The sequence below is a fragment of the Streptomyces sp. NPDC096132 genome, from assembly GCF_044763345.1.
Lineage (GTDB): Bacteria > Actinomycetota > Actinomycetes > Streptomycetales > Streptomycetaceae > Streptomyces.
Map to the genome: position 1 here is coordinate 265,528 of NZ_JBIWGA010000011.1, position 90,158 is coordinate 355,685.

Consider the following 90,158-nt stretch of genomic DNA (forward strand, 5'->3'; position numbering starts at 1 on the left):
CATCCTCCGCTCGTCCCCCGTGAGGAGTTCTCGTGCACGGCAACCGCAGAGCCACCCCCGGCGCGGCGCGGCTGGTTTCTTCTGCCCTGCTGGCGGCGGTGACGGCCCTCGTCGGCTGTGAGCGCGGTTCCTCGGAGGCCCCGGAGGAGGCGCCCACCGGGGCGGACGGCTGCCCCGCCGTCCACGCCACGGCCCAGGCCGCCGTCGTCCGCGCGGAGCAGACCGACGTCCCCTGGGGCGGGCCGACCACCGGACCCACCGCGGTCTCCGGCCGGACGATCGTCTACGTCGCCCAGACCATGACCAATCCCGGCGTCGCGGGCGCCGCGAAGGGGGTACGGGACGCCGCACGCGTCATCGGCTGGAACGTCCGCGTCGTCGACGGCGGAGGCACCCCCGCCGGCATCCAGGCGGCGATGAGCGAGGCCGTGGCCCTCAGACCCTCGGGCATCGTCATCGGAGGGTTCGACCCCAACTCGACCTCGCGTCAGGTGGCGCGGGCCAACCAGGCGAACATCCCGCTCGTCGGCTGGCACGCGCTCGCCGCTCCCGGCCCCAGCCGCAGGCCCGAGCTCTTCACCAACGTCACCACCCGGGTCGAGGACGTGGCCGCGATCAGCGCGCAGTGGATCATCGCCCACTCCCAGGGCCACGCCGGGGTCGTCCTGATCACGGACGCCTCGATCCCGTTCGCCAGGAACAAGTCCGAGCTGATCAGGAAGGAGCTCGCCACCTGCGCGGGCGTCAAGGTGCTCGCGTACGAGAACATCCCGATCCCGGACGCGAGCAGCCGCACCCCGCGGGAGATCTCCTCGCTCCTCGCCCGGTTCGGGAACAGGTGGACCCACTCCGTCGCCATCAACGACCTGTACTTCGCCGACGCGGCCCCCGCCTTCCGCGCGGCCGGCGAGAAGGGCTCCGGGCCGCCCTTCAACATCGGCGCCGGCGACGGCGACCCCTCCGCCTTCCAGCGCATCAACAGCCGGCAGTACCAGGCGGCCACCGTGCCCGAACCGCTGTCCCTGCAGGGCTGGCAGATCGTCGACGAGTTCAACCGCGCCTTCTCCGGCCGTCCCGCCAGCGGATATGTGGCCCCCGTACACATCTCCACGGCCGAGAACAGCGCAGGCGCCACGACCTGGGACCCGTCGGGATACCGCGAGGCGTACCGGCAGATCTGGGGCAGGTGAACCCGCCGCGTGCCTCAGCCCAGCGCCCGGTCCAGGTTGAAGGCCGCGCTGATCAGGGCCAGATGGGTGAACGCCTGGGGGAAGTTGCCCTGTTGTTCGCCGGCCTGGCTGATCTCCTCGGCGTACAGGCCCAGATGGTTGGCGTACGTCAGCATCTTCTCGAAGGCCAGCCTGGCCTCCTCGAGGCGGCCGGCGTGCACCAGCGCCTCGACGTACCAGAACGAGCAGATGGAGAACGTGCCCTCGTCGCCCCGCAGTCCGTCGGGGCTGGCCAGCGGGTCGTAGCGGTAGACGAGGGAGTCGGACACCAGGTCGTGGGTGAGCGCGTCGAGCGTGGACAGCCACTTGGGGTCGGTCGGGGCGATGAACTTGGTCAGCGGCATCATCAGCACCGCCGCGTCCAGCACGTCCCCGTCCTCGTGCTGCACGAAGGCCCGCCGGGTCCGCGACCAGCCGCGGGTGTGGATGCGCCGGTAGATCGCGTCCCGGCACCCCTGCCAGCGGGGCAGGTCGGCGGGCAGCCCGCGCCGGTTCGCCATCCGGATGGCCCGCTCGATCGCCACCCAGCACATCAGCCGCGAGTACAGGAAGTTCTTACGGCCGCCCCGGGTCTCCCAGACGCCCTCGTCGGGCTGGTCCCAGTGGTCGCACACCCAGTCGACGAGGCCGCACACATCGTCCCACTGGTCGCTGGAGACGGGCCGCGCCCACTTGTCGTAGAGGTAGACCGAGTCGATCAGCGCGCCGTAGATGTCGAGCTGGAGCTGCTCCGCGGCGCCGTTGCCGATCCGTACCGGTGCCGAGCCGTGGTGGCCCTCCAGATGGGTGAGTTCGCTCTCCGGCAGATCGGTGCGCCCGTCGATGCCGTACATGATCTGCAGCGGCCCGGACGGCTTTCCGTCGCCGGGGGTGATGTGCCGGGTCACGAACTCCATGAACGCCTCGGCCTCCCCGCTGAAGCCCAGCCGCAGCAGCGCGTACACGCAGAAGGCGGCGTCGCGCACCCAGACGTAGCGGTAGTCCCAGTTGCGTTCGCCGCCCAGCTGCTCGGGCAGGCTGGTGGTCGGCGCGGCGACGATCGCCCCGGTGGGCGCGTAGGTGAGCAGCTTGAGGGTGAGGGCGGAGCGGTGCACCATCTCCCGCCAGCGGCCCCGGTACCTGGACGCGGACAGCCACCGCCGCCAGTACGTCACCGTCGCCGCGAACTGCTCCTCCGCCTCCAGACGCGCGCACCGGCGCGGGGCCACCTCGCCGCCCACCTGGTCGAGGGCCAGCACCGCCGACTCGCCCTCGGCGAGCTTGAAGTCCGCGCACACGTCCGGGCCGTCGGTCTCCAGCGGCACGGTGGAGGTCAGGGCGAGGGACAGCCCGTCGGTGGCGAACACCGCCATGTCGTCGACCCTGCGCAGGGTGTGCGGGCGGGCGCCGTAGTCGAAGCGGGGGGCGACCCGGGTACGGAACGGGACGGAGCCGCGTACGCACAGCACGCGCCGGATCAGCCGATGGCGCTCGGCCTCGGCGGCCGCCCCGGTCACCGGCATGAAGTCCTGCACCTCGCCGACCCCGTCCCCGGTGAAGAAGCGGGTGATCAGGACGTTGGTGTCGGGGAAGTAGAACTGCTTGGTACGGGCGGGGACCGCCGCCGCCAGCTCGAAGGAGCCGCCGCGCCGGGCGTCCAGGATCGAGCCGAAGACGCTCGGGGAGTCGAACGCGGGGCAGCAGTACCAGTCGATCGTGCCGTCCGTCCCGACCAGGGCCACGCTGCGCAGGTCGCCGATGAGCCCGTGCTCGGCGATCGGCAGATAGCGGCTGCGCCCGTGCGTGTACCGGTCGCTCGACACATCGGTCATCGCAGCCTCCCTGGCCCGACCGGATCGGCGAGACTTCCAGCGTAGGCCGGGATCAGTTCTTCGGCAGCCAGTCGTCCAGGGCGTCGATGAGACGGTCCAGCGCGGGCTCCTCGGCGGAGCGGTCCGTCATGACCGTACGGCCGCCGAACCGCAGTGTGTACTGGAACTGGTCGGTCGCCGCCATGTTCATCGTGAACGAGGGGACCTCGTCCAGTGCCGGATCCCCGAGCAGCGTGCGCAGCTTCCGGAACTGGGCCGCGGTCGTACGGCGCACCTGCGATCTTCCCTTGTCGCTGACGCGGACGGTGCCGTCGCCCCGGAGGACCACCTCCTGGTTGACCCCGGCGAAGCCACCGGTGATGTTCATCGTCACCAGCTTCTGGTCCGGGCCGGTGACGGGCACGGGCGTGGGGGTCGCGGACGCCGGAGCCGATATGGAGGGGGAGGGAGAGGGGGCGGGGGAGTCGGGAGGAGACGTGGTTACCGGGGCGGGAGGGGAGGAGGAGGCGACGCGGGAGGTCGCCGTCGAGACCGCCGTGTCCGTCGGCGCCTTCGTGCTCCCGTCGCCCGCGCTGTCCTCGAAGGTGCAGCCGACCAGGGCCAGCACACCCACCGCGCACATCTTCGCCGCCACCGCGGCCGTCGCCCTGCCCGGCACCGTGCCCCCCGCGTGTCGATAGCTGAATGGACGTCACATCAGAGTGCCATGCTGTGAGTTGTGCCGCGAGAGTCGTGGCGGTGTCCGCAGTCTCCAGGGAGGGCCCATGCCCGAGCCGTCCGTCCTCGCCGCGCTGGTGTCCGGCTTGCGCGCCGGATCGATCGAGGTCGTCGACCTGACGTCGCCGCTGTCGTCGAGCACTCCGGTGATCCAGCTGCCGCCGGAGTTCGGCCAGACCGCCGTGTTCGAACTGGAGGAGATCAGCAGGTACGACGACCGGGGACCGGCCTGGTACTGGAACAACTTCCGCAGCGGCGAGCACACCGGTACCCACTTCGACGCCCCGAACCACTGGGTGACCGGCAAGGACCTCGCCGACGTGGCGTCCGTGCCCGCGGGCCGGCTGGTCGCCCCGGCCGCCGTACTGGACTTCACCGCCGAGGCGGCGAAGGACCCGGACTTCCTGGTGGAGGTCGAGCACGTGAAGGCGTGGGAGGCCGTGCACGGGCCGCTGCCCGAGGGCGGCTGGCTGCTGCTGCGGACCGGCTGGGACGCCCGCGCGGACTCCCAGGAGGCGTTCCTGAACGCGGACGACAGCGGCCCGCACACCCCGGGCCTGTCGCCGGACTGCGCCCGCTGGGTGGCCGAGGAGTCCCCGGTGATCGGCCTCGGGGTCGAGACGGTGGGCACCGACGCCGGCCGTGGGCACGCGTTCGACCCTGCCTTCCCCTGCCACTCCTACCTCATGGGCAGTGACAAGTACGGGCTGACCCAGCTGCGGAACCTCGCGGCCCTGCCGCCCACCGGGAGCGTCGTCGTCGCGGGGCCGCTGCCCATCGTCGCGGGATCCGGCGCGCCGGCCCGGGTGCTGGCACTGGTGGAACGCCCATGAACGCCGCCGAGGAGGCGGGGCGGACGACGAACGTCGCCGAGGCCGTGGGGCGGGCGCTGGTCGCGGCCGGGATCGGCCAGGTGTTCGGCGTGGTCGGCTCGGGCAACTTCCACCTCACCAACGCGATGGTCGCCGCAGGGGCGCGGTTCGTCGCCGCCCGCCACGAGGGCGGCGCCGCGACGATGGCCGACGCGTACGCGCGCGTGAGCGGAACCGTGGCCGCGCTGAGCGTCCATCAGGGGCCCGGTCTGACGAACGCCCTGACGGGGATCACCGAGGCGGCCAAGAGCCGTACGCCGCTCCTCGTGCTGGCCGCCGAGGTGACCGAGCCGCGCTCCAACTTCCACATCGACCAGGACGCGCTGGCGCGCGCGGTGGGCGCCGTACCGACGCGGATCACCTCGGCCGAGGAGGCCGTGGAGCAGGCGCTCGACGCCCTGCGGCGCGCCGTGCACGAGCGGCGCACCGTCCTGCTCAACCTCCCCCTCGCGGTCCAGGCCCAGGACGCGCCCGGTGGTGTCCCCGCACACGTCGCACCGCCGCCCGCCCGCGTGCCGGTCGAGCCGACGGCGGCGGACGTGGAGGCGCTGGCGCAGGTACTCGACGAGGCCCGGCGGCCGGTCTTCGTGGCGGGCCGGGGAGCCCGCGCAGTGGGCGCCAGGGACGCCCTGGAAGCCCTCGCCGAGCGCCACGGCGCCCTGCTGGCGACGTCAGCCGTGGCACGCGGCCTCTTTCACGGCAACCCGTGGTCGCTCGACGTGTCCGGCGGCTTCTCGTCACCCCTGGCGTCCGAGCTGATCGCCTCGGCCGACACGATCGTGGGCTGGGGCTGCACGCTGAACATGTGGACCATGCGGCACGGCACCCTGATCGGCCCCGGCGCGACCGTGGTGCAGGTCGACGACGACACCTCGGCGCTCGGCGTGCACCGCAAGCTGCGGCTCGGGGTCACCGGCGACGTGGCGCTCACCGCGCGACGGGTGCTGGAGAGGGGCGACGGGACCCGGCAGGGCCTGCGGACCGCCGACGTCCGCGCGGCACTCGCCGACCGGGGGCGCCGACGGGACGTGCCGTACGAGGACACGAGCAGCGCCGAGCGGATCGATCCACGCACGCTGAGCATCGCGCTCGACGACATTCTTCCGGCGGAGCGGGTGATCGGCGTGGACTCCGGCAACTTCATGGGCTACCCGATGGCGTACCTGTCGGTGCCGGACGAGCACGGCCTGTGCTTCACCCAGGCCTTCCAGTCGATCGGCCTGGGCCTGGCCACCGCGATCGGCGCGGCGCTGGCGCGGCCGGACCGGCTCCCCGTGGCCGCGCTCGGCGACGGCGGCGGGCTGATGGGCGCCGCCGAACTCGACACGGTGTGCAGGCTCGGACTGCCGATGGTGGTCGTCGTCTACAACGACGACGGTTACGGAGCCGAGGTGCACCACTTCGGGCCCGACGGACACCCGCTCGACACGGTCGAGTTCCCCGACACGGACATCGCCGCCGTGGCCCGGGGGTACGGCTTCGAGGCGGTGACCGTACGCACCCCGGCGGACCTCGGGGCCGTCGAGGAGTGGGTCGCCGGGCCGCGGACCGCACCGCTGCTCGTCGACGCCAAGGTGGTCAAGGACCGAGGGGCATGGTGGCTCGAGGAGGCATTCCGCGGCCACTGAGGCTCACCCGATGTCCACCACCCGCGCCCAGCCCGGCGGCGAGTCCGGTACGTAGTCGGGGTCGTCCCTCTGCCAGGAGGCCCCCTGCCGGGGGAACAGACCCACGACCGTACGGCACGGCGGAGGCGCGGCGGGCCAGGGAGTCTGACCGTCCGTCAGGACGACGACGACGTCGGGAGAGGGCCGCGCCCGGACCGCCCGGGCGAAACCGGTGCGCAGATCCGTCCCCCCACCGCCCATCAGCGGAATGCCCTCGCCCTGGCACAGCGGGTGCACGATCCGGGCGTCCGCGTCGCACGGCAGTACGGTGACGAGGTCGCGCCGGCCGCCCACGGCGCGGGAGATCGCCGCCACCTCCAGGAGCGCGCTGCCCAGTTCGGTGTCGCTGACCGACCCCGAGGTGTCGATGATCACGGACACCCGGGGCGGCCGGCGCCGCAGGCTCGGCAGAACGACCCCGGGCACGCCGGCCGAGCGCCGCGACGGGCGGCCGTACGAGTAGTCCTCGCCCGCCCCCGCGCCGGAGGCCGCCGAGCGGACGGCCGCGCCGAGCAACTCCCGCCAGGGCTGCGGCGGATGGAACGCCTCCTCGGCCCACCGCCGCCACTGCTCGGGCGTGTTCCCCGGACGGCCTTTGATGCCCTGCGCCACCCGGAAGCGGACCGCGTCCCGTTCCTGCTCGCTCAGACCGTGCGCGCCGTCGGGACCCAGGTCCCACTCCCGGTCCAGCCCGTCGGCTCCGCTGCCGCAGTCCAGCCAGGCCAGGTCCTGCACGGACAGCTTCAGGGTGAAGCCACGCAGGTACTCCTCCATCAACCGGTCCCTCGGCAGCCCCAGGGACCGGGGGTCGACGACGTCCGAGGGCCGGACCAGCCCGTCGCCGTACGCGTCGTCGTTGATCTCGCAGTCCGCCGCGATGTTCATCCGCAGCCGTTCCCCCGGGCCGTGCAGGCCCTGCTCGCGGGCCATCCGGTCGCTGCGCCCGTGGTGGTCGCGCAGCAGGTGCGACACCTCGTGCACCCAGACCGACGCCAGCTCCTCCACCGGCATCCGGTCCACGAGCCGCGGCGAGACATAGCACCGCCAGTGCCGGTCGACGGCCATCGTCGGCACCCGCCGCGACTCGACGACGTGCAGGGCGAACAGCGCCGTCGCCAGGTAGGGCCGGGCCCGGGCGGCGCGCAGCCGGGCGGCGAACAGCTTGTCGCGGTCCAGGGGTTTCGTCATCCGCTCTCCGTCCGTCATGCCGTCGTGGCGGCCGCCGCCCGGGCCGCGGAGCGGTCCGCCCGCCGGGACAGCGAGACCACTCCGGCGAGCTGTTCGATCGACGCCGGAACCTCCCATTCCGCGCAGCGCAGCGCAGCGAGGGTCGTCGCGGGGACGACCACCAGGTCCGGCGCCCCGGTCTCCACCGCCCGCACCAGCAGCGCCCATGCCGCGTCCCAGCGGGCCTTGTCCGGGCGTTCCCGGACCGCGGCCACCACTCCGTCGAGCACGGCCTGCCGCAGATCCCCGCGCTCGGGCAGCTCGGCGCCGGCGGGGTCGGCGAGCAGCACCTCGGGGTCCGGGAGGTCCAACCGGTCCAGGCTCGCCATCAGCTCCAGTCCCGGACCGTCGCCCACCGTGCCCCTGACCAGCAACGCCAGCACCTCCCGGGAGGAGTCGGCGGCCGTCGCGAACGCGATCAGCCGCAGGGTCATCTCCCAACTGCGGGGCGACGGCCAGGCGCCGCCCCGCCGGATCTCACCGCTCGGCAGCCGGTGCACGAGCCCGGGGCGCGCGGTGAGGAACCCGCACACGGCACGCCGGGCGAAGTCCACGGCCTGCGGCAGCCGTTGCGCGTCCAGCCGGGGCAGGGTGGCCCGGGGCCAGGTCCCGCCGAGACCGCGTACGACGACCTCGTGGTCGTGGGTCCACTGGAGGTGGACGAACCGGTTGGCCAGCGGAGGGCTCAGCTCCCAGCCGTCGGCCGCGGAGGACCGCGGGTTGGCGGCGGCGACGATCCGCACCCCCGGCGGCAGCCGCAGGGCGCCGATCCGCCGCTCCAGCACCAGCCGCAGCAGCGCGGCCTGCACGGCCGGCGGCGCGGTGGACAGCTCGTCCAGGAACAGCAGTCCCCGCCCGGCCCGCACCAGGCGCACCGCCCAGTCCGGCGGGGCCAACGGAACGCCCTGCTCGGCGGGGTCGTCCCCGACGACGGGCAGTCCCGAGAAGTCGGACGGTTCGTGCACGCTCGCGATGACCGTGGTCAGCGGCAGGTCGAGGGCCGCGGCGAGCTGGGTCAGGGCCGCGGTCTTGCCGATGCCCGGCTCGCCCCACAGCAGCACGGGCAGATCGGCCGCCACGGCCAGGGTCAGGGCCTCCAACTGGATGTCGGGGCGCGGTTCGGTGCCGGCGTCGCGCAACAGGGCCAACAGGTCGCCGGCGACGTCGAGTTGGGAGACGTGATCCCGGTCGGTGGCGGATATGGGTGTGGCGAACGGGGTGTGTGCAGGCATGTGAGTGATCACCTTTTGGTCGGGGTGAGCCGAGTGAGGAAGGTCGGCGGAAGGACAGGGGGTCTCGGGGTCAGCGAGGGGAGGTGTGGCGCGGATGCGAGCGCAGGTGACGAGGGCGGCGGTCCTCGGGGCGGGCGCGGGTGGGCCCGGGTCCCGCGAGACCCGCCCGGAACAGCCCGTAGGTGATCCGCCGCAGCGCGGCCGCCTTCAGGGCGTCCCGCAGGGCGCCGTCGCGCAGCAGCGCCTCGGGGCCCAGCAGACCCTCGACCACCGCCAGCGCACCGGAGATGTCACCGTGGTTCAGGCGTTCGCGGACGCCGTCGAGACAGTCGGGGCGACGATGTGCCTGGTCGATGGCCTGCAGGCAGGGCAGGGGGGTGCCGGTCAGCGCGGCCAGCAGTTCCTCCCGCCGGACCTCGTCCGGGTCGTGGTCCAGCGCGCCCAGGACACCGTCGACGAGGCCGATCCGATGCCGGGCGCCGCGGCATTCCACGAACCGTGGCTGTCCCGCCGTGTCCGCGCTGCGCGGCGGACCGGCCGGGGATCGGCCCGGTACCAGCGCGGAGGCGACCAGGGGGTGCAGCCGGTCGGCGTCGATCGCACCGGTGCGGAGCAGTTCCAGGTCGGGGAGCACCCAGGTGGCGGCGTCGGGCAGGACCGGCAGCGCGGAGACACCACCGCCGGTGGGCGGCCCGGTGATCCGCAGCGTGGGCGGCCCGCTGCCGTCCCCGCCGACGAGCTCCAGTGACAGCCGACGTCTGCCTCCGAGCCGTACGAGAACGGTGCCGGTGCCGTCCGGCCGGCCCTCCGCGGCTAGCAGAATCGCCGCCTCGGCCGCCCACCGGTCCACGGCACAGCCACGGTCGGACGTCACCGGGCCGGGCGCGCCCCGGAGCTCCGCGCCGGTCCCGACCTCCAGGCCCGTGCCGACATGCAGGCCCGCGCCGACATGCAGGCCCGTGCCGACATACAAGCCCGTGCCGGCATCCAGGGCCGCTCCGATATCCGGGCCCGTCCCGAAGCCCGGGCCCGTCCCGAAGCCCGGGCCCGTCCCGAAGCCCGGGCCCGTCCCGAAACCCAAGCCCTCCCCGAAGCCCAGGCCCGCCCCCGCATCCCGGGCCGGCGCGGCGCCCGGGCCTGCTCCGGGATCCGGGCCTGCTCCGGGATCCGGGCCCGCCCAGGGATCCGGGCCCGCCCAGGGATCCGGGCCCACCCAGGGATCCGGGCCCGCCCAGGGATCCGGGCCCGCCCAGGGACCCGGCCCCGCCCAGGGACCCGTCCCCACCCAGGGACCCGTCCCCACCCCCGCCCTGTCCCGCAGTTCGCCCGCCCTTCGCGCGTCCCACAGATGCCGGTGCAGGTCGAGCCGGAACCGTCGGTTGGGGCAGGGATGGGGGTGGTGCCAGGCGGGGTCCGCCGAGCGGGAACCGTCCCACAGCGCGAGGCTCATCCGCTGTCCCGCGTCCGCCCAGGCCGGCGCGGTCCGCACCACGAGATGCACGGGGTGCTCACCGCCGGGTCCCTCGGTGTCGTACCGGGCCAGGGAAAGGGTCAGCCCCGGTCGCAGCAGCCCGTCGGGAGCGATCCTCGGCATGTGCCAGCGCAGCAGGTCAGGTGCCAGATGGCGAAGGTCGGCCCGGACCCGGGCCGCCAGTTCCCGGCCGTGGGCACGCGCCACGGCACGCGGAGTGAAGTCGACGTCGATGCCCGCGGCGGCACACGCCCCCGCCCAGTCCCCGGTCTCCCGGCGGGCGGTCGCAGTCTCGATCATGGAGGGCGGGACGGCGAACTCGCGCACGCGCCGCCAGAAGGTAAGCCGGGAGTCCCCGTTCGCGGTCTGAGTGAGCATCAGCACTCACCTTGCGCGGACGGGACCCCCAATCTGCGAGCAGAGTGAGTAGTCATCGCGAGGACCCTACGGATCTTCGCCCCGGTGCGCCAGGCAATTTCTCCGGACGCTGTCAGCCGTTCGGACCAACTCGCGCTTCCGGGGCGGTCCATGTCATTGCGGTCACGTCCGATACGCCCGACTGTGGAGGCATGTGCCGGTTGGTGAGGAGGACGGGCGATGACGGACGGCGACGGCGCACCGGACGCCGAGCGGCAGCGGCTCGCGGAGGCCGACCAGGGCGTGGCGCCCTGGCGGCGCTGGGGACCGTATCTGAGTGAGCGGCAGTGGGGGACCGTACGCGAGGACTACAGCGGCGACGGCGACGCGTGGTCGTACTTCACCCATGACCAGGCCCGCTCCCGCGCCTACCGCTGGGGCGAGGACGGCATCGCCGGCGTCAGCGACGACAAGCAGCGGCTCTGCTTCGCCCTGGCCCTGTGGAACGGCCGCGACCCGATCCTCAAGGAGCGGATGTTCGGGCTGACCAACGCCGAGGGCAACCACGGCGAGGACGTCAAGGAGTACTGGTTCCACCTCGACAACACGCCCACCCACTCCTACATGAAGTACCTCTACAAGTACCCGCAGGACGAGTTCCCCTACGCCGACCTCGTCGACACCAACCGGGCGCGCGGCCGCCGCGACCTCGAGTACGAACTGCTCGACACCGGCGTCTTCGACGAGGACCGCTACTTCGACGTCGTCGTCGAGTACGCGAAGGCGGGCCCGGAGGACCTGCTGGTCGAGATCACCGCGCACAACCGCGGCCCCGACGAGGCCGTCCTGCACCTGCTGCCGACCCTGTGGTTCCGGCACACCTGGTCCTGGGCGGGCGGCACGGCGGTCCCCACGCTGCGCGCGACGGACACGGCCGTACGCGCCGACCACGAGGAGCTGGGCCCGCGCTGGCTCCACCACCAGGGCGCCGTCGAGGTGCTCTTCACCGACAACGAGACCAACGACGAACGCATCTTCGGCAGCCCCAACACCACCCCGTACGTCAAGGACGGCATCGACCGCTACGTCGTCCACGGCGAGACCACGGCCGTCAACCCGGCCCGCACCGGCACCAAGGCCGCCGTTCACCACGTCCTGACCGTCCCCGGCGGCGACAGCGCCACCGTCCGCCTGCGCCTGACCGACACCGAACTCCCCGCCCCCTGGCGGGACTTCACGCCGGTGATGCATCAGCGCCGCACCGAGGCGGACGCCTTCTACGACGCCCTCACCCCGGACGGCATGGGCGACGACGAACGCCACATGGTCCGCCAGGCACTCGCCGGGATGCTGTGGAGCAAGCAGTACTACTACCTGGACGTCGAGCGCTGGCTCGCCGAACACGGAGTCGACCCGCTCGCCGCCGACCCCCGCGTCCGCAACAGCGCCTGGTACCACATGGTCAACGACGAGATCATGTCGATGCCGGACACCTGGGAGTACCCGTGGTTCGCGGCCTGGGACCTCGCCTTCCACACCCTCGCCCTGTCCATGGTCGACATCACCTTCGCCAAGGGCCAGCTGGAGCTGCTGCTGCGCCGCCTCTACCTCCACCCCAACGGCCAGATCCCGGCGTACGAATGGAACTTCGGCGACGTCAACCCGCCCGTGCACGCCTGGGCCGTGCTCTTCGTCTACGAGGTCGAGAAGCACCGCACCGGCCGCGGCGACCGCGCCTTCCTGGAGAACGCCTTCCAGAAACTGGTGAAGAACTTCACCTGGTGGCTCAACCGCAAGGACGCCGACGGCAACAACGTCTTCCAGGGCGGCTTCCTCGGCCTGGACAACATCGGCGTCTTCGACCGCAGCGCCCCACTCCCCACCGGCGGCCACCTCGACCAGGCCGACGGCACCGCCTGGATGGCGCTGTACTGCCAGAACCTCCTCGACATCGCCATCGAACTCGCCGTCGACAACCCGGTCTACGTCGAGCAGGCACAGATGCTGTTCGAGCACTTCGCGTGGATCGCCGTCGCCATGAACCGCATGGGCAAGGACAACGCCAGCCTCTGGGACGAGGAGGACGGCTTCTTCTACGACGTGCTGCGACTGCCCGACGGCGGCGCGACCCCGCTCAGGGTGCGCTCGCTGGTCGGCTTGATCCCGCTGGCGGCGACCAGCGTGATCGGCGGACGGGCGGACCGTCGCTTCCCCGAACTCGTCGAGGGCGCGAAGGAGTTCATCAGGAGGCACCCCGCCGTCGAGGCGGTCGTCGAGCAGCAGGAGCTGGGGACGGACGTCGACGGACGCTATCTGTTCGCCCTGTTCGGGGAGGACCGGCTGCGCCGCATCCTGGCCCGGATGCTCGACGAGGACGAGTTCCTCGGCCCGCACGGCATCCGCTCCCTCTCCCGCCATCACGCCGACCACCCGTACGCCTTCGAGGTGCACGGCCGGACGTACGGCGTCGGCTATCTCCCCGCCGAGTCCGACTCCGGCATGTTCGGCGGCAACTCCAACTGGCGCGGACCGGTGTGGTTCCCGATCAACATCCTGATCATCCGCGCCCTGCTCAACCTGCACGGCTATCACGGCCCCGACTTCACCGTGGAGTGCCCCACCGGCTCAGGCCGGCGGCTCAACCTCTACGAGGTCGCCCGCGAGATCTCCGACCGGCTCACCTCCGCCTTCCTGCGCGACGCCGACGGCCACCGCCCGGTGCACGGCGCACAGCCCAAGTTCGCCAAGGACCCGCACTGGAAGGACCTGATCCTCTTCTACGAGTACTTCCACGGCGACAACGGCGCGGGCCTCGGCGCCTCCCACCAGACCGGCTGGACCGGACTCGTCGCGGCCATCGCGACGCTGTTCCACACCATCGGCGCCGACGACTGGCAGCGCGGCGGCCGGGAGTCCCTGAAGCCGACGGACGACGTCGAGGAGCCCCTGGCATGACCGTCATCCACGAGATCAACACCCTCGTCTGGCTGGGTGAGTTGAGCCGCCGGTACGGTCGCCGCGTCACCCTCGGCGACGTACCGGGCGAGGTCTGGGACGAGGTCGCCCGGCCGGGCGTCGACACGGTCTGGCTGATGGGCGTCTGGGAGCGCAGCCCGGCCGGCCTGCGGATCGGGCTGCGCGACGAGAACCTGCTGCGGTCGTTCCGCGAGGCCCTGCCCGACCTCACCGAGGCGGACATCGCCGGATCCCCGTACTGCGTCCGCGACTACGTCGTCGACCCGTCCCTCGGCGGCCCGGAAGGCCTGGCCGCGGCCCGGGTCCGGCTGGCCGAGCGGGGGCTGCGGCTGATCCTCGACCACGTCCCCAACCACGTGGCCCCCGACCACCCCTGGCTGACCACGCACCCCGACCGCCTGATCCGGGGCACGCCCGACGACCTGGCCCGCGACCCGGGCGCCTACCTCGAAGCGGCCGGACAGGTGTACGCCCGGGGCCGCGACCCGTACTTCCCGCCCTGGCCGGACGTCGTCCAGCTGAACGCCTTCAGCGACTCCCTGCGCGAAGCGACGGTCGACACCCTCGTCTCCCTCGGCGACCAAGCCGACGGCGTGCGCTGCGACATGGCGATGCTGCTGATGAACGACGTGTTCGCCAAGACCTGGGGCGCGAGCGCGGGACCGGCTCCCGCCGAGGACTTCTGGCCGTACGTCCTGCCGCGCGTCCGCGCCCGACACCCCGACCTCCTGTTCGTCGCTGAGGCGTACTGGGACCTCGAATGGGCCCTCCAGCAGCAGGGCTTCGACCACTGCTACGACAAGCGGCTCCACGACAGGCTCTGCCACGAGAACGCCGACTCCGTCCGCGCCCACCTGGGCGCCGACCTCGCCTACCAGCGGGGCCTGGTCCGCTTCCTGGAGAACCACGACGAGCCCCGGGCCGCCGCCACCCTGCCCGGCCCCCGGGAGCAGGCGGCCGCCGTGACCGTCGCGACCCTGCCCGGGGCCACGCTCTGGCACGAGGGCCAGTTCGAGGGGCGCCGGGTCCGGCTGCCCGTGTTCCTGTCCCGTGGGCCACGGGAACCGGCCGACGACGCACTGCGCGCCTTCCACGACCGACTGCTGCCGGCCGCGGCGGCCGTACGCCGGGGCGAATGGGCGCCGCTGACCCCGGCCGGCTGGCCGGACAACGACACCCACCGCACCCTGCTCGCCTGGACCTGGACCCATGCCGAGGCCCGCCACCTGGTCGTCGTCAACCACTCCGACCGCCCGTCCCAGGCGAGGATCCCCCTGGCCTGGGACGACCTGCGCGGGCGGGCCCACCGCCTGACCGACCTCCTCACCTCGCAGGCGTACGACCGCGACGGCGACGAACTGACCGACCCGGGCCTCTTCGTCGACCTGGGGCCCTGGCAGACCCACGTCCTGGAGGTCAGCCCATGCTCTTCGCCCCGTCCAGGGACTCACGGATGATGTCGGCGTGACCGGCGTGCTGGGTCGTCTCGGCGATGATGTGGATCAGCGCCCGGCGGGCCGACCAGCGCGCACCCGGCTCGAACCACGGAGCCTTCGGCAGCGGATGGTCGGCGTCCAGGCTGGGCAGCCCGACGACCAGCTCGTCCGTACGGGCGGCCACGCGCTCGTACTCCTTCAGCACGCCCGCCAGCGTCTCGCCCGGCAGCATCCGGAACTCGTCGGCCCGCCGCGCGAAGTCCTCCTCGGTCATGGCGTCGAAGTCACCCAGCGCGGACGGCCCCTCGACGATGAAGGCCGCCCAGCCCGCCTCGGTGGCGGTCACGTGCTTGATCAGCCCGCCGAGACACAGCTCGCTGGCCGTGGTGCGCCGCCCGGCCTCCTCGTCGGTGAGGTCCCGGGTGGTGAAGCGCAGGAAGTACCGGGCGCCGGCCAGCTCCGCCAGCAGGTCGGCGCGCTCGCCGGTGACGGACGGGGAGAGGGCGGTGGAGTCGCTCATGGTGATGCTCTTCTTCCGTGAGTTCTGTTCCGCGGTCGAGAACCACGTTAGGAGCCATCGCGGTCAGATCCTGGCCTAAACGGGAGGGGATCCCCCTCTAGACATTGAGCGCCACCGCCTCTCTGTCCGCACCCCACGCCGCCGCGCACAACGCCCGTTCGACCTCGTCGGTGTAGACGGCCGCGGCCAGCCAGGTCCGGGCGAAGCGGTCCGTGTCGGCCGGGAGCAGCCGGCCGAAGGCGTCGCGGGAGCGGTCCGCGGCGGCCGCGTGCAGACCGTCGAGCACGTCGGCCGCCGTGCCGAGGCCGACGCGACGCAGACGCGTGCCGTCGCCCGCCCCGCTCCCCGGGAAGGCCAGCACCCGGCGGCCCCCGGACACGGTCTGGTGCACCCGGCGGCGCAGGAGGTGCAGCGGCGCCTCGTCCACCGTGGGAACGGCGGCGGGCGCGGCCGTCGCGGTGGGCAGGTCCGCGTGCTGGAGCCGGTCCAGGCCCAGGTCCACCCGGGCGGTGGGGTCGCTGGGGTGCTCGGCGGCGAGCAGCAGGGCCCGCGGGAGCGGCCCCGGGACGAGCCGGGCCACGACCCGCAGCCGGCTGCCCCGGGCGGCGGCCAGCAGCCGCAGGTTGTCGCGATAGGCGAGCGCCGGATGGTCGTGGGCCAGGGCGAGCCGCACGGCACGCCCCTCGCAGTCGGCCAGCAGACAGTCGCCCGCCGCCTCACGGACCGTGCCCGCCAGGGTCACGTCGAGGAAGAGCAGGTCCTGGCCGCCGCCCAGGGCGCGGGCGACCTGCTCGCCGACGGGCGTCGCCCACAGCCGGTCGAGCGGCTCGGCGCTCCACGCGGCGCCGGACGCGCGCACCGCCCGCACCCCCGCCCCCGCGCCGAGCCGGCCGGTCGGGGAGACGGTGGCACCGGAGACCGCGAGCCCCGCACGTGACAGCTCACGATGGGTCAGGGCCGTGTCGCCGATCCGTACGGCCCGGTCGGCGGCGCCGGTCGCCCGGCCCGCGCCACCCGGAGCCACGTCCGAGACGGTGTAGAGGCGGCCCTCGGCGTCCGCGGTCCAGGTCACCGCGCCCGCGTACCCGGTCGCCGTGAGCACGGGCTCGGAGAACAGCCCGTACAGCCGCAGCGAGCCGTCCGGGGTGTACGGCTGCCGTGCCGTGCCGCGCAGGTCGGCCAGCTCCGCGCCGGTGGTGTGCGGGAGGCGGTGGGCCACGCCCAGCGCCGTGCGGAGGGTGCCCACGAGGTCGGGGAGCCGGTAGGCGGGGTCGGCGGACCGGGCCGCCCGTACCCCGGTGACCACGGAGACCGCCGCCGCGGCTGCCCGGGGGAGCGCGGCGAGCCGGGCGGTGTGCGCGGCGCGCAGCAGCTCCGCCTGGAGCACGGCACCGGCCCCGTCCGTACCGGCCTCGAGCACGGCGGCCGCCGCGTCGAACACGGCCCGCGCGGCGTCGAGTTGGCCGGACGAGGGCGCCTCGGCCCCCGGTTCCGGCTTCTGCTCCCGGTTCGGTTCCTCCGGAGCCTCGGGCGCTGTTCCCGGCGCGGCCGCTGCCGGCGCCGGGGCGTCCTCCGCCACCGGTGCCGCCGAGGCCGCCGCCGCGCGGTGCAGACAGTCCGGCGCGAGCAGGCAGCCGCAGCGGATGGCGTCCGCGCTGGTCACCGAGCCGCCGGGAGCGTGCAGTTCGAGGTCGGTGTCGTCGTCGACGGCGATGCGCACGGTGTCGCCGTCGCGGACGACGGGACGCGCCGCCAGCTTGGCGACCCCCGCGTCCAGCCGCTTGCGCAGCCGCGGCGACAGCGCCTCGACGAGTTCCGCGGTCACGGACGGGGCGACCGGGGGCAGGCCCGGGCCCTGGTGGTCCGGAGACGGGTCCGGGCTCATGCGATCTTCTCCCCTACCCAGCGGGCGAGTTCGAGCGGACTGAGGGCGGCCACGGGCATGCCCGCGGAGACGAGCTGACCTGCGACCCCCGTGGAGTAGCGCGGCCGGCCGGTGTCGTCGAGGCCGGCGCAGCCCAGCACCTGGCAGCCCGCGCCGACCAGGGCGCGGACCTCGGCGAGCAGCCCGCCGAGCGGATAGCCCTCCTCGAAGTCGCTGACCACCACGACGAGGGTGCGCGAGGGCACGGTCACCAGCTCGCGCGCGTGCCGCAGCCCCGCCGCGATGTGCGTACCGCCGCCGACACTCACCTCGAGAAGCAGCGACAGCGGGTCCTCGACGTGTCCGGTGAGATCGATGACCTCCGTGGAGAAGGCCAGGAAGTGCGTGGACAGGGTGGGCACCCCGGCCAGCACCGAGGCTGTCAGCGCGGCCCACACCGTGGACGCCTCCATGGACCCCGACACGTCCGTCACCAGGATCAGCCGCCAGTCGGCGGCCCGCCGGGCGCGGGTACGGAACACCGGGCGCTCGGGAATCACCTGGACCGTGCCGTCCGGTGCGCGCCGGGCGGTCGCCAGGTTGGCCCGCAGCGTGCGCGGCAGGTCCAGGCCGCCGCCGGGCCGTCTGCTGGGGCGCGGCAGGGCCGTGCCGTGCAGGGCCGGACGCAGCCGGGTGGCCAGCTCCCGGGTCAGCGCGTCGACCAGCCGCCGTACCAGCGGGCGCAGGGCGGCCAGCCGGGCCTCGGGCAGCCCGCCCGCATGCCGCAGCACGGTGTGCAGGAGATCGACCGACGGCCGCACACGCTCCGCGTCCAGCTCCGTCAGCACGTCCTTGCGACCGGCCGAGGCGGCCGCCGCCAGCACCTCCTCCCGGATGCCCGGTCCGAACAGCGCCGCCAGGTCCTCCGACCACTCCCTCACCCCGGGGTACGGCGTCTCCCGGCCACCTCCGGCACCCGCACCGGTCAGATCGCCCCGGCTGCCCTCGCCCCGCCCGCTGCCGTACAGCTCGTCCAGCGCGGTCGCCAACGAGGCGGCGGACTTGGGCAGTTGGTCCGTACGACGGCCCAGGACGAGCCGCCAGCGGTCGGCGGGGGCGAGGCGATGGTCCTCCGCCTCGGCCTCGGTGACGGGGACGCGGGCCCCGGCCGTGTCGTCCGTCCGTGTGCCGTCCCCCGGCGCGGGCAGCAGCCCCAGGGAGCGCAGGGCGGCGCGCGCCGCGAGGTCCGCCTGTGTCCAGGCGGCCAGCGCGGCCGGGTCGACCCCGTCCGTGTCGGCCACACGGGTGGCGCCGAGGCGCTCCTCCACGGCCGACAGGAGCCGGTCGCGGGCCGCGGGGCTCAGGGCGTCGAAGCCGCCCCGCAGCGCCGGAAGCCGGTCCAGGAACGCGCGGTCGGGCAGCTCCGACACCCGGTCGAGCAACGGCTCCAGCGCGTCGCCCGCCGCCTCCAGCAACGGCCCCGCGGCCGTCAGCAGCCCGGTCAGCCGGGCCGCCAGCGCGGACCGCGAGTCCGGGTCGACGGCCCCGTCGACCCACGAGGCCACGCGGTCGCCGAACACCCGGGCGTCCTCCTGCCCGAGCAGCACCCGCACGGCCCCGGCGGCGCCGCGCATCAGCGGTGAGCCGTCGACGGCCAGCCGGGCGAGGGCGTCGGTGAGCCGGATCCCGCCCAACAGGTCGGCGCGATGGGCGAGTTCGAGCAGAGCGTGCGCGTCGGCGGGGTCGTCGGACCCGGTCAGGCCGTCCACCTGCCGCACCGCCGCCGCCGTGAGCAGCTCGGCCACGGCGGCCGCCCGCGCCGTACGGTCGTCGTCGGCGCCCAGCCCGGCGACGTGACCCGACCTGAGCCGGTCCAACAGGGCCAGGCCGGCCAGCAGTTCGGGCAGGGTGCCGGCCTGGGGCAGCACCTCGGCGACGTCGTCGAGCCGCTCGTCCGCCAGCGCGGGCAGACCGCACTCGGCCGCACGCGCCAGCCCCTCCAGCACCTGGGCGCCCGTCGACCCGCCCTCGTCCCGCTCCACCCGCCGCCGCTCCCGCAGCACACCCTCGGCGGCCTGGGCGGCGGTGACCCCCCGCACCCCGGCCGCGGTCAGCATGGCCGCGGTCGCCGGCGTCCAGCGCACCTCCCAACGGGACGTCAGGGCCTGAGCACCGCCCGCGCCGACGACGTCCCGGGCCTCCCCGTACGGCACCCCGCACACCGACAGCCGGCGCAGCAGCAGCTCACGGCGCCGGTCGAGGTCGGACCGCAGCGGGTCGAGCCGCAGATCCCGGGCGGCGCCGGTGCCGCTCTCCGGTCCCGGCAGGCCGAGAGCCCCGACCTCGGCCTCCACCGCCGGGGCGAGACCACTGCGCGGCGCCCGCGGGGCGGGACGTCCGGTGCGCGTACCGACCAGCACCCGCTCCATGGCCCGCGCCACGGCCCGGCCCCGCCCGTACGGCTCACCCTGGGCCAGCACCGTCTGCACGGCCTCCACCAGCTCACCCCGGCCCGCCGCGGGCAGCCCCCGCAGCCGGGCCAGATCCGAGGCGAGCCGGGTGATCTCCCGGGCGTCGGCGGGCCCGGACGGATGCCCGAGCCCGCGCAGCTCCGCGCACACCCGCACGGCCGCCCGCGTCAGCGCCTCCTCCAGCGCAGCCGGGTCCCCCGCCGCCCGCAGCACCATGTCCTGCCACTCCGGATCCCGGATGCCGGCCGGATAACCGGACCGTTCGTCCAGCAGGGCGTAGGTGTACGGGATCAACGAGGTGGTCCACGCGGGACCGCCGTCCGTGCGGACCTCGTCCCGCTCCTCGCCGCACGCCCCCGTCAGTGCCGGTGCGTGGAAGGCGCCGACGATCACGGCGGCCCGCCCTCCGTCCGCGGTGGCCTCGGTGATCCGGGCCCGCATCCACCGCTCCCGCCGCAGGTCCAGCCCGGGCACCCCGCCCGCGGCGGCCGCGTCCTCGCGCAGCGCCCACCCCGTGAGCAGGGCGGCCCGGCGCAGGGCCTCGGGCGGGGAACCGGGTGCGGTGGCCTCGACGAGCCGGTCCCACAGATCGTCCCCGGGACGCCCGGTCAGCCGGGCCCGCAGCGCGGTGGTGAGCCCGGGGGACTCCCCGGCCGCCGCGCCCTCGCGGCCCTCGCCCCATGCCCGGTGGGCGAGCGGCAGATCGCAGGCGACCACCGGCACGTCGTGCCGCGCGGCCCACCGCACGGCCGCCAGCTCGGGCGAGAAGTCGGCGAACGGATAGAAGGCCGGCCCCTCGCCGCCCCGCCCGTCGCCGGGTGCGGCGGCGAGGGCGACCGGGGCCCGCGTCTCCTCGTGTCCGAGCCAGGGCAGCCACTCCTGCATCTCGGCCGGCAGCTCGACCAGCACCACGTCCGGCTTGGCCTCGTCGAGCAGCGCGGGCACGGCCGCGGCCAGGGACGGTGCGTGGTGCCGTACGCCGATGAGGTAGGGCGCACCCGGGTCGGTGAGGGCGGCGAGCGCCTCGTCGGGCGAGCCGGGCCCGCTCGGGGCACCGGGCCCGCCCGCGGCGGCGATGGGAAGCGACACGGCCGTCAGCCCTCCAGGACCGTGCGCAGGTCCCACAGGGTCCGCCAGGTGGCGGAGCCCTGTTCGGCGCGCCGCCGGACCGGACCGTCCCAGTAGCCGCGCAGCCGGGCCGCGTCGGCCGGGTCGTCCTTGCGGACCACGCCGAGCAGGTGTCCCGGCAGCAGGGCGAGCACGTCACGGTCCCCCGGGAAATAGGCCGCCGCGAGCCCCAGCGCACCCGCGACGGAGACGGCCTCCGCCGTGCTCATCACCGTGGACGGCCGCTCCACCTCCCAGCCCTCCGCCGACCGGCCCTCACGCAGGTCGCGGAAGGCGGTGACGAGGGCCTCCAGCACCGCGTCGTCGACCTGGAAGGGTGCCCCGGCCCGCTCCACGGAGGCCCGCGCCTGGCTGCGCACCAGCGCGGTCTCCGCTTCGAGGTCCGGAATCGGGCCGACCGTCTCGAAGTTGAACCGGCGCTTGAGGGCCGCGGACATCTCCGAGACGCCCTTGTCGCGCAGGTTGGCGGTGGCGATCAGGTTGAAGCCCGGCGCCGAGTGCGCCAACGCGTCGTCCGTGCCCGCCAGTTCGGGCACCGCGATGCGCCGCTCGGACAGCAGCGACACCAGCGAGTCCTGCACCTCCGGCAGACAGCGCGTGACCTCCTCGACCCGGGCGATGCCGCCCCGGCGCATGGCGGTCAGCACGGGCGACGGCACCAGTGCCTGCCGGCTGGGGCCCTGTGCCAGCAACAGGGCGTAGTTCCAGCCGTACTTGAGCTGGTCCTCGGTGGTGCCCGCCGTGCCCTGCACGACCAGCCCGCTGGTGCCGCACACGGCGGCCGACAGCAGCTCGGACAGCATGGACTTGGCGGTGCCGGGCTCGCCGACGAGCAGCAGGCCGCGCTCCCCGGCGAGCGTGACGACACACCGCTCGACCAGGGCCCGGTCGCCCACGAACTTGCCCTCCACGACCAGCCGGCGCGGCACCCCCTCGGGCACCTCGGCGCCGTCGGGCAGCTTCAGGGCCCGGCCGTCGCTGCCCATGACGAAGGTGACGACCGCGCGCGGGGTGAGACGCCAGGCGGGCGGGCGCGGACCGTCGTCGTAGGCGGCGAGGAAGGCCAGTTCGGTGGCGTACCGGTCCTCGGGCGGCACGATCTGCCGGGCCGGCTCCGGCGACAGGGCCGGCTCGGGGGACAGGGAGTCGGGGGACAGGGAGGTGGTCATCGGCGTGCGTTCTTCCAGGTGCGGCGGGACGGTGGCAGGTGCGGCGGGACGGTGACGGTCATCGGCGGCGGCCCTTGCGCGTGGCGCGGGTGACGAGCTCCTCGTAGGCCGGCGCGTCACCGGCGCGGACCAGGTCCCACGCGCGGCCGAACAGCTCGGGCACCGGCACCAGCGGTACGGCGCGCAGACCGCCGCGGACCGGGTAGAGGCGCTCCTTCCAGAGCTCCACCGGCAGCGCGGGCGACTTCAGGTCCAGCCAGCCGCACGGCAGAAAGAGGGTGCGTCCGGCGCGCGCCCGCTTGGCCTCGATGACCAGGTCCGTCGCCGCGAGCTCGACGCGGGCCTTCTTCATCCGGGCCGGCTTCCAGCCGGTCCAGCGGGCGCAGTTGCGGTCCGTCGGGTCGGGCAGTGCGAGCAGCATCAGATACAGCGCCGCGGCGTCCTCCCCCAGGCCGTGCGCCGCGGCCACCTCGGCGACCAGCTCGGGAACATGGAGCGTCGGGTCCTGGGCGTACCCCACGGGCCCATCGACGCCGGCCGCGAGCGCGCGCGCCAGCTCGTCGTCGAGCAGGGTCCGCAGGGCCCGCATGCCCTGTCCCCGGCCCGGTCCGACGAGCCCCTCGAGGAGCCCGAACACCGGGTCGTCGGGGCCGTCGACCGCGCCCGGCCGGACCAGGACGGTCTCCTGGTCGCCGTACCAGGGGCGCAGCACCAGCGCCTCGCCGACCGGCGTCAGCCCGCGTGCGTCGGCGCCGCCGGCCGCGGGCATCCCGTACGCCTTGCGCAGCCCGACCGCGGTCGGCTCGGCCTTCTCCGACCACGCCACGTCCAGGTCGAGCAGCAGTTCCGGGTCGGCGACCCGGCGGCGCAGCGCGGCCAGGCTGTCCGGCAGCGCGGCCCGCAGCGGATGCCCGTACGTCAGGGAGTAGGCGAGCCCGGCGAGGGCGGCCACGGCGCGCGTCAGGTCGTACCGCCCGGGCAGGGCCGTCGGGTCGTCCGGCCTCAGGTCGCCGTCCTTGTCGGGCCGCTGGACCGTGGTGCGGCTGATCCACGGGGTGCGCGCGGGGTTGAGGATCTCCTCGACGGATCCCGTGTACAGGCCGCCGAGGGAGAGTTCCGCGGCGAGGTCCTCGGGCAGCCGGCGGACCCCGTCGAAGCGCTCGGCCCACACCCGGCCCGCCGCCTCCGTGTCCGGCCCGGCGGTCCACAGGTCGCCGGGGGCGGCGGGCAGGAGCGCGCCGACGAGTACGGCCAGGGCGTCGTGGCCGACGGTGTTCAGCAGTTCGTCGGCCAGGTCCTTCTGCTTCGGCTTCAGCCCGGTCGCCGCGACCACCTCGTTCGTGAGCCCGTCCGGCCGGCCCGCGAGCAGCAGGGCCGACTGCATCTGACCCAGCCCGTCGTGCGTCGCGGTGGACAGGGCGGCGACCGCGTCCGGCTGCCAGGGAGCGGGGCCCTTCGCCCGGACGAGCTCGGTGACCGCACGCAGGGCGTCGGCGGGGAACAGCGCCGGGTGGGCGGTCTCCCGCTCCAGCGTGAAGTGGCCGATCGCCCCGAACGCCCCGGTCGGATCGTGGTCCAGGGCCAGCCAGTGCACCAGGTTGTGCTGCCGGTCGACACTCTGGCAGCCGATCACGACGACGGTACGGCCCTCCCGGCGCAGCACCTGACCGACGCGCTCCTGCTTGTCGTGCGGCTCGCTCAGCACGATCTCGCGCAGCGCGCCCTCCGGTGCGGCCAGGGACCCGTCCGTGATCGCCTCGAACAGCAGGAGCAGCGCCTCCCGGTGTGCCTCGGTCACCGTCGCGGAAGCGGCCCGGTAGGCGAGCGGACGCAGCCTGTCCAGGACGGACGTCCACACCGCGCCGCCTCCGGACACGGTGAACTCGTCGCTGCTCCACCCCTCGGCGGTGCCGGTCTGCCGCATGGCCTCGGCCAGGGGCTTGCCGTCGGCGGGCTTCCCGGACAGCACATGGTTCACGGCGCGGATCTGGCGCAGCGCGCTCCAGCGCAGGTCGCTGCCCCACCAGCCCTGCACCCCCGCGAAGCCGGTCACGGCCTCGCGCAGCGTGTCGTCGTCGCCGTGCTCGGGGCTGTAGTCGGCGAACATGCCCTGGGTGCGCCGGATGTCCTGCTTCGGCCGCTCGACCGGAGGCGCCACGAACGCGGCCGTCGACTCGGCGAGCCGCAGCGCCGCACGCACGAGCGCCGTCACGCCGGTGACCAGCCGCGCGTCGCCCAGCGCGGGCAGGGCACCGGACACGACCTCCCGCACCACCTCGTCGGCGGTCGGGGCGACGGCCTTGGCGCCGGACGTCCCGTCGACCGCCCCGGCCGCCGCGATCTTCGCCTGCCGCTCCGCCAGCGCCCGCACCCCGGCCCGCAGGAGCTCGGTGACCTCCTCGTCGGTCAGCGCGCGCAACACGGCGGACGCCCGCTCGTCGCGCGGACGCAGCGCGTGCCAGAACTCCACCGGCGGTACGAACCGGGTGCCGGAGGCGAACTCGCCGCCCCGCTCCATCGGCGTGACCCGGCCCAGTTCCCCCGCGGCGGACGTGTCGCCCGCCGCGTACAGGACGATCTGCCGATGGGAGCGGACCACGACGGGCTCCGCGCCCCCGGGCACCCGCAGCGCGCCGAGCGGAACGCCCGAGGCGCGGCCGCCGGCCGTCGGCAGGGCGACGGCCCGGCCGTCCGGGGTGCCGGCGACCGTACGCGCCTCGGCGCCCTCGCCCTCCGTGCGCACCCACCGGCCGAGGACCGTGCCGTCGGTGCCGAACGGGCTCTGCTCCAGACCGGGCTGCAGCGGCAGCACCTCGCAGTGCTCCTGGAGCAGGGTGGCGTCCTCCCGGATGCCGCTCCGCAGGAACGCGGGCAGGGAGGCACGCCCGTGGGTGCCGGTGGCCGGGTCGTACTCCAGCCACACCTGCTGGCGGCCCTGCCTGCCCTGACGCCAGTACGAGGTGCCGTCGCCGAGGATGCTGCGGCGGGGCGGCAGGACGGTGTCGCCGGGGTGCAGCGTGCGCCCGCCGGTGGCGCGGCCGCCGCCGGGCAGCGGGACCGAGGGCTCGCCCGCGTCGCCGGCGCCGTACCAGTAGTGCGGGATCTGCTCGCCGGTCAGCGGGAACACGTCGGCGGGCCGGGCGGACCAGTAGCCGAACTGCTTGGCGTCCTCACGCCACATCACCAGCAGTTCGCCGTCCGTGTACCGGAACGACGGCCGCTGCCAGTGGCCCAGGTCGACCGGCAGCCGCAGATCGTGCTCCAGCAGGATCTCCTCGGGGCCGACGACGAACACCTTGTCGCCGCGGGAGAGGATCAGCGCGGGCCAGGCCTCCTGCACGGTCATCGTGTTGTCGTGGTCCTTGCGGACCTTGGTCTCGGCGTGGATCCGGCGCACCGCCTCCTCGAGCGCGGACCAGCCCAGTTCGTCCAGGAGGCCGGCACGCAGCGTGTTCCCGAGCAGCGGCGCGGCCTCGTGCGCGGCGACCCGGGCGACGGCGGCCGGGGCGACCCGGGCGGCCACGGGACGGAAGGGCCGCATCCGCTCCAGCGCCGTGCGCGCGGCGGGCAGGCCGACGGCGGCCGTCAGCTCCCCGGCCGCGTCCTCCAGCCACTCGCGCAGGACGTCGGCGAGCACCGGGTGGCCGGCCAGGCCCTCCAGCACCTCGGACGCGGGGCGGCTGCCGCCCACGGTGCTGATCTCGCCGTACAGCAGGCGCCGGTGGCGCGCGTCCGCCGCCGTCGCCGTCAGGTCGCGTCGGCCGGGCCGGGTGGAGCGCAGCCAGCGGTCCAGGCCGAGGTACACGACCTCACCGCCGGCGGGCGGCGCCAGCGGGACGCCCTGCGCCACGCAGAGATCCAGCAGGTCGAGGTCGGCGCCGGCGTGCCAGCGGCCGGTGACGAGGTCGACGGGCCGGCCCCGCTCCCGCAGCCGGGGCGCCATCCGCTCCACGAGCGCGAGGGTGGCCGGGGAACGCTGGCAGATGTTGCCGCCGTGCTTGCGGTGCAGGGCCCAGCGGGTGAGCCAGTCCGCCGCGTCGACCCGGTCCGCCGCCGCACCGGCCTCGCCGGTGAGGAGCAGATCCGCACCGCACTCCACGAGCAGCCCCAGCCAGAACTCGTCGTCCTCGACGGACCGGCCGAGACCGGCGGGCATGATCTCCAGCAGTCGGCCGCGCACCTCCGGCTGCCGCTCGGCGAGCACGACCAGTGTCGCCCGGTAGAAGTTCCAGAAGGACGCGGGCGCCCGGACCGCCGCGGGCGAGGCGAGCAGGTCGGCGACCAGCCCGCACTCCTCGGTGACCCGGTCGAGCCCCGCCGCCTTGATCAGTCCGCGCGCGTCCTGCGGCAGCGAGGCGTACGGCGGCATGCCGGCCGCGCAGCGCTCCACCGTCAGCTGCCGGAACTGCGCCCACGCCTCGACCGGGCTGAGGCGCGCGGCGAGCGCCTTGACGTGTTCCTTGAGCGCCTTGACCGTCAGCGCCCCCGCGAAGGCGAACTCCAGGAACACGGCACGCTGCCGCTCCTCGTCCACCTTCAGCCCGTGCACCCGCTCGGCCTCCCGGGCCTTGCCGAAGAAGGCGGCGGCGTACGTCGTGTTCTCGTGCTGGAGGAAGACCCGCGCGGCCTGCTCGTAGAACGTGGGCAGGAAGTGCGGCACCGCACGGCCGAGCCGGGTGCCGAGCTCCTCGAAGCCGTCCTTGGCGGTGCCGGGGCGGGACTTGGCCTGCCGGGCCAGCCGCTCGACGTCCTTGACCAGCGCCAGCGCGTGATGACCGTTCGCCGGGTCGTTGACCAGGGCCCAGGCGGGGAAGCCGAGCGTCTCCCGGCGTACCTGTCCCACCTCGGGGACGTCGGCGTCCCGCAGCAGACCGAGGAAGTCCAGGGCGAGGTCCTCGGCCTCGCCGAGGGTGCCCGGCACCAGCCGCACGATCCGCCGCTCGTCCAGCACGGGATGGGTGTAGGTGCGGACGGTGAGCGTGTCGGCGTCCTCGCGGACCGTGCTGCCCGGGGGCAGGACCGCGCCCGCGTCGAGCAGCGCGCCCGCGGTGTTCTCGTCGTAGGTCGTCATGCCGCCCGCTCCTCGTCCTCGACGTCGCGTCCCGCGTACAGCGCGGCCGCCATCCGCATGCCCTCCGACCAGGCCACCGGCCCCACCTGACCGAGCTTCAGCACCCGGCCCGCCGGGTCCGTGAACACCAGGGGCCCGGTCTCGGACTCCTCGTAGCCCTCGTAGTCGCCCACCCACACGCGGGCCTCGACGGTGCGCCCGTCCTCCAGGACGGAGTGGACGGCGTTGCCACCGCGCACGCGGTAGCCGAGCTGGGTCACCCGGCCGTGCAGGAACCGCTGCTCCTTGAACGCGCCGCCCGCGTAGTCCTCGACCGAGGTGGCCTCGGCGTCGAGCGCCGCCGGCCGGTGCCACACCTCGCGGAAGAGCTGCTGGGCGCGCTGCTCCACGCCCAGTTCGACGGCGAACTCCCGCAGGTCCTCCAGGTCGTCGAGGAGCACCGGGTGGGGCAGACGGACCAGGTCGGGCGTGAGGCGCACGGTGTCGCCGTCGAGGTCGACCAGGCCGAGGCCGCGCTCGGGGTCGGCGTCCCGCAGGAATCCGGCCACCTCGCCGTCGGCGCCGGTGACGACGAGGTCACGCAGGGCGGCCTGCCAGGCCGGGTCGGGCCACACACGGGCGACGACCGCGAACGGCACCGGCAGCGAGCGCACCATCCACCGCTCCACGTCCGCCAGGCACTGCCGTTCGTGCCGCTCCAGCCACTCGACGAGCTGACGCAGTCCCACCACCGCCGGATCGTCGGCGATCTTCGGCGGCACCGACTTCAACATCCGCCCCGCCGCGTTGCGGCACACCACCTTGCCGTCGTCGAGGGCGACTTCGTAGTCGCCGGCCGACACCCACCCCATTTGTGCCTCCCACACCCGCATGGATCAAGTGAGGGGAACAGTAGAACAGGCCACTGACAATGGGGCCGCACTCGCGGTGACTTGACGAGGAGACAGGCGTTGACCTGCTGATTCGCCGCTAGGCCGGGGTCTGGGCGTCCGGTGTGAAGGCGCTGCCGTGGCCGGGAACGATCAGTGCGGGGGACAGGGCGAGGATCTTCGCGCGGGAGGCGTGCAGCGCGTCCGGGTCGGTGGCGAACGGGTCCTCGGCCGGGCCCTCGGCGCTCCACCACAGGTGGGTGAGGACGACCAGGCCGTCGGCGGTGTCGACGAGCGTGCTGATGTCCTCGGCGGTGTGTCCGGGCGTGGCCGCCAGACGCACCGAGGGGGACAGGGCGAAGCCGTCGGCGGGCCGGTCGGTCCACAGGTCGTCCTGGTAGATCGCCCAGTGGTCGTGGAACCGGGCCGCGGGGAACAGCGCGGCGTTGAGGGTGTGGTCGGGGTGGTGATGGCTGAACACCACGTCGGTCACCTGCTGCGGGGCGACGCCCTCCGCGGCGAGCGGGTCGAGGATCAGCGAGCGGTCCGCGACCATGCCCGGATCCACCACGACGACGATGTCACCGTCGCGTACGAGAGTGACCGTGCTGGCGGTGCGCGGCCCGACGTAACCGGCGGTCAGTATGCGGAAGCTCGCTGCCATCCGCGAACAGTAACGTTCATGCGCGACGGTGCACAGAGGGACCGCGACGACGCACGGAGGAACGTCGGGCGTCCCTCCGCGCACCGCCGCGCGGTCGGCGGATCAGCCCTCGACCCAGCCGTGGTTCTTCGCGAACTGCGCCAGCCCGTTGCGCACCTGGACGATCTGCTCTCCGGTGAGCGAGGGCGCCGCCGTCAGCAGGGCCTCGGTGACGTCCCGGGTGAACTCCTCGGTGCTGAGCACGTCGCACAGCACGTCGTCGTCCGCCGCGAGCGGCTTGCCGTCCGCACCCCGGGCGAGCCGGACCCCGGACGCCTTCGGGCCGCGCTCACCGTCCTCGATCTCGAATTCCACGACGATGCCCCGCCGCACCTGCGACTCCGGCATCAGCATGTCGTTGACGTGCAGGAAGACATCCTCCCCGCCGTCGTCGGGCGCGATGAACCCGTAGCCCCGCTGGCTGTCGAAGCGCACCACACGACCAGCAACCATCCCAACCCCCAGCAACCTCGAAACACCCACTTCGGTGAACCTGCCCAGATCGTAGTCAAACCGACCGCCCCGGGCGACTCCCGGGGGTCATCGCTCCCGGTAGAGCTCGGTGAGCAGCTCCATCACGGCCTGTGCCGCGGGATGCGGGTCGTCCCGCCACCACACCAGGCGCACCGCGACCGGCTCGGCATCACGCACCGGCCGGTAGACGACACCGGGCCTCGGATACTGGTTGGCGGTCGACTCGGCGGTCACGCCGATGCTGCGGCCGGTGGCGATCACCGTCAGCCAGTCGTCGACGTCGTGGGTCTCCTCCGTGGCGGGCCGGGCGTCGGGCGGCCACAGCTCCGGGGTGGCCGTACCGGTACGGCGGTCGACCAGGAGGGTCCGCCCGCCGAGGTCGGCGAGCCGCACCGAACGGCGCCGGGCCAGCGGATCGTCGGCGGCCAGCGCGCACAGGCGCCGCTCGAGACCGACGATCGCCGACTCGAACCGCCGGTCCTCCAGGGGCCTGCGCACCACCGCCATGTCACAGGCGCCCTCGGCGAGCCCGGCGCTGCCGGAGTTCACCCGCACGAGCTGCAACTCCGTCTCCGGGCGCCGCTCCGCCCAGCGGCGCTGGAAGGCGAGGGTGTGCCGGCCCAGCGCCGACCAGGCGTAGCCGATCCGCAACCGGGTGTGGCCCGAGGCGGCCTCCCGCACCAGCGTCTCCACCTCACCGAGCACCCGCCGCGCGTGCGCCGCGACGCGCAGCCCGGTCGCGGTCGGCGTCACGATCCGCGACGTACGCCTCAACAGCCGGACACCCAGGGCCTGTTCGAGTGAGGCGAGGGTGCGGGAGACGGCCGCCTGGGAGACCCCGAGCACGGCGGCCGCGTCGGTGAAGCCGCCCTCGTCGATGATCGCCACGAGACAGCGCAGCTGCCGCAGTTCCACACCCGAGCCGATATCCATGACTCCAGCGTATAGATGGCGGGCCGCATGCATTTTGCGCAAGAGCGGATCGGGAGGACGATCCGACTGTGCCTGCCGCTCCCTCATCCTCGACGACCCTGTCCCCGGCGGTTCCCGCACGGGAGACCGGCGGACCACGCCACCGTGCCGCCGGTATCGCCACCATGGCCGGCAGCGGCCTGTCCAACCAGACCGGCGCCGCGATCGGCTCCCTCGCCTTCCCCGTCCTCGGCCCCGTCGGGGTCGTCGCCGTACGCCAGTACGTCGCCGCCCTCGTCCTGCTGGCCGTCGGCCGCCCCCGTCTGCGGTCCTTCACCCGGCGGCAGTGGGGACCGGTCCTGCTGCTCGCGCTGGTGTTCGGGACGATGAACCTCTCGCTGTACACGGCCATCGACCGCATCGGCCTCGGTCTCGCCGTCACCCTGGAGTTCCTGGGCCCGCTGGCCATCGCCCTGGCCGCCGCGCACCGCCGGATCGACGCCTGCTGTGCGGTGATCGCCGCCGGGGGCGCCGTCACCCTCATGCGCCCGCAGCCGTCCACCGACTACCTGGGAATGGGCCTCGGCCTCCTGGCCGCCGTCTGCTGGGCCTCGTACATCCTGCTCAACCGGACCGTCGGCCGGCGCATCCCCGGCGCGCAGGGCTCGGCGGCGGCCGCGGCCGTCTCCGCGGTGGTGTTCCTGCCGGTCGGGGTGGCCCTCGTGCTGCGCCACCCGCCGACCGCCGAGGCCGTCGGGTACGCCGTCGTCGCCGGGGTGCTGTCCTCCGCCGTGCCCTACCTCGCCGACCTGTTCACCCTGCGGAACGTGCCCCCGGCCGCCTTCGGCCTGTTCATGAGCGTCAACCCGGTCCTCGCGGCGCTGGTCGGCTGGATCGGGCTGGACCAGGGCCTCGGACTCGTCGACTGGTCGGCGATCGCGGCGGTCGTCTGTGCGAACGCGCTCAGCATCCTCGCCCGGCGCCGCTGACGCGGATCAGTCCTGGGCGGCCGCCCGCTCGGCGTCGCGCTTCTTGATGCGGGCGTTCTCCTTGCGGACCTCGGCCTGCGTGGCCCGCTCCTTCTCCAGCCACTCGGGCCCGGCGTCCTTCAGGGCCTCGATCTGCTCGGTGGTCAGCGCCTGAGTCACCCCGCCCCGGGCCAGGCCCGCGATGGACACGCCCAGCTTCGCCGCCACCACCGGGCGGGGGTGCGGGCCGGTCTCGCGCAGCGTCCGCAGCCACTCGGGCGGGTTCGCCTGGAGCTCGCTCAGCTCGGCGCGCGAGACGACGCCCTCCTGGAACTCGGCGGGCGTGGCGGGGAGGTACACACCCAGCTTCTTCGCCGCGGTGGCGGGCTTCATCGTCTGGGTGGTCTGCTGCGACTTCATACGGTCCAGGGTATCGGCCGCCGACCGGCGCTCCGACCACAGCCGGTAGCCTGGCGCCATGACCGACCAGGCGGATTCCCCTTCGTTCCGGCTCGCGTACGTTCCGGGAGTGACGCCCGCCAAGTGGGTGCGGATCTGGGAGGAGCGCCTGCCCGACGTCCCGCTCACCCTCCTCCAGGTGACCCCGGCCGAGGCCTCCGGCGTCCTGCGCGACGGCGCCGCCGACGCGGCCTTCGTACGCCTCCCCGTGGACCGTACGGTGTTCAGCGCGATCCCCCTGTACACCGAGACGACCGTCGTCGTGGTCCCCAAGGACCATGTGATCACCGCCGGCGAGGAGATCACCCTGGACGACCTCGCCGACGAAGTGGTCCTGCACCCCCTCGACGACGTCCTCGGCTGGGAGCGCCCGCCCGGCGAGCCCGCCTTCGAGCGCCCCGCGACCACGGCGGACGCGATCGAACTGGTCGCGGCGAACATCGGCGTCCTGGTCGTGCCCCAGTCCCTGGCCCGCCTCCACCACCGTCGCGACCTCACCTACCGCACGGTCACGGACGCCCCCCAGTCGGCGGTCGCCCTGTCCTGGCCCGAGGACGCGACCACCGACCTGGTCGAGGACTTCATCGGCATCGTGCGCGGCCGCACGGTCAACAGCAGCCGGGGCCGCGCCCAGCCGGCTCCGGAGAAGGAGAAACGGCAGCCCCGCAAGGCGCCGTCGGGCGGCGGGCCCCGCAAGAGCACGACCGGAGGCAGGAAGAGCGGGAGCGGCGGCGGCCGGCGCGGAACCGGCGGCGGCAAGCCCCGCCGCCGGTCGTAGCAGGCCGCAGGCCCGGGCTCAGGCCACGTAGGTCGCCGCGTTCGCGGTGCTCACCACCTTCTCCCCGTCGGCCTGCGCCAGCAGCCCGGCGGCCACCCACGCGTCCACCACCGTCCGCACCCGTGTGACCAGCGCCGCCTTGGAGGCGAACGGCGCCGCCGCCCACACCTCGTCGAGCAGCGTGGTCCCGTCCGCCTTCGCGGGGTTGGCCACGCCGGAGTCGCTGTTGCCGAAGACCACCCGGGGTTCCGCGCGCCGCCAGTAGGCGTGCGTCGGGTCCTCGGTCCCCTCGTGGAAGGGGGCGAACTCGGTGCCGTTCAGGGTGTAGTGGAGGGACGTGCCGCTCACCGGTGTCAGGGTGGGAAGCAGATCGCCGGACAGGGCCGCGTTGGCGTAGAGCCCGAACTGCAGGTAGCTGGTCGAGGAGTTGCGGGCGACCAGGTTGACCGGGCCGTAGAAGAGGGTCTGCAACGACGGGTCGTCCAGGGCCTTCTCGACCCGCAGCCGGAAGGGCACGGTGACGCGCACGACGTCACCGGACTGCCAGGTGCGGGACACGGTGAAGTAGCTGCCGGCGACCGGGGTGCCGCTCACCGCGCTGCCGTTGACCGTCACCTGGAAGCCCGCGGTCGCCCAGGACGGCACCCGCAGCTTCAGCCCGAAGGCGGCGCTGCTCCCGCCGAAGGTGAGCGTCGTGCCCTGTTCCGCCGGGTAGTTCGTGGTCTGGGTGACCGTGACGCCCTTCTCCGCCCAGGTCAGCGTGGACGGGCTGTAGAGGTTGACGTACAGCGCGCTGCCGTCGGCGGCCTTGAAGTACACCGAGTCCTGGTACTTGGTGGCGCTCTCCATGCCGGTGCCCTCGCAGCAGGTGGTGCCCTGCTTGGGCGTGTAGTCGCGCACATGGCCGGGCGTGAGCCCGATGAAGTACGTGACGAGGGGCTTCTCGGCGTCGGCGGTGTCCTGCTTGGAGCCGAGGACCTGGTTGAGCAGGGCCCGCTCGTAGTAGTCCATGTAGGCCGGGGTCTGCTCGTGGAAGAACAGGGTCCGGCTCAGCTTCAGCAGGTTGTACGCGCAGCACGTCTCCGCGTTCGTGGCGCTGATCGTGCCCGCGACGACGTCCCGCGCCTTCCAGAACTCGCCGGTGCTGGTGCCGCCGATGCCGTACATGCGGTGCGGTACGACCATGCCCCAGAAGTTCTTCGCGGCGGTGAGGTAGCGCGTCTCGCCCGTCGCGTCGTACAGCCGGAGCAGGCCGGTGAAGATCGGGATGTGCTGGTTGGCGTGCAGCCCGTCGAGGGTGTCGGTGTTCGCGGCGCACGCGTCGATCAGCGAGTCGAGGTCGAACAGCCGGGCCAGCGCGAGGTGTTCGGCCTTCCCGGTGAGCGCGTACAGGTCGACGATCGCCTCGACGATGCCGCCGAACTCCCCGCTGGAGAACAGGCCCCACATGCGCTGCAGCGTCGCCTCGGGCAGCACCGACAGCCTCGAGTGCATCCAGTCGCCCATGCCCGAGGCGAGATCGAGGGCGCGGGCGTCGTCGGTGGCGAGGTAGGCGTCCAGCAGGCCACGCAGGATCTTGTGCGCCGTGTAGTACGGCGCCCAGACCTTGGTGTAGTCACTGCCGGTCATCGACTCGAGCAGGATGAACTGGGTCTCCGGGTACGCCGCCAGGAACCCGGGATGGCTCGGCCCGCCCCAGGTGCGCCGCAGGGTGGCGGTCAGGCCCCGGCCGGAGGCGTCCGAGAAGGTGCCGCCGCTCGTGGCCTGGAACCAGTACGAGGCGAGATCGCCGAGCCCCGGCGTCGAGAGCTTGGCCTCCTTGGTCTGCAGCGAGGTGATCTCGGCCTGGGTCAGCGCCCGCGACCAGACGTTGAACTCGTCGAAGGCCCCCGCGAACACCGGGTCGGACGCGTAGTTCGAGCGGCCGAGCCAGTTGTTGGTGAGGGTGCCGAGCGTCGCCGGGTTGAGGGTCATCGCGGTGTTCGTCGCGACGGCCGTGCCGTTGACGTACAGGGTGCCGGTGGTGCCCGAGATCGTCACCGCCAGGTGGCTCCACTGGTTCAGCGGCAGCGCGGCCGTGCCGTTGAGGCCCTGCTCGCCCCCCGGCCCGCCGGTGGTGATGGCGAACCGGGGCACACCGCTCGCGTTGCGCCCGGCCAGGTACATGTACCGGGTGGTGTTGTTGCCGAAGTCGAAGACCCGTCCCCAGTTGGCGTCGTGGGTGGGCTTGACCCAGACCGACAGGGTGATCGCCGAGGCGCCGCCGAGCACCGCGGCGGGCAGGTCGACGTACTGGTAGGAGCCGCGCACGTTCTCCAGGGCGCCGCCCCACTTGCCGGTGACGGCGAGCATCTTCGGGTCGGTGCGCAGGGCGGCGCGGACCTCGGTCAGCGCCCCGACCACGGTCGCGATCCGGTCGGCGAACACCTGCTCGCCGGTGGACGCGTACGCCTGGGCCAGCATCGTCAGGAAGTGCCCGGTGTAGTGGCCGCGCAGATTGCCGTTGGCCTCGCCGTCGAGCCCCTCCCAGCCGCCCGGCGCCACCGCGCCCAGCGTGGAGAGCCCGGCGTTGGCCCGGAAGACCTGGAGCAGCCGGTTGACGTCGTAGCCGCGGGCATGGTCGAGCATCAGCTTCCGCTTGGCGGCGAAGACGCCGGAGCCCAGCGCGACGTCCTTCAGCGCGAAGGGCTGGAGCGTCCAGGAGGCCGGGGGCGGAAGCGTGGCCGCCGAGGCCGCGGAGGCCACCGCGGCACCGGCCCCCGGAACGGCGGCGGCGAGGATCGCGCTCTGGAGAAGGGTCCGTCTGCTGAGGGGCGGTGCCATGTGCTGCTCCTCTGATCCACTGAGGTGTTCGATATCACGAACGATGTGCGGGGAGTCGACCAGACGTTAGAGGGGGGACGAGAGGGCGTCAACGGGTCGGACGGGACCGAAAGTTGTGGACGTTACTTGCGGGCCGCGCGGCCGATCGACTCCACCAGCGGCAGCAACCGGTGCGGCACCCGCTCCCGCAGCGCGACCTCCGTCCGGGTGCGGACCACGCCGGGCAGGCTGATCAGCTTCTGGATCACGTCCTCCAGATGGGCGTTGTCCCGCGCCACGACCCGGGTGAGCAGATCGCCGCCACCGGTGATCGAGAAGGCCTCGATGATCTCCGGGACGGCGGCCAGCGCGTCGCCCACGTCGTCGAGATGGCCCTGGGTGACCTCGATGTGCACGAACGCCAGGACCGGATGGCCGAGGGCGGCCGGGGAGAGGGACGGACCGGTGCCGGTGATCACGCCGTCCCGCTCCAGCCGGTCCAGACGGGCCTGGAGGGTGCCGCGCGCCACGCCGAGGACCCGGGCGTACTCCCGCACGCTGGTGCGCGGCTGTTCGAGCAGCAGCCGCAGGATGCGGGTGTCCAGCTCGTCGACGGCCATGGTGCCCGGCGCCTCCTCGTACATGGCTGATCGCCGCCGACTGTACCAACGCAGGTCGCAGGCCGCGGCACGGCCGCCGCTCGGCCGATCGGGTGCCGCGCGCGGGTCGCGCGAGTGTTTCGCGCGGTGGGGGTACATGCCCGCCCGGCCGGTGGCTAGGCATGGCCTGAACGCAGGTCCGGAGGGAGGCGGTCCGTGGAGGGTGAGCTCGGTGGTGCGGTCCGGAAGGCCGTGGACGCGGCCGACGCGCGGCTGCCGGTGTACGAGGGCGGTGGCGGGCTGCTGCGCAAGGCGTTCCCCCACCACTGGTCGTTCTTCCTCGGCGAGCTGGCGCTCTACAGCCTGATCGTGCTGGTGCTGACCGGCATCTGGCTGACCTTCTTCTTCAAGCCCGACATGCACGAGGTCGTCTACCACGGCGCGTACGTGCCCCTGCAGGGCGTCCGGATGTCCGCCGCCTTCGACTCCACCCTGCACATCAGCTTCGACGTGCGCGGCGGCATGCTCATCCGGCAGACGCACCACTGGGCGGCCCTCGTCTTCGTCGCCGCGATCGGTGTCCATCTGCTGCGGATCTTCTTCACCGGCGCCTTCCGCAGGCCGCGCGAGATGAACTGGGTCATCGGCGTCACCCTCCTCGTGCTCGCCCTGGCCGAGGGGTTCGCGGGCTACTCGCTCCCCGACGACCTGCTCTCCGGCACCGGACTGCGCATCGCGCAGGGCATCATGCTGTCGCTGCCGGTGGTGGGCACCTATGTGAGCATGTTCGCGTTCGGGGGCGAGTTCCCCGGGCAGGACATCGTGCCCCTGCTGTACAGCCTGCACATCCTGCTGCTGCCCGGCGCGCTGATCGGGCTGGTCACGGTCCACCTGATCCTCGTCTTCTCCCTCAAGCACACCCACTGGCGAGGCCCGGGAAGGACCGACAGGAACGCCGTCGGCAAACCGATGGTCCCCCAGTTCGCGGTGGGCTCGGCAGGCCTGTCCCTCATGGTCTTCGGCCTGCTCACCGTGCTCGGCGGACTCGCGCAGATCAACCCGGTCTGGGTGTACGGCCCCTACCGCCCGGACGTCGTGTCGACCGGCTCCCAGCCCGACTTCTACGTCGGGTTCCTGGAGGGCGCGCTGCGGCTCGTACCGCCCTGGGAGACCAACCTCGCCGGGTACACCCTGATGTGGAACGTGCTCCTGCCCGCCGTCGTCCTTCCCGGGCTCTTCTTCGTCGTCCTGTACCTCTACCCGTTCGTCGAGCAGCGGCTGACGGGGGAGGCGGAGCGGGAGCACCACCTGTGCGACCGGCCGCGCGAACGCCCCGTCCGCACCGGACTCGGCGTGGCCGGCATCGTCTTCTACGGAGTCCTGCTGCTGGCCGGCGGCAACGACATCATCGCCCAGACGTTCCGCGTCTCCGTGAACGTCCTCACCTGGATCCTGCGCGTCGCCCTCGTCGTGGGCCCGTTCCTGGCCTTCATGGTCACCCGGCGCCTGTGCCACGCCCTGCTGGCGTCGGAGCGGGAACGCCTGACCGAGGGCGAGGAGACCGGCGAGGTGCGTCAGTCCCTCACCGGGGGCTACGAGAGCGACCACAGGCCGGTGGACACGTTCCGGCCGGGCGCCCCCAGGACCCCGATCAGCCCTCCCGGCCGGAGTCCCGGGCGGCGTACTGGAACACCATTCCGAACACCCCGGCTCCCAGTACGCCGACGCCGATGAGGAACAGCCACAGCCCGTAGACCACGCCGGTCGCGGCGACCGCGAACCCGAAGGCGGTGACGATCGGCCAGCGGCTCTCCGGCGGGAAGAACTCCAGCGGCCCGGTGCCGTCGGCCACTTCCGCGTCGGGACGGTCCTGCGGACGCCGCCCCCTGCGCCGGTAGTTCATCGCGCAGAAGAACGAGATCACCGCGGCCATGAGCGCGGCGACGACCAGCGCCGCCGTACCGGCCGGATCCCAGTGCGACCAGATGCCGTAGAACACGGCTACGCCCGCGAAGAAGAGGGCGACACCGCCGAACAGCCACGCCTCAGTCCGCATGGGGCAAGTGCTCCTGTTTCCGCTGTTCGAGCGCCGGATGGTGCAGGTCGAAGGCCGGGGACTCCGAGCGCACCCGGGGCAGCGCCACGAAGTTGTGCCGGGGCGGCGGACAGGACGTCGCCCACTCCAGGCCCCGCCCGTAGCCCCAGGGGTCGTCCTCGCCGGCGCGCCGGCCGTGCCGGGCCGTGTGCCACACGTTGTAGAGGAAGGGAAGGGTGGAGACGCCGAGCAGGAAGGCCCCCACCGACGACACCGTGTTCAGCAGGGTGAAGCCGTCCGAGGCCAGGTAGTCGGCGTACCGGCGGGGCATGCCTTCCTCGCCCAGCCAGTGCTGCACGAAGAAGGTCAGCTGGAACGCCGGGAACAGCAGCCAGAAGTGCAGCTTGCCCAGCCGCTCGTCCAGCATCCGTCCGGTGAACTTGGGCCACCAGAAGTAGAACCCGGCGAACATCGCGAAGACGACCGTGCCGAACAGCACATAGTGCAGATGCGCCACGATGAAGTACGAGTCGGTGAGGTGGAAGTCCAGCGGCGGCGACGCGATGAGCACCCCGCTCAGCCCGCCCAGCAGGAACGACACCAGGAACCCCACCGCCCACAGCATGGGCGTCTCGAACGACAGCGAGCCCCGGTACATCGTGCCGGTCCACGCGAAGAACTTGATGCCCGTCGGCACCGCGATCAGGAACGACATCAGCGAGAAGAACGGCAGCAGCACCGCGCCCGTCGCGAACATGTGGTGCGCCCACACCACCGCCGACAGCATGGTGATCGCGATCGTCGCGCCGACCATCGGCAGATAGCCGAACAGCGGCTTGCGCGCGAACACCGGAATGATCTCCGAGATGATCCCGAAGAACGGCAGCGCCACGATGTACACCTCGGGATGCCCGAAGAACCAGAACAGGTGCTGCCAGAGGATCGCGCCGCCGTTCGCCGCGTCGAAGACGTGCGAGCCGAACTTCCGGTCCGACTCCAGCGCGAGCAGCGTCGCCGTGAGCACCGGGAACGCGGGCAGCACGAGGATCGACGTGAACAGCACGTTCCAGGTGAAGATCGGCATCCGGAACATCGTCAACCCCGGCGCGCGCAGACACATGATCGTGGCGATGAAGTTGACCGCGCCCAGCGTGGTCGACACACCGGTGACCACCAGCCCCATGGTCCACAGGTCACCGCCCGCGCCGGGGGAGTAGTACGAGCTGTTCAGCGGCGCGTACGCGAACCAGCCGAACGCCGCCGCACCACCCGGCACCACGAACCCGGAGACGACCATCAGCCCGCCGAACAGGTACATCCAGTACGACAACGCGTTCAGCCGGGGGAACGCCACGTCCGGCGCACCGATCTGCAACGGCATCACGGCGTTGGCGAAGCCGGCGAACATCGGCGTCGCGAACAGCAGCATCATCACCGTGCCATGGACGGTGAAGAGCTGGTTGTAGCCGTTCTCGCTGACGAACTGCAGCCCCGGCCGCGCGAGTTCGGCCCGCATCACGAGCGCCAGCAGCCCGCCGAAGAGGAAGAAGCAGAACGCCGTGACCATGTAGAGGCGGCCGATCACCTTGTGGTCGGTGGTGGTCGCCCAGCGCAGCAGCGTACGGCCGAAGGAGTGCGGGGAGGCGGCGCGGCCGGCTTCGTCGTCCACGCGCTCCGACAGCTCGGTCATCGTCCTCCTCCAGGGTTCCCGCGCCGACGCTACTGGCGCACCCCGCCCGATCCGGCCGCGCCACGCCTCCTGTCCGCCGTCAGGGGGGCCGGGTGGATCCCCGGGAGGGCGCGGACGCGGACGGCGTCCTACGAAGCGGCGGCGGGATGCGCCAGGGCGAGCGAGCCGTCCGGCGCGGGGGCGATCCGGACGCCCCCGCTGATCCGGTCCAGGGTCGTGCGCAGCCAGACGCGGTCCGCGTCCGGCGCGGGTTCCAGCCGCATGCGCCGGACCCGCAGGGGCACCATGCGCAGGCCCGCAAGCCGTCCCGTGTCCGCCGCGACCCGCACGAGGTAGGCGATCCGGAGGTCGTCGCGGAACTCCTCGTAGCCGGAGATGCCCTCGTAGTCGTCGACGAAGTCGCCGCAGCCGTGCAGCACCAGCCGGTCGCGGTAGACCTCGACGGGGCGGGGGTGGTGGGAGGAGTGCCCGTGGACGAGGTCGACCCCGCCGTCGACCAGGGCGCGGGCGAACCGGAGCTGGTCGCGGGGCACGCGGTAGCCCCAGTTGGAGCCCCAGTGCACGGACACGACCGCGAGGTCGCCCGCCTGTTTCGCCCGGCGCACGTGCCGGACCACCGCGGCGGCCGTCGTCGCCGACAGCTCGGGCAGGTAGGCCACACCGGACAGGGCCGGGGTCGCCGCCCAGTCCGGCGGTATGCCGCTGGACCGCGCCCCCAGGGCGAACACGAGCACCCGGCCGCCGCCCGGGACGGGCACCGCGGCGGGCGCGTACGCCTCGTCGGGCCCGCGTCCCGCCCCCGCCGTCCGAAGGCCCGCGCCGGCCAGCGCGTCGAGGGTCTCCTCCAGGCCCGGGCGGCCGAAGTCCAGCACGTGGTTGTTGGCCAGGACACAGACGTCGGGCCGGGCCACCGTGAGAGCGGGCAGGTTGGCCGGGTGCATCCGGTAGTGCACCGCCTTGCCCGGCGCGAACGCGTCGCAGCGCGTGACGGACGTCTCCAGGTTCACCACCCGGACGTCCGGGCCCGCCTCCTCCAGCACCCGCAGCGCCTCGCCCCACGGCCAGGAAGGCGCCACGGGGGCCGGGACCGGCCCGTTCACCGACTCCGCCAGCCGGACGTACTCCCGGGCGTCCGTGACCCAGTCCTCCCGCAGCCGAGGACTGCCCGGATGCGCGAGGACCTGATCGACGCCGCGCCCGAGCATCACATCGCCGCACAGGAACAGCGTCACCACACCGCCGCCCACGCCCCCACGGTAACGCCGATAAGGACACCGCCCGCCGGGTACGCGGGGGACCAGGGAGGTCGCGATGGAACTCGTCGAGGAGCGCGCCTACCGCTTCCGCATAGAACCCCGGGGACCGATGCGGGTGCCCGGAGTCGTCTACGCCTCCCGGGACCTGCTCGCCGACGCCGAGCAGTCGCTGGAGCAGGTCGTCAACGTGGCCACCCTGCCCGGCATCGTCGCCGCCTCGTACGCCATGCCGGACATCCACTGGGGCTACGGCTTCCCCATCGGGGGAGTGGCGGCGACCGACGTTAACGCCGGCGGCGTCGTCTCACCCGGCGGGGTCGGCTTCGACATCTCCTGCGGGGTACGGCTGCTGGCCGCCGACACCGACCACCGGGCCCTGCGGCCCGCGCTGCCCGCCGTCATGGACGGCCTGGACCGGGCGATCCCGCGCGGCGCCGGACCCGGCGGGGTCTGGCACCTCACCGGCCCCGGCCAGCTGGAGCGCATCCTGCGGGGCGGCTCCCGGTACGCCGTCGAGGAGGGGTACGGCGAGGAGCGCGACCTCCTGCGCTGCGAGGACGGCGGGGCGGTCGCCGACGCCGATGTCACGCAGGTCGGCGCACGCGCCCGGGAACGCGGCCTCGGACAGGTCGGCAGCCTGGGCTCGGCCAACCACTTCCTGGAGGTGCAGCGGGTCGCCGAGGTGTACGACGAGAAGGTCGCCGCCGCCTTCGGACTCGCCGTCGGCCAGGTGTGCGTGATGATCCACTGCGGTTCGCGCGGCCTGGGCCACCAGATCTGCACCGACCACGTCCGGGCGATGGACCGCGCGATGACCCGCTACGGCATCTCCGTGCCCGACCGGCAGCTCGCCTGCACCCCCGTGCACTCACCGGAGGGGCAGGCCTACCTCGGCGCGATGGCCGCCGCCGCCAACTACGGCCGAGCGAACCGCCAGTTGCTGTCCGACGCGGCCCGCCGGGTCTTCCGCCGCGCCACCGGGGCCCGGCTGTCCCTGGTGTACGACGTGTCCCACAACCTGGCCAAGACCGAGACCCACCCGGTCGACGGCCGGCCCCGCACCCTGTGCGTGCACCGCAAGGGCGCCACCCGCGCCTTCCCGCCCGGGCATCCCGAGCTCCCCGAGGACCTGCGGGATTCCGGCCAGCCGGTGCTGATCCCGGGCACCATGGGCACGGCCTCCTATGTACTCACCGGGGTGCCCGGCGGCGGCGCGTTCTTCTCCACCTGCCACGGAGCGGGCCGGGTGATGAGCCGTCACCGGGCCGCACGGGTCGTCACCGGCAAGGACCTGCGGGCCCGGCTGGAGGCGGAGGGCATCGCCGTACGGCCCCGCTCGCTGCGCGGCCTGTCCGAGGAGACCCCGGAGGCCTACAAGGACGTCGGCGAGGTGGTGGCGGTGAGCAGCCGCGCGGGGCTCTGCCGCACGGTGGCCCGGCTGGTGCCCCTGGGGGTGGTCAAGGGCTGACTCGTGAGGGTGGTCAAGGGCTGACTCGGAACACATCGCCTCACGCGTCGACGCACATCGCCTCAGACGGCGACTCGCCTCACACGTCCACGGTCACCGCACACGACCACCCGTACGGATCCGGCCCCATGCGCAGCTCGTGCCACGCCACGGCCTTCGGCACCGCCCCGACGATCTCCACGTCCGTCAGCCCGGCGACCGCCAGCCGCACGTCCACCCCGTCGTCCGTGGCCTCCGCCTCCAGGTCGACGGGCACCTGCCCGTGCACCTCCAGCCGGTAGACGACCTCGTCCAGCAGCGCGGTCAGCAGATCGTCGTCGGCGGCGTCGGCGAGCTGGATCCGCTCCACGGCGGTGGGCCGCACCGCCGTGACGTCGGCGAAGCACTCCACCATCCCCAGGGCCGCCTCCACCAGACAGCGCTCGCGGCTCGTGCCCCAGGCGTCGATGCGGATGTCGGCGGTGTGCGGCACCCTCCGGTGGCCGCTCTCGCCCTGCCGCCGTGCCTGCCGGTCGTCGTCCATGTCGCCGACCATGCCCGCCACCACCAGTCCCGGCCCGGCGCGTCCGGCCCGGGCGTCCGATCCGTCGTGTCGCCCCTACGGGTACCCCGGTTGGCCGGCGCCAGTCTGGATACCCGGAAACCGTGCCGGCGCCGAGGGGGTACGAGCGGCGCCCCGGCACCGTCCCGAGGAAGAAGATGACGGCGATGATCTCCCAGTTGGTCCGCGTGCCCGTCGACGGCGCGGCGCTCACGGGTGACCTCCTCGTGCCGACGCCCGCCCGGGCCCTGGTGCTGTTCGCGCACGGCAGCGGCAGCTCCCGGCACAGCCCGCGCAACCGCATGGTCGCCGCCGAACTGCGCACCGCCGGGCTGGGCACCCTGCTGATCGACCTGCTCACCGAGATCGAGGAACGCGAGGACGCGGAGACGGGGGTGCACCGCTTCGACATACCGCTGCTGGGCCGCCGCGTGGTCGCTGTCGTCGACTGGCTGGCGGCGCAGCACGACACCCGGGCGCTCCCCGTCGTCCTGTTCGGCGCCAGCACCGGCGCGGCAGCGGCCCTGGTGGCCGCCGCCGAACGGCCGGACCGGGTGCTGACCGTGATCTCCCGTGGCGGGCGGCCCGACCTGGCGGAGGGCGCCCTGGCCGGCGTACGGGCGCCGGTGCTGCTCGTCGTGGGCGGCCGGGACCTGGAGGTCCTGAGCCTGAACGAGGAGGCGGCCCGGCGGCTGCGGGTGCCGTACTCCCTCCACGTGGTCCCCGGCGCCACCCATCTGTTCGAGGAGCCGGGGGCGCTGGAGCAGGTGGCCGGGGCGGCGAAGGAGTGGTGCGACGACCGGCTGACGCCGGCCTGACCCGAGGTGGAGGGGCTGACCGGAAGGAGTGGCGGTCGCCATGCAGTTCCGTGACCGCACACAGGCCGGACGCGAGCTGGCCGGAGTGCTGCGGACCCGGCAGGAGAGGGGCGAGCTGCCGGATCCCGTCGTCCTCGCCCTGCCCCGGGGCGGCGTCGCCGTGGCCCAGGAGGTCGCCCGTGCGCTCGGCGCCCCGCTCGACGTGCTCGTCGTACGGAAGATCGGCGCGCCCTTCCAGCCGGAGCTCGGCGTCGGCGCGCTCGTCGGCGACGCCGACCCGCTCCTCGACGAGGACACGCTGAGCAGACTGGGCCTCACGAGGGACGACCTCGCCGCGGTGGTGAAACGCGAGCGCGCCGAGCTCCAGCGCCGCGAGCGGCTCTACCGCGAGGGCCGACCCGCTCCCGACCTGCGGGGACGCACCGCGATCGTGGTGGACGACGGGCTCGCGACCGGGGCCACCGCCCGCGCCGCGCTGCGCTCCCTGCACAGCGCGGCGCCCCACCGCTCCGTCCTGGCCGTACCGGTCGGTTCCCCGGAGGCGGTGAGCCTGCTGCGGTCCGAGGCGGACGAGGTGATCTGCCTGTACCAGCCGGCCGCCTTCATGGCCGTGGGCCTCTGGTACGACGACTTCGAGCAGCTCACCGACGCCGATGTGCTGCGGGCGCTGCACACGGCCGCGGAAGGCTGAGGCGGCGCGTCCGGTGGTCCGTTGGCACTCCACCGGCTGACCGGGGAGGGCTGTCGCTGGACCATTGGCCCAGTGATTTCGAGGGTTGTTGAACCATCTGCCGTGCGGATGTTCCTATGGACGGGTCGATGGCGCTGCGGATCCCCGCGGCGCCTTTTTCGTACGGGCTTCCGGCAGGGGTGGGAAAGCAGTGCTGAAGAGGGTGTTCACGGCTCCGGACCCGGGGCGCACGCGGTTGCGCTTCGCCGCCCGGGCCGTCCTGGGCATCGGCCTGGCCGGCGTGGTGTGCGGCCTCGCCGGTCACTCCCTCGCCGGGACCGTCACCGGTGGGCTCGCGGCGCTGCTCGCGCTGTTCACCGTCACCGACGCGACGGTCCGGGGCCAGGCGGTCACCACCGCGCTGCTGCCCGCCGTCGGCCTGCCCGTCCTCGCCGCGGCGGCCGTCCTGCACGACCACCCCGTGGCCCGCGACCTCACCTTCCTCGCCGTCATCGGCGCGGGCGTGTACGCCCGCCGCTGGGGGCCGCGCGGGCACAGCCTGGGCGTGTTCGCGTTCATGATGTTCTTCGTCGCCCAGTTCCTGCACGCGACGACCGGTCGGCTCCTCGAGCTGTACGCCTCCGTCACGCTGTCCCTGCTGACCGCGGCGGCGGTGCGCTTCGGCGCGTGGTGCTACGAGCGCAGGCTGCCCCCGGCGCCGGTGCCCGCCCCGCCGGGCGGCCGCGGTCTGGCCCGGGTCACCACCCGCCAGGCCGTCCAGGCCACGGCCGGCGCGGGCTTCGCCCTCGTCGTGGGCCAGCTGGTCTCCGGGCAGCGCTGGTACTGGGCCGTCGGCGCCACCTGGTGGATCTTCGTCAACACCGCCTCCCGCGGGGAGACCCTGGTCCGCGGCTTCCGACGGGTCCTCGGCACGGTGATCGGCATCGGACTCGGCCTGCTGGTCGCGGTCCCCGTCGACGGCGCACCCGCCCCCACGGCCGCCCTGCTCGCCGTCTCCGTCTTCGGCATCTTCTACACGGCCGCAGTCTCCTACACCTGGATGATGCTCTGGGTGACCCTCCTCGCCGAGCTCCTCTACGGCCTCCTCGGCGTGCTCACCCCCGGGCTGCTGGCGCTGCGGCTCGCGGAGACCGGCGTGGGGGCGCTCGGCGCGGCGCTGGCCGTGCTGTTCGTCCTGCCGGTCACCACCCACACCATCACCGACGCCTGGATCCAGCGCGCCCTGCGCTGTGTGCACGCCTGCACCGCCGAGGCCGCCGCGCGCCTCGCGGGCGACCCGGCCGCCGACCCCGCGGCGCGCGTCGCCGAGCTCGAGCAGCTCCTCGGCCGGGTCCGGCTCGCCGTCGCCCCGCTCGTGCATCCGCTGAACCCGATGCTCGGCCGCAAGCGGCGCGCCCGCCGGGTCCTGGCCCTGCTGGACGCCTGCGCCCGCGAGAGCCGCGGCCTGGTCGCCGTCGCCGCCGACCCCGAGGCCTCCCACGACGCCCGCCTGGCCGCGGCCTGCTGGCGTGTCCAGGCGGCCGTGGAGGCCCTGACCGACGGCGGGTCCACCGCCGCCCTCGCCGACCGCCCGCCGGTCACCGAGCCCGCGCTGGCCCACCTGCACGGCCTGGAGCGCGCCCTGACGGAACTGGCCCAGCCGCTGCGGACACCTTCGGGGTCGCCGTTGGTGGGAGCGTGACGTCTGCCGTGACGTTTCGGCGCGGGTCTGGTCTAGACCGGTGCTGATCAACTGCTACCGTCACCCCGGACAGCAGCGACCGAGAGGGGACAGCGGTGGCAGACCTCGGCGGACGGATTCGGCGGGCGTTCATCGGTTCGTTCACGGCGGCCGGAGGGCCCGGGATCGTGACGGCCGCCGTGGACCCGGACAGCGGCGCGCTCACCCCCCTGAGCAGCCTGAACGGCCTTCCCGACCCCTCCTGGCTGGCCCTGTCGGCCACCGGCGACACGCTGTACGCGGTCAGTGAGACGGCCGACGGGGCCGTGGCCGCGTACCACGTGACGGGCGACGTACCGGAGGCGGCCGGCCCGCCCGTGGCCATCGACGGCAGCGGTCCCACCCACCTCGCGGTGTTCGACGGGCACGTCCTGACCGCCAACTACGGCTCCGGCAGCGTCACCGCGATCCCGGTCCGCGCGGACGGCGGCCTCGCCCGGATCGCCTCCGGGGTCCTGCACCACACCGGCTCCGGCCCGCACACCCGGCGCCAGCAGGGGCCGCACGCCCATCAGGTGCAGCCAGACCCCAGCGGGCGCTGGGCGGTCAGCGTGGACCTCGGGACGGACTCGGTGCGGGTCTGCGCCCTGCGCGACGGCGTCCCGCTCCTGCACCGCGAACACGCGCTGCGGCCCGGCTCCGGCCCGCGCCACCTCGCCTTCCACCCGAACGGCTCGTACGCGTACGTCGTCAACGAACTCACCCCGACCGTCACCGTCTGCCGCTGGGACGCCCTGGACGGCTCCCTGAAGCCCCTGGCGGAGGCCTCGGTCCTGCCCGGCGCGCCCGAGGGGGACGCCTACCCCTCGGGCATCGCCGTCGCCCCCGACGGCCGGTTCGTGTGGACCGCCACCCGCGGCGAGGACGTGCTCTCCGTGTTCGCCGTGGAGGGGGAGGGCGACGCGCTCCGGCTGACCGCCACCGTCCCCTGCGCGGGCCACTGGCCCCGAGCCCTGACCGTCTCCCCCTCCGGCACCGTCCTCTACGTCGCGAACGAACGCTCCGGCGACATCACCTGGTTCACCATCGACCCCACCACAGGCCACCCCCACCCCACCGGCACCCTCCCGATCCCGGCCGCGTCCTGCGTGATCCTCGGCTGACACGAGCCGCCCGGGGGCAGGCAGCCCTTCTGGTCTCGGGCAGGGCCTCGGCACCGCGAAGGGCCCGCTCCTCGGCAGGAGCGGGCCCTTCGTGTCGTACGGCGTCCTTGCGGCCGGTCGGTCTAGCGGACCGGTGCGCCCTGCGGCTGCTGGGGGGCGATGCCCAGGGCGGTCGTGTACTTGGCCAGCGCGAGCTTGCCGATCGCGGGGTAGGGGCCGAGGGCCTCGGCGGCGGCGCAGCCCGCTTCCTTGGCGGCCTCCTCGATCAGCGCGGCGTCGATCTCCGGGCCGATCAGGTACGGCGCGAGGGCCAGCTGCTGCGAGCCGGAGGAGCGCAGCTGCTCGGCCACGGAGGAGATGGAGCCCTCCTGGTCGAGCGCCGCGGCCATCACCGGCACGGCCAGTCGCGCGGCGAGCAGCATGCCGGTGATTCCGGCGGCCTGCACGGCCTCCTCGCCGCCCACGGAGGCCAAGATGATGCCGTCCGCGGCGGTCGCCACGGTGAACAGGCGGGCGCGGTCCGCGCGGGCCAGTCCGGCCTCCGACAGCCGCACGTGCAGCGCTTCGGCGAGCAGCGGGTGCGGGCCGAGGACATCGGTCAGGTCGGCGGCGACCCGGCTCTCCATGACGGCCTGACGCAGCTGGCGCAGCAGCGCGCTGTCCGGACCGGCGAGCAGCGGCACGACCACGGCGACCGGGCCGTCGGGCTCCTTGACGTCGAGACCGGCGGCGCGCGCCTGCTCGTAGCGGGCGGTGCGCTCCTCGGCGGCGTGCGCGAGAACGGACTGCAGGGCGGGGAACTCGGCGTCGTCCCCGTCCAGATACCCGATGCGCGCGTCGAGGCCGGGGAGCTCGGAGCGGGCGATGCTCACGATCTCCTCGGCGAGGCCGCGGGTGGCGGCGCTCGGCGTGCCCGGCACCGCGAGAACGAGCGCGGGCGCGCCCTCGGGAGCCGCCAACGGCTCGGGTCGACGGTGCCGCCCGGGCTGGCGGGGGCGCGGCATTCGTACTGGCAGGCCGGACGCGGGCCCAGTGGGGGAGCTCATGGCGCCGCATGTTACTTGTTTCCTGGGCTTGCCTGTTCGGGGAGGGTGCAGGTGAGCGGTATCCGTCCGGTTTTGTCTGATGAGTTACGTACGGATCAGAAGTGATCAGCGTGTTTTCCGGGCGACTTGCCCTCGAAGAGAGCAATCCCTCTTTTGGGGCATGGTGTACGACTCGTTCCGTACGTTTCATTCCGTACGGACCCTACGCACGGTGCACCACCGACAGGAGCGCCCCGTCGGCCGGCAGGGCGAGACGGCCCATCGCCAGACCGGCGGCGATCCGCACCGCGCCGTGCAGCGGATCCCCCTCGGGGTCCACCCGCCGCGCCCGCGGCAGCCGCCCCGCCAACTCCTCCGCCAGCGGTACGAGAAGGTGGTCGCCCAGCTTCGCCAGGCCCCCGGTGAGGGCGAACGGGGGCTCTCCGCCCACCGGGCAGACGGCGGCGGCCGACTCGGCGATATGTCGTGCCGCCGTCCGCAGGATGCCCGAGGCCACCGGGTCGTCCTCCGCGCACGCGGCCACCTCGGGCGCGAAGGAGGCGAGGACGGCGGCCCGGTCCGGCCGCGGATAGAGCGCCCCCGGCAGGCCGGGCATCGGCCCGAACCGCGCCTCGGCGCACACCAGAAGCCGGGCCGAGCCACCGGGCCGCCCGTCGTACGCGCGCAGCGCAGCCTCCAGCCCCGCCCGTCCGATCCAGGCGCCGCCCCCGCAGTCGCCCAGCAGATGGCCCCAGCCGTCGGCCCGCTGCCACCCCGTCAGATCCGTGCCGATCGCGATCAGACCCGTACCGGCGGCGACCACGGCACCCGCCCGCGCGCCGAGCGCGCCGACGAACGCGGTCACGGCGTCGGCGGCGAGCGCGCTCGTCCCGACGCCGAACTCCCGTGCCAGGGCGTCCGGAAGCTCGGCCCGCAGCGCGTCGCCGAGGGTGCTCAGCCCGGCCGCGCCCACGACCGCCGTGGTCAGCCGCGCGACCCCCGTCTGCACCGTCAACGCCCGCACCATCGGTACCAGTTGGTCCATCAGATGCCCGGGATCGATACCCCGGTCACCGGTCCGCACCGGCACCCGCGAGGACCGCTCGGCCAACGCGCCCCGTCCGGCGGTGCCCACGGCGACCCGCAGTCCGGAGCCTCCCGAGTCCACGGCGAGGATGCCGTGGTCGCGCTCCGGATCCGCGGGGACCGTCACGGCAGGCGCCAGTCCACCGGCTGGCCGCCCTGCCGGATCAGCAGGTCGTTGGCCCTGCTGAACGGCCGCGAACCGAAGAAGCCCCGGTCCGCCGACATGGGGGAGGGGTGCGCGGACTCCACCGAGGGCAGATCGCCCAGCAGCGGACGCAGGTTGCGGGCGTCCCGGCCCCACAGGATGGACACCAGCGGCTTCCCGCGCGCCGCCAGCGCCCGTATCGCCTGCTCGGTGACCTCCTCCCAGCCCTTGCCCCGGTGCGCGGCCGGCTTGCGCGGGGCCGTGGTGAGGGCCCTGTTGAGCAGCAGCACGCCCTGCTGCGTCCACGGCGTCAGATCGCCGTTGGAGGGCTGGGAAACGCCCAGGTCGGTGTTCAGCTCCCGGTAGATGTTGATCAGGCTGCCGGGCAGCGGGCGTACGTCCGGCGCGACGGAGAACGACAGTCCCACCGCGTGTCCGGGGGTGGGGTAGGGATCCTGTCCGACGATCAGGACGCGGACGTCGTCGAAGGGCTGTTGGAAGGCCCGGAGAACGTTCTGCCCGGCCGGGAGATAGGTGCGTCCCGCGGCGATCTCCGCGCGCAGGAAGTCACCCATCTCGGCGATCCGTCCGGCGACGGGTTCCAGGGCTTTCGCCCAGCCCGGTTCGACGATTTCATGCAAGGGTCGTGGTGCCACGGGCGTCACCCTACTGCCGTACGCACGGCAGTGATCAACCGGTGGCCAACGCCCTGTTGTCCCCCCACCGGGCTCATCCGATCACCGCTGCCCGTACACAGAGCACGTCCGGCAGGTGGGAGGCCAGCTGCTGCCAGCTGTCGCCGTCGTCCGCCGAGGCGAACACCTCGCCGTTGCGGTTGCCGAAGTACACGCCCGCCGGGTCCGCGTCGTCCGTGCTCAACGCGTCACGCAGCACCGTGCCGTAGTGGTCCTCCTCCGGCAGGCCCGCCGTCAGAGGCTCCCAGCTCTTGCCCGCGTCCGCCGTGCGGAAGACCCGGCACCGGTGGTCGGCGGGGACCCGGTCCGCGTCGGCGTTGATCGGGAAGACGTACGCCGTGTCCCCGCGCGTGGGGTGCGCGGCGGCCGCGAAGCCGAAGGTGGACGGCAGGCCCGCGCCGATGTCCGTCCAGTGCCGGCCCGCGTCGTCGCTGCGGTACACACCCCAGTGGTTCTGCAGGTAGAGGCGGTCCGGGGTGGCCGCGTCCTGCGCGATCTTGTGCACGCACTGGCCGAACTCCGGGTGCGGATCCGGCAGGAACACCGCGGACACACCGGAGTTGGAGGGCTCCCAGCTCGCCCCGCCGTCGGTCGTGCGGAACACGCCGGCCGTGGAGACCGCCACCGTCACCGACTTGGGGTCGCGCTTGTCGGTGAGGACGGTGTGCAGGCCCTCACCGCCGCCGCCCGGCACCCACTTCGAGCGCGTGGGGTGCTCCCACAGCGGGCGGACCAGCTCGAAGGTCTCCCCACGGTCCTCGGAGCGGTACAGCGCCGCCGGTTCCGTCCCCGCGTAGACCACGTCGCTTTCGGCCGCCGCCGGGTGCAGCTGCCACACCCGCTCCAGCGAAGCCTCCGTGTCCTGCGGGAACTTGACGGCGGGTTTGGCCGGTTCGGTCCAGGTGCGGCCGAGGTCGTCGGAGTGGAACACCGACGGGCCCCAGTGCGCGCTGTCACCGCCCGCCAGCAGCCTCGGGCGCTCGCCCCGGGTGTCGATGGCGACCGAATAGATCGCCTGTGCGTTGAAGTAGGGGGATTCGTCGAACTCCCATGCGCTGCCGCGCCGGCGCCCGATGAACAGGCCTTTGCGCGTGCCCACGGCGAGCAGTACCTCGGTCATGCCGGTCTCCTCCGCTGTGTCCTCGACCTCTTTGTCCCAGACACCGGCCAGTCTGCACCCCGCCACTGACAGTCACCTCCGGGAGGGCCGTCACCGCAGGTCACAGCGGTCGCGCCGCACCGGACCGCATGGCGTCGGCCACTTTCGGACGGACGCCTGCGCGGGCGGCGGAACGCGTGGGACCGTCGGGACGAGGGACTGCCCCTGAGCATCCGGACCGCCCGCCCCGTATGGGAGGGCGGTCCAAGGATGTTCGTGCGCTCATGAGGAGGAAGCCTTCGATGGCGTTCCGTGGTCCGAAGGTGTGGCTGTGGCGCTGGCGGCGCAACCCGCTCAAGCGTCGCGCCGACACGGTGGAGGCCTGGGTCGTGCTCGGTGCCTGGATGCTGACCGTCCTCGTCGGGGTTCTGGCGGGATGGGGGGCCGCCGGGTCCGTCGAGCACGGGCTGGCCAGAGAACGCGTCGAGTGGCGCCCCCTCGTGGCCCGGCTGACGGAACCGGCGCCCGGGAAGGCCGCCGGGCAGTCCGGCTCCTCCAGCGCCGACCAGGTCTGGGCGAAGGTCGGCTGGACCGGCCCGGACGGCTCCGCCCACACCGGGCAGGTCAGGGTCGCGACCGGCAGCCCCAGCGGCACACCGGTCACCGTCTGGACGGACCGCCGGGGCCGCCTGGTCACCGAGCCCGCCACGCCCGCCCAGGCCAGACTCCGTGCCACCCTGGTCGGCGGCCTCGCGGGGCTGGCCGCGGCCGCGCTCCCCTTCGCCGGCGGCCGCCTCCTGCGCGGCCGCCTGGAACACCGCCGCGTCGAACAGTGGGACGCCGACTGGGCCCGCTTCGACACCCTCTGGGGCCGCCCAACAGGCTGACCGCCCCCGCCCCGCTGAACGACCTGACGAGCCGCTCCGCTCCCCGAGGGGCGCGGGCCGGACTCCAACGGGCCCGCAGCACCGGCCGACGGCCCCCGTCCGCCCCCGGACCTGCTGAAGGACCTGACGAGCCGGTGCGTTCCCCGAGGGGCCGGTCCGCTTCCCGGGGGCGCCGACCGGCCGCCAACGGGTTGGTGCACCTGCCGACGGCCCCCGTCCGCCCCCGACCTGCTGAACGACCTGACGAGCCGGTGCGCTCCCCGAGGGGCGCGGGCCGGACTCCAACGGGCCGCAGCACCGGCCGACGGCCCTCGTCCGCCCCCGGACCTGCTGAACGACCTGACGAGCCGGTCCGCTCCCCGAGGGGCGCGGGCCGGACTCCAACGGGCCGCAGCACCGGCCGACGGCCCTCGTCCGCCCCCGGACCTGCTGAACGACCTGACGTGCCGGTCCGCTCCCCGAGGGTGCCGGTCGGCCGCCAACGGGTCGGTGCGCCGGCCGACGGCCCGGTCCGCCCGCCGACGGAAGGTTCGACCTCCCCGGTGACCCGGACGACGGCACAGGTGGCAGCCGTCCGCTCCGGGTGCGAGGAGGACGTCATCCGGCGCGGCGCGGGCAGGGCGGGGCGCGCGGCACCGCCGAGCCGCGCCAGGGTCCGGGCGGCTTGTGCCCGGCGCCGCTGACAGGGGACACCGGTCAGTTCACGGCGGGAAGGCTTCTTTCCAGGATTCCGCCGACGTCGGCCCCGTCGGGGAGCGTGCCGAAGGCGTACCCCCAGTCGCCGCCGAGCCGGGTCGCGCAGAAGGCGTCCGCGACCGCGGGCGGGGCGTGCCGGACGAGGAGGGAGGCCTGGAGGGTGAGGGCCATCCGCTCCACCAGCCGGCGGGCCCCGGAGGGTGTGGCCGCGCCCAGTTCGGACCTCAGCCGTGCGACGGCCGCGTCCAGCCGGGCGTCCGCCCCCCGCGCCAGGGCGAGTTCACCGAACAGGGCGTCCGCCGTCTCCGGTTCGCGTGTCAACGCCCGTAGGACGTCGAGGGCGTTGACGTTGCCCGAGCCCTCCCAGATGGACAGCAGGGGCGCCTCGCGGTAGTGCCGGGGCATACCGGAGTCCTCCACGTAACCATTGCCGCCCAGGCATTCCAGCGCCTCCGCGGTGAACGCCGGACCCCGCTTGGTCACCCAGTACTTGCCGACGGCCGTGGCGATCCGCCGGAAGGCCTGCTCGGTCCCCCGGCCGTCGTCCCCGCGCACCGCCCGGTCGGCGGCCCCGGCCAGCCGCAGCGTCAGCGTGGTCGCGGCCTCCGACTCCAGCGCCAGGTCGGCCAGGACGTTGCGCATCAGCGGCTGGTCCAGCAGCCGCGCGCCGAACGCGCTGCGGTGCCGTGCGTGATGTCCCGCCTCGATGAGCGTCTTGCGCATCAGCGACGCCGACATCATCACGCAGTCCAGGCGGGTGCAGTTGACCATCTCGATGATGGTCTTCACCCCCTGCCCCTCGGGTCCGACCAGCCAGGCCACGGTCCCGTCGAACTCGGGCTCGGAGGAGGCGTTGGAGCGGTTGCCCAGCTTGTCCTTCAGCCGCTGGACACGGAACGTGTTGCGGGTCCCGTCCGGCAGCACGCGCGGCACGAGGAAGCAGGACAGCCCGCCGGGAGCCTGCGCCAGCACCAGGAACAGGTCGCACATCGGCGCCGACGTGAACCACTTGTGCCCGCGCAGGGTGTACAGACCCGGCTCGGCCGTGGGGGAGGCCGCCGTGGTGTTCGTCCGGACGTCGGAGCCGCCCTGCTTCTCGGTCATCCCCATGCCGGCCAGCAGCCCGCGCTTCTCCGTGGGCACCCGCAGCCCCGGGTCGTACTCCCGGCCGGTCAGCAGGGGCTCGTACACCTTCGCGAGCTCCGGCTGCCGGCGCAGGGCGGGGACGGCCGCGTACGTCATCGAGGTCGGGCAGCCGTGCCCGGCCTCGGTGTGCCCCCACACGAGGCCGCCCGCCGTGCGGGCGACGTGCGCCCCGGGCCGGTCGTCGGCCCAGGGCGCACCGGCCAGGCCCTCCGCGACGGCCACCCGCATCAGCGCGTGCCAGCTCGGGTGGAAGTCGACCTCGTCGACACGGTGGCCGTACCGGTCGTGCGTGCGCAGCACGGGCTCGTGCCGGTTGGCCAGCTCCCCCCACTCCTGTGCCTCCACCCCGCCGGCCCGCAGCCCGAGCCGCCGTACGTCCGGCTCCGCCCATCCGGCGCCCTCCCGGCGCAGCCCCTCCAGCAGGGCGGTGTCGTCGGAGGCGTCGTAGGGGGACAGCGGCGGCGGCTGATTGGCCACTTCGTGCGTGGCGTACGGAGGGGTCTGCGCGGGTGTCGAGGTCATGCGAGCCATGTTGCACTTTTCCTTCGGTCGCATCAATAGTGCAACATCATGGGCGACGTACAGTACGTGTCCATGCGGATGAACGTCTCGGCGGAACCCGGAGGGGTCGATCTGCGCCCGCTGTCCGCCCGGTCGGTGGTGCTGAGCCTGCTGCTGGGGGCGCACCCGCCCGAACTGCCCGCGCGGGACCTGGTGCGCGGCGTGGAGCCCTTCGGGGTGGGCGGATCGACCGTGCGGGCCGCGCTCAGCAGGATGGTGGCCGCCGGTGATCTGCGGCGCACGGACACGGTCTACCGGCTCAGCGACCGGCTGCTGGAGCGCCAACGCCGGCAGGACGACGCCGTCAGTCCCGACACGCGCGCGTGGGAGGGCGACTGGGAGATGGCCGTGATCACCGCGACCGGCCGTGGTCCCGCCGAACGCGCCGACCTGCGCACCCGGTTGACCGCCCTCAGGCTTGCCGAACTCCGCGAGGGCGTCTGGCTGCGCCCTGCCAACCTGGGCCGCCCCTGGCCCCCGGACCTCGACCAGGTCGTCCAGCGCTTCACCACCCGGCCCGCGGTGCCCGCCGCCGAGCTGGCCGCGGGCCTGTGGCCGCTCGACGCCTGGGCGGACACGGCGAGGGCCCTGCTGGCCCACGTGGAGCGCTCACCCGGGCCGGCCGCGCTCTTCACGGCCCTGGCCGCCGTCGTACGGCACCTGCTGGCCGACCCGGTGCTGCCGCCCGCGCTGCTGCCCGCCGACTGGCCGGGCCCGGTGCTGCGGACCGCCTACGAGCACCACCGCCGCACGCTCGCCGGGATGGCCCTCGGCACCCGGGCATAGGAGCGGCGGCCGTGCGAAGCGCCGTGCGGGGGCGCTTCGTACGGCCGCCTTCACCGTGGGGGGCGACGGTGTGCGGGAGGGCTACTTGTAGGTGATGTCGGCCGCCGTGTAGTTGCAGTACGTGCCGTCGGCGCTGGTGCCGTTGGTGGTCGGCTCCGCACCCGTGTTGTTCCCGATGTACTTCTGGCACGGGATGATCTTCTTGCTGCTGTCGCCGACCACGGTGATGGCGCGCAGCGCCACGCTGTCGCCGTAGTTGGTGTTGATACCGGCGATCCGGCCGCCCGGGTAGGTGACCTCGATGGTGTTCAGGATGATCGTCCGCTTGTACTGCGTCTTGCAGTTGCCGCAGGACCGGACGAAGGTGCCGAAGTTCTGCACGGCGAACTTGGAGACGACCAGCTTGCCCGCGCCGTTGAACTGGAACACCTTGTCGCTGGCGGACTTCGCGCCCCCGCCGTAGACGGTGTAGACGCTCGACGAGGAGGTGCCCTTGAAGGTGGCGGCGTCCTCGCCGACGTCCTCCCACCACACGTTCTGCAGGGTGCAGCTGCCCTTGCAGTGGACGCCGTCCGCGGCCGGGGCGCCGATGATGACGTTCTTCAGGACGGCGCCGTCGGCCAGCTCCAGGATCGGCCCCTGGTCCTCGTCCTGGCTGCCGCTGCCCAGGTCGCCGGTGCCGTAGAGGCGGATCATCCCGTAGTCCTTGGTGCCGGAGACCGGGATGGTGGAGGAGACGGCCTGGCTGCCGGTGGCGGTGGGCCAGGTGGCGGCGTTCGCGGGCGAGGCGCCCAATGTCGTGATCATGCCAACCGAGAGGCCGAGGGCGGCCAGTATGCCGGTCAGCGCGCGCACGAAGGTGCGCGGACGTACCGAAGAAGTCATGTCCCGATTCCTTCTTCCTCGTTGGGGGGTGGTCAGAGCTTTCCGGCGCCCGCGCCGGACGTCACCGAGGCGACGACCGTCGAAGCGGGCTCGGCGGTGTAGCTGTAGGGCGGCCTGGTGAAGGTCCCCACCTGTGACACCTCGGTCGCGGCTCCGCCGAGGTCGTTGCCGGTGAGGTTGGCGTAGCCGTCCACGTCGCTGTCCCGGCTGGTGGTCACGGCGACCACGGTCGAGCGGAAGACGTTGTTCTCGACCAGCATCTGGGCGCCCATGCGCGAGTGGACGGCCGTCTCGGCGCCGATGACGTAGTTGTCGTAGAAGTGCCCGGTGCCGAAGCGCAGGCTGGGGATGCGCGAGTAGACGTTGCTGAACAGGTTGTGGTGGTACGTCACCCTCAAGTGCCCGGTGTCCTCGCTCGCGTTGTTGTCGCTGTGACCGACGAGTGAGCCCTTGAAATGGTCCTTGAAGGTGTTCCAGGACACCGTCACGTAGTCCGAGGCGTGGTTGATGTCCAGCAGACCGTCGTAGTGGTCCTTGTCGTGATCGCGGTCCGCCGAGAAGGAGTTGTGGTCGATCCACACCTTGGTCGAGGCCTGGACCTCGATGCCGTCGGCCGGCTTCAGCGGCTTGCTGATGTTCAGATTGCGGATGACGACGTTCGTCACCTTCTTCAGCCGCAGCCCGCCGCCGGTGAACCCGGACGACGAACCGACGCCCAGGACGGTCGTGTTGGAGCCGATGTCGACCTGACCGCTCAGCGAGATCAGGCCGTTGACCTTCACGACCTTCGAAGTGCTGCCGGTCACCGCCGCCTTGAAGGCGTCCAGAGTCGAGACGGTGACCGCCGTGGCGCTTCCGCCGCCGGTCGTCCCGGCGCCGAACCCGACCGGTGAGGTGTCGGCCGCACCGGCCGGCTGGGGGAGGGCGAGCACCGCCGTCGCGGCGAGAGCGGCGGCCGCCGCGACGAGAGTGGACCTTTGCGCCTGTGTACGTGGGGGGCCTGTGCGCATGCGGATGCGTCCCTTCAGGAAAGTGGGGAGAACGCATGTATGGACATTGTTCTTGTATGTGAACCATGGAATGCCGGTAGTGCGGCCTTTTGGGGATCTTGCGGAGCGGCTCGGTCACACTGTTGAACGGAACGTAGAGGGCAAGCGCTTTCTAGTCAACGCTTTGCGCAGAACACGCCGCCGTACGCGAATGCCGTGGGAGCGCTTCCATGGTCGGCGTGTGCATGCCACCATGCGAGGCGGACTCCACGTACGACGTCCCCCGAGCCCCCACCAGAAAGGGACAAGCACGTGTCCGACTTCTTACGAAGAGCGCTGCGTTCCTTGGGGGGAGCCCTCGCGCTCCTGCTCGTCGCGGCCCTGCTCGCCGCCCCCGCCGCCGCGGCCCGTCCACAGGCCGCGGCCCCCGTCCCGACCGCCACCCTCACCGAGGTCACCGACTTCGGCACCAACCCCAGCGGTCTGCGGATGTACGTCTACGTGCCGGCGAGCGTCACCGCGCACCCGGCCGTCCTCGTCGCCGTGCACTGGTGCACCGGGTCCGGCCCGGACATGTACAACGGCACCGAGTACGACACGCTGGCCGACCAGTACGGATACATCGTGGTCTACCCGTCGGTCACCCGCAGCAGCAAGTGCTTCGACGTCTCCTCGCCCCAGGCGCTCCGGCGCGGCGGCGGCAGCGATCCCGTCGGCATCAGGTCCATGGTCGACTGGGTGACCGCGAACTACGCCGCCGACACCGGCAGGGTCTACGCCACCGGCATCTCCTCCGGCGCGATGATGACCAACGTCCTGCTCGGCGACTACCCGGACGTCTTCGCGGCGGGAGCCGCCTTCTCCGGCGTTCCCTTCGGCTGCTTCGCCACCACCGACGGCTCCGAGTGGAACAGCGCCTGCTCCGGCGGCACCGTGATCCGCACCGCGCAGGAATGGGGCGACCTCGCCCGCGCCGCCTACCCCGGATACACCGGCCCCCGGCCGCGCATGCAGCTGTGGCACGGCACCGAGGACGACGTCCTGCGGTACCCCAACTTCGGGGAGGAGATCAAGCAATGGACGAACGTGCAGGGCCTCGGCCAGACGCCGGCCGCCACGGACGCGCCGCAGTCGGGCTGGACCCGCACACGCTACGGCGGCACCGGTGACCGGGCCCCGGTGGAGGCGATCAGCCTCCAGGGAACCGGCCACAACCTGTACACGTACGGGATGGCGGCCCGCGTGCTCACGTTCTTCGGTCTCGACAGCGGTGGCCCGGCGCCCCAGCCCCAGCCCGGCGGCTGCAAGGTGACCATCACCACCAATGCCTGGAACACCGGTCTGACCGCCTCCGTGACCCTCACCAACACCGGCACCACCACGGTCAACGGCTGGCAGCTCGCCTTCACCCTGCCCTCCGGCCAGACCATCACCAACGGCTGGGGCGCCACGTACACCCCGGCCGCCGGGGCGGTGACGGCGACGAACGCGTCGTACAACGCCACCATCGCCCCGAACGCGAGCGTCAGCATCGGCTACCAGGCGAATCACACGGGCAACAGCGCGGCGCCGGGTGCGTTCACGCTCAACGGGGCCGTCTGCACGGTCGGTTGAGATACGGACGGTCCACCTCCGGCTGAACTCGGCTCTCCGCGCGGGACGCCCGGCCCGCGCGGAGAGCCCTGGAGGCTTACGCGGCCTCTGCCCGGTCCCCGCCACCGGTGGGCGGTGTCGCCGTCCGGGGTGTCGAACCGCCCTTCGCCGGTAGGTGGTTGAAGACCAGGTTGAGCGCGATCGCCGTCAGGCAACCCGCGCTGATGCCGCTGTTCATGATCGTCTGAAACCAGTCGGGGAACTTCTCGTAGACCGTCGGCACCCCGACCGGCAGCATGCCGACGGCCACGGACACGGCGACCACGGTGAGGTTGTGGTTGTCCTGGAAGTCGACCCGGGCCAGCGTGCGCAGACCGCTCGCGGCCACCGTCCCGAACATCACCAGACCCGCGCCGCCGAGCACCGGGGCCGGAATCGCCGCGACCACCGCGCCCAGCTTGGGGAGCAGTCCGAGCAGGACGAGGATGCCGCCGGCGGTCGCCACGACCCAGCGGCTGCGCACCCGGGTCATGCCGACCAGGCCGACGTTCTGCGCGTACGCCGTGTAGGGGAAGGTGTTGAAGACGCCGCCCAGGACGGTGGAGAGGCCGTCGGCGCGCAGGCCGTCGGAGAGCGAGCGCGGCTCGACCTTGCGTCCGGTCATCTCGCCGACCGCGATCAGGTCGCCGGTCGTCTCCGTCATCGTCACCAGCGCCACGACCAGCATCGAGACGATCGCCGAGGCCTCGAAGGTCGGCGCGCCGAAGTGGAACGGGGTGCTGATTCCCAGCCAGTCGGCGTCACCGACCCCGCCGAAGTCCGTGAACCCGAACGGCACCGCGACCGCGAGCCCCACCGCGATGCCGATGAGCACCGCGATCCGGCTCAGGAACACGGGTGCGAAGCGCTGCACGCCCAGCACCACCGCGAGCACGAACGCGGCCAGCGCGAGGTTCTTCGGCTCCCCGAAGTCCTTCGAACCGACCCCGCCCGCCGCCCAGTTGCCGGCGACCGGCAGCAGCGAGAGACCGATGACCAGGATGACCGTGCCCGTGACGAGCGGCGGGAAGAAGCGCAGCAGCCTGCCGAACACCGGTGCCAGCAGCACGATCGCGAGCCCCGCCACGATCACCGACCCGTAGATCGCGGGCAGCCCGCCGCCCGTCGTGCCGATCAGCACCATCGGCGACACGGCCGCGAACGTACAGCCCTGCATGATCGGCAGCCGCACACCGAAGCGCCAGAAGCCGACGCACTGGATCAGCGTGGCGATACCGCACACCAGCAGATCGGCCGTGATCAGATACGCCAGATCGGCGGGCGGCAGCTTCATCGCCCCGCCCACGATCAGCGGCACGGCCACCGCACCCGCGTACATCGCGAGCACGTGCTGCAGGCCGAAGGCGGTCAACTGGCGTACGGGGGGCACCTCGTCGACGGGATGAACGGGCGCGGTCGTGGCCATGGGCACTCCAGAGCGGGGCGACATGCGAACAGCACGAGAGGGTACGACGCTTACACAGAATGTTGATTTCCCCCGTGTTGCCGCCGCGCTAACCAGCGATCCGCCCCCGGCCCACAGCCGCCCACAGCGCACCCCAGTCCGGCAGCTTCACCACACCCCGCCCCAGCGAGGCCCCGAGCTCCGCCTCGGCCCGCTCGATCGCCAGCCATCCGTCCCATCCGACCGGCTCGGCCCCGGCGGCCCGCAGCAGCGGCAGCGCATCCTCGGGGACCGGACTCCGCACGAGGACGGGGGTGTCCTCCAGCAGCGAGGTCACCGTCTCCTTCGCGCACGGCCGGTTGGTGCCGATGACCCCGGTCGGGCCCCGCTTGATCCAGCCCGACACGTACTCGCCCGGCGCGATCGCGCCCGCGCGCAGCACCCGCCCGCCGAGATGCGGCACCGTGCCCCGCTCCGGGTCGAACGGCAGCCCCTCCAGCGGCACCCCGAGATACCCCACCGAGCGCAGCACCAACTGCGCCTCGACGTCCTCGTACCGGCCGGTGCCGGTGACCCCGCCGTGCCCGTCGGGCGCGGTCCGCTCGAAGCGCACCGCGCCCACCCGGCCTCCGTCGGCGAGCAGTTCGACGGGCCGCAGGAAGAAACGGAGCCGGATCCGCCGCCGTACGTCCCGCGGCGGCAGGGCCGTCCAGCCGCGCAGCACCTCCACGTTGCGGCGCTGCCCCGCCGGCAGCCCGGACGGGTCGCCGTAGGCCGGGTCGAGGGCCAGTTCCGCCTCGTCCACGATCACGTCGGTGTCCGGCAGCGCGCCGAGTTCCCGCAGCTCCTTGGTGGTGAAACGGGCCTGGGAGGGGCCGCGCCGGCCCACCGTGTGGATCTCGGTGACCCCGCTCGCGGAGAGCGCGGTCAGCGCCGACTGGGGCATGTCGGTGGGGCTCAGCTCGGTCGTGCCGCGCGCCAGGATCCGGGTGACGTCCACCGCGACGTTCCCCACGCCGATCACCACCGCCGAGCGGGCGCCCCGCAGGAAGCCCTCGCCGACGGCGTCCGGGTGGGCGCTGTACCAGGACACGAACTCCGTGGCCGACCAGCTGCCCGGCAGCTCCTCACCGGGGATGCCCAGCCGACGGTCGGCCGCCGCGCCCACGCAGTACACCACCGCGTGGTACAGCTGGCGCAGCCGGGCGACCGGCACCCCGCCCGCGCCGACCTCGACCCCGCCGAGGAAGCGCACCCGCTCGTGCTCCAGCACCGTCCGGAGGTTCTGCTGGAGGCTCTTGATCTTCTCGTGGTCCGGGGCGACGCCGTACCGCACCAGGCCGTACGGGCACGGCAGCCGGTCCAGGACGTCGACGAGCACCTCGGGGTCCTGCTGGATCAGGCTCTGGGCCGTGTAGACCCCACTCGGCCCTGAGCCGACGACGGCGACACGCAGCACGGCGGAACTCCTTACCCGCGCGACGGAGGAGATCGCTGGTGCCTCCAGCATCGCACCGCCGGTGCACAGCCGACAGGGTGCCGAGGGCTTGACGCGTGCGCGTGTCCGTTCGTATGGAATGTGATCACGAGATCACGTTGCGTGCACGCTGGAAGCGTCCTTCCTTGATCCCTCTGGCGGGGTGCCGGCGCCCCCGGCGCACAGTGCGTGGTCGATCAGGGCGGCGGCCGCGTTCTCCTGGTCCAGGATGTGTTCCAGGGTGTCGCCGCGCGCCTCGGACATGGAGACCACGGCGCTTCGCCTGCCGTCGTCGGTGACGCCGTTGAGGGTGATCCAGCCGCCGTCCCCGCCCTCGTGGCTCCAGTAGGTTCCGCCGCAGCTCAGGGGGCGTTCGACCAGGCCGAGACCATAGCGGCCGCCGGGCCACAGCTGTTGGACCTCCGCGTTCACGGGGACGGTCTGCTTCATCTCGGCCAGCTGTCGCGTCGGTAGCAGGCGGCCCGCCAGCAGCGCGCGGAGGAAGCGGTTCTCGTCCCGCGTGGTCGTGACCCACGAAAGATTCTCGGGGTCCACCGGTATCTGGTCGGTGACGTCCACCCGGGAACCTGGGCCGAAGAGCTGGTAGGCCCGGGCGTGCGGCCGGGGGAGGGTGGGCGAGGTGCCCAGCCACCGGGTCCGGTCGAGGCCGAGCGGGCGCAGGACGCGCTCCTCGATCTCCCGGTGGGCGGGGTGACCGGTGGCCTTCTGGATGATCATGCCGAGTACGACGTAGCCGGTGTTGGAGTACTCCCAGCCCTCGCCGGGCGGGAAGTCCGGCGCGTGGGCCATGGCGCGGGCCACCAGCTGCTCCGGGCCGTAGACGTCGTGGCGCTGCTGGTAGTACTCCTCCGGCGTGGTGTATCCGGGCAGGTCGTCGGGGATGCCGCTGGTGTGCTGGAGCAGGTGGCGGAGGGTGATCCGGCTGCCGTCGTTGCCGTTGCCCCGCACCACTCCTGGCAGCCAGTGGTCGACCGTGTCGTCCAGGGACAGCCTGCCCTCGGCCTCCAGCTGGAGGACCACGGTGGCGACCAGCGTCTTGGAGGTGCTGGCCATGCGGAAGTAGCCGTCGGACGGGACCGGGCGGCCGGTGTTCAGATCGGCGACGCCGCTGGTGGCGACCGACTGCCGACCGTCAGGCGCGATCACACGGGCCTGCACGCCGCTGACACCGAGGGCGTGGATCGCCTCGGTGTCCTGGCGCAACCGCTCCACAGGGGACGGGCCGGCGGGTCGGGCGACGGCGGTGGTCACCCCGGTGGCGAGCAGCGTGGCGACACCGACTGTCAGGGCGAGGCGCTTGCGGAGAGCCGAAGTCATGGCTGAACGCTAGTTTCGCCCTCCGAAAGGACGCGATCCGGCGCACCTCAGGATCGGAACGGGGGATATCCCCCCGGCGCGGCCCGTGGATACCGTTACCATCCGGCCATCCGACTGCATGCCGCGCGTGGCAGTCGAAGGCACCCGCGGGCGGATCCGGTTCTCCCGCATGCCGGGCATCAGCGTCTGGCAATGGGCTCGGACGGCGATCCAGGTCGTCGATCGAGATCCGGCGGAACCCGATCGTGATCGCTTTCGGAACCCTCCACGCCGACTGGGAGAGCACGGAGTCCGACTGAGCGGAAGATGCCGGTCAGAGCATCGCCTGCATCCGGGTGATCTCACTCGTCTGCTGGGCCACCACGTCGTCCGCCATCTCCTCGATGCGCAGGTTGTTGCCCTGCGCCTTGACGTCCGTGGCCATGGTGATCGCGCCCTCGTGATGCGTGATCATCAAGGTGAGGAAGAGGCTGTCGAAGGCCTTCCCGTGCGCCGCGCGCAGCTTCTTCAGCTGGGCCTCGGTCGCCATGCCGGGCATCGCCGTGTGGTCGTGCGAGTCGCCGGTCTCCGCCTTGTCGTACGTCTCGAGCCAGGCCTTCATGGCGTCGATCTCCGGTGCCTGCGCGGCGGAGATGCGCAGGGCGAGGCGCTTGAGGTCGGCCGACTCCGCCCGCTTCGGGGCGAGTTCGGTCATCACGAGGGCCTGGGCGTGGTGCTGGATCATCATCCGGGCGTACGACACGTCCGCCGAGTTGGGTGTGTCGTCCTCGGCGCGCTGCTCGGCCGCGTCCTGGGCGGACAGCGTCCGGTTCGCCTCACCCGGCTTGCCCGGCGCGATCACCGAAGGGCCGCTCGCCGCACCCGACGTGTCCTCCGTCCCGGAGTCGCAGCCCGCGAGGGCGAGCACGAGCAACGCGGCCGCGGTGACGAGGGATGCGCGGCGGATGGGCACAACGGCCTCCTGGGGCAGGCGGGTTGAGGACCTGGAGCTTCCACTTATGGATCTTCGCACTAACGACCGGAAAGATTCATTACGAGTGCGTTGCCAGCCTTTGATATGTGCATGATGAAGACGATACTTCAGGGGACCGTGAACCGTTCCACAGCGAACGGCTACGAGGGAGGACGCAGTGACCCTGTTGAACGATCCCCGAACGCGGCGCAGACGGCTGGGAATTGCCGCCGCCTGTACCGGGCTCCTGGCCGCGCTGCTCACAGCGGTGCCGGCGGCCGCGACCCCCGACCCCGGGGACGGCCCGGCCGCGCAGCGCGAGGTCTCGCGGAGCGCGCAGGCCGAGGTGGCCGCGGCGATCGCCGACGGCGAGGTACCCGGGCAGGACGAGATCGTCCACTCCGACAACATCGAGCACGTCACCAACATCCCCAAGGACGCGCTGGCCGGAACCAATTCGGACCTGGCCTTCCAGGGGAAGTACGCCTTCGCCGGCAACTACGACGGCTTCCGGATCTTCGACATCAGCAACCCGAAGGCCCCGAAGACCGTCTCCCAGGTGCTCTGCCCCGGCTCGCAGAACGACATATCCGTCTCCGGAGACCTGCTCTTCCTCTCCACCGACTCCTCGCGCAGCGACAGCAGTTGCAACAGCACCACGCAGCCCGCGACCGAGAAGTCCTCCTGGGAGGGCATGAAGGTCTTCGACATCAGCGACAAGGCGAACCCGAAGTACGTCGCCGCCGTGGAGACCGCCTGCGGCTCGCACACCCACACCCTGGTGCCCGAGCGCAAGAACGTCTACATCTACGTCTCCTCGTACTCGCCCAGCGCCACCTACCCCGACTGCCAGCCGCCGCACGACGGCATCTCGGTCATCAAGGTGCCGCGCAAGGCGCCCGAGACCGCGGCGGTCGTGAGCTTCCCCGTCCTCTTCCCGGGCGAGGGCCCGGACGGCGGAGGCAACCCCGGCTCGCCCACCAACCCGGGCGTGTCCAAGACCACCGGCTGCCACGACATCACCGTGCTGCCGGAGAAGGACCTCGCGGCCGGCGCCTGCATGGGTGACGGCATCCTGTTCTCCATCAAGGACCCGGAGAACCCGAAGGTCATCGACCAGGTCCAGGACAACGTGAACTTCGCGTTCTGGCACTCGGCGACCTTCAACCAGAAGGCGAACAAGGTCGTCTTCACCGACGAGCTGGGCGGCGGCGGCGCGGCCACCTGCAACGCGGCCATCGGCCCGAACCGCGGCGCCGACGGCATCTACGACATCGTCGGCAAGGGCGACAAGCGCAAGCTGGTCTTCCGTAGCTACTACAAGATCCCCCGCCACCAGGCGGACACCGAGAACTGCGTGGCCCACAACGGCTCGCTGATCCCGGTCAAGGGCAAGGACCTCATGGTCCAGGCCTGGTACCAGGGCGGCGTGTCCGTCTGGGACTTCACCGACTCCTCGAACCCGAAGGAGATCGCCTACTTCGAGCGCGGCCCCCTGGCCACCGACGCGCTGCGGGTCGGCGGCTCGTGGTCGGCGTACTACTACAACGGCTACATCTACTCGAACGACATCGCCAAGGGCTTCGACGTGCTGAAGATCGGTGACCGGCGCACGGACCCGGCGAAGCGGGTTCACCTGCGTGAGCTGAACGTCCAGACCCAGCCGGACTACTTCGACTGATCCGACCGGTCCGACGGAACTCCGGTGGGCGGGTCCGTCGCGAAGAAGCGCGACAGATCCGTGTCACATCTCCCGCCGGGCGCCTCGGCGTCCGGCGGGACCCCCATCTCCCAGTCGAGCCGGTAGCGCTCGAACAGTTCGGCCCGCAGCGTCGTCAGCGGCAGGGGCACATTGGGCAGCACCATCGCGTAGACGGCGCCCATCAGCTGCGAACGCAGCATCGGGTAGTCGTGGTCCACGTCCTGCGAACCGTGCCGGACGGCCGTCTCCCGCAGCAGTTCGGCCAGCCGCTGCTGCTCCGGACACCGCACGAACCCCTCGGCCTGCAGCAGACCGGCCATGTGCTGGCGCATCAGCACCGTACGGTCCCGGGCCAGCCCCAGGATCGCGTCGATGGCCCGTGCCATCCGCTCCCGGCCGTCCTCGGTGTGCGGCTCCCGCTCCAGCGCCTCCTGCAGCGTACGGTGCATCAGCCGGTGCACGGCCGACTGCACCAACTGGCGCTTGCCGGGGAAGTAGTACGACACCAGACCCCGGGCCGAGCCCGCCCGGTCCGCGATGTCGCCGAGCGTCGTCGCCTCGTAGCCGCGCTCGCTCACCAGCTCGAGGGCCGCCTGCAGAAGCCGCTCCCGCGAACGGCGCCGCAATTCTTCATTGACCGAGGCGCTGCGCGGGGACATCCTGTAACTCCTGCGTTGACTGGCTATCAGCCAACTATACTCAGGGCATCCCGGACAGCTCCGTACGGAGCGGGGCCGGGGTGCCGCCTGCTCTGGGCGACGCGGGGGATCGTCCAGAGTGGGCGCGCTTCCGCCCCGATGGTGGCCTCGGGCTACCGACCTGCGGTGTTCCGGCTAACGACCGGGAGAGTCCGGGCGTCGGCCCACCAGGTCCAGGACCGGCCGCAGCCCGTCCGGCCGCTCGGCCGCCGGCAGATGGTCCACGAAGTGCACTCCGCAGCCCAGCGCCGCCGCCCCGCCGTCCGCCCGCCGGTCGTCCCCGACCATCAGGGCCGCGCGCGGATCGACCCCGAGCGCCTCGCAGGCCACCGTGAACAGCCGCGGGTCCGGCTTCTGCACCCCGTGCTCGTACGACAGCACGTACGCGTCCACGAACCGGTCGAGCCCGTGCTCCCGGAACACGGGCCGGAGATCCCAGCCGATGTTGCTGACCACACCCACGCCGACCCCCAGCTCCCGCAGCCCGCTCAGCACGTCCAGGGCATCGGGGTACGGCGCCCAGGCCGCCGGTGTCATGTGCCGGTCGTACAGCGCGTCGTGCAGACCCGGGTCCGGCAGCGGCACCTGACGGGACAGCCCGGTGAACGCGGCCCGGTGCGACGCGGCGCTCTCGTCCCGCACCCGCCACACCCCCGCCACTTCCTCGGGGACCCGCACGGGTGCCGCCCCACCCGGCAGCGCACCGGCCGTCTCCAGCGCCCGCGCCAGCTCGGCCAGCTCTTCCTCGGGCAGCGCGAGGCAGGCCTCGGCGAGCACGGCACGCAGCCAGGACTCGGCGGTCTCGACACGGAAGAGGGTCCCGGAGAAGTCGAACAGAACGGCAGTCATGCCGTCGATCCTAGGAACCCGGCGGATCTTGTGGGGTCACCACGCGGCCCTCGGTGCCGGGTGCGACGGCTCGCCGGATGTCCTCCGGCCCACATAGCCGTACGATCCCGGCCTCACGGGCGCCACCGGAGCTGGGCCGCGATCGCCAGGGCCACCAGTGCCGCACCCAGGAGCCAGCCGCCGAGGACGTCCGAGGGCCAGTGCACGCCCAGCCAGATCCGGGTCAGTCCCACGCCCACGACGGAGACCGCCGCCACCGCCACCGCCGTACGCCACACGGCGTGGCCCACGCCGTGCCGGTGCAGCAGCCACAGCAGGAGGCCGAACACCACCGTGGCGGTCAGTGCGTGCCCGGAGGGGTACGCCGCGAAGTGGGCGGAGTCGACCGGGTCGGGCCAGGCCGGGCGGTGCCGGCCGACCGCGGCCTTCAGGCCCTGCTGGATCAGCGTGCCCACCGCCGACGTGACGACCAGCCAGCCCGCCGTCCACCAGGCGGCGTGCCGCCACACCAGCCACACCGCCACCGCGGCCCCCAGCAGACGCATCGTCACCGGGTCCCACACCCAGTCCGTGAGGATTCTGCAGACCTGGGTGACGTCGGGGTCCGCGAGGGCCCAGCGGTGGGTGGTGCGGGAGACGTCGCCGTCCATGGAGATCAGGGGGTGCCACTCGGCCGCGACCAGGACGAGGAGGAGGACCGAGCACAGACCGAGAGCCGTCGCGACGCGGAGGGCCGTGCGCAGTGCGGGAGGACGGGGCGGGGAGTCGACGGACGGGGTGTGCATGATGTGATCCTCGCCGACCTGGGGGGCCCGAGGCCAACCCGGGGAGGTGTGGGGAGGGGAGGTTCGGGGAAACGTCTCGGGCGGCCGGTGGATCGCCCCCGCGTGGCTCGGAGATCGCCTCGGGCGTCCCAGAGGGTGTCTTGGTGGCCCGGCGGGTGTCCTGGGGGCAGCCCTGCGTGCCCGGACCGCCGCACGCCTGGCGGGTCTCAGCCCAGTGCCCGCAGTCCCGGGACCAGCGCCACCAGCACGGGGATCACCGGCACCAGTGAGGCCGCCGCCGTCAGGCGCAGTCTGCGGGCCGCGGTGAGCCGGTCCGGGGGTGTGAGCAGCCGGTGCACACGCTGTGGGACATGGGCCTGCGGGGTGGGGGAGGGGCCGAACACCCCGCGGTCCTCGTTGAGTTCGACCAGGGCGAGCGCGGTGGTGAGCCGGCCGAAGCGGCGGGAGGCCATGTCGTCGGCGGCCAGTTCGACCAGCCGGTGCATCTCGGCACGGAACGCCGCGAACACCGGCACCTGCGGAAACCCGGTGGCCAGCGCGGACGACGAGTGCAGCAGCCAGTCGTGCCGCGCCTGCGCGTGCCCCTGCTCGTGTGCGAGCAGGGCATCGAGCTGACGTCCCTTCAGCCGACGCAACGCGGCCGTGGTGACGACCAGTTGGGGCGCGGCGCCCGCCAGCCACCAGGCGTCCGGCCGCTCGCCCTCCAGGACGACGAGCCGTCCCCTCGTCTCCTCGCCCGGCAACAGCGGGACGCGCAGCCGCAGTTCGGCCCGGCGTGACCGGCTCCTCGCCCGGGCGCGCGCCACCTCCCGTACCAGCATCGCCCCGCTCCACAGCCCGCCGCAGGCGAGCGCCACGGCGGTCGCCGCAGCCCAGGGCCCGGTCGGGCCGAGCGCGTAGGCCTCCGCGACCCCGCGCGGGGCCGGCGCGAAGACATGACCGCGCACCGCCTGCCAGGCCGCCGCCGCGCTGAGCGTCATCGACAGCGCACAGCACAGCAGGACCGCCGCCACCACGCACTGCCAGGCCCACAGCGCGACCACCGGTTCACGGTCCGGCCAGTCGGCCCGGGCGAGCAGCCGGGGCGCTCCGACGGCGGTCAGGGCGCCGAGCAGCAGCAGGACCGCGGGGACCATCATGAGCAGCACCCTATGAGCGGCGCACCGCTCAGGGGTACGGCTTGTCGCGCCAAAGTGACGCAGGCCACGGCTGAGTTGGGATCACATCGTCAGCAGCATCGCCAGCATCCCGATCCCCATCGACAGCCGGCACGCCCGCGCCAGCTCGGGCCGGTCGCTCCAGGCGACGGCGGTCCCGGGCGTCCCGGCCGTCCCGGCAGTCCCCGCGACCGGCAGCAGCCGTGCCCCGGAGAGGAGGACGTACCCGGTGAAGTACAGCAGCAGGACGCCCGTGAGGAGCGGGACGCCCGTGGCGGGGCCGCCGTGTGCATGCGGGTCGGCGGGGGCGGCGGCCATCGCGGCCGCCATGTAGACCATGGCCGAGGCCCCCACCAGGTGATGCAGATGGTGGCCGCCCCCGCGGGCCGCCCACAGCGCCCGCAGCGCGGCCGCGCCGAACACCGCCGTATAGGCGGGCCAGGCCCACGAGGGCGGGGTGAAGACCGTCGTGGGCACCGCCATCACGGCCATCCCGAAGCCCATGAGCGCCTCGCCGCCCGCGGCCCGGCGCTGCTCCTCGACCCTGCTGCGCATCCGCAGCAGGCAGTAGGCCCCGGTCGCCGCACACAGCGCGACGAGCAGCCAGCCGGGCGAAGCCGGTCCGTGCACGTGCACCTCCCCGCTCGACGGTGACGTCGAGGGGTGCGATGCCCACGGCACGCGGCGCGCACGCAAGCGCAAGGTTGTACACGGGGGGCATTCGAGGGAGCACGGCAGGTGAGCAGGGACGTCCCTTATATATTTCACGAGTAAAACACATGCTAAATTAATGGGTATGCCCGGACCCCGCCTCCCGCTGGCCGGCGTGCTGCGCCTCGGCCGTCCCTCCGACATCTGGTTCAAGCCCGCTCTGAGCGTCGTCGCCGCGGTCGCCCCGCCGAACCTGACCCTGCTGGCGCTCGGCCGTCTCGATCTGGCGGTGTACACGATGGCTGGGTCCCTGTGCGCCCTGTACGCCCACAACCGCCCCTACGCGGCCCGCGCCCGGGTCCTCGCCGGGGTGGTCCTGGGCATGACCGGCGGCCTGGCGGTCGCCCTGCTCGCGGCCGCGCTCACCACGGACGCGGTCGTCCTGGTCACCGTCGGCGCGCTGCTCGCGGCCGCGCAGAAGGTGCTCTGCGACGCCACCCGCCTCGGGCCGCCCGCCAACGTCGTCCTGACCTTCGTCACCTCCGCCGCCCTGTTCGTGCCGCAGACGCTCGGCGAGCTCCCCGGCCATCTCGGGCTCGCGACGGCCGCCGGTGCCTGGGCCTGGCTGATCGGCATGGCACCGGGGCTGGTGCGCCCGCACGGTCCGGAGCGCCGGGCCACCGCCCACGCCCTGCACACGGCCGCCGCGTACGCCGCGACACAGGGTCCGGCCGAGGGCCGCGCCCGGGCCGCCGCGGCCGCCGCCGTACACGCGGCCTGGCAGACCCTTCTGGCGGCCCGCACGGGAAGCCGGGCCCAGAGCCTGGCCCACGCCGGAAGTCCAGCGCGCGGCGGAACAACCCCGGCGACGGACCGCCGCGAGGAGACCCACCGCGCCCTGGAGCGGCTGCTCGTCCGCGCCGAGGTGACGCTCGCCGCCCCCGCCGACGCCGACCCGGAACGGCTGCGCACCTGGGACCGGGCCCTGCGCGGCACCGGCCCGGTCCCGCACCCGGACGACCTCCTGGATGACGACGAACTCCTCGGCATCGACGTCCAACTGGCCACCGTACGGCCGTCGTTGTGGCGCAGGCTGGGCCCGCTCGCCCCGATCGCGGCCCGCACCGCCCTCGGCTGCGCCCTCGCCGGATACGCCTCGCTCGCCCTCGGTATCGGCCGCCCCTACTGGGCGCTGGTGACCGCCGCCTCCCTCTACCAGGCGAACGTCATCCTCACCTGGAACCGTGCCGTCCAGCGCGTCGTCGGCAATCTCGTCGGCGTCCTCGCCTTCGCGGCGCTCGTCCCGCTCGCCCACCTCCACCAGGCGGCCCTGGTCCTGGTCTGCCTCGCCCTCAACTTCGGCGCGGAGGCGCTGATCAGCCGCAACTACTGGCTCGGCAGCGTCTGTGTGACCCCGATGGCCCTGCTCATCACCGAGTTCACCCACTACCAGGACGCCGGCCGGCTGATCACCGAGCGGCTGGTGGACACGTTCGTCGGCGCGGTCGTCGGCTTCGTCGCCGCCCTCGCCGTCACCAACCGCCGGTCCGGCGACCGCCTGGAGCGGGCCCTGACGGCCGTGTCGCAGGCCCGCGACCACGCCGCGCGGCTCGTGACACAGCCGCACTCCGCTTCCGCCGCGGCCCTGGAGCCCGCCCGCCGTGCCCTCGCCGCGGCCCTGGTCGACCTGCGCGCCACCGCCGACGCCGCGTACGGCGAGTGGTGGCGGCGCGCCCTGCCCGAGGAGCGGGTCGTGGCGGCCGAGCAGTCCGGACACCGTACGCTCGCGGCGACGGTACGGCACCAGGGTCTGCTCCTGGGCCGGGACGCGACCACGAGAGCGGAGGGCGTACGGCGATGACGGCGACGCGGGGACCAGCGGCGGCCGGAGACGGGGCGAGGAGGGACACCGTCGCGGCGGTGGTGGGGCAGTGGCAGGCGGTGCGGCCCGACCTCGACACCGGGCCCATGGAGATCATCGGCCGCGTCAACCGCTGCGCCGCCCTGCTCCAGCAGGCTGAGGACGCGCCATTGCGCCGGGCGGGCCTGAGCCGCCCCGAGTTCGACCTGCTCGGCGCGCTGCGCCGCACCGGCCACGAACTGACCCCCGGCGAACTGGCCCGCGAGACGTTCTCCTCGGGAGCCGCCGTCACCAAGCGCCTCAAACAGCTCACCGAGCGCGGCCTGGTGGAACGCCGGGGCGACACCCGCGACCGCCGCGTCGCCCACCTCCGCCTCACGGACGCAGGCCGTGACCTCGTCGACGGCATCCTCCCCGAGCAACTCGCCTACGAGAGCGCCGTACTGTCCGCCCTGGACGGTGACCGGCAGGGCGAACTGGCCGATCTGCTCGGCGAGTTGCTGAGCCGCCTGGAAGGGCACATGCAGGCGCTGAAGGCCTGAGCCCGTGGCGGCTCGCTCCTCAGCCGCCCACGCTCACCCCTCGTCACCCGCCCGGTAGACCCCGAACACCGCGCCCTGCGGATCCCGCAGCACCGCGATCCGCGGACCGTCCGGCACGGAGGTGGGCTCCATCAGCGCGGTGCCGCCGGACTGCGTCGCCGTCGCCGCGGAGGCGTCCACATCGGACACCGCGAAGTACGGCAGCCAGTGCGGCGGCACCTCGGGCGGGAACTTGTCGTCCATCGTCACCATGCCGCCGAAGTCGGCACCGCCGACGCCCCACTGCAGATAGTTCTCCGAAGAGCTCACGGTCCAGCCGAACACCGTCGTGTAGAAGGTCTCCGCCCGGTCGGGATCACGGGTCAGCAGCTCCACCCAGCCGAGCGAGCCGGGCGCGTTGAACAGCCCCGCGCCCGGGAAGGTCCGTGCCTGCCACAACTGGAACGCGGCACCGCCCGGGTCGAGGGCGACCACGAATCGGCCCACGTCGAACACGTCCATCGGGCCCACCAGCACCTTGCCGCCGGCCTCCGTGATCAGCCGGGCGCTGACATCGGCGTCGGTCACCGCGAACGACACGTTCCAGGCGCACGGCTGCGACTCCTGGTACAGGGGGCTCAGCGCGGCGACGGCCGCCTCGCCGAGGTGCGCGACGGTGTAGCCGCCGGCCTCCTGCCGTGGATCCGTCTCCGCCCGCCAGCCGAACAGCTCCGCGTAGAACCGCTTCGCCGCCTCCAGATCACCGGTCCCCAGCTCGGCCCAGCAGGGCCCGCCGGGCACGGGCACGTCGAGCTTCATGGCGTTCCTCCCGAAAAGGGGACCCCTCCAGCACGCTAAGCCCGTCCCCCCGGCCCGGCATCCGCTCACGCGGTCAGCGAGGCTGCCGACAAGGTCCCCAGGGGCGCGGGGCTGTATCGATTTTGCGGCTCCGCCGCGTGGGCGCGACCAGCCACAACGCACCCGCACCCGCCGTCAGCCGGCCCGCACCGAGCCGGCAGGCGCCGCTCACCGCACCGCGCCCTCAGATCCCCGGCCGATACCGGATCGGATGATCCGCCGGCACCTCCACCAGCACGATCGGCGTGCCGTCCGGATCCTCGATCCACATCTCGACCAGCCCCCACGGCTCCCTCACCGGCGGCCGCACGATCCCGACCCCCTTCGCCCGCAGCTCCTCGTGCGCCGCCGTCACGTCCGCGACCTGCAACCAGAGCCGTACGGCGGGGTCGGGCGGCGTCTCCGACCGGCCCGAGACCTCCAGGAAACCGCCGCCGAGGAAGTAGACGACCCCGCGCTGCGCCCCCGTACCGAACTCGCGGTAGACGGCCAGGCCCAGCTGCTCGCCGTAGAAGGAACGCGAGCGCTCGGGGTCGGTGGGGCGGAGAAGGGTCCTACTGCTGAGTACGTGCACCATGCGGCCGGAGCCTAATGGGCGCGGGGTTACCCTCGTGCGAGTCCCAGCCGCGCCACACACCGGAGATCGCCCGCATGGACACCGCCGCCACCGCAATCACCTTCCGTGATGCCACCGACGCCGACGTGGACGCGTTGGTCGCGCTGGTCGAGTCGTCCTACCGCGGGGAATCCAGCCGGGCCGGATGGACCACGGAGGCGGACATCCTCCAGGGGCAGCGGACCGACCCCGAGGGCGTGCTCGAGATCATCGAGGCGGCCGACGGCCGGGTGCTCACGGTCGAGCAGGGCGGCCGGATCGTCGCCTGCTGCCAGCTCGAACACCGCGGTGACCACGCGTACTTCGGCATGTTCGCGGTCAGCCCCACGGCCCAGGGCGGCGGTCTGGGCAGGACGGTCCTCGCGGAGGCCGAGCGGCAGGCCCGGGAGATCTGGGGCGCCACCGAGATGCGCATGACCGTGATCTCCGTGCGCGACGACCTCATCGCCTGGTACGAGCGCCGCGGCTATCGCCGTACCGGACGGATGACGCCGTTCCCGTACGGCGACGAGCGCTTCGGCATCCCGCAGCGCGACGACCTGCAGTTCGAGCTGCTGGTCAAGCCGCTCGCCTGAGCCCGGCCCGGGTCGGCTCAGGCCGTGAAGCGGCCCGTCCGTCTGATCTCCGGGTAGTCGGTGGTCGCGCCGTCCAGCTCCAGCGCGCGTACGAGCCGCAGCTGGAACTGGGTGTTGACGACCCAGCCGATGATCCGCAGATCCCGTCTGCGGGCCTCCTCGACGATCTCCAGGGTGAGGCGCCGCAGGTTCAGACACACGGTCGTGGCTCCGGCGTCCACGGCCCGGGCAACGATGTCGAGGCCGTAGCGGCTGCCGATCAGCGCGGTGCGCACCCCGGGCACCAGCCGGGCCATCTCGGCGACCGCCTCGTCGTGGAACGAGGACACCTCCACCCGCCCCACCAGGTCCCGGGCGTGCATCACCTCGGCCAGCGCCCGCGCCGCCTGCACATCCTTGATCTCGGCCTGCAGCGGCAGTGTCACCGCGTCCAGGACCTCCTCGAACACCGGCACCCGCTCCCCGCGCCCCGCGTCGAGGGTCTTGAGCTCGGCGAGCGTCTGGTCCGCGATGGGACCCGTCCCGTCCGTCGTGCGGTCCACATCGGGGTCGTGCATGACCACGAGGGCGCCGTCCTTGCTCAAATGCAGATCGAGTTCGATCACATCGAGGCCGGCCTCCTCGGCGGCGACGAAGGAGCGCAGGGTGTTCTCGGGCTCGATGCCCATCACGCCGCGATGACCGATGGTGAGGAAGTTCAAGACGGGACTCGCTTCCGTCGACTGCGGGTGGAGGCGGGGGGTGGAGAAGTTCGCAGCCTAACCGCCCGGGGCCATCCATGGACACGTGTAGATCAAGGGGCTCACCGCCTCTACCCAGCCGTAGCGGAAGTAGTCACTCCCCCCATGTCCGACAGGAAAAACTGCCGTGAAGATGCGGGTGGGCAGGATAATTTCCCGTGGCCCCACTTGCTGGAGGAAACCTCATATGCATACGGTGTCCATACGCGAGGTTCTCCCGTGGAGGATGGGACATGACGGAAATTCTTGTGCAGGCGGCGACGGGGGAGCGGGTTCCTCCCGTGACGAGGGTGGTGGAGCACCCGGCGTGGCCCGTGCTCAAGGATGCCGTGGAGCGGATCCGCCCCTGGCAGTCCAAGGACGGGGCGATCGACTTCGAGGGTGAGGGCGCGCCGGAGCGCGTGGAGGCCGAGCGGGCCGTCCATGAGGTGATCGGGGCGGTCGAGGGGCTCTCACCGCTGCTCCCGCACGACGCCGACTACCACCGCGCCCTGGTGAAGGACCTGCACCGCTGGGTCGAGGGCGGCTTCGAGGTGCCGGACTTCCTGGACTCGCTGCTGGCCTTCCAGCCGGCCGCGAACCGCGCCGACGGCCTGCAGCACCTGGTCGTCTTCCCGATGTACACGCAGAACGGCAACCCGGACCGCAACCTCGAGGCGGTCGTGCTGCGCATGGTCTGGCCGGAGTGGCTGGCCGAGCTGGAGCGCACCCGCTACGACAACCCGCTGTTCTGCGGCATCACCTTCGAGGACTTCACGTCCGGCTACGACACGAACTCGGCCGTGCTCTTCCCGGAGACCATCGCCGTCCGTGAGGCGCCGGAACGTTTCTCCTGGGGTGGGATCTTCTGCGACCGCGAGGCCGCCCGCTTCCGCCGCGTCACCGACGCCGCCGTCGACATCCTGGGCATGGAACTGCCCGAGGACATCGCCGCCATGGTCCACGACCAGAAGCGCTGCGAGGAGGCCTTCGTCCTGTGGGACATGGTCCACGACCGCACCCACAGCCACGGCGACCTGCCCTTCGACCCCTTCATGATCAAGCAGCGCCAGCCGTTCTGGATGTACGGCCTGGAGGAGCTGCGCTGCGACCTCACCGCCTTCAAGGAGGCCGTGAAGCTGGAGGCCGACGGCGTCCCGCAGGCCCGTGACGTGCAGTACGCTGTGCTCTTCGACCGTATGTTCCGCTTCCCGGTCACCGGCGAGCGGGTGCGCAACTACGACGGCCTCGGCGGCCAGCTGCTCTTCGCCTACCTGCACAAGCACGACGTCGTCCGCTGGACCGACAACAAGCTGCACATCGACTGGCAGCGCGCCCCGCAGGTCACCAACCAGCTCTGCGCCGACATCGAGCAGCTCTACCGCGACGGCATCGACCGCCCGAAGCTCGTCCACTGGTTCGCCGGCTACGAGCTGGTCTCCACCTACCTCGCCCCGCACCCGGGCTCCCGGTGGGCCAAGGGTCCCGACGCCCTCGACCTGACGCAGCCGCCGCGCAAACTCGTGGATGACGTGCTTCCGGACGAGTTTCCGCTGAGCATGTTCTATGAGGCACTGTCCAAGAAGCTGAAGAACGTGATCGCCTCGACCCGGGGCATCACGGCGGACAGTGCCGAGAGGGTCGCCGCGTGAGCGACCGTACGAACACCGCTCAGCAGGAGGCAAGGATGGGGAACGGCGCTCTCAACGGTGCGGTGATCGCGGTGGCCGGCGCGGGCGGACCCGCCGGACGCGCGGCGCTGCTGAAGCTCGCCCAGCAGGGCGCGACCGTCGTCGGCTCGGACAACGACCCCGAGCGCCTGGCGGAGGCCGTCGACCACGCCCGCTACGAAGCCGGTGGCGCCACCGTCACCGGTGACACCGTGGACCTGCTCGACCTCAACTCCACCCGTGAGTGGGCCGCCCGTGTGGAGAAGGACTTCGGCCGGGTCGACGGGCTGGTCCACCTCGTCGGCGGCTGGCGCGGCAGCGAGACCTTCACCAAGACCAGCCTCGACGACTGGGACCTGCTGGAGCTGCTGCTCGTCAAGACCGTGCAGCACACCTCCCTCGCCTTCCACGAGGCGCTGCAGGCCAGCGAGCGCGGCCGGTACGTGCTGATCAGCGCCGCGGGCGCCAGCAACCCCACGGCGGGCAACGCCGCCTACGCCGCGGCCAAGGCCGCCGCCGAGGCCTGGACGCTCGCGCTGGCCGACTACTTCCGCAAGGCCGGCGGCGCCGGGGGCCCGAGCTCCGCGGCCGCCATCCTGGTGGTGAAGGCGCTGGTGCACGACGCGATGCGCGCGGAGCGGCCCAACGCGAAGTTCGCGGGCTTCACCGACGTCACGGACCTGGCCGAGGCCATCGCCGGAGTCTGGGACAAGCCCGCCCCCGAAGTGAACGGACAGCGTCTGTGGCTCACCGAGAAGCCGTGAACCCTCCCAAGACCGACGCCCGCCGCCACCACGACCCGGAAGTCCGAGGATTCGCCAGCGACAACTACGCCGGGGCCCACCCGGAGGTGATGGCCGCCCTGGCCCTGGCCAACGGCGGCCATCAGGTCGCGTACGGCGAGGACGACTACACCGAGAACCTCCAGCGGATCGTCCGCAGCCACTTCGGCGCCACGGCGGAGGCGTTCCCGGTCTTCAACGGCACCGGCGCCAACGTCGTCGCGCTCCAGGCGGTCACCGACCGCTGGGGCGCGGTGATCTGCGCCGAGAGCGCCCACATCAACGTGGACGAGGGCGGCGCGCCCGAGCGCATGGGCGGCCTCAAGCTGCTCACCGTGCCCACGCCCGACGGCAAGCTCACCCCGGAACTCATCGACAGGCAGGCCTGGGGCTGGGAGGACGAGCACCGCGCCATGCCGCAGGTCGTCTCGATCACCCAGAGCACGGAGCTGGGCACCCTCTACACCCCCGACGAGATCCGCGCGATCTGCGACCACGCCCACGCGCGCGGCATGAAGGTCCACCTGGACGGTTCCCGCATAGCCAACGCGGCCGCCTCCCTGGACGTGCCCATGCGGACGTTCACCAACGCGGTGGGCGTCGACATCCTCTCCCTCGGCGGGACGAAGAACGGCGCCCTGTTCGGCGAGGCGGTCGTCGTCATCGACCAGGACGCCGTCAGCCACATGAAGCACCTGCGCAAGCTGTCCATGCAGCTCGCCTCCAAGATGCGCTTCGTGTCGGTGCAGTTGGAGGCCCTGCTCGCCAAGGACCTGTGGCTGCGCAACGCCCGGCACGCCAACGAGATGGCCCAGCGGCTGGCCGAGGGCGTGCGCGCGGTGCACGGGGTGGAGATCCTCCACCCGGTCCAGGCCAACGGGGTCTTCGCGAAGCTGCCGCACGACGTGAGCGTGCGGCTGCAGAAGCGGTTCCGGTTCTACTTCTGGGACGAGGCCGCGGGCGTCGTGCGCTGGATGTGCGCGTTCGACACCACCGAGGAGGACGTGGACGCGTTCGTCGCGGCCGTCAAGGAGGAGATGGCGCACTAGCGTCTGCATAGATATGCGGTCACCCGAAAATTCATTGACGTCGGGTGATCGCGTTTCTATGCTCTGACGCCATGGAGCTGATCCAGGAGAACCCTGACCTGTCCGCCTACTTGGCCGCTGACGACGTCATCGACCACGACCATCCGCGCGTCCGGGAAACGGCCGCACGCTTGGCGAAGAAGGCCGTTGACTCGTATGACTATGCGCGGCTGGCGTTCGAGTTCGTGCGTGACACGATTCCCCACTCGCAGGACTCCGGCGCCGTGCAGGTCACCTGGCGAGCCTCCGACGTGCTGGAACAGGGCACCGGTATCTGCTACGCGAAGGCTCATGCGCTGGCCGCGCTGCTGCGGTGCGAGGACATCCCGACGGCGCTGTGCTACCAGAAGTTCGACGTGGTGCACGGCCTGGTCGCCGTCCGCTTCAACGGCGCCTGGCACCGCCAGGATCCGCGCGGCAACAAACCCGGCGTGGACGCGCGGTTCTCCCTGGACGGCGAACGGCTCGCCTTCGTCCCCGACGTGGAGGCGGGCGAGCTGGACCACCCCGTGCTGTACGCGGCACCGCACCCAGCGGTGCTGAGCGTGCTCAAGGCCGCGCCGGACCGGCCGTATCTGTGGAAGACGCTGCCGGCCGCGCTGTCATGACCGTGATGGTGCGCCCCCGGTGCGGGGGCGCGGGAGGCGGGCGTCAGTGGGCCTCGGCGGCCTTCACCTGCTCCGGGGTCGGCGCGGTGCCGCCCAGATGGGCCGGCATCCACCAGGTGTCGTGCGCGTCCTTCGGGCGGACCGGGTAGGCACGCTGGGCGGCCTCCAGGAGCTCCTGGACGCGCTCGCGCAGCTGGCGCGTGAGGGCACCCGCGTACTTGTCCTTGGAGGCCTCGATCGCCTCGCCGACGCGGATCGTGATCGGGGTGTGGCTGCGCTTGAAGTTGCGCGGGTGACCCTTGGTCCACAGCCGCTGCGTCCCCCACACGGCCATCGGGACCAGCGGGACGCCGGCCTCCTGCGCGAGCCGCGCCGCGCCCGACTTGAAGCTCTTCAGCGTGAACGACTGCGAGATGGTCGCCTCCGGGAAGACCCCGACGATCTCTCCCGACCGCAGCGAGTCCAGCGCGTGCTGGTAGGCCGCGTCGCCCTGGTTGCGGTCCACCGGGATGTGCTTCATCGCCCGCATCAGCGGACCGGAGACCTTGTGGCGGAAGACGGCCTCCTTCGCCATGAAGCGAACGAGACGTTTCTGCGGGAGCGCGGCCAGACCGTTGAAGATGAAGTCGAGGTAGCTGATGTGATTGCTCACCAGCACGGCGCCACCCGAGCGCGGGATGTTCTCCGACCCCTTGCAGTCGATCTTGAGATCCCAGGCCTTGAACAATGTCAGGGCGAGGCCGACGGCGGGACGGTAGACAAGCTCTGCCATGGGCGCGGCGGACCCTTCCTTCTGCCCGTGAGGGGATCCCCCCTCGGGCAAAGTTACGCAGCCGTAGGTTTACGGCATCTCGCAGATCGTGCCCGAAGAACGGCCGGGGGCCAAGTCCTCGTGCCCCATGGCGACGAGATCCTCGTCACTCGGCCCCCGTGATCCACCTCGGTCTTTTGCGCCGCGTTTACTCCGTCCGCACCGTCACCCGCCGCGCGAGCAGGTACATCTCGCACCCCAGGCAGTACCCGAAAGCGGCATTGAGGAAGGCGGCCGCGAGTGCCGCACCGGTCGCCGCGAGCCCCAGCCAGTCCGGCCCCAGCGTGAATCCGAGCAGGCCCACACCGGCGAAGACGAGCCCCACCGCCTGCGCGAACCGCGGCGGCTGGGGCGACTCGAACTCCGTCGGCGGGCCGATGCGCGGCCGTACGACCCCGCGGAACACCCAGCCGTACGGCGAGCGTCCGACCCCGCCCGCCGCGCCCAGCGCGAACGCCAGCGTCTGCCAGGCCAGCAGCCAGGCGCTGCCCGTGACCAGAACGACCGCCAGCACTACGGTCGTGACGGCGGCCCCGAAGCGCGGGCCCCTCACATCGATGTCCATGAATCAAGCATTCCGCAGCGGAAACGATTCCTGGGGTCGGGAATCTTTGCAGTCTCGTGAACGCTGGAGGAGCTGATGACCGGACTGGTGGTGTGCGTGGCGGTGCTCGCGGCGGCGAGCGCCTACGGAGTGCTGCACCGGCGGCGGAGCGGGAGGGTGCGCGTGCGCGGGCGCGACGACGGAAAGCGGCTCGGTGCCGACCGGCTGGGCGGTGAACTGGGGGACCGGGCCACGCTCGTGCAGTTCTCCAGCGCCTTCTGCGCGCCCTGCCGAGCCACCCGCCGGGTGCTCGGCGAGGTCGCGGAGATGGTGCCCGGCGTCACCCACATCGAGATCGACGCCGAGGACCACCTGGAGCTCGTGCGCGAGCTCGACATCCTCAAGACCCCGACCGTCCTGGTCCTCGACGCCGACGGCCGTGTCGTACGGCGTGCCACCGGTCAGCCCCGCAAGGCCGACGTCATAGCGGCCCTGGGGGAGGCGGTGTGACGGGCCGTCGGGGGACGGTGGGTCACCTGCCGGACGGCCTCCCGGATACCGGAACGTACTTGACTGTGCGCGCCATCCATCGTCAGCCTGACCGTATGCCTCAGGAACTCCTTCTCTACGGGCGGGTCCACGTCGACCTGGCCCGTACCGCGAGCGCGCGCTGTCCGGGCCGCTGAGCCCCCGCCGACCCTCCCGCCGCTCCCTCCAGAAGGACGACAACTCCATGACGGCCTCGCCCGACCTCGGCACCCCTCAGCTCGCCTCTCCCGATCTCCTGCGTTCCGTCTTCCGGCGGCATGCCGCCGGAGTGGCCGTGATCACCGCTCCCGGTGAGTCCGGCCCGGTCGGTTTCACCGCCACCTCCCTCACCTCCGTCTCCGCGGAGCCCCCCATGCTCTCCTTCGGCATCGGCACGGGAGCCTCCAGCTGGCCCGCGATATCCGGGACGGAGCACGTGGGCGTACATCTGCTCGGTGAGCACCAGGAGGAGCTGGCCGCGACCTTCGCCCGCAGCGGCGCCGACCGCTTTGGCGCGCCCACCGCGTGGCGCGAGGGCCCCGAGGGCGTTCCCGTCCTCGACGACGTGCTCGCCTGGCTGGTGTGCCGGGTTGTCGCGCGTGTGCCCGCCGGGGACCACCGGATCGTGCTGGCCGAGGTCGTCCTGGGTGACCCCGCGGGCGCGGGCCGGCCGTTGCTCTACCACCAGGGCCGGTTCAACGCTCTGCGGGATTGATCACTGACCGGCTCTCCTGCGAAGCCGTCGAGTTCCGGTTACGCTGCGTTGCAGAGGTCACAGTTCAAAGCGCTTGCTTAGTGGGCAAGAACTGGCTGTACTGACGAGTAATATTTCGTTCGGGGCGCGGGCCGCCCCGATCGGGATCGGCCGTTTGTGGCGCCTATGCTGCCTGAAGAAGGCAGCCGAGAACTGACGATGCAGTAGGAGAGCCGGCGTGAGCTTGAGGATCGTTGTCACTGTGAAGTACGTGCCCGACGCCACTGGCGACCGGCACTTCGCCGATGACCTGACCGTCGACCGGGACGACGTGGACGGTCTGCTCTCCGAACTCGACGAGTACGCCGTCGAACAGGCGCTGCAGATCTCCGAGAACTCCGACGACGACGTGGAGATCACCGTCCTGACGGTGGGTCCCGAGGACGCCAAGGACGCCCTGCGCAAGGCGCTGTCCATGGGCGCCGACAAGGCGATCCACGTCGAGGACGACGACCTGCACGGCACCGACGCCATCGGCACCTCCCTCGTGCTGGCCAAGGCCATCGAGAAGGCCGGCTACGACCTGGTCGTCTCCGGCATGGCCTCCACCGACGGCACCGCCGGCATCGTCCCGGCCCTGGTCGCCGAGCGCCTGGGCGTCCCGCAGGTCACGCTGCTCTCCGAGGTCTTGGTCGAGGACGGCACGGTCAAGGGCCGCCGCGACGGCGACGCCGCCTCCGAGCAGCTCGAGGCCTCCCTGCCGGCGGTCGTGTCGGTCACCGACCAGTCGGGCGAGGCCCGTTACCCGTCCTTCAAGGGCATCATGGCGGCCAAGAAGAAGCCGGTTCAGTCCTGGGACCTGGAGGACCTCGAGATCGACGCCGAGGAGGTCGGCCTCGACGGCGCCTGGACCAAGGTCGAGACCGCGGCCGAGCGCCCGGCCCGCACCGCCGGCACGATCGTCAAGGACGAGGGCGAGGGCGGCAAGCAGCTCGCCGAGTACCTCGCGAGCCAGAAGTTCATCTAAGGCTCGACACGCCGACCGCCCCTCAACTTCGTTTCGCAGGAGAGCAATCCCATGGCTGAAGTCCTCGTCTACGTCGACCACGTGGACGGTGCCGTCCGCAAGCCGACCCTCGAGCTGCTGACCCTCGCCCGCCGCATCGGCGAGCCCGTCGCCGTCGCGCTCGGTGCCGGTGGCGAGAACACCGCCGCCGCGCTCGCCGAGCACGGCGCCGTCAAGGTCCTCACCCACGACGCGTCCGAGTACGCCGACTACCTCGTCGTACCGAAGGTGGACGCGCTGCAGGCCGCCGTCGCCGCCGTCTCCCCGGCCGCCGTCCTGGTCCCCTCCTCCGCCGAGGGCAAGGAGATCGCCGCCCGTCTGGCGCTGCGCATCGGTTCCGGCATCATCACCGACGCCGTCGACCTCGAGGCCGGCGACGAGGGCCCGGTGGCCACCCAGTCGGTGTTCGCCGCGTCCTTCACCACCAAGTCCCGTGTCATCAAGGGCACCCCGGTCATCACGGTCAAGCCCAACAGCGCCGCCGTCGAGGCCGCCCCGGCCGCCGGTGCGGTCGAGGCCCTGTCCGTCTCCTTCTCCGAGCAGGCCACCGGCACCAAGGTCACCGGCCGCACGGCCCGTGAGTCGACCGGCCGTCCGGAGCTGACCGAGGCCGCGATCGTGGTCTCCGGCGGCCGTGGCGTCAACGGCGCGGAGAACTTCGCGATCATCGAGGCCCTCGCCGACTCCCTCGGCGCGGCCGTCGGCGCCTCCCGCGCCGCGGTGGACGCCGGCTGGTACCCGCACACCAACCAGGTCGGCCAGACCGGCAAGTCCGTCTCGCCGCAGCTGTACATCGCCAACGGCATCTCCGGCGCGATCCAGCACCGCGCCGGCATGCAGACCTCGAAGACGATCGTCGCCGTCAACAAGGACGCCGAGGCCCCGATCTTCGACCTGGTCGACTACGGCGTCGTCGGCGACCTGTTCGACGTCGTCCCGCAGCTCACCGAGGAGATCAAGACCCGCAAGGGCTGATCACCCGAACGGCCGATCGCGCGCGATCGTCTGTCTGACGGCCCGGTCGCCGTCGGGCCGTACGAGACCGCCTGATCGCCGTAGGCAGTACGAGGCCCCCGTGACCGCACCGGTCGCGGGGGCCTCGGTCGTTCACTTCAGGCTCACCGTCGCCAGCACCGGCAGATGGTCGCTCGGATACCGGCCGTCCACGGTGAACGGGTCGGCCCACGCCCGGTGGACCGTGACGCCCGGGGTCGCCAGGATCCAGTCGATGCGGTCGCCGTCGGGCTTCGGCGGCCGCCAGCCGTTGAACGTCCCGAACACCGGTCCGGTCCGCTCCGCCGTGTCCCAGGTGTCGACGAGGCCGGAGTCCAGCAGGGTCCGGTACGCCGTGTCGGTGTGGGCGACGGCGTTGAAGTCGCCGGTCAGCAGGGCGGGGCGGGAGGGGCCGAGACCTGTGATCCGCTCGGCGATGAGGGCGGCGGCACGCACACGCGCGTACTCGCTCCGGTGGTCGAGGTGGGTGTTGAGGACGTGGAACTCCCGCTCCGGGTCCAGCCGGTCGCGGAACAGGACCCGGGTCACCAGGCGGGGGTAGGCCGCGCCCCAGGTGTTCGAGTCGGGCACGGTCGGCGTGTCGGAGAGCCGGAACACATCGTGCTCCAGGGGCTCGAGCCGGCGGACGTCGTAGTAGATCGCCACCGACTCCTCGTCGCCCGCGCCCGGGGTGCCGATCCAGTCGTAGTGCGGGCCGAAGTCGGCCCAGACGTTCTGGATCTGCGAGAACTGGCCCTCCTGGGTGCCCATGACATGCGGGGCGGTCCTCCGTAACAGCGCCCGCATCACCGGGCGGCGGTGGACCCAGCTGTTGAGGCCCTGGTCGACCGGGACCCGGAGGTTGAACGTCATGATCCGCAGCGGGGGAACGGGGGCCGGCTTCCGGGGCGTGGACGGGGTCGCGCGGCGCGGCTGGTCGGCCCCGACCACGGCCAGCAGGGGGACGGCGACGGCTGCCGCGACCATCGTTCTCAGTCCCGTCCGCCGGCTCGGCCCCGCGGTGCCTGTCATGTGTGCCCCCTCGCCTCGTGAGCCAGGATGAAGGTGTGCGGGTCTGTGCGGAAGAGGGGGAAGGTGCGGAAGTGATCACACCCGGACCACCGAGTGGACGGGGTGTTCACCGCGTGGACAGGGTGTTGACCCACCGGAAGGGCCACGGATAGCTTCGTTCTACGGATTGTTGATTCCGTACAGCGGAAAACAGGAGGGTGTGGGATGGGTCAGGGCCAGCAGGAGACGGTGGCGACCAGCCTCGCGGGCGCCGTCAGCGAGGAGATCAGCGCCTCCCTCGCCCCGGTCGACGCCGAACTCGGCCGCTGCTACCCCGGCGACCCCGGCACCCGCCAGCCCGTCCACACCGTCTACGTCCCCGCCGACGCCTTCGCCGCCGACACCGTCCGCTCCTGGGGCGACCGGGCCCTCGCCGCCCTCGACGAGCACGCCCCCGACGCCGCCTCCTTCGCCGCCTGCCTGGGCCTGTCCGACGCGCTCGCCGGACCCGTGTACGCGCGCGTGCGGGCCAAACTGGAGCGCGAGCCCATCGAAGACCTGCGCGTCGACTTCGAGGACGGCTACGGCCCCCGCCCCGACGCCGAGGAGGACGAGGCGGCAGCACGGGCGGCCCGGCTCGTCGCCGAGGCGTACGCGAAGGGCACGGCGGCCCCGTACACGGGCATCCGCATGAAGTGCATGGAGGCCGCCGTCCGCGACCGGGGCATCCGCACCCTCGACATCTTCCTCACCGGCCTGCTGGCGGCCGGCGGCCTGCCCGACGGACTGGTGCTGACACTGCCGAAGGTGACGTACCCCGAGCAGGTCACCGCCATGGTGCGGCTCCTGGAGGCCTTCGAGAAGGCGCGCGGGCTCGAGCCCGGCAGGCTCGGTTTCGAGATCCAGATCGAGACCAGCCAGGCCATCCTCGCCACCGACGGCACCGCCACGGTCGCCCGCATGATCCAGGCCGCCGAGGGCCGGGCCACGGGCCTGCACTACGGCACCTTCGACTACAGCGCCTGTCTCGGCGTGTCCGCCGCCTACCAGGCCAGCGACCACCCGGCCGCCGACCACGCCAAGGCGGTCATGCAGGTCGCCGCGGCCGGCACCGGCGTACGCGTCTCGGACGGCTCCACCAATGTGCTGCCGGTCGGCCCGACCGAGAAGGTCCACGACGCCTGGCGCCTGCACTACGGCCTCACCCGCCGCGCCCTCTCCCGCGCCTACTACCAGGGCTGGGACATGCACCCCGCCCACATCCCCACCCGCTACGCCGCCGTCTTCGCCTTCTACCGCGAGGGGTTCGCCCAGGCCGCCGAACGTCTGTCCCGGTACGCCAACCGGGCCGGCGGCGACGTGATGGACGAACCCGCCACCGCCAAGGCCCTCAGCGGCTACCTGCTGCGCGGCCTGGACTGCGGCGCCCTCGATCTCGCCGAGGTGACCGACGCGACCGGGCTGTCCCGGGCGGCCCTGGAGGGCTTCGCGGCACCTCGGCGAGGCGATCTGACGGCCTCGGCGCAGTAGCCGAGGGCCCCCGGGGCTACTGCTCGGGGAACTCGTACGGGCGCGTGATGATCTCCATCCCGTGCCCGGCCGGGTCCATGAAGTACAGGCCCCGGCCGCCGTGGTGGTGGTTGATCTCACCCGGCTGCCGACCGTGCGGATCCGCGAAGTACGTGATCCCGGCCGCCTCGATCCGGTCGAAGGCGGCGTCGAACTCCTCGTCGGAGACGAGGAACGCGTAGTGCTGCATGACGATCGACTCCGCCGGGATGGTGGCGAAGTCCAGAGTGACTCCATTGCTGGTGTCGACCGGGACGAACGGGCCCCACTCGGTGCCGACTTCGAGCCCGAGGATGTGCGCGAGGAACTCGGCGGACTCCCGGTTGTCACGGGAATGGACGATGGTGTGGTTCAACTCGACTGACATGTGTGGAATGCCTCCGCAAGGCAATCTCACGGGCACCTCCATGCCTCACCCGGTCGGTGACCGACACGCGATGCCGTGCCTCGATCCTAACCACACCGCAGATGTTCCAGGCCGGAGTTCGTCACCCTCTTCTCCTCCGCGAACAGCCGTGTGCCCTGCCGGCAGAGCAGTGCGTCGGCCCGGGCCCGGGTGACGAACTCCTCCGGTGTCGCCCCGAAAAGCCGCCTCAACGCCGGTGATCCGAGGAGGAGTTCGGTGATCAGGGTGCGCTGGCCGGGGTGACTGCGCGGGGCGCCGGTGCCGTTGTGCAGGACGCCGTGCCGGTTCACGTACGAGAACACGTCGGAGAGCGTCTCGCCGTCCTCCAGCTCGACGCGGAACCGCGATGCGGGCAGCACCACCCGGTCGTAGTTCGGCTCGGTCGCGTCGACCGCGGTGAGTTGCTCGTCGTCCAGCCAGATGACGAACAACTCCCGGGTGACACCGGGGGAGTCGACGGGGGAGGCGGACATGTACCCCAGGAGGCTGACGTGCGCGGAGACGCCGACACCGATGCCGGTCACCCGGGCCCGCACCATCGGGACGGGGGAGGTGATCCCCAACGCGGCCATCTTGTACCGCAGTTGAGCGGGCGAGGCGTTGGAGCCGACGGCGAGCACCGGGCTGCGGCCGGGGTGCGTGAGACGGTCCAGGGGCAGCAGCAGATCACCGGCGAGCAGGCCCGACCCGGCCGGCCACACACCCGGGTAGAGAAGCGGATGGTCGCGCGGCGCCCGGCCCAGACCCAGCGCCTCCAGCGTGCGGTGCTCCTGGCGTCCGTCCATCTCCGTCCAGTCTGCCTCAGTCCGCCGGGGGCAGCTCACCCGAACCGCGGGCGATGAGCCGGGTCGGCAGCTCGATGCGCTCGGGGGCCACCAGCGTGCCCTCCAGCTGCCGGAACAGACGCTCGGCGGCGGTGCGGCCCAGTGCCGCCGCGTCCTGGGCGATCACGGTCACCCCCGGCTGGAGCAGATCGGCCAGCTCCAGGTCGTCGAAGGCCACCAGGGCCACCCGCCGGGACTGCTCCGCGAGCACCCGGATCACGGTGACCGTCACCCGGTTGTTGCCCGAGAAGACCGCCGTGACCGGCTCGGGAGCGGACAGCAGCTCCTCGGCGGCCCGGCGCACCCGCTCGGGGTCGGTGGTGCCCAGCGACATCCAGGCGTCCTCGACCTCTATCCCCGCGTCCTCCATCGCCGTCCGGTAGCCGCGCAGCCGCTCCACGGCGGTGTGGATGCGCGGCATGTCGCCGATGAAACCGATCCTGCGGTGCCCGTGCGCGATGAGATGGGCCACGCCCTCACGAGCGCCGCCGAAGTTGTCCGACAGCACGCAGTCCGCGTCGATCTGCCCGGCCGGCCGGTCCACGAAGACCGTCGCCACGCCCGCCTTGATCTCCGGCTCCAGATAACGGTGGTCGTCGCCGGCCGGGATCACCACGAGACCGTCCACCCGCCGGGCGCACAGCGCCAGCGCCAGCTCCTGCTCGCGGTCCGGGTCCTCGGCGCTGGAGCCGTTGATCAGCAGCGCGCCGTGGGCCCGGGCCACCTCCTCCACCGCGCGGCTGAGCGGACCGTAGAACGGGTCGGCGAGGTCCTCCAGGACCAGGCCGATGCTCGCGGTACGGCCCTTGCGCAGCACACGAGCGCTGTCGTTGCGGCGGAACCCGAGCGCGTCGATGGCCTCCTGCACCCGGCGCTCCGTCTCGGGTGTGACCCCCGGCTCACCGTTGACCACGCGCGAGACGGTCTTGAGTCCGACCCCGGCGCGTGCCGCGACGTCCTTCATGGTGGGACGGTTGCCGTAACGGCTGTCGGGGCGGCGGGGCGTCTCGGGCACGATGCGGTGTCCTGTTCCTGTCGTCCACGGGACGTCCTCCACGCCGTCGTCCGCTCAATGTTGCCGACGGGGTGGATGGGTCCCCGGGTTTGTATGAGGATGTGGCGTCGAGCATAGAGCCTGGACAACGTTGTCAGATGCGGGAGAGACTGTCCACCGACAAACTCCGGCCCACGTCCCCCACCACAGGCCGGCCGGCCCTTTTCCAAGGTTGACGGGGAGAACCGAGACTTTGATGCAGACCGACCTCGTGGCCGCGCTCGACATAGGCGGCACCAAGATCGCCGGAGCGCTGGTGGACGGCGACGGCAGGATCCTGGTCCGCGCTCAGCGGCCCACGCCCGCACAGCAGGGCGGCGACACCGTGATGGGGGCCGTGGAGGAGGTGCTGAAGGAGCTGACCGCGTCGCCGCTGTGGCCGCGCGCGTACGCCGTCGGCATCGGCAGCGCCGGCCCGGTGGACGCCTCCACCGGCACGGTCAGCCCGGTGAACGTGCCCGGCTGGCGCGACTACCCGCTCGTCGACCGGGTCCGTGCCGCCACCGGCAGTCTGCCGGTCGAACTGATCGGCGACGGCGTGGCGATCACGGCCGCCGAGCACTGGCAGGGCGCCGCTCGCGGCCATGACAACGCCCTGTGCATGGTGGTCTCCACGGGGGTGGGCGGCGGCCTGGTCCTCGGCGGACGTCTGCACCCCGGTCCCACCGGCAACGCCGGCCACATCGGCCACATCAGCGTCGACCTCGACGGTGACGCGTGCGCGTGCGGGGCGCGCGGCTGTGTGGAGCGCATCGCCAGCGGTCCCCACATCGCCCGTCGCGCCCTCGAGAACGGCTGGCGGCCCGGCCCCGACGGCGACACCTCCGCGGAGGCCGTGGCCGCCGCAGCCCGCGCGGGCGACCCGGTGGCCGTCGCCTCCTTCGAACGCGCCGCCCAGGCCCTCGCCGCCGGTATCGCCGCCACCGCGACCCTCGTCGAGATCGACATCGCGGTGATCGGCGGGGGTGTGGGCAAGGCGGGCGAGATCCTCTTCGCGCCCCTGCGGCGCGCTCTTCGCGACTACGCGACCCTCTCCTTCGTCCAGCGCCTGACGGTGGTCCCGGCCCAGATGGGGACGGACGCGGGGCTGGTGGGTGCGGCCGCGGCGGCGCTGGCGAGGGCGACCACCACGCGGGTGTGAGGGCGCGGTCCCGGGGCCCGCACAGGGGGCGGGTCCTGCAGGAACGTTCAGGCGCCTCGGTCGGCACGTACGACTCCGGCCGAGGGGCGTGACCTCTCTCCCGTCGTCGCCGTTGGAGTGGGCATGAAGAAGCGCAGCATGCTCGCCATCGCCTCCCTCGCCACCGGCTTCGTCGTCGCGGCCATCACCCCCTCCCACGGTCTGGGCGCCGAGGACCTCGGCGACCTGAACGTCGGTGACACCCTCAGCACGCTCGACCACACCGTCGCAAGCGAAAGCCTGCAGATCGACGACGACGCCCTGGGGCAGGGCGTCTGACGGCGGCGCGGGGCGCCGAACGCGGGAGGCCGTGGCGGCGGGGGCCCCCCCCGGGGGGGGGTTCTTGGGGGGCCGGCGGCCCCCCCCGCCGGTCGGGGGAGGAGCGGTCAGGCGTCCTCGGGCTGCCGCTGTCGGCGGGGGATGCCCAGAG

At 72.8% G+C, this 90,158-nt stretch carries 77 protein-coding genes and 1 pseudogene; 32 read left to right on the forward strand and 46 right to left on the reverse strand.

The window, feature by feature from the left end:
- Window positions 1-32: 32 nt before the first annotated feature.
- Window positions 33-1,190 carry a substrate-binding domain-containing protein gene (locus ACIRF9_RS26395; protein WP_403827004.1) on the forward strand — a complete coding sequence of 386 codons (1,158 nt, stop codon included), beginning with the start codon at window positions 33-35 and terminating at the stop codon, window positions 1,188-1,190.
- A 14-nt stretch (window positions 1,191-1,204) separates the two neighbouring features.
- On the opposite strand, the gene ACIRF9_RS26400 is transcribed toward ACIRF9_RS26395, so the two are convergent.
- The gene (locus tag ACIRF9_RS26400; protein ID WP_403827006.1) at window positions 1,205-3,040 is read right to left on the reverse strand and encodes a glycoside hydrolase family 15 protein; all 1,836 of its coding nucleotides are present in this window, start codon (window positions 3,038-3,040) and stop codon (window positions 1,205-1,207) included.
- A 52-nt stretch (window positions 3,041-3,092) separates the two neighbouring features.
- Window positions 3,093-3,698, reverse strand: a complete 606-nt coding sequence (locus tag ACIRF9_RS26405; protein WP_403827008.1) for a hypothetical protein — start codon at window positions 3,696-3,698, stop codon at window positions 3,093-3,095.
- A gap of 106 nt (window positions 3,699-3,804) precedes the next feature.
- Here ACIRF9_RS26405 and ACIRF9_RS26410 point away from each other — a divergent pair, with 106 nt between their 5' ends.
- Together ACIRF9_RS26410 and ACIRF9_RS26415 are read left to right on the forward strand one after the other, a co-directional pair.
- Window positions 3,805-4,590, forward strand: a complete 786-nt coding sequence (locus ACIRF9_RS26410) for a cyclase family protein (RefSeq protein WP_403827010.1) — start codon at window positions 3,805-3,807, stop codon at window positions 4,588-4,590.
- On the forward strand, window positions 4,587-6,257 hold the full coding sequence (locus ACIRF9_RS26415; protein WP_403827012.1) for a thiamine pyrophosphate-binding protein: 1,671 nt from the start codon (window positions 4,587-4,589) through the stop codon (window positions 6,255-6,257). The genes ACIRF9_RS26410 and ACIRF9_RS26415 overlap by 4 nt, the downstream gene beginning before the upstream one ends.
- A 3-nt stretch (window positions 6,258-6,260) precedes the next feature.
- On the opposite strand, the gene ACIRF9_RS26420 is transcribed toward ACIRF9_RS26415, so the two are convergent.
- The 3 genes from ACIRF9_RS26420 to ACIRF9_RS26430 form a co-directional block, all read right to left on the reverse strand.
- Entirely contained in the window at window positions 6,261-7,502 is a 1,242-nt protein-coding gene (locus ACIRF9_RS26420) for a VWA-like domain-containing protein (RefSeq protein ID WP_403827013.1), read from the reverse strand.
- Window positions 7,499-8,755 carry an AAA family ATPase gene (locus tag ACIRF9_RS26425; protein ID WP_403827015.1) on the reverse strand — a complete coding sequence of 419 codons (1,257 nt, stop codon included), beginning with the start codon at window positions 8,753-8,755 and terminating at the stop codon, window positions 7,499-7,501. The genes ACIRF9_RS26420 and ACIRF9_RS26425 overlap by 4 nt, the downstream gene beginning before the upstream one ends.
- 70 nt (window positions 8,756-8,825) lie before the next feature.
- Window positions 8,826-10,604: a hypothetical protein gene (locus tag ACIRF9_RS26430; protein WP_403827017.1), complete on the reverse strand. Its 1,779-nt coding sequence runs from the start codon at window positions 10,602-10,604 to the stop codon at window positions 8,826-8,828.
- A gap of 219 nt (window positions 10,605-10,823) precedes the next feature.
- Between ACIRF9_RS26430 and ACIRF9_RS26435 the strand changes: the two genes are divergently transcribed.
- On the forward strand, window positions 10,824-13,538 hold the full coding sequence (locus tag ACIRF9_RS26435) for an MGH1-like glycoside hydrolase domain-containing protein (protein ID WP_403827019.1): 2,715 nt from the start codon (window positions 10,824-10,826) through the stop codon (window positions 13,536-13,538).
- Window positions 13,535-15,016, forward strand: coding sequence for an alpha-amylase family glycosyl hydrolase (locus ACIRF9_RS26440; RefSeq protein WP_403827021.1), 1,482 nt, complete (start codon window positions 13,535-13,537; stop codon window positions 15,014-15,016). The genes ACIRF9_RS26435 and ACIRF9_RS26440 overlap by 4 nt, the downstream gene beginning before the upstream one ends.
- Here the strand turns inward: ACIRF9_RS26440 and ACIRF9_RS26445 are convergent.
- From ACIRF9_RS26445 to ACIRF9_RS26485, 9 genes are all read right to left on the reverse strand, one after another.
- On the reverse strand, window positions 14,976-15,515 hold the full coding sequence (locus ACIRF9_RS26445) for a DinB family protein (protein ID WP_403827023.1): 540 nt from the start codon (window positions 15,513-15,515) through the stop codon (window positions 14,976-14,978). The genes ACIRF9_RS26440 and ACIRF9_RS26445 overlap by 41 nt on opposite strands.
- 97 nt (window positions 15,516-15,612) lie before the next feature.
- Window positions 15,613-17,400 (reverse strand): hypothetical protein, encoded by a 1,788-nt coding sequence (locus ACIRF9_RS26450; protein ID WP_403827025.1) that lies wholly within the window; start codon window positions 17,398-17,400, stop codon window positions 15,613-15,615.
- Complete coding sequence (locus ACIRF9_RS26455) at window positions 17,397-20,939, reverse strand: DUF5682 family protein (protein ID WP_403827027.1); 3,543 nt, start codon at window positions 20,937-20,939, stop codon at window positions 17,397-17,399. Before ACIRF9_RS26455 ends, ACIRF9_RS26450 begins: the two co-directional genes overlap by 4 nt.
- A 5-nt stretch (window positions 20,940-20,944) precedes the next feature.
- Window positions 20,945-22,147 carry an AAA family ATPase gene (locus ACIRF9_RS26460; protein ID WP_403827029.1) on the reverse strand — a complete coding sequence of 401 codons (1,203 nt, stop codon included), beginning with the start codon at window positions 22,145-22,147 and terminating at the stop codon, window positions 20,945-20,947.
- A 58-nt stretch (window positions 22,148-22,205) separates the two neighbouring features.
- On the reverse strand, window positions 22,206-27,218 hold the full coding sequence (locus tag ACIRF9_RS26465) for a hypothetical protein (protein ID WP_403827031.1): 5,013 nt from the start codon (window positions 27,216-27,218) through the stop codon (window positions 22,206-22,208).
- A complete protein-coding gene (locus ACIRF9_RS26470) occupies window positions 27,215-28,069 on the reverse strand; it encodes a DUF4132 domain-containing protein (RefSeq protein ID WP_403827033.1) in 855 nt (284 codons plus the stop codon). The genes ACIRF9_RS26465 and ACIRF9_RS26470 overlap by 4 nt, the downstream gene beginning before the upstream one ends.
- A gap of 118 nt (window positions 28,070-28,187) precedes the next feature.
- Window positions 28,188-28,751 (reverse strand): MBL fold metallo-hydrolase, encoded by a 564-nt coding sequence (locus ACIRF9_RS26475; RefSeq protein WP_403827035.1) that lies wholly within the window; start codon window positions 28,749-28,751, stop codon window positions 28,188-28,190.
- A 102-nt stretch (window positions 28,752-28,853) separates the two neighbouring features.
- On the reverse strand, window positions 28,854-29,243 hold the full coding sequence (locus tag ACIRF9_RS26480; protein WP_403827037.1) for a cold-shock protein: 390 nt from the start codon (window positions 29,241-29,243) through the stop codon (window positions 28,854-28,856).
- A gap of 87 nt (window positions 29,244-29,330) precedes the next feature.
- A complete protein-coding gene (locus ACIRF9_RS26485; RefSeq protein ID WP_403827039.1) occupies window positions 29,331-30,197 on the reverse strand; it encodes a LysR family transcriptional regulator in 867 nt (288 codons plus the stop codon).
- Between the two features lie 155 nt (window positions 30,198-30,352).
- Between ACIRF9_RS26485 and ACIRF9_RS26490 the strand changes: the two genes are divergently transcribed.
- On the forward strand, window positions 30,353-31,165 hold the full coding sequence (locus ACIRF9_RS26490; protein WP_403827153.1) for an EamA family transporter: 813 nt from the start codon (window positions 30,353-30,355) through the stop codon (window positions 31,163-31,165).
- A 6-nt stretch (window positions 31,166-31,171) separates the two neighbouring features.
- On the opposite strand, the gene ACIRF9_RS26495 is transcribed toward ACIRF9_RS26490, so the two are convergent.
- A complete protein-coding gene (locus tag ACIRF9_RS26495; protein ID WP_403827041.1) occupies window positions 31,172-31,564 on the reverse strand; it encodes a DUF5997 family protein in 393 nt (130 codons plus the stop codon).
- 58 nt (window positions 31,565-31,622) lie between these two features.
- Here ACIRF9_RS26495 and ACIRF9_RS26500 point away from each other — a divergent pair, with 58 nt between their 5' ends.
- Window positions 31,623-32,381, forward strand: coding sequence for a LysR family substrate-binding domain-containing protein (locus ACIRF9_RS26500; protein WP_403827043.1), 759 nt, complete (start codon window positions 31,623-31,625; stop codon window positions 32,379-32,381).
- An 18-nt stretch (window positions 32,382-32,399) separates the two neighbouring features.
- Here the strand turns inward: ACIRF9_RS26500 and ACIRF9_RS26505 are convergent, their stop codons facing one another.
- Window positions 32,400-35,204 (reverse strand): beta-L-arabinofuranosidase domain-containing protein, encoded by a 2,805-nt coding sequence (locus tag ACIRF9_RS26505; RefSeq protein ID WP_403827045.1) that lies wholly within the window; start codon window positions 35,202-35,204, stop codon window positions 32,400-32,402.
- A 122-nt stretch (window positions 35,205-35,326) separates the two neighbouring features.
- Window positions 35,327-35,803 carry an Lrp/AsnC family transcriptional regulator gene (locus ACIRF9_RS26510; protein WP_403827047.1) on the reverse strand — a complete coding sequence of 159 codons (477 nt, stop codon included), beginning with the start codon at window positions 35,801-35,803 and terminating at the stop codon, window positions 35,327-35,329.
- A 195-nt stretch (window positions 35,804-35,998) separates the two neighbouring features.
- Here ACIRF9_RS26510 and ACIRF9_RS26515 point away from each other — a divergent pair, with 195 nt between their 5' ends.
- On the forward strand, window positions 35,999-37,516 hold the full coding sequence (locus ACIRF9_RS26515) for a cytochrome bc complex cytochrome b subunit (protein WP_403827049.1): 1,518 nt from the start codon (window positions 35,999-36,001) through the stop codon (window positions 37,514-37,516).
- Here the strand turns inward: ACIRF9_RS26515 and ACIRF9_RS26520 are convergent.
- The 3 genes from ACIRF9_RS26520 to ACIRF9_RS26530 all read right to left on the reverse strand — a co-directional run bounded on the left by ACIRF9_RS26520 (window position 37,434) and on the right by ACIRF9_RS26530 (window position 40,754).
- The gene (locus ACIRF9_RS26520) at window positions 37,434-37,838 is read right to left on the reverse strand and encodes a cytochrome c oxidase subunit 4 (RefSeq protein ID WP_403827051.1); all 405 of its coding nucleotides are present in this window, start codon (window positions 37,836-37,838) and stop codon (window positions 37,434-37,436) included. The genes ACIRF9_RS26515 and ACIRF9_RS26520 overlap by 83 nt on opposite strands.
- Window positions 37,828-39,507, reverse strand: a complete 1,680-nt coding sequence (gene ctaD / locus ACIRF9_RS26525) for a cytochrome c oxidase subunit I (protein WP_403827053.1) — start codon at window positions 39,505-39,507, stop codon at window positions 37,828-37,830. The genes ACIRF9_RS26520 and ctaD overlap by 11 nt, the downstream gene beginning before the upstream one ends.
- A 128-nt stretch (window positions 39,508-39,635) precedes the next feature.
- Window positions 39,636-40,754 carry a CapA family protein gene (locus tag ACIRF9_RS26530; protein WP_403827055.1) on the reverse strand — a complete coding sequence of 373 codons (1,119 nt, stop codon included), beginning with the start codon at window positions 40,752-40,754 and terminating at the stop codon, window positions 39,636-39,638.
- A gap of 64 nt (window positions 40,755-40,818) precedes the next feature.
- Between ACIRF9_RS26530 and ACIRF9_RS26535 the strand changes: the two genes are divergently transcribed.
- Window positions 40,819-42,231 carry an RtcB family protein gene (locus ACIRF9_RS26535; protein ID WP_403827057.1) on the forward strand — a complete coding sequence of 471 codons (1,413 nt, stop codon included), beginning with the start codon at window positions 40,819-40,821 and terminating at the stop codon, window positions 42,229-42,231.
- Between the two features lie 79 nt (window positions 42,232-42,310).
- On the opposite strand, the gene ACIRF9_RS26540 is transcribed toward ACIRF9_RS26535, so the two are convergent.
- Window positions 42,311-42,766: an archease gene (locus ACIRF9_RS26540; RefSeq protein WP_403827058.1), complete on the reverse strand. Its 456-nt coding sequence runs from the start codon at window positions 42,764-42,766 to the stop codon at window positions 42,311-42,313.
- Between the two features lie 173 nt (window positions 42,767-42,939).
- Between ACIRF9_RS26540 and ACIRF9_RS26545 the strand changes: the two genes are divergently transcribed.
- The 4 genes from ACIRF9_RS26545 (at window position 42,940) to ACIRF9_RS26560 (ending at window position 47,104) form a co-directional block, all read left to right on the forward strand.
- Window positions 42,940-43,590 (forward strand): dienelactone hydrolase family protein, encoded by a 651-nt coding sequence (locus ACIRF9_RS26545; RefSeq protein WP_403827155.1) that lies wholly within the window; start codon window positions 42,940-42,942, stop codon window positions 43,588-43,590.
- Between the two features lie 40 nt (window positions 43,591-43,630).
- Entirely contained in the window at window positions 43,631-44,281 is a 651-nt protein-coding gene (locus ACIRF9_RS26550; RefSeq protein ID WP_403827060.1) for a phosphoribosyltransferase, read from the forward strand.
- Window positions 44,282-44,471: 190 nt separating this feature from the next.
- On the forward strand, window positions 44,472-45,962 hold the full coding sequence (locus tag ACIRF9_RS26555; RefSeq protein WP_403827062.1) for an FUSC family protein: 1,491 nt from the start codon (window positions 44,472-44,474) through the stop codon (window positions 45,960-45,962).
- Between the two features lie 95 nt (window positions 45,963-46,057).
- Window positions 46,058-47,104: a lactonase family protein gene (locus ACIRF9_RS26560; RefSeq protein WP_403827064.1), complete on the forward strand. Its 1,047-nt coding sequence runs from the start codon at window positions 46,058-46,060 to the stop codon at window positions 47,102-47,104.
- Between the two features lie 122 nt (window positions 47,105-47,226).
- Here ACIRF9_RS26560 and ACIRF9_RS26565 read toward each other — a convergent pair whose 3' ends face one another.
- From ACIRF9_RS26565 to ACIRF9_RS26580, 4 genes are all read right to left on the reverse strand, one after another.
- Complete coding sequence (locus ACIRF9_RS26565) at window positions 47,227-48,150, reverse strand: sirohydrochlorin chelatase (protein WP_403827066.1); 924 nt, start codon at window positions 48,148-48,150, stop codon at window positions 47,227-47,229.
- 202 nt (window positions 48,151-48,352) lie between these two features.
- Window positions 48,353-49,342, reverse strand: a complete 990-nt coding sequence (locus ACIRF9_RS26570) for an N-acetylglucosamine kinase (RefSeq protein ID WP_403827068.1) — start codon at window positions 49,340-49,342, stop codon at window positions 48,353-48,355.
- Window positions 49,339-50,016 (reverse strand): uracil-DNA glycosylase, encoded by a 678-nt coding sequence (locus ACIRF9_RS26575; protein ID WP_403827070.1) that lies wholly within the window; start codon window positions 50,014-50,016, stop codon window positions 49,339-49,341. The genes ACIRF9_RS26570 and ACIRF9_RS26575 overlap by 4 nt, the downstream gene beginning before the upstream one ends.
- A 73-nt stretch (window positions 50,017-50,089) precedes the next feature.
- Window positions 50,090-51,241, reverse strand: a complete 1,152-nt coding sequence (locus ACIRF9_RS26580) for a WD40/YVTN/BNR-like repeat-containing protein (protein WP_403827072.1) — start codon at window positions 51,239-51,241, stop codon at window positions 50,090-50,092.
- A gap of 215 nt (window positions 51,242-51,456) precedes the next feature.
- Here ACIRF9_RS26580 and ACIRF9_RS26585 point away from each other — a divergent pair, with 215 nt between their 5' ends.
- Window positions 51,457-52,041 carry a hypothetical protein gene (locus ACIRF9_RS26585; protein ID WP_403827074.1) on the forward strand — a complete coding sequence of 195 codons (585 nt, stop codon included), beginning with the start codon at window positions 51,457-51,459 and terminating at the stop codon, window positions 52,039-52,041.
- 696 nt (window positions 52,042-52,737) lie between these two features.
- Here ACIRF9_RS26585 and ACIRF9_RS26590 read toward each other — a convergent pair.
- Window positions 52,738-54,405 (reverse strand): acyl-CoA dehydrogenase family protein, encoded by a 1,668-nt coding sequence (locus ACIRF9_RS26590; protein WP_403827076.1) that lies wholly within the window; start codon window positions 54,403-54,405, stop codon window positions 52,738-52,740.
- 72 nt (window positions 54,406-54,477) lie between these two features.
- Between ACIRF9_RS26590 and ACIRF9_RS26595 the strand changes: the two genes are divergently transcribed.
- Window positions 54,478-55,230 (forward strand): PaaX family transcriptional regulator C-terminal domain-containing protein, encoded by a 753-nt coding sequence (locus ACIRF9_RS26595; RefSeq protein WP_403827157.1) that lies wholly within the window; start codon window positions 54,478-54,480, stop codon window positions 55,228-55,230.
- Window positions 55,231-55,311: 81 nt separating this feature from the next.
- On the opposite strand, the gene ACIRF9_RS26600 is transcribed toward ACIRF9_RS26595, so the two are convergent.
- Together ACIRF9_RS26600 and ACIRF9_RS26605 are read right to left on the reverse strand one after the other, a co-directional pair.
- Window positions 55,312-56,115, reverse strand: a complete 804-nt coding sequence (locus ACIRF9_RS26600; RefSeq protein ID WP_403827078.1) for a pectate lyase — start codon at window positions 56,113-56,115, stop codon at window positions 55,312-55,314.
- A 32-nt stretch (window positions 56,116-56,147) separates the two neighbouring features.
- Window positions 56,148-57,125 carry a polysaccharide lyase family 1 protein gene (locus tag ACIRF9_RS26605; RefSeq protein ID WP_403827080.1) on the reverse strand — a complete coding sequence of 326 codons (978 nt, stop codon included), beginning with the start codon at window positions 57,123-57,125 and terminating at the stop codon, window positions 56,148-56,150.
- Window positions 57,126-57,416: 291 nt separating this feature from the next.
- Here ACIRF9_RS26605 and ACIRF9_RS26610 point away from each other — a divergent pair, with 291 nt between their 5' ends.
- Entirely contained in the window at window positions 57,417-58,718 is a 1,302-nt protein-coding gene (locus tag ACIRF9_RS26610; RefSeq protein ID WP_403827082.1) for a PHB depolymerase family esterase, read from the forward strand.
- Between the two features lie 76 nt (window positions 58,719-58,794).
- On the opposite strand, the gene ACIRF9_RS26615 is transcribed toward ACIRF9_RS26610, so the two are convergent.
- From ACIRF9_RS26615 to ACIRF9_RS26625, 3 genes are all read right to left on the reverse strand, one after another.
- Entirely contained in the window at window positions 58,795-60,162 is a 1,368-nt protein-coding gene (locus ACIRF9_RS26615; protein WP_403827084.1) for a nucleobase:cation symporter-2 family protein, read from the reverse strand.
- A gap of 88 nt (window positions 60,163-60,250) precedes the next feature.
- On the reverse strand, window positions 60,251-61,600 hold the full coding sequence (locus ACIRF9_RS26620; protein ID WP_403827086.1) for an FAD-dependent oxidoreductase: 1,350 nt from the start codon (window positions 61,598-61,600) through the stop codon (window positions 60,251-60,253).
- 132 nt (window positions 61,601-61,732) lie between these two features.
- Complete coding sequence (locus ACIRF9_RS26625; protein WP_403827088.1) at window positions 61,733-62,956, reverse strand: serine hydrolase domain-containing protein; 1,224 nt, start codon at window positions 62,954-62,956, stop codon at window positions 61,733-61,735.
- A gap of 109 nt (window positions 62,957-63,065) precedes the next feature.
- On the opposite strand from ACIRF9_RS26625, the pseudogene ACIRF9_RS26630 reads away from it, so the two are divergent.
- Window positions 63,066-63,209: pseudogene (locus ACIRF9_RS26630) on the forward strand (amino acid ABC transporter substrate-binding protein); the annotation flags it as partial.
- A gap of 60 nt (window positions 63,210-63,269) precedes the next feature.
- Here ACIRF9_RS26630 and ACIRF9_RS26635 read toward each other — a convergent pair.
- Window positions 63,270-63,908, reverse strand: a complete 639-nt coding sequence (locus ACIRF9_RS26635; RefSeq protein ID WP_403827090.1) for a DUF305 domain-containing protein — start codon at window positions 63,906-63,908, stop codon at window positions 63,270-63,272.
- Between the two features lie 178 nt (window positions 63,909-64,086).
- Here ACIRF9_RS26635 and ACIRF9_RS26640 point away from each other — a divergent pair, with 178 nt between their 5' ends.
- Complete coding sequence (locus ACIRF9_RS26640; protein ID WP_403827092.1) at window positions 64,087-65,589, forward strand: LVIVD repeat-containing protein; 1,503 nt, start codon at window positions 64,087-64,089, stop codon at window positions 65,587-65,589.
- On the opposite strand, the gene ACIRF9_RS26645 is transcribed toward ACIRF9_RS26640, so the two are convergent.
- The 5 genes from ACIRF9_RS26645 to ACIRF9_RS26665 all read right to left on the reverse strand — a co-directional run bounded on the left by ACIRF9_RS26645 (window position 65,577) and on the right by ACIRF9_RS26665 (window position 69,729).
- Entirely contained in the window at window positions 65,577-66,269 is a 693-nt protein-coding gene (locus tag ACIRF9_RS26645) for a TetR/AcrR family transcriptional regulator (protein ID WP_403827094.1), read from the reverse strand. The two genes, ACIRF9_RS26640 and ACIRF9_RS26645, sit on opposite strands and share 13 nt — an antisense overlap.
- A gap of 174 nt (window positions 66,270-66,443) precedes the next feature.
- Window positions 66,444-67,157, reverse strand: a complete 714-nt coding sequence (locus ACIRF9_RS26650) for an HAD family hydrolase (protein ID WP_403827096.1) — start codon at window positions 67,155-67,157, stop codon at window positions 66,444-66,446.
- A 113-nt stretch (window positions 67,158-67,270) separates the two neighbouring features.
- Window positions 67,271-67,942, reverse strand: coding sequence for a phosphatase PAP2 family protein (locus tag ACIRF9_RS26655; protein WP_403827098.1), 672 nt, complete (start codon window positions 67,940-67,942; stop codon window positions 67,271-67,273).
- Window positions 67,943-68,148: 206 nt separating this feature from the next.
- On the reverse strand, window positions 68,149-69,081 hold the full coding sequence (locus ACIRF9_RS26660) for a M56 family metallopeptidase (protein WP_403827099.1): 933 nt from the start codon (window positions 69,079-69,081) through the stop codon (window positions 68,149-68,151).
- Window positions 69,082-69,162: 81 nt separating this feature from the next.
- Window positions 69,163-69,729, reverse strand: coding sequence for a DUF5134 domain-containing protein (locus ACIRF9_RS26665; RefSeq protein ID WP_403827101.1), 567 nt, complete (start codon window positions 69,727-69,729; stop codon window positions 69,163-69,165).
- Between the two features lie 166 nt (window positions 69,730-69,895).
- Here ACIRF9_RS26665 and ACIRF9_RS26670 point away from each other — a divergent pair, with 166 nt between their 5' ends.
- Both ACIRF9_RS26670 and ACIRF9_RS26675 read left to right on the forward strand, forming a co-directional pair.
- Window positions 69,896-71,611, forward strand: coding sequence for an FUSC family protein (locus tag ACIRF9_RS26670; protein ID WP_403827103.1), 1,716 nt, complete (start codon window positions 69,896-69,898; stop codon window positions 71,609-71,611).
- Window positions 71,608-72,153 carry a MarR family winged helix-turn-helix transcriptional regulator gene (locus ACIRF9_RS26675; protein ID WP_403827105.1) on the forward strand — a complete coding sequence of 182 codons (546 nt, stop codon included), beginning with the start codon at window positions 71,608-71,610 and terminating at the stop codon, window positions 72,151-72,153. Before ACIRF9_RS26670 ends, ACIRF9_RS26675 begins: the two co-directional genes overlap by 4 nt.
- A gap of 33 nt (window positions 72,154-72,186) precedes the next feature.
- Here the strand turns inward: ACIRF9_RS26675 and ACIRF9_RS26680 are convergent, their stop codons facing one another.
- Together ACIRF9_RS26680 and ACIRF9_RS26685 are read right to left on the reverse strand one after the other, a co-directional pair.
- A complete protein-coding gene (locus ACIRF9_RS26680) occupies window positions 72,187-72,951 on the reverse strand; it encodes a VOC family protein (RefSeq protein ID WP_403827106.1) in 765 nt (254 codons plus the stop codon).
- 223 nt (window positions 72,952-73,174) lie between these two features.
- The gene (locus ACIRF9_RS26685; protein WP_403827107.1) at window positions 73,175-73,567 is read right to left on the reverse strand and encodes a VOC family protein; all 393 of its coding nucleotides are present in this window, start codon (window positions 73,565-73,567) and stop codon (window positions 73,175-73,177) included.
- A gap of 74 nt (window positions 73,568-73,641) precedes the next feature.
- Here ACIRF9_RS26685 and ACIRF9_RS26690 point away from each other — a divergent pair, with 74 nt between their 5' ends.
- On the forward strand, window positions 73,642-74,181 hold the full coding sequence (locus ACIRF9_RS26690) for a GNAT family N-acetyltransferase (protein ID WP_403827108.1): 540 nt from the start codon (window positions 73,642-73,644) through the stop codon (window positions 74,179-74,181).
- A gap of 17 nt (window positions 74,182-74,198) precedes the next feature.
- On the opposite strand, the gene ACIRF9_RS26695 is transcribed toward ACIRF9_RS26690, so the two are convergent.
- On the reverse strand, window positions 74,199-74,882 hold the full coding sequence (locus ACIRF9_RS26695; protein WP_403827109.1) for a glycerophosphodiester phosphodiesterase: 684 nt from the start codon (window positions 74,880-74,882) through the stop codon (window positions 74,199-74,201).
- 272 nt (window positions 74,883-75,154) lie between these two features.
- On the opposite strand from ACIRF9_RS26695, the gene ACIRF9_RS26700 reads away from it, so the two are divergent.
- The 4 genes from ACIRF9_RS26700 to ACIRF9_RS26715 all read left to right on the forward strand — a co-directional run bounded on the left by ACIRF9_RS26700 (window position 75,155) and on the right by ACIRF9_RS26715 (window position 79,048).
- Window positions 75,155-76,552, forward strand: coding sequence for a DUF6421 family protein (locus ACIRF9_RS26700; protein WP_403827111.1), 1,398 nt, complete (start codon window positions 75,155-75,157; stop codon window positions 76,550-76,552).
- Window positions 76,553-76,587: 35 nt separating this feature from the next.
- Window positions 76,588-77,334, forward strand: a complete 747-nt coding sequence (locus ACIRF9_RS26705) for an SDR family NAD(P)-dependent oxidoreductase (protein ID WP_403827159.1) — start codon at window positions 76,588-76,590, stop codon at window positions 77,332-77,334.
- The gene (locus ACIRF9_RS26710; protein ID WP_403827113.1) at window positions 77,331-78,401 is read left to right on the forward strand and encodes a threonine aldolase family protein; all 1,071 of its coding nucleotides are present in this window, start codon (window positions 77,331-77,333) and stop codon (window positions 78,399-78,401) included. The genes ACIRF9_RS26705 and ACIRF9_RS26710 overlap by 4 nt, the downstream gene beginning before the upstream one ends.
- A 71-nt stretch (window positions 78,402-78,472) precedes the next feature.
- On the forward strand, window positions 78,473-79,048 hold the full coding sequence (locus ACIRF9_RS26715) for a transglutaminase domain-containing protein (protein ID WP_403827114.1): 576 nt from the start codon (window positions 78,473-78,475) through the stop codon (window positions 79,046-79,048).
- Between the two features lie 43 nt (window positions 79,049-79,091).
- Here the strand turns inward: ACIRF9_RS26715 and ACIRF9_RS26720 are convergent, their stop codons facing one another.
- The gene (locus ACIRF9_RS26720; RefSeq protein WP_403827116.1) at window positions 79,092-79,820 is read right to left on the reverse strand and encodes a lysophospholipid acyltransferase family protein; all 729 of its coding nucleotides are present in this window, start codon (window positions 79,818-79,820) and stop codon (window positions 79,092-79,094) included.
- Between the two features lie 187 nt (window positions 79,821-80,007).
- Window positions 80,008-80,424 carry a DUF4395 domain-containing protein gene (locus ACIRF9_RS26725; RefSeq protein ID WP_403827118.1) on the reverse strand — a complete coding sequence of 139 codons (417 nt, stop codon included), beginning with the start codon at window positions 80,422-80,424 and terminating at the stop codon, window positions 80,008-80,010.
- Window positions 80,425-80,499: 75 nt separating this feature from the next.
- Between ACIRF9_RS26725 and ACIRF9_RS26730 the strand changes: the two genes are divergently transcribed.
- The 4 genes from ACIRF9_RS26730 to ACIRF9_RS26745 all read left to right on the forward strand — a co-directional run bounded on the left by ACIRF9_RS26730 (window position 80,500) and on the right by ACIRF9_RS26745 (window position 83,666).
- Window positions 80,500-80,913, forward strand: a complete 414-nt coding sequence (locus ACIRF9_RS26730) for a TlpA family protein disulfide reductase (RefSeq protein ID WP_403827120.1) — start codon at window positions 80,500-80,502, stop codon at window positions 80,911-80,913.
- Window positions 80,914-81,136: 223 nt separating this feature from the next.
- Complete coding sequence (locus ACIRF9_RS26735) at window positions 81,137-81,646, forward strand: flavin reductase family protein (protein ID WP_403827122.1); 510 nt, start codon at window positions 81,137-81,139, stop codon at window positions 81,644-81,646.
- A gap of 217 nt (window positions 81,647-81,863) precedes the next feature.
- Complete coding sequence (locus ACIRF9_RS26740; protein ID WP_403827124.1) at window positions 81,864-82,652, forward strand: electron transfer flavoprotein subunit beta/FixA family protein; 789 nt, start codon at window positions 81,864-81,866, stop codon at window positions 82,650-82,652.
- A 51-nt stretch (window positions 82,653-82,703) separates the two neighbouring features.
- Window positions 82,704-83,666, forward strand: a complete 963-nt coding sequence (locus ACIRF9_RS26745) for an electron transfer flavoprotein subunit alpha/FixB family protein (protein ID WP_403827126.1) — start codon at window positions 82,704-82,706, stop codon at window positions 83,664-83,666.
- Between the two features lie 132 nt (window positions 83,667-83,798).
- On the opposite strand, the gene ACIRF9_RS26750 is transcribed toward ACIRF9_RS26745, so the two are convergent.
- Window positions 83,799-84,716: an endonuclease/exonuclease/phosphatase family protein gene (locus ACIRF9_RS26750; protein ID WP_403827128.1), complete on the reverse strand. Its 918-nt coding sequence runs from the start codon at window positions 84,714-84,716 to the stop codon at window positions 83,799-83,801.
- Window positions 84,717-84,920: 204 nt separating this feature from the next.
- On the opposite strand from ACIRF9_RS26750, the gene ACIRF9_RS26755 reads away from it, so the two are divergent.
- A complete protein-coding gene (locus tag ACIRF9_RS26755; protein WP_403827130.1) occupies window positions 84,921-86,225 on the forward strand; it encodes a DUF6986 family protein in 1,305 nt (434 codons plus the stop codon).
- A gap of 16 nt (window positions 86,226-86,241) precedes the next feature.
- On the opposite strand, the gene ACIRF9_RS26760 is transcribed toward ACIRF9_RS26755, so the two are convergent.
- The 3 genes from ACIRF9_RS26760 to ACIRF9_RS26770 form a co-directional block, all read right to left on the reverse strand.
- Window positions 86,242-86,631, reverse strand: coding sequence for a VOC family protein (locus ACIRF9_RS26760; RefSeq protein ID WP_403827132.1), 390 nt, complete (start codon window positions 86,629-86,631; stop codon window positions 86,242-86,244).
- An 86-nt stretch (window positions 86,632-86,717) separates the two neighbouring features.
- Window positions 86,718-87,455 carry a hypothetical protein gene (locus tag ACIRF9_RS26765; RefSeq protein WP_403827134.1) on the reverse strand — a complete coding sequence of 246 codons (738 nt, stop codon included), beginning with the start codon at window positions 87,453-87,455 and terminating at the stop codon, window positions 86,718-86,720.
- 16 nt (window positions 87,456-87,471) lie between these two features.
- Window positions 87,472-88,509 carry a LacI family DNA-binding transcriptional regulator gene (locus ACIRF9_RS26770; protein ID WP_403827136.1) on the reverse strand — a complete coding sequence of 346 codons (1,038 nt, stop codon included), beginning with the start codon at window positions 88,507-88,509 and terminating at the stop codon, window positions 87,472-87,474.
- 235 nt (window positions 88,510-88,744) lie between these two features.
- On the opposite strand from ACIRF9_RS26770, the gene ACIRF9_RS26775 reads away from it, so the two are divergent.
- Window positions 88,745-89,689, forward strand: a complete 945-nt coding sequence (locus ACIRF9_RS26775) for an ROK family protein (protein WP_403827138.1) — start codon at window positions 88,745-88,747, stop codon at window positions 89,687-89,689.
- 123 nt (window positions 89,690-89,812) lie between these two features.
- Window positions 89,813-90,007: a hypothetical protein gene (locus tag ACIRF9_RS26780; RefSeq protein ID WP_403827140.1), complete on the forward strand. Its 195-nt coding sequence runs from the start codon at window positions 89,813-89,815 to the stop codon at window positions 90,005-90,007.
- The last annotated feature ends 151 nt before the right edge of the window (window positions 90,008-90,158 follow it).

Excerpts from the sequence above, each read along its gene's own strand:
- ACIRF9_RS26400 (WP_403827006.1), bottom strand. The coding sequence starts at position 3,040 with ATGACCGATGTGTCGAGCGACCGGTACACGCACGGGCGCAGCCGCTAT.
- ACIRF9_RS26410 (WP_403827010.1), top strand. The coding sequence starts at position 3,805 with ATGCCCGAGCCGTCCGTCCTCGCCGCGCTGGTGTCCGGCTTGCGCGCC.
- ACIRF9_RS26415 (WP_403827012.1), top strand. The coding sequence starts at position 4,587 with ATGAACGCCGCCGAGGAGGCGGGGCGGACGACGAACGTCGCCGAGGCC.
- ACIRF9_RS26420 (WP_403827013.1), bottom strand. The coding sequence starts at position 7,502 with ATGACGGACGGAGAGCGGATGACGAAACCCCTGGACCGCGACAAGCTG.
- ACIRF9_RS26425 (WP_403827015.1), bottom strand. The coding sequence starts at position 8,755 with ATGCCTGCACACACCCCGTTCGCCACACCCATATCCGCCACCGACCGG.
- ACIRF9_RS26430 (WP_403827017.1), bottom strand. The coding sequence starts at position 10,604 with ATGCTCACTCAGACCGCGAACGGGGACTCCCGGCTTACCTTCTGGCGG.
- ACIRF9_RS26435 (WP_403827019.1), top strand. The coding sequence starts at position 10,824 with ATGACGGACGGCGACGGCGCACCGGACGCCGAGCGGCAGCGGCTCGCG.
- ACIRF9_RS26440 (WP_403827021.1), top strand. The coding sequence starts at position 13,535 with ATGACCGTCATCCACGAGATCAACACCCTCGTCTGGCTGGGTGAGTTG.
- ACIRF9_RS26445 (WP_403827023.1), bottom strand. The coding sequence starts at position 15,515 with ATGAGCGACTCCACCGCCCTCTCCCCGTCCGTCACCGGCGAGCGCGCC.
- ACIRF9_RS26450 (WP_403827025.1), bottom strand. The coding sequence starts at position 17,400 with ATGAGCCCGGACCCGTCTCCGGACCACCAGGGCCCGGGCCTGCCCCCG.
- ACIRF9_RS26460 (WP_403827029.1), bottom strand. The coding sequence starts at position 22,147 with ATGACCACCTCCCTGTCCCCCGACTCCCTGTCCCCCGAGCCGGCCCTG.
- ACIRF9_RS26465 (WP_403827031.1), bottom strand. The coding sequence starts at position 27,218 with ATGACGACCTACGACGAGAACACCGCGGGCGCGCTGCTCGACGCGGGC.
- ACIRF9_RS26470 (WP_403827033.1), bottom strand. The coding sequence starts at position 28,069 with ATGGGGTGGGTGTCGGCCGGCGACTACGAAGTCGCCCTCGACGACGGC.
- ACIRF9_RS26475 (WP_403827035.1), bottom strand. The coding sequence starts at position 28,751 with ATGGCAGCGAGCTTCCGCATACTGACCGCCGGTTACGTCGGGCCGCGC.
- ACIRF9_RS26480 (WP_403827037.1), bottom strand. The coding sequence starts at position 29,243 with ATGGTTGCTGGTCGTGTGGTGCGCTTCGACAGCCAGCGGGGCTACGGG.
- ACIRF9_RS26485 (WP_403827039.1), bottom strand. The coding sequence starts at position 30,197 with ATGGATATCGGCTCGGGTGTGGAACTGCGGCAGCTGCGCTGTCTCGTG.
- ACIRF9_RS26495 (WP_403827041.1), bottom strand. The coding sequence starts at position 31,564 with ATGAAGTCGCAGCAGACCACCCAGACGATGAAGCCCGCCACCGCGGCG.
- ACIRF9_RS26500 (WP_403827043.1), top strand. The coding sequence starts at position 31,623 with ATGACCGACCAGGCGGATTCCCCTTCGTTCCGGCTCGCGTACGTTCCG.
- ACIRF9_RS26505 (WP_403827045.1), bottom strand. The coding sequence starts at position 35,204 with ATGGCACCGCCCCTCAGCAGACGGACCCTTCTCCAGAGCGCGATCCTC.
- ACIRF9_RS26510 (WP_403827047.1), bottom strand. The coding sequence starts at position 35,803 with ATGGCCGTCGACGAGCTGGACACCCGCATCCTGCGGCTGCTGCTCGAA.
- ACIRF9_RS26520 (WP_403827051.1), bottom strand. The coding sequence starts at position 37,838 with ATGCGGACTGAGGCGTGGCTGTTCGGCGGTGTCGCCCTCTTCTTCGCG.
- ctaD (WP_403827053.1), bottom strand. The coding sequence starts at position 39,507 with ATGACCGAGCTGTCGGAGCGCGTGGACGACGAAGCCGGCCGCGCCGCC.
- ACIRF9_RS26535 (WP_403827057.1), top strand. The coding sequence starts at position 40,819 with ATGGAACTCGTCGAGGAGCGCGCCTACCGCTTCCGCATAGAACCCCGG.
- ACIRF9_RS26540 (WP_403827058.1), bottom strand. The coding sequence starts at position 42,766 with ATGGTCGGCGACATGGACGACGACCGGCAGGCACGGCGGCAGGGCGAG.
- ACIRF9_RS26545 (WP_403827155.1), top strand. The coding sequence starts at position 42,940 with ATGATCTCCCAGTTGGTCCGCGTGCCCGTCGACGGCGCGGCGCTCACG.
- ACIRF9_RS26550 (WP_403827060.1), top strand. The coding sequence starts at position 43,631 with ATGCAGTTCCGTGACCGCACACAGGCCGGACGCGAGCTGGCCGGAGTG.
- ACIRF9_RS26565 (WP_403827066.1), bottom strand. The coding sequence starts at position 48,150 with ATGAGCTCCCCCACTGGGCCCGCGTCCGGCCTGCCAGTACGAATGCCG.
- ACIRF9_RS26585 (WP_403827074.1), top strand. The coding sequence starts at position 51,457 with ATGGCGTTCCGTGGTCCGAAGGTGTGGCTGTGGCGCTGGCGGCGCAAC.
- ACIRF9_RS26590 (WP_403827076.1), bottom strand. The coding sequence starts at position 54,405 with ATGACCTCGACACCCGCGCAGACCCCTCCGTACGCCACGCACGAAGTG.
- ACIRF9_RS26595 (WP_403827157.1), top strand. The coding sequence starts at position 54,478 with ATGCGGATGAACGTCTCGGCGGAACCCGGAGGGGTCGATCTGCGCCCG.
- ACIRF9_RS26600 (WP_403827078.1), bottom strand. The coding sequence starts at position 56,115 with ATGACTTCTTCGGTACGTCCGCGCACCTTCGTGCGCGCGCTGACCGGC.
- ACIRF9_RS26605 (WP_403827080.1), bottom strand. The coding sequence starts at position 57,125 with ATGCGCACAGGCCCCCCACGTACACAGGCGCAAAGGTCCACTCTCGTC.
- ACIRF9_RS26615 (WP_403827084.1), bottom strand. The coding sequence starts at position 60,162 with ATGGCCACGACCGCGCCCGTTCATCCCGTCGACGAGGTGCCCCCCGTA.
- ACIRF9_RS26625 (WP_403827088.1), bottom strand. The coding sequence starts at position 62,956 with ATGACTTCGGCTCTCCGCAAGCGCCTCGCCCTGACAGTCGGTGTCGCC.
- ACIRF9_RS26645 (WP_403827094.1), bottom strand. The coding sequence starts at position 66,269 with ATGTCCCCGCGCAGCGCCTCGGTCAATGAAGAATTGCGGCGCCGTTCG.
- ACIRF9_RS26650 (WP_403827096.1), bottom strand. The coding sequence starts at position 67,157 with ATGACTGCCGTTCTGTTCGACTTCTCCGGGACCCTCTTCCGTGTCGAG.
- ACIRF9_RS26655 (WP_403827098.1), bottom strand. The coding sequence starts at position 67,942 with ATGCACACCCCGTCCGTCGACTCCCCGCCCCGTCCTCCCGCACTGCGC.
- ACIRF9_RS26660 (WP_403827099.1), bottom strand. The coding sequence starts at position 69,081 with ATGATGGTCCCCGCGGTCCTGCTGCTGCTCGGCGCCCTGACCGCCGTC.
- ACIRF9_RS26670 (WP_403827103.1), top strand. The coding sequence starts at position 69,896 with ATGCCCGGACCCCGCCTCCCGCTGGCCGGCGTGCTGCGCCTCGGCCGT.
- ACIRF9_RS26675 (WP_403827105.1), top strand. The coding sequence starts at position 71,608 with ATGACGGCGACGCGGGGACCAGCGGCGGCCGGAGACGGGGCGAGGAGG.
- ACIRF9_RS26680 (WP_403827106.1), bottom strand. The coding sequence starts at position 72,951 with ATGAAGCTCGACGTGCCCGTGCCCGGCGGGCCCTGCTGGGCCGAGCTG.
- ACIRF9_RS26685 (WP_403827107.1), bottom strand. The coding sequence starts at position 73,567 with ATGGTGCACGTACTCAGCAGTAGGACCCTTCTCCGCCCCACCGACCCC.
- ACIRF9_RS26690 (WP_403827108.1), top strand. The coding sequence starts at position 73,642 with ATGGACACCGCCGCCACCGCAATCACCTTCCGTGATGCCACCGACGCC.
- ACIRF9_RS26700 (WP_403827111.1), top strand. The coding sequence starts at position 75,155 with ATGACGGAAATTCTTGTGCAGGCGGCGACGGGGGAGCGGGTTCCTCCC.
- ACIRF9_RS26705 (WP_403827159.1), top strand. The coding sequence starts at position 76,588 with ATGGGGAACGGCGCTCTCAACGGTGCGGTGATCGCGGTGGCCGGCGCG.
- ACIRF9_RS26715 (WP_403827114.1), top strand. The coding sequence starts at position 78,473 with ATGGAGCTGATCCAGGAGAACCCTGACCTGTCCGCCTACTTGGCCGCT.
- ACIRF9_RS26720 (WP_403827116.1), bottom strand. The coding sequence starts at position 79,820 with ATGGCAGAGCTTGTCTACCGTCCCGCCGTCGGCCTCGCCCTGACATTG.
- ACIRF9_RS26725 (WP_403827118.1), bottom strand. The coding sequence starts at position 80,424 with ATGGACATCGATGTGAGGGGCCCGCGCTTCGGGGCCGCCGTCACGACC.
- ACIRF9_RS26730 (WP_403827120.1), top strand. The coding sequence starts at position 80,500 with ATGACCGGACTGGTGGTGTGCGTGGCGGTGCTCGCGGCGGCGAGCGCC.
- ACIRF9_RS26735 (WP_403827122.1), top strand. The coding sequence starts at position 81,137 with ATGACGGCCTCGCCCGACCTCGGCACCCCTCAGCTCGCCTCTCCCGAT.
- ACIRF9_RS26745 (WP_403827126.1), top strand. The coding sequence starts at position 82,704 with ATGGCTGAAGTCCTCGTCTACGTCGACCACGTGGACGGTGCCGTCCGC.
- ACIRF9_RS26750 (WP_403827128.1), bottom strand. The coding sequence starts at position 84,716 with ATGACAGGCACCGCGGGGCCGAGCCGGCGGACGGGACTGAGAACGATG.
- ACIRF9_RS26755 (WP_403827130.1), top strand. The coding sequence starts at position 84,921 with ATGGGTCAGGGCCAGCAGGAGACGGTGGCGACCAGCCTCGCGGGCGCC.
- ACIRF9_RS26760 (WP_403827132.1), bottom strand. The coding sequence starts at position 86,631 with ATGTCAGTCGAGTTGAACCACACCATCGTCCATTCCCGTGACAACCGG.
- ACIRF9_RS26765 (WP_403827134.1), bottom strand. The coding sequence starts at position 87,455 with ATGGACGGACGCCAGGAGCACCGCACGCTGGAGGCGCTGGGTCTGGGC.
- ACIRF9_RS26775 (WP_403827138.1), top strand. The coding sequence starts at position 88,745 with ATGCAGACCGACCTCGTGGCCGCGCTCGACATAGGCGGCACCAAGATC.
- ACIRF9_RS26780 (WP_403827140.1), top strand. The coding sequence starts at position 89,813 with ATGAAGAAGCGCAGCATGCTCGCCATCGCCTCCCTCGCCACCGGCTTC.